The sequence below is a fragment of the Spirochaetia bacterium genome, from assembly GCA_022482625.1.
Taxonomy (GTDB): Bacteria; Spirochaetota; Spirochaetia; order Sphaerochaetales; family Sphaerochaetaceae; genus Pleomorphochaeta.
Genome location: JAKVOU010000001.1, coordinates 1,210,593 through 1,325,935 on the forward strand (window position 1 = coordinate 1,210,593; position 115,343 = coordinate 1,325,935).

General features: G+C 43.6%; 97 protein-coding genes, 2 tRNA genes and 4 pseudogenes (2 of these 103 cut by a window edge). 25 read left to right on the forward strand and 78 right to left on the reverse strand.

Features of this window, described 5'->3' with window-relative positions; translation table 11 throughout:
* On the reverse strand, positions 1-329 hold the 5' portion of the coding sequence (locus LKE40_05480; protein MCH3916904.1) for a flavin reductase. It extends 178 nt beyond the left edge of the window; 329 of the gene's 507 nt are visible here — the first part of the coding sequence; it begins with the start codon at positions 327-329; the stop codon falls past the left edge of the window.
* A gap of 269 nt (positions 330-598) precedes the next feature.
* On the opposite strand from LKE40_05480, the gene hpt reads away from it, so the two are divergent.
* From hpt to LKE40_05505, 5 genes are all read left to right on the forward strand, one after another.
* Positions 599-1,162 (forward strand): hypoxanthine phosphoribosyltransferase, encoded by a 564-nt coding sequence (hpt, locus tag LKE40_05485; GenBank protein MCH3916905.1) that lies wholly within the window; start codon positions 599-601, stop codon positions 1,160-1,162.
* A 38-nt stretch (positions 1,163-1,200) separates the two neighbouring features.
* Positions 1,201-1,761 carry a phosphoribosyltransferase gene (locus tag LKE40_05490; protein MCH3916906.1) on the forward strand — a complete coding sequence of 187 codons (561 nt, stop codon included), beginning with the start codon at positions 1,201-1,203 and terminating at the stop codon, positions 1,759-1,761.
* Positions 1,758-3,026, forward strand: a complete 1,269-nt coding sequence (locus tag LKE40_05495; protein MCH3916907.1) for an adenylosuccinate synthase — start codon at positions 1,758-1,760, stop codon at positions 3,024-3,026. Before LKE40_05490 ends, LKE40_05495 begins: the two co-directional genes overlap by 4 nt.
* A gap of 69 nt (positions 3,027-3,095) precedes the next feature.
* The gene (gene purB / locus LKE40_05500; protein MCH3916908.1) at positions 3,096-4,493 is read left to right on the forward strand and encodes an adenylosuccinate lyase; all 1,398 of its coding nucleotides are present in this window, start codon (positions 3,096-3,098) and stop codon (positions 4,491-4,493) included.
* A 77-nt stretch (positions 4,494-4,570) separates the two neighbouring features.
* A complete protein-coding gene (locus LKE40_05505) occupies positions 4,571-5,218 on the forward strand; it encodes a GDSL-type esterase/lipase family protein (GenBank protein MCH3916909.1) in 648 nt (215 codons plus the stop codon).
* Here LKE40_05505 and LKE40_05510 read toward each other — a convergent pair.
* The 3 genes from LKE40_05510 to LKE40_05520 form a co-directional block, all read right to left on the reverse strand.
* The gene (locus tag LKE40_05510; GenBank protein ID MCH3916910.1) at positions 5,211-5,831 is read right to left on the reverse strand and encodes a hypothetical protein; all 621 of its coding nucleotides are present in this window, start codon (positions 5,829-5,831) and stop codon (positions 5,211-5,213) included. The genes LKE40_05505 and LKE40_05510 overlap by 8 nt on opposite strands.
* 101 nt (positions 5,832-5,932) lie before the next feature.
* The gene (locus tag LKE40_05515; protein MCH3916911.1) at positions 5,933-7,120 is read right to left on the reverse strand and encodes an alanyl-tRNA editing protein; all 1,188 of its coding nucleotides are present in this window, start codon (positions 7,118-7,120) and stop codon (positions 5,933-5,935) included.
* A 45-nt stretch (positions 7,121-7,165) separates the two neighbouring features.
* Positions 7,166-7,792, reverse strand: a complete 627-nt coding sequence (locus tag LKE40_05520; GenBank protein ID MCH3916912.1) for a trimeric intracellular cation channel family protein — start codon at positions 7,790-7,792, stop codon at positions 7,166-7,168.
* An 86-nt stretch (positions 7,793-7,878) separates the two neighbouring features.
* On the opposite strand from LKE40_05520, the gene LKE40_05525 reads away from it, so the two are divergent.
* A complete protein-coding gene (locus LKE40_05525; protein MCH3916913.1) occupies positions 7,879-8,463 on the forward strand; it encodes a hypothetical protein in 585 nt (194 codons plus the stop codon).
* Between the two features lie 152 nt (positions 8,464-8,615).
* Here LKE40_05525 and LKE40_05530 read toward each other — a convergent pair whose 3' ends face one another.
* The 4 genes from LKE40_05530 to LKE40_05545 all read right to left on the reverse strand — a co-directional run bounded on the left by LKE40_05530 (position 8,616) and on the right by LKE40_05545 (position 12,423).
* Positions 8,616-9,005: a hypothetical protein gene (locus LKE40_05530; GenBank protein MCH3916914.1), complete on the reverse strand. Its 390-nt coding sequence runs from the start codon at positions 9,003-9,005 to the stop codon at positions 8,616-8,618.
* Positions 9,006-9,171: 166 nt separating this feature from the next.
* Positions 9,172-10,455, reverse strand: coding sequence for a malate dehydrogenase (locus tag LKE40_05535; GenBank protein MCH3916915.1), 1,284 nt, complete (start codon positions 10,453-10,455; stop codon positions 9,172-9,174).
* A 95-nt stretch (positions 10,456-10,550) separates the two neighbouring features.
* The gene (locus LKE40_05540; GenBank protein MCH3916916.1) at positions 10,551-11,699 is read right to left on the reverse strand and encodes an Ldh family oxidoreductase; all 1,149 of its coding nucleotides are present in this window, start codon (positions 11,697-11,699) and stop codon (positions 10,551-10,553) included.
* 13 nt (positions 11,700-11,712) lie between these two features.
* Entirely contained in the window at positions 11,713-12,423 is a 711-nt protein-coding gene (locus LKE40_05545; GenBank protein ID MCH3916917.1) for a DeoR/GlpR family DNA-binding transcription regulator, read from the reverse strand.
* A 527-nt stretch (positions 12,424-12,950) separates the two neighbouring features.
* Between LKE40_05545 and LKE40_05550 the strand changes: the two genes are divergently transcribed.
* From LKE40_05550 to LKE40_05570, 5 genes are all read left to right on the forward strand, one after another.
* Complete coding sequence (locus LKE40_05550) at positions 12,951-13,439, forward strand: MarR family winged helix-turn-helix transcriptional regulator (protein ID MCH3916918.1); 489 nt, start codon at positions 12,951-12,953, stop codon at positions 13,437-13,439.
* Complete coding sequence (locus LKE40_05555; GenBank protein ID MCH3916919.1) at positions 13,399-14,769, forward strand: MATE family efflux transporter; 1,371 nt, start codon at positions 13,399-13,401, stop codon at positions 14,767-14,769. Before LKE40_05550 ends, LKE40_05555 begins: the two co-directional genes overlap by 41 nt.
* A gap of 66 nt (positions 14,770-14,835) precedes the next feature.
* A tRNA-Cys gene (locus LKE40_05560) sits at positions 14,836-14,907 on the forward strand.
* Between the two features lie 783 nt (positions 14,908-15,690).
* The gene (locus tag LKE40_05565; GenBank protein ID MCH3916920.1) at positions 15,691-16,119 is read left to right on the forward strand and encodes a hypothetical protein; all 429 of its coding nucleotides are present in this window, start codon (positions 15,691-15,693) and stop codon (positions 16,117-16,119) included.
* A 138-nt stretch (positions 16,120-16,257) separates the two neighbouring features.
* Positions 16,258-17,064 carry an EFR1 family ferrodoxin gene (locus LKE40_05570; protein ID MCH3916921.1) on the forward strand — a complete coding sequence of 269 codons (807 nt, stop codon included), beginning with the start codon at positions 16,258-16,260 and terminating at the stop codon, positions 17,062-17,064.
* A gap of 24 nt (positions 17,065-17,088) precedes the next feature.
* On the opposite strand, the gene LKE40_05575 is transcribed toward LKE40_05570, so the two are convergent.
* Positions 17,089-18,477 carry a hypothetical protein gene (locus LKE40_05575; protein MCH3916922.1) on the reverse strand — a complete coding sequence of 463 codons (1,389 nt, stop codon included), beginning with the start codon at positions 18,475-18,477 and terminating at the stop codon, positions 17,089-17,091.
* A gap of 104 nt (positions 18,478-18,581) precedes the next feature.
* Between LKE40_05575 and LKE40_05580 the strand changes: the two genes are divergently transcribed.
* A complete protein-coding gene (locus tag LKE40_05580) occupies positions 18,582-20,918 on the forward strand; it encodes an alpha-galactosidase (GenBank protein MCH3916923.1) in 2,337 nt (778 codons plus the stop codon).
* A 515-nt stretch (positions 20,919-21,433) separates the two neighbouring features.
* A complete protein-coding gene (locus tag LKE40_05585) occupies positions 21,434-22,765 on the forward strand; it encodes a diguanylate cyclase (protein ID MCH3916924.1) in 1,332 nt (443 codons plus the stop codon).
* Here LKE40_05585 and LKE40_05590 read toward each other — a convergent pair.
* The 29 genes and pseudogenes from LKE40_05590 to LKE40_05730 all read right to left on the reverse strand — a co-directional run bounded on the left by LKE40_05590 (position 22,737) and on the right by LKE40_05730 (position 54,617).
* Entirely contained in the window at positions 22,737-25,217 is a 2,481-nt protein-coding gene (locus LKE40_05590) for a bifunctional diguanylate cyclase/phosphodiesterase (protein MCH3916925.1), read from the reverse strand. The genes LKE40_05585 and LKE40_05590 overlap by 29 nt on opposite strands.
* A 119-nt stretch (positions 25,218-25,336) precedes the next feature.
* On the reverse strand, positions 25,337-25,582 hold the full coding sequence (locus tag LKE40_05595; GenBank protein MCH3916926.1) for an iron-only hydrogenase system regulator: 246 nt from the start codon (positions 25,580-25,582) through the stop codon (positions 25,337-25,339).
* 83 nt (positions 25,583-25,665) lie between these two features.
* Positions 25,666-26,292: a histidine phosphatase family protein gene (locus LKE40_05600; protein MCH3916927.1), complete on the reverse strand. Its 627-nt coding sequence runs from the start codon at positions 26,290-26,292 to the stop codon at positions 25,666-25,668.
* Between the two features lie 39 nt (positions 26,293-26,331).
* Entirely contained in the window at positions 26,332-28,035 is a 1,704-nt protein-coding gene (locus LKE40_05605; protein MCH3916928.1) for a Na/Pi cotransporter family protein, read from the reverse strand.
* 520 nt (positions 28,036-28,555) lie between these two features.
* Complete coding sequence (locus LKE40_05610; protein ID MCH3916929.1) at positions 28,556-30,817, reverse strand: glycogen debranching protein; 2,262 nt, start codon at positions 30,815-30,817, stop codon at positions 28,556-28,558.
* Positions 30,810-31,868: an ABC transporter ATP-binding protein gene (locus LKE40_05615; protein MCH3916930.1), complete on the reverse strand. Its 1,059-nt coding sequence runs from the start codon at positions 31,866-31,868 to the stop codon at positions 30,810-30,812. Before LKE40_05615 ends, LKE40_05610 begins: the two co-directional genes overlap by 8 nt.
* The gene (locus LKE40_05620; GenBank protein ID MCH3916931.1) at positions 31,855-33,906 is read right to left on the reverse strand and encodes an iron ABC transporter permease; all 2,052 of its coding nucleotides are present in this window, start codon (positions 33,904-33,906) and stop codon (positions 31,855-31,857) included. The genes LKE40_05615 and LKE40_05620 overlap by 14 nt, the downstream gene beginning before the upstream one ends.
* A gap of 100 nt (positions 33,907-34,006) precedes the next feature.
* The gene (locus LKE40_05625) at positions 34,007-35,008 is read right to left on the reverse strand and encodes an ABC transporter substrate-binding protein (protein ID MCH3916932.1); all 1,002 of its coding nucleotides are present in this window, start codon (positions 35,006-35,008) and stop codon (positions 34,007-34,009) included.
* A 228-nt stretch (positions 35,009-35,236) separates the two neighbouring features.
* A complete protein-coding gene (locus tag LKE40_05630) occupies positions 35,237-36,328 on the reverse strand; it encodes a GntR family transcriptional regulator (protein ID MCH3916933.1) in 1,092 nt (363 codons plus the stop codon).
* Between the two features lie 241 nt (positions 36,329-36,569).
* Positions 36,570-36,643: transfer RNA gene (locus tag LKE40_05635), tRNA-Ala, on the reverse strand.
* A 242-nt stretch (positions 36,644-36,885) separates the two neighbouring features.
* Positions 36,886-39,057 carry an AAA family ATPase gene (locus LKE40_05640; protein MCH3916934.1) on the reverse strand — a complete coding sequence of 724 codons (2,172 nt, stop codon included), beginning with the start codon at positions 39,055-39,057 and terminating at the stop codon, positions 36,886-36,888.
* Positions 39,058-39,076: 19 nt separating this feature from the next.
* A pseudogene (locus tag LKE40_05645) lies at positions 39,077-40,504 on the reverse strand (restriction endonuclease subunit R).
* Between the two features lie 203 nt (positions 40,505-40,707).
* On the reverse strand, positions 40,708-41,847 hold the full coding sequence (locus LKE40_05650) for a transposase (protein ID MCH3916935.1): 1,140 nt from the start codon (positions 41,845-41,847) through the stop codon (positions 40,708-40,710).
* Between the two features lie 279 nt (positions 41,848-42,126).
* Positions 42,127-43,989 (reverse strand): annotated as a pseudogene (locus LKE40_05655) (DEAD/DEAH box helicase family protein).
* 69 nt (positions 43,990-44,058) lie between these two features.
* Positions 44,059-44,430: a super-infection exclusion protein B gene (locus LKE40_05660; GenBank protein MCH3916936.1), complete on the reverse strand. Its 372-nt coding sequence runs from the start codon at positions 44,428-44,430 to the stop codon at positions 44,059-44,061.
* A 154-nt stretch (positions 44,431-44,584) separates the two neighbouring features.
* On the reverse strand, positions 44,585-44,863 hold the full coding sequence (locus LKE40_05665) for a hypothetical protein (GenBank protein MCH3916937.1): 279 nt from the start codon (positions 44,861-44,863) through the stop codon (positions 44,585-44,587).
* A 43-nt stretch (positions 44,864-44,906) separates the two neighbouring features.
* The gene (locus LKE40_05670) at positions 44,907-46,082 is read right to left on the reverse strand and encodes a restriction endonuclease subunit S (protein MCH3916938.1); all 1,176 of its coding nucleotides are present in this window, start codon (positions 46,080-46,082) and stop codon (positions 44,907-44,909) included.
* Between the two features lie 57 nt (positions 46,083-46,139).
* Positions 46,140-47,639, reverse strand: coding sequence for a type I restriction-modification system subunit M (locus tag LKE40_05675; protein MCH3916939.1), 1,500 nt, complete (start codon positions 47,637-47,639; stop codon positions 46,140-46,142).
* A 12-nt stretch (positions 47,640-47,651) separates the two neighbouring features.
* Positions 47,652-48,710 carry a Fic family protein gene (locus LKE40_05680; GenBank protein MCH3916940.1) on the reverse strand — a complete coding sequence of 353 codons (1,059 nt, stop codon included), beginning with the start codon at positions 48,708-48,710 and terminating at the stop codon, positions 47,652-47,654.
* A 186-nt stretch (positions 48,711-48,896) separates the two neighbouring features.
* Positions 48,897-49,259 (reverse strand): hypothetical protein, encoded by a 363-nt coding sequence (locus tag LKE40_05685; protein MCH3916941.1) that lies wholly within the window; start codon positions 49,257-49,259, stop codon positions 48,897-48,899.
* A gap of 2 nt (positions 49,260-49,261) precedes the next feature.
* Positions 49,262-49,528, reverse strand: a complete 267-nt coding sequence (locus LKE40_05690) for a hypothetical protein (protein MCH3916942.1) — start codon at positions 49,526-49,528, stop codon at positions 49,262-49,264.
* 39 nt (positions 49,529-49,567) lie between these two features.
* Entirely contained in the window at positions 49,568-50,461 is an 894-nt protein-coding gene (locus tag LKE40_05695) for a plasmid recombination protein (protein MCH3916943.1), read from the reverse strand.
* Between the two features lie 283 nt (positions 50,462-50,744).
* A pseudogene (locus LKE40_05700) lies at positions 50,745-51,677 on the reverse strand (virulence-associated E family protein).
* A 6-nt stretch (positions 51,678-51,683) separates the two neighbouring features.
* The gene (locus LKE40_05705; protein ID MCH3916944.1) at positions 51,684-51,968 is read right to left on the reverse strand and encodes a hypothetical protein; all 285 of its coding nucleotides are present in this window, start codon (positions 51,966-51,968) and stop codon (positions 51,684-51,686) included.
* Positions 51,961-52,608, reverse strand: coding sequence for a CHC2 zinc finger domain-containing protein (locus LKE40_05710; protein ID MCH3916945.1), 648 nt, complete (start codon positions 52,606-52,608; stop codon positions 51,961-51,963). Before LKE40_05710 ends, LKE40_05705 begins: the two co-directional genes overlap by 8 nt.
* Before the next feature lie 133 nt (positions 52,609-52,741).
* Positions 52,742-53,044, reverse strand: a complete 303-nt coding sequence (locus LKE40_05715; protein ID MCH3916946.1) for a hypothetical protein — start codon at positions 53,042-53,044, stop codon at positions 52,742-52,744.
* Positions 53,001-54,104 (reverse strand): site-specific integrase, encoded by a 1,104-nt coding sequence (locus LKE40_05720; GenBank protein ID MCH3916947.1) that lies wholly within the window; start codon positions 54,102-54,104, stop codon positions 53,001-53,003. The genes LKE40_05715 and LKE40_05720 overlap by 44 nt, the downstream gene beginning before the upstream one ends.
* Positions 54,104-54,304 carry an ICEBs1 excisionase gene (locus LKE40_05725; protein MCH3916948.1) on the reverse strand — a complete coding sequence of 67 codons (201 nt, stop codon included), beginning with the start codon at positions 54,302-54,304 and terminating at the stop codon, positions 54,104-54,106. Before LKE40_05725 ends, LKE40_05720 begins: the two co-directional genes overlap by 1 nt.
* A gap of 145 nt (positions 54,305-54,449) precedes the next feature.
* Positions 54,450-54,617, reverse strand: coding sequence for a hypothetical protein (locus LKE40_05730; GenBank protein ID MCH3916949.1), 168 nt, complete (start codon positions 54,615-54,617; stop codon positions 54,450-54,452).
* 169 nt (positions 54,618-54,786) lie between these two features.
* Between LKE40_05730 and LKE40_05735 the strand changes: the two genes are divergently transcribed.
* The gene (locus tag LKE40_05735) at positions 54,787-55,281 is read left to right on the forward strand and encodes a helix-turn-helix domain-containing protein (protein ID MCH3916950.1); all 495 of its coding nucleotides are present in this window, start codon (positions 54,787-54,789) and stop codon (positions 55,279-55,281) included.
* A gap of 169 nt (positions 55,282-55,450) precedes the next feature.
* On the opposite strand, the gene guaA is transcribed toward LKE40_05735, so the two are convergent.
* From guaA to mnmE, 12 genes are all read right to left on the reverse strand, one after another.
* Positions 55,451-57,001, reverse strand: a complete 1,551-nt coding sequence (guaA, locus tag LKE40_05740) for a glutamine-hydrolyzing GMP synthase (GenBank protein ID MCH3916951.1) — start codon at positions 56,999-57,001, stop codon at positions 55,451-55,453.
* Between the two features lie 42 nt (positions 57,002-57,043).
* The gene (locus LKE40_05745) at positions 57,044-57,421 is read right to left on the reverse strand and encodes an ECF transporter S component (protein MCH3916952.1); all 378 of its coding nucleotides are present in this window, start codon (positions 57,419-57,421) and stop codon (positions 57,044-57,046) included.
* A gap of 149 nt (positions 57,422-57,570) precedes the next feature.
* A complete protein-coding gene (locus LKE40_05750) occupies positions 57,571-58,332 on the reverse strand; it encodes an energy-coupling factor transporter transmembrane protein EcfT (protein ID MCH3916953.1) in 762 nt (253 codons plus the stop codon).
* Entirely contained in the window at positions 58,329-59,783 is a 1,455-nt protein-coding gene (locus LKE40_05755) for an energy-coupling factor ABC transporter ATP-binding protein (protein ID MCH3916954.1), read from the reverse strand. Before LKE40_05755 ends, LKE40_05750 begins: the two co-directional genes overlap by 4 nt.
* A gap of 10 nt (positions 59,784-59,793) precedes the next feature.
* Positions 59,794-60,546, reverse strand: a complete 753-nt coding sequence (locus tag LKE40_05760; protein ID MCH3916955.1) for a 1-acyl-sn-glycerol-3-phosphate acyltransferase — start codon at positions 60,544-60,546, stop codon at positions 59,794-59,796.
* 104 nt (positions 60,547-60,650) lie between these two features.
* On the reverse strand, positions 60,651-62,426 hold the full coding sequence (locus tag LKE40_05765) for a DEAD/DEAH box helicase (protein MCH3916956.1): 1,776 nt from the start codon (positions 62,424-62,426) through the stop codon (positions 60,651-60,653).
* 117 nt (positions 62,427-62,543) lie between these two features.
* Entirely contained in the window at positions 62,544-63,362 is an 819-nt protein-coding gene (locus LKE40_05770; protein ID MCH3916957.1) for an aminotransferase class IV, read from the reverse strand.
* On the reverse strand, positions 63,359-65,059 hold the full coding sequence (locus LKE40_05775) for a DNA translocase FtsK (GenBank protein MCH3916958.1): 1,701 nt from the start codon (positions 65,057-65,059) through the stop codon (positions 63,359-63,361). Before LKE40_05775 ends, LKE40_05770 begins: the two co-directional genes overlap by 4 nt.
* A gap of 121 nt (positions 65,060-65,180) precedes the next feature.
* The gene (locus LKE40_05780) at positions 65,181-66,545 is read right to left on the reverse strand and encodes a hypothetical protein (protein MCH3916959.1); all 1,365 of its coding nucleotides are present in this window, start codon (positions 66,543-66,545) and stop codon (positions 65,181-65,183) included.
* Positions 66,546-66,733: 188 nt separating this feature from the next.
* Positions 66,734-67,408, reverse strand: a complete 675-nt coding sequence (rsmG, locus tag LKE40_05785; GenBank protein ID MCH3916960.1) for a 16S rRNA (guanine(527)-N(7))-methyltransferase RsmG — start codon at positions 67,406-67,408, stop codon at positions 66,734-66,736.
* A complete protein-coding gene (gene mnmG, locus LKE40_05790) occupies positions 67,398-69,206 on the reverse strand; it encodes a tRNA uridine-5-carboxymethylaminomethyl(34) synthesis enzyme MnmG (GenBank protein ID MCH3916961.1) in 1,809 nt (602 codons plus the stop codon). The genes rsmG and mnmG overlap by 11 nt, the downstream gene beginning before the upstream one ends.
* A gap of 7 nt (positions 69,207-69,213) precedes the next feature.
* On the reverse strand, positions 69,214-70,536 hold the full coding sequence (gene mnmE, locus LKE40_05795) for a tRNA uridine-5-carboxymethylaminomethyl(34) synthesis GTPase MnmE (GenBank protein ID MCH3916962.1): 1,323 nt from the start codon (positions 70,534-70,536) through the stop codon (positions 69,214-69,216).
* Between the two features lie 117 nt (positions 70,537-70,653).
* On the opposite strand from mnmE, the gene LKE40_05800 reads away from it, so the two are divergent.
* Together LKE40_05800 and efp are read left to right on the forward strand one after the other, a co-directional pair.
* Positions 70,654-71,628, forward strand: coding sequence for an elongation factor P--(R)-beta-lysine ligase (locus LKE40_05800; GenBank protein ID MCH3916963.1), 975 nt, complete (start codon positions 70,654-70,656; stop codon positions 71,626-71,628).
* A 68-nt stretch (positions 71,629-71,696) separates the two neighbouring features.
* Positions 71,697-72,260: an elongation factor P gene (efp, locus tag LKE40_05805; GenBank protein ID MCH3916964.1), complete on the forward strand. Its 564-nt coding sequence runs from the start codon at positions 71,697-71,699 to the stop codon at positions 72,258-72,260.
* 63 nt (positions 72,261-72,323) lie between these two features.
* Here efp and LKE40_05810 read toward each other — a convergent pair whose 3' ends face one another.
* The 3 genes from LKE40_05810 to LKE40_05820 form a co-directional block, all read right to left on the reverse strand.
* Positions 72,324-73,628 (reverse strand): alpha-amylase family glycosyl hydrolase, encoded by a 1,305-nt coding sequence (locus LKE40_05810; protein MCH3916965.1) that lies wholly within the window; start codon positions 73,626-73,628, stop codon positions 72,324-72,326.
* A 56-nt stretch (positions 73,629-73,684) separates the two neighbouring features.
* Positions 73,685-74,242: a TetR/AcrR family transcriptional regulator gene (locus tag LKE40_05815; protein ID MCH3916966.1), complete on the reverse strand. Its 558-nt coding sequence runs from the start codon at positions 74,240-74,242 to the stop codon at positions 73,685-73,687.
* A gap of 86 nt (positions 74,243-74,328) precedes the next feature.
* Positions 74,329-75,642, reverse strand: coding sequence for an MFS transporter (locus LKE40_05820; GenBank protein MCH3916967.1), 1,314 nt, complete (start codon positions 75,640-75,642; stop codon positions 74,329-74,331).
* Between the two features lie 173 nt (positions 75,643-75,815).
* Between LKE40_05820 and LKE40_05825 the strand changes: the two genes are divergently transcribed.
* On the forward strand, positions 75,816-76,853 hold the full coding sequence (locus LKE40_05825; protein ID MCH3916968.1) for a KamA family radical SAM protein: 1,038 nt from the start codon (positions 75,816-75,818) through the stop codon (positions 76,851-76,853).
* Here the strand turns inward: LKE40_05825 and LKE40_05830 are convergent.
* From LKE40_05830 to LKE40_05880, 11 genes are all read right to left on the reverse strand, one after another.
* Positions 76,850-77,338, reverse strand: coding sequence for a GNAT family N-acetyltransferase (locus tag LKE40_05830; protein MCH3916969.1), 489 nt, complete (start codon positions 77,336-77,338; stop codon positions 76,850-76,852). The two genes, LKE40_05825 and LKE40_05830, sit on opposite strands and share 4 nt — an antisense overlap.
* Position 77,339: 1 nt before the next feature.
* Complete coding sequence (locus LKE40_05835) at positions 77,340-78,167, reverse strand: ATP-grasp domain-containing protein (GenBank protein MCH3916970.1); 828 nt, start codon at positions 78,165-78,167, stop codon at positions 77,340-77,342.
* Between the two features lie 123 nt (positions 78,168-78,290).
* Entirely contained in the window at positions 78,291-79,280 is a 990-nt protein-coding gene (locus tag LKE40_05840) for a D-alanine--D-alanine ligase (GenBank protein MCH3916971.1), read from the reverse strand.
* Positions 79,277-80,536, reverse strand: coding sequence for a KamA family radical SAM protein (locus LKE40_05845; GenBank protein MCH3916972.1), 1,260 nt, complete (start codon positions 80,534-80,536; stop codon positions 79,277-79,279). The genes LKE40_05840 and LKE40_05845 overlap by 4 nt, the downstream gene beginning before the upstream one ends.
* 597 nt (positions 80,537-81,133) lie before the next feature.
* Positions 81,134-82,024, reverse strand: a complete 891-nt coding sequence (locus LKE40_05850) for a hypothetical protein (GenBank protein MCH3916973.1) — start codon at positions 82,022-82,024, stop codon at positions 81,134-81,136.
* A 369-nt stretch (positions 82,025-82,393) separates the two neighbouring features.
* Entirely contained in the window at positions 82,394-83,005 is a 612-nt protein-coding gene (coaE, locus tag LKE40_05855) for a dephospho-CoA kinase (GenBank protein ID MCH3916974.1), read from the reverse strand.
* Positions 83,002-85,941 (reverse strand): DNA polymerase I, encoded by a 2,940-nt coding sequence (polA, locus tag LKE40_05860; protein MCH3916975.1) that lies wholly within the window; start codon positions 85,939-85,941, stop codon positions 83,002-83,004. Before polA ends, coaE begins: the two co-directional genes overlap by 4 nt.
* Positions 85,934-86,722, reverse strand: coding sequence for an MBL fold metallo-hydrolase (locus LKE40_05865; GenBank protein MCH3916976.1), 789 nt, complete (start codon positions 86,720-86,722; stop codon positions 85,934-85,936). Before LKE40_05865 ends, polA begins: the two co-directional genes overlap by 8 nt.
* Entirely contained in the window at positions 86,719-86,988 is a 270-nt protein-coding gene (locus LKE40_05870) for a hypothetical protein (GenBank protein MCH3916977.1), read from the reverse strand. Before LKE40_05870 ends, LKE40_05865 begins: the two co-directional genes overlap by 4 nt.
* Positions 86,989-87,021: 33 nt before the next feature.
* Positions 87,022-87,609 (reverse strand): hypothetical protein, encoded by a 588-nt coding sequence (locus LKE40_05875; GenBank protein ID MCH3916978.1) that lies wholly within the window; start codon positions 87,607-87,609, stop codon positions 87,022-87,024.
* A 47-nt stretch (positions 87,610-87,656) separates the two neighbouring features.
* Positions 87,657-89,579, reverse strand: coding sequence for an NAD(+) synthase (locus LKE40_05880; GenBank protein MCH3916979.1), 1,923 nt, complete (start codon positions 89,577-89,579; stop codon positions 87,657-87,659).
* Positions 89,580-89,591: 12 nt separating this feature from the next.
* Between LKE40_05880 and LKE40_05885 the strand changes: the two genes are divergently transcribed.
* The 3 genes from LKE40_05885 (at position 89,592) to LKE40_05895 (ending at position 92,262) form a co-directional block, all read left to right on the forward strand.
* Positions 89,592-89,834, forward strand: coding sequence for a hypothetical protein (locus tag LKE40_05885; protein ID MCH3916980.1), 243 nt, complete (start codon positions 89,592-89,594; stop codon positions 89,832-89,834).
* Between the two features lie 199 nt (positions 89,835-90,033).
* Positions 90,034-91,326 carry a TolC family protein gene (locus tag LKE40_05890; GenBank protein MCH3916981.1) on the forward strand — a complete coding sequence of 431 codons (1,293 nt, stop codon included), beginning with the start codon at positions 90,034-90,036 and terminating at the stop codon, positions 91,324-91,326.
* A gap of 12 nt (positions 91,327-91,338) precedes the next feature.
* Entirely contained in the window at positions 91,339-92,262 is a 924-nt protein-coding gene (locus tag LKE40_05895) for an efflux RND transporter periplasmic adaptor subunit (GenBank protein MCH3916982.1), read from the forward strand.
* On the opposite strand, the gene LKE40_05900 is transcribed toward LKE40_05895, so the two are convergent.
* On the reverse strand, positions 92,255-92,428 hold the full coding sequence (locus tag LKE40_05900) for a hypothetical protein (GenBank protein MCH3916983.1): 174 nt from the start codon (positions 92,426-92,428) through the stop codon (positions 92,255-92,257). The genes LKE40_05895 and LKE40_05900 overlap by 8 nt on opposite strands.
* A gap of 97 nt (positions 92,429-92,525) precedes the next feature.
* Here LKE40_05900 and LKE40_05905 point away from each other — a divergent pair, with 97 nt between their 5' ends.
* Positions 92,526-95,666 (forward strand): efflux RND transporter permease subunit, encoded by a 3,141-nt coding sequence (locus LKE40_05905; protein ID MCH3916984.1) that lies wholly within the window; start codon positions 92,526-92,528, stop codon positions 95,664-95,666.
* A gap of 116 nt (positions 95,667-95,782) precedes the next feature.
* Here LKE40_05905 and LKE40_05910 read toward each other — a convergent pair whose 3' ends face one another.
* Complete coding sequence (locus LKE40_05910) at positions 95,783-96,790, reverse strand: adenosine kinase (GenBank protein ID MCH3916985.1); 1,008 nt, start codon at positions 96,788-96,790, stop codon at positions 95,783-95,785.
* Between the two features lie 275 nt (positions 96,791-97,065).
* On the opposite strand from LKE40_05910, the gene LKE40_05915 reads away from it, so the two are divergent.
* On the forward strand, positions 97,066-97,509 hold the full coding sequence (locus LKE40_05915) for a MarR family transcriptional regulator (protein MCH3916986.1): 444 nt from the start codon (positions 97,066-97,068) through the stop codon (positions 97,507-97,509).
* Entirely contained in the window at positions 97,506-98,897 is a 1,392-nt protein-coding gene (locus tag LKE40_05920; GenBank protein MCH3916987.1) for an MATE family efflux transporter, read from the forward strand. The genes LKE40_05915 and LKE40_05920 overlap by 4 nt, the downstream gene beginning before the upstream one ends.
* Here LKE40_05920 and LKE40_05925 read toward each other — a convergent pair.
* The 4 genes and pseudogenes from LKE40_05925 to LKE40_05940 all read right to left on the reverse strand — a co-directional run bounded on the left by LKE40_05925 (position 98,823) and on the right by LKE40_05940 (position 102,584).
* The gene (locus LKE40_05925) at positions 98,823-100,214 is read right to left on the reverse strand and encodes a HAMP domain-containing histidine kinase (GenBank protein ID MCH3916988.1); all 1,392 of its coding nucleotides are present in this window, start codon (positions 100,212-100,214) and stop codon (positions 98,823-98,825) included. The two genes, LKE40_05920 and LKE40_05925, sit on opposite strands and share 75 nt — an antisense overlap.
* Entirely contained in the window at positions 100,211-100,894 is a 684-nt protein-coding gene (locus tag LKE40_05930; GenBank protein ID MCH3916989.1) for a response regulator transcription factor, read from the reverse strand. The genes LKE40_05925 and LKE40_05930 overlap by 4 nt, the downstream gene beginning before the upstream one ends.
* A 66-nt stretch (positions 100,895-100,960) precedes the next feature.
* Positions 100,961-101,767: a hypothetical protein gene (locus tag LKE40_05935; protein ID MCH3916990.1), complete on the reverse strand. Its 807-nt coding sequence runs from the start codon at positions 101,765-101,767 to the stop codon at positions 100,961-100,963.
* Between the two features lie 9 nt (positions 101,768-101,776).
* Positions 101,777-102,584 (reverse strand): annotated as a pseudogene (locus tag LKE40_05940) (phosphohydrolase).
* A 104-nt stretch (positions 102,585-102,688) separates the two neighbouring features.
* Between LKE40_05940 and LKE40_05945 the strand changes: the two are divergent.
* Together LKE40_05945 and LKE40_05950 are read left to right on the forward strand one after the other, a co-directional pair.
* Positions 102,689-103,126: a hypothetical protein gene (locus tag LKE40_05945; GenBank protein MCH3916991.1), complete on the forward strand. Its 438-nt coding sequence runs from the start codon at positions 102,689-102,691 to the stop codon at positions 103,124-103,126.
* A 296-nt stretch (positions 103,127-103,422) separates the two neighbouring features.
* Positions 103,423-105,123 carry a glutamine--tRNA ligase/YqeY domain fusion protein gene (locus LKE40_05950; GenBank protein ID MCH3916992.1) on the forward strand — a complete coding sequence of 567 codons (1,701 nt, stop codon included), beginning with the start codon at positions 103,423-103,425 and terminating at the stop codon, positions 105,121-105,123.
* A 388-nt stretch (positions 105,124-105,511) separates the two neighbouring features.
* Here the strand turns inward: LKE40_05950 and LKE40_05955 are convergent, their stop codons facing one another.
* The 8 genes from LKE40_05955 to LKE40_05990 all read right to left on the reverse strand — a co-directional run.
* The gene (locus LKE40_05955) at positions 105,512-106,312 is read right to left on the reverse strand and encodes a hypothetical protein (GenBank protein ID MCH3916993.1); all 801 of its coding nucleotides are present in this window, start codon (positions 106,310-106,312) and stop codon (positions 105,512-105,514) included.
* 598 nt (positions 106,313-106,910) lie between these two features.
* Positions 106,911-107,759 carry a hypothetical protein gene (locus LKE40_05960; GenBank protein MCH3916994.1) on the reverse strand — a complete coding sequence of 283 codons (849 nt, stop codon included), beginning with the start codon at positions 107,757-107,759 and terminating at the stop codon, positions 106,911-106,913.
* A gap of 407 nt (positions 107,760-108,166) precedes the next feature.
* Entirely contained in the window at positions 108,167-108,709 is a 543-nt protein-coding gene (locus tag LKE40_05965) for a rubrerythrin family protein (protein ID MCH3916995.1), read from the reverse strand.
* A 16-nt stretch (positions 108,710-108,725) separates the two neighbouring features.
* Complete coding sequence (locus tag LKE40_05970) at positions 108,726-109,127, reverse strand: transcriptional repressor (protein MCH3916996.1); 402 nt, start codon at positions 109,125-109,127, stop codon at positions 108,726-108,728.
* A 120-nt stretch (positions 109,128-109,247) separates the two neighbouring features.
* Positions 109,248-111,137 carry an ABC transporter ATP-binding protein/permease gene (locus LKE40_05975; GenBank protein ID MCH3916997.1) on the reverse strand — a complete coding sequence of 630 codons (1,890 nt, stop codon included), beginning with the start codon at positions 111,135-111,137 and terminating at the stop codon, positions 109,248-109,250.
* A complete protein-coding gene (locus tag LKE40_05980) occupies positions 111,130-112,860 on the reverse strand; it encodes an ABC transporter ATP-binding protein/permease (GenBank protein ID MCH3916998.1) in 1,731 nt (576 codons plus the stop codon). Before LKE40_05980 ends, LKE40_05975 begins: the two co-directional genes overlap by 8 nt.
* On the reverse strand, positions 112,857-113,303 hold the full coding sequence (locus LKE40_05985; GenBank protein MCH3916999.1) for a MarR family winged helix-turn-helix transcriptional regulator: 447 nt from the start codon (positions 113,301-113,303) through the stop codon (positions 112,857-112,859). Before LKE40_05985 ends, LKE40_05980 begins: the two co-directional genes overlap by 4 nt.
* A 159-nt stretch (positions 113,304-113,462) precedes the next feature.
* A protein-coding gene (locus tag LKE40_05990; protein ID MCH3917000.1) for a class I SAM-dependent methyltransferase crosses the window boundary here: on the reverse strand, positions 113,463-115,343 show its 3' portion. 510 nt of this gene lie beyond the right edge of the window; only the last 1,881 of its 2,391 coding nucleotides appear in the window; its start codon lies beyond the right edge, outside the window; its stop codon occupies positions 113,463-113,465.

Consider the following 115,343-nt stretch of genomic DNA (forward strand, 5'->3'; position numbering starts at 1 on the left):
TCAAGGGCAATCGGCTCGATGCCCATCTGGCGGGCTTTGTCAGTCTCCCTTCCTGAATGGGAACCGCAGAAAGACAGTACCCAAGCATAATCAGACGGGAGGAAACTGACAGTAAAGCTGTCGTTTTCTTCCATGAACTGCCATGTATATCTGCTCTGGCGCACAGCAACGGTAAAAGAAGGCTTTCCCCAATAGAATCCCATGCTTCCCCAACCACCTGTCATTGTATTCCATCGGCCTTCTCCGCCGACAGTCAGCAGGAAATTGTCCTTCCCAATCAGGCTGAAAGGATTCAGTTCAAGCATATCAACACTGATTTCAGCAAACATACCATTTCCTCCTTGTATTGACAGTTTCCCATTAAACACATTGCAGGTCAAGAAGAGGATACAAAACAAATACCAAATACACAGAACTTGCCTATATGATCTTCAGTCTCTATGAAAACCTACCTTGCATCCCCCAGACATTGTTGCCATCTTTTTCCCGTTGTGATATAAAAGGTCTGTTGTCGAAAAACGTACGCTTACTTTGTAACAGAAATATGGTACCGGCCCGATTGGACAGAAACCATCATTCGATGACAATAGGAGGAACAATGAATTCATCATTGGCAATACCGGCCTTGACTCCCGACCTCGCCCGGGTTCTGATAGATGCAGATTCGATTTCCCGGAGGGTAGACGAACTGGCACACCAGATAAACACGGACTACGCAGATATCACTGAGCCCTTGATACTTGTAGGAGTATTGAAGGGTTCATTTATTTTCACAGCGGACCTGTGCAGAAAACTTGTCATTCCCCATGTAGTAGATTTCATTGCCCTGTCCTCCTATCAGGGAGACAAAACGACCGGAAACGTACGCCTGCTGATGGATACCAGGGAAAACATGGAGGGAAAACACGTACTCATCATCGAAGATATACTTGATTCTGGCTATACCCTTGACTATCTGATCAGGAACTTCAAGTCTCGTAAGCCTCTCAGCGTCAGGACTGTCGTCATGCTAGACAAACCTGACCGTCATGTACTGCCGGTTGAAATCGATTATTCAGGTTTCACCATCCCTGATGTCTGGGTCGTCGGCTACGGCCTGGATTACAAGGAGCAACACAGGACATTGCCATATATAGCAGAAATGTACCCACAGAAAAACTGACGAATATACGTCAATCATGCTATTTGGAGTAAGTTGTAATGGAAGAAAAAAAGTATTATGTGAGCTACAACACAGTGCACAAGCTTGTCAAGAAGCTCGCAGGGCGGATTGAAGATTCTGGCTTTGATCCTGATGTCATCGTCGCCATCGGTTCAGGAGGATTCATCCCGGCAAGAATCATGAAGACTTTTATCAATCGACCGATCTATGCAGTTGGTATTTCCTACTATGGAGTTGATAGAAAACATCGTGATCATCCGCAAAAAATACAATGGATCGATGAAGTCCAGGAACAGCTGAGGGCAAAGAAAGTACTGCTTATTGATGAAGTCGATGATACCCGTGCCACTTTGGCCTACTGTGTCGGTGAACTGCTCAAGTACAAGCCAGAAGAAATAGCGGTCCTTGTTCTCCATAACAAACTCAAGAAAAAAGATCTCGAGTTTCCGCCCGAGATAAAAAGATATTTCCCTGCAATGGAAATCGGAGACATCTGGATAAAATACCCTTGGGATGCCGAGGATATCGATGCTCACTGTAAGTTGGAAGAGCAGATGATCGAAGAGATGAAAAAACAGGGCAAGGAGCCAATAGTATGAGCATAAGTGCAATCGTAGGGGCCCAATGGGGCGATGAGGGCAAAGGCAGGATCGTTGATTACCTTGCAACAAAGGCAGATATCTGCATTCGTTTCCAAGGCGGTGACAATGCAGGCCATACGGTAATCAATGACAAAGGGAAATTTGCCCTGCATATCATTCCGTCCGGGATTTTTAATCCAAAGACCATAAACATTGTCAGCGCAGGTACCGTAATCAACTTCGATACGATGAAGGAAGAACTGACCAACATAAAGGCAGCCGGGGTTTCCTGCGACAATCTTTTCATCGACAAAAGAGCACATCTGATCATGCCGTTCCATTGCATGCTTGACGGGGCGGAAGAAGCAGCAAGAAGCAACACTCAGAAAATCGGTACCACAAAAAGGGGCATAGGCCCCTGTTACAGTGACAAAGCAGCAAGAAATGGCATCCGTGCCGCAGATCTCCTTGATGAAAACCGTCTCACCACACGGCTCAGGATGTTGCTTCCAAGAAAGAACAGGGAACTGGCATTCTTCGGTATGCCAGAGGTAACTTTGGAAGCCATGCTTGACAAATGCCGTCAGTGGAAAGAAGAATTCGGTTCTCAGATCATTGACAGCGTTCCTCTGGTCAGGAAGGCTATCGGAGATGACAAAGATATCCTTCTTGAAGGTCAGTTAGGTATCATGAGGGACCTTGACTGGGGCATTTATCCCTACACGACCAGCAGCAATCCTACGGCAGCAGGGGCATGCAACGGTGCAGGTATTGCTCCCAGCCGCATCAATCAGGTCTTTGGGGTCATGAAAGCCTACGCAACAAGTGTAGGAGGAGGCCCATTCATGAGCGAGCTTTTCGATGCCGATGGTGAGAAGCTAAGGAAAAAGGGTAACGAATTCGGCGCAACCACAGGACGTCCCAGACGCTGCGGATGGCTTGATACCGTGGCTGCTGATTACTCCTGCTGGATCAACGGTTTCACTGGCATTGCACTGACCAAGCTCGATATCCTTGACGATTTTGAAAAAATCAAAGTCTGTACGGCTTATGAAATCAACGGTAAGATTGTCAAACAGCTTCCAGAGACCGCTGAACAAGAAATTGCAAAACCTATCTATGAAGAATTTGACGGTTGGATGTGTGATACTTCAAAGGCCCGCAAGTGGGAAGATCTCCCACCAAAGGCCCAGCACTATTGCACAAGGATTGCTGAATTGGTCGGAGCTCCGCTCAAGTTTATTTCAGTAGGTCCCGAAAGAGACCAGATCATCATTCTTTAGGAAGGTGATCAATCATCCAAGGGGACTGTCGGAATCTGGCAGCCCCCTGCTTTTTCCAGAGGTAACACTATGACTACATTCACCCATGATACGTTCATTTCACCCTTTACTTGGCGCTATGGTTCTGACGACATGAAGCATATTTTCAGTGAAATCCACAAGCGGACGTTGCTCAGAAAAATCTGGATAGCCTTGGCAAATGCCCAAAGGGATGCAGGTTTGGTTACGGATGCCCAAGTCAGCGAATTGATCTTGCATAAAGATGACATTGATGTGGACCGTGCTACGGAAATTGAAAATGCCATACACCATGACCTCATGGCTGAAATCAAGACGTACGCTGAACAATGTCCTACAGCTGCACCCATTATCCATATGGGAGCAACCAGCATGGACATACTGGACAATATGGATGCCATCCGTATAAAGGAAGCATTGACACTTACCATTGCAAAAACACAGGAATTGCTTGGATTGTTCGTGGGAAAAATGGAAAAGCTCAAGGATGTTCCCTGCATGGCTTTTACCCATATACAGCCAGCTGAACCGACCACAGTCGGTTATAGGCTGGCCCAAACAGCACAGGACTTGACAGATGACCTTGCCGATCTTGTGCAGACAAAGGACAGAATCAGGGGAAAAGGCATGAAAGGTGCTGTCGGCACGGCAGCAAGCTATGCGGAATTGCTTAGAGGAACCAGTATGACACCCATTCAAATGGAAGCCCATGTAATGGATGAACTTGGCATAAAGGCTTTTGATGCATCGACTCAGATATATACCCGCAAGCAGGACCTCAGAGTCATCGATGTACTTTCTTCACTATGTTGTACGCTCTACAAGTTTTCCATTGATTTCAGAATCCTTCAGTCGCCTCCTATCGGAGAATGGTCTGAGCCATTCGGTTCCAAGCAAGTAGGTTCAAGTGCAATGCCTTTCAAGCGCAATCCTATCAACAACGAAAAAATCGATTCGTTGTGTCGGTTTGTCAGCTCCCAGTCAAACACTGCATGGCAAAATGCAGCTTCAACGCTTCTTGAAAGGACCCTGGATGACAGCGCAAACAGAAGGATAATGCTTCCTGAAGTTTTCCTTGCAACCGACGAAGTACTCAAGACAGCTACTAAAATTATTTCCGGTATGCAGATCCATCAGACAGCAATCAAACGTAACCTCCGGGACTACGGTATCTTTGCAGCAACAGAAAAGCTCCTGATGGAATTGGGGAGAAAAGGTGCAAACAGGCAGGATATGCATGAAGTAATAAGGGAACATAGCCTTGAAGCATGGCAGGAAGTCCAGGAAGGCAAACCGAACACCTTGGCCCAAGGACTTGCTTCAGACAAAAGGATTCTTGCTTATTTACCTGAGAAAACCATACTCGGTCTCCTGCAGGCAGATGATTATATCGGTGATGCACCCAAGCGATGCCAGATGGTCATCGACAGAGCAAAGGAAATGCTTTAGCCATTTCTTCATTTTACTTTCTCCTTGTTCAGCAGTATCTTGTCTATAGGAAGAGCTAGCGAAAAAGGAGAATGAAAATGAAAGAAATCATGTGCTTCGGTGATTCCAATACATTCGGACAGAGACCTGACTGCGAAGGCAGATGGACAGGCTATGAACGCTGGACAATGAAGCTACAGAAGCTTCTCGGAAATGACTACCATATCATAGAAGAGGGGTACAACGGCAGGACTACCATATTTGACGACGGAAAAGATATCTACCGTAATGGTAAACTTGGCATGCATGTAGCCTTAGGCAGCCATCATCCTTTGGATATGATTATCATCATGCTGGGTACCAATGATGCGAAATGCCGTTTTGCGACTACAGCCAGAGGCATTGCTGAAGGTTTTCAGACGCTCATTGATATCATCAAAGGTACTGAATATATCAAAGGTAATCCGATGCCCAAGTTATTGCTGGTCTCGCCGGTCCATATAGGTGACAATCTGGAAGCTTGTCCCTATGCAGATTTTACGGAAGCTTCCCGCCAGAGGATCATCGGATTGTCCTCGGTTCTGGAAAAACTTGCGAGGGAACAAAGATGCCTCTTTTTTGATGCCTCAACAGTCGCAACTGTCGGTGAAGACCAGATACATCTTGACCTAGACAGCAACAAAGCCCTTGCAATAGCTTTGGCTGAGGTTATCTCCAACTGGTATGATACCGCTTTGATTAAGTAAAAAGATGAAGTCCACCTTTCAGTAGAAGGAAATAGATAAGCATTCTTGCATAACGGGCTGTACAGGCCAAAAGTGCCCGCCGTCTGGCAACACAGAGCATACCTGCAGCCCAGCAGATCGTCGAATAAGGAATAGGTGTCAGAGCTGCAAGCACAATGCCCCAAGCGCCGTTCTTGTAGATAAAACTGCGGTTCTTGCCTTCAATCTTCCCGATCAAGCGATGAACCCATGGGAAATGAGAAAGAAAACGCCCGATCCAATATCCAAAGTATCCCCCCGCACAGGATGCCGTTCCAAGGATAAGCATTACCTTCAAGGGTGACCAGGCAATAATCAAGGGAAAGATTACATCAACTGTCATCGGGACAATAAATGCATCAACAAGAAAGACAAAAAGCATCACTCCTCTTTCGCCGAACTTACGGTACAGTTTCCGAGCTACATCAAAGTTCTGATGTCCTTTTATGAACTGCTGGTAAGCAACGATAATGGCAAGGACAACTAAAAAGATCACCAAGGATCTGAGTATAAGTTTCTTCCAGTCTACAGTTCCATCTTCTCTGAAGAGGGGCTGATGTTGCACATCTTCATTTCTGTCTCTTTTTCGGGTCATTTTTATCTCTCAGCATAGGGTAAGCACCAAGTCAGTCCAGCTATTTCCAGTATCACGATGTCCTGTTGCCTTCGGATAAGGCATAAAAACCACTTTATCATTCATGGTTTCTGTTCCAAGGGTGTCACCCAATGGACAAAGGCATCCAAGAAAGTTTCACAAGGAAGCAAATCACCCTTACCCTGCCAAAGAGGAGGACGCCCACCTCCCTTGCCATGTATCAATGGCATTATGTTCTTTTTGAATTCTGCAAAATCAAGGACAGCATACCGTCCTGAAAGAAAAACAAGCCATCTCAGCAAACTGTCAGTTTTTTCGACAAGACAGACAGCACCGTCACCTTCTTCCTTGAGCCCTGAGGCAAAAGCTTTGAGTGATACCGGTGCACTACTGATGTCCAAAGCAATGACATTGCGACCTTTTCCTTTCTGGACAAGATAAGATACTGCAAGCTGTTCTTCAAGTTCAGTGCATTTATGTTCCAAATCACCAAGCCGGGAAACAAGCAAACGGGACTTTTCAACCAGTTCGTCTTCCTTTGCACTATGAAGTGTACATAGTTGCATAATAGTCTGTTGCCAACGATGAACAGAAGACGTAACCTCATCAGCTACCAAGAACTGCAGACGTACATGTCCCCTGATCATTTCCTGTCCTACGTAGGCTATCTGCTCTATTTCACGGGTATTCGCAACATGAAGTCCGCCACAGGCAATCTCATCCACCTGGTCAATGACCACAATCCTGACAGTATCGGAATCGACCTTGATAGACCTGCGCATGCCCAGTTCCTCTGCTTCATGCCTAGGCATTTCCAGATAATGGATAGGATGCCCGTCAAGGATTGCTTTCCTTGCCAAGTCCTCAAGATGCCAGCACTGATCTTCACCGAATTCATTCTTGTCAATCTCAATGGTCAGCAACCTGCGTCCCTGATGAACGGACAACGTACCGATGGAAAATGCATGGTACAGCAATCCGCTCAGCAGATGCTGTGCTGCATGGACCTTCATATAGGCATATCGATGGTCCCAATCAAGGACCAAGTCATAGCTGTCACCGATTTTTCCGTCAAATCCAGGTATATGATGAAATACAGTACCGTCCTTGTCTTTTGTAGTATCCGTAACTTTCCATGTACCGAAAGTACCTTGATCCCCCGGTTGCCCGCCGCATTCGGGATAAAAGACAGTCTTATCAAGTATGATGCCCTCATCCTTGATAGCAAGCACTGTTGCCTTGCAGGTTTTCTGGTATGTATCCTTATAATATACAGGTTCTGTTTTCATATCCTTTGCATCCTCTCAATTCGAAATTGCATTGCATCAGATTTTTCATGACACATGTGTGTTGCTCCGGGGAAGCCGAAGATGAAATTTGATTGCCCAAGCTCTCAGTAAGACTACCGTCAGCGTACAGCAAGCATATAGCCATCCAAGAGGCAATCCGAAATGTTCAAGCAAAAGATATACGATACCCCCTGCCAAGGAAGCCGTTGCATAGATGTCACTGGTAAGTACGGCAGGAATCTCCTTCGACAATACATCCCTGATCATACCTCCGCCTACAGCAGTAATGACACCGCAAAGCAATTGCCCGGCAAGTGAACAACCATATAATCCACCTTTCGCGACACCTATTGAGGTAAAGACCCCAAGGCCCAAAGCATCACAATAGATAAGTACCTTCTTACGTGAATCCATATGAGGTCCGACAAAGAAAATAACGACTCCTACAATGACACAGATAACCAGATATGCCCAATCGGTCAAGGCTGCTGCCGGTGTAGCTCCGATAAGCGAATCCCTCAGCATGCCTCCGCCACATCCTACCGTGCAGGCAAAGACGATTACTCCTAGAAAATCAAGCTCTTTCTGTACACCTCTCAATGCCCCTGTAATGGCAAAAATCAACGTACCGAAAAGATCAAACACATAAATGATGTTGGTCACAGATTCCATGCATCCTACTCTACCACCAAGGTCCAACTTGTTAAAGAGAAGTTTTATGTGTATCTTTAATAGATAGTGAAGGAGATGCATCAGAAATGTCAAAAATAAAATCAGCATGGGAAATTGCCATGGAAAAGACAGCTGACTTGAAAGTTGATTCAGAAAAAATAAGGAAGGACGAATTAGTCAAGGAAGGTCGCCAATTGGCAGGTAAATTTCTCAATGACGTCAGCTTTCATTTGGAGGACTTGCAGAAAGCCTATGAGAAATCCACAGACAAAACATTAATAAAAGAGGGTATAACAGCCATTATCTTGGTAAATATCAGCCTACCCTCGAATGATATCTACAAAGAAAAAAATGACAGGTTAAAAGAGTTAGCAGGTCTTGTTTCAAAAGATGCTGAAACATCCCAGTCCATGATCGACCAACTCAATGGCTTCTATCAACAATATATTGACAACCAGGATCAGCTACTTGATCGATTGAAGGAACAATTTGAACCTCAGCTCAAGCAGAAAGAAGCACAACTGAAACGTCAATATGGAGATAATTTCACCATGACAGCTGAACAGGATCCAGATTTCATGAAACTTGTCCAGCAGCAATTCAAACGTCTGCAACAGCAGTATCAACAGACACTTGACAATTTCAAGAAACAACTGGAAGCCAGCCTGTAGTTTTCCATACCGATTGATAGAAACAGAAACAAAACTATATAGTATAGAACATTACAAAAAAGACTGTTACAAAATCTATTGCAACAGTCCTTTTTGTAAATATTCTCTGAAATCCAGTCAAAGCAGATACGATACGTACCTACCAAGCGTTATCAGAAGCACCACATGAAATGAGGCGGCATAAAGAACGGAAGGCTAAAGAAACCAAGGAATAAAATCAATCCTAGGCCAAAAAGTACCAGGGCAATGATGCCAAGTACCCAACCGGCTTTTGCCGATGTACTGAATTCCCGTATCGGAGCACCCTTTACCACTGCAAGTATTGCAAGGACAAGCCCAGCAAATGCCAACACCGGGCGCAAGGACAGGATCAAAGCCAGTATTCCCAGCACTAATGCTATGGTCCCTTGGCTAGAAATGTCCTTTACGTTTTTTTTCTCAGAGTCAGCTTGGTAAGGATGGACGTATTCTTCACTACTTGTTTCAGCTTCATAAGTTGCCTTATTTTCCGCATCTGTTTTGTTTTCTTTTTCTGTATCCATAGCATTTCTCCTTGTAGACTACCATAAATGTAACTACATATGATAAAAAAAGCTACTGTTTTTATGTGAAGTTTATGTGTCTGTCTCTATGTAGATAAAAGATGAGACGGCGGCTCCGTCAGCCACCGTCTCAAACAAACCAGTCCCTCATAGGGCAACAACAGACTTATTTCCAGTATTTGGCCATTCGCTTTACCAAAGAAGCCCGATAGGCGTCCCAATCCGTAATAGGATGAGCAGCAACACCTTCTTCACAGGCAGCTTTAGCTACAGCCACAGCTTCATACTCAATGACACGGGGATCAAACGGCTTAGGAACAATATAATCTCTTCCAAAAGAGAATTCCCTGCCATATGCCCGGGTTACTTCTTTCACGCAGGGCTGTTTGGCCAACTGAGCCAATGCTTTTGCAGCTGCCATCTTCATACCTTCTGTAATCTGAGATGCCCTGACATCCAAAGCACCACGGAAGATGAACGGGAAACCAAGGACATTGTTGATCTGATTAGGATAATCACTCCGTCCGGTTGCCATAATCAGATCGTCACGTGTCGAAATTGCCAATTGATAGTCAATCTCAGGATTCGGATTACTCATTGCAAAGACCACAGGATCCTTGGCCATAGACTTCAACATCTCAGGAGTAACACAATTGGCAACAGACAATCCCATGAAGAAATCCGCACCGACCATTGCTTCTGCAAGCGTCCGAGCCGAACAAGTAGTTGCCAATTCAGCTTTCTGGGGAGTCATACCATTCGGACGGCCTTCATAGATGACACCTTTGCTATCACAGATTACCAGATTTTCTTTCTTGACACCTGCAGCGAGGAACATCTTGGCACAAGAAATACCAGCAGCTCCAGCACCATTTACGACAACTTTGATATCAGAAAGTTTCTTGTTGACTATTTCCGCTGCATTCATCAGACCGGCAGTTGCAATGATAGCCGTTCCATGTTGGTCATCGTGGAAAATTGGAATATCACAGGTCTTCTTCAGTTCTGTTTCAATTTCAAAGCATTCAGGGCCCCTGATATCTTCCAGGTTTACTCCACCGAAAGTTGGAGTAAGGGAACGTACGATTTCAATAAATTTCTTCGGATCTTTTTCATTGATTTCAATGTCAAAGACATCAATATCAGCAAATCTCTTGAAAAGGACACCTTTTCCTTCCATTACAGGCTTGCTGGCAAGTGCACCACGGTTACCTAATCCCAAAATAGCAGTACCATTGGAAATTACTGCTACAAGATTACCCTTTGCCGTATAGGTATAGGCACATTCCGGATCCTTATCAATTTCCAACACAGGCTGCGCTACTCCGGGAGTATATGCAAGTCCAAGATCATCAGCAGTAACACAGGGTTTGGTGGGAACGACACTCACCTTGCCTGGAACTCCATCCATAGTATGATAGGCCAATGCCCTTTCCTTCAAAGTCACCATCGTATATTTCTCCTTGTTTTAAATACTTTTTATCTTAATAGTCAAAAAGATACTTGCCCCGGCTTTTCAGTAAAAATGCCGGAGCAACATGCATCTTATTTGCTTTCTTTTTCGAAATCCCATTTATAATCCAAATTCCATCTATCCCTAAGTTCCACCATGACTTTCTGCAATGATGGTGGGACCGGACAACCATGTTCTTTCCTGAACTGCCAAGCCAAGTACTCCTTTTCACCTGCAGTAAAGATATGGTCCTGTCCAGGAGCCAGTTTGCTTGACCGAAGCTGACGGCAAATTGTTCCGGCAATCCGTTTGAAAGTCTCGACTCCCATGAAATGGTCAGGATCAATCGCAATGAAGAAATGCCCGAGTGGATACGGAATAGGCTTGTGGTTTTCATCAAATCCATTGAGAGCCTTCATCCATGAACCATCCTGCAGAGCAGCACAGAGGATCTCAACTACAGCCGCATAGCCATAACCTTTGTATCCTCCGGTATCTTCTCCGATTCCACCCAGCGGAGCCAAGGCAGCCTTGCCTTTGGTAAGATCAACAAGTACCTGGGCAGTATCAGTCCTAGTCTTGCCATCAAGACCGATGACCCATCCAGGAGGAAGCTGTTTGCCGGCACGCCCATAAACTTCAATCTTACCCCGCTGAGATACACTGGTCGCACAGTCAAGGACAAACGGGAATTCTTCATCTGTCGGGAATCCGAATGTCAGAGGATTTGTGCCCATCATGTTCTCAACCCCATGTGTAGGAGCAATGGAAGGCCGTGCATTCGTACCCGTAATACCGAGCATATTCTGCTTGGTAGCCATCAAGGCATAGTAACCTGCAATTCCATAATGGGTTGAATTGCGGACCACAACCATGCCGATACCATATTTCTTAGCTTTTTCAATAGCCATTTCCATAGCGCGGGTAGCAACTACGTGTCCCATGCCATTGTGTCCATCAAGGACCGCCGTAGCATCCTTATCCTTGACAACCTCTATATGAGTCTCAGGATTCAGGATACCTTTGTCAATTCTATCGATGTAAATCGGTTTGAGTCTTCCGATACCATGGCTGTCTATGCCACGCTTGTCTGATTCAATGAGCACTTTACCGATAGTCTTGGCATCTTCGGCAGGTATACCTGCATGGCGAAGTGCATCATCCATGAATTTTTCCATTTCTTCAAAGGGAACCCACGCACAGTCGGCATAATGGCTGGCATACTCATCTAGAAATTTCATACTACGCTTCCTCCTACATTGTTGCTATCATAATCTGGATGTCGGATCTTCCGGCATCAGCCGCTTTCATCAGCTTGCCACCCATTTCATCTGTGACAAGTATATCTACTCCATCCAAGGAAATAGTCTTATAGTTTGACACTACGCCTATTTTATCACCGGCTGCCACGACGATTGTCGTACCGACGCAGTTCTTTATCATTGCCCGTGTCGTTTCTGCTTCATCAAAGACAGGAGTAGAAAGCCCTGCTTCCATTGAAAACCCATCAACACCTATGATTGCCTTGTTCGCAAAGACTTGCTCAATGACGGAAGCAGATACCATACCCGAAACAGAATGTGAAATCGGACGGTAATAGCCTCCAGCCAGGACCAATGACACATTGCTACCACTTTTGTACAACCACATGGCGTCTATGTTGTTCGTCACCAAGGTTATGTGCAGATCCCTATCCAACAATGCCCTGATAACTTCCAAAGTCGTAGAACCACTGTTGACAAAGACGATGTCATTCTCATCGACAAGGTCAGCAGCCATTTTCCCGATTGCTTTCTTCTGCTCAGGAAACTTTGCCGCTTTCTGCAGATAATCCGGCTCTATATTGAGTACCCGCCTGAGCGTAGCTCCGCCATGGGTCCTTTCCAACACACCCTTTTCGCTAAGAAGATCCAAATCCCGTCTTATCGTAAGTTCGCTTACTCCAAGCTCAAAGGGCCAGTTCACTGACGCTTACACTACCGTTTTTGGTAGCTTCTTCCTGAATTAATTTTTGTCTTTCAGCAGGTAGCATCTTGTTGGAATCTCCTGAACGTTTCTGTTCTTTTATTCCACTATATTTGATTTAAAGCCAGAAGTCAATCACAAACATTCAAAAAACCTTAATATTTATGAATGATTATGGTTTTTCGTCTATAAACAAATGACTGAAATTTCACTTGTTTGGCAAATATCAAAAAATAAAGTCGTTTATGTTACTGGCATAGCACATGGGATATATTCGATTGCTTTCAATCGTAAAGTTATCTGCCTCAATTCACATTTAGGTCCATCGTTCCAAAAGACAGGGCAATTTTTGCAAACTAAAGGAAACCAGTACAGAGGCTTCGCGTCTGTCTTGTCAATTTTTAATTTTCGCAATCTGTTGAAATATCTTATACTTTCCTTGCCGAGATAACGGGCTCCTTGCAACGGGAGAATATTATATCAAAGGAAACTTGACAAAAAAGTTTAGTAACTATACTATTTGTTGTATGAATAATTTCATGGACTTGCTTTCAGCACAATTTCTTGATGCCATGACAGCCTTCTCCTACTTCGAAAGAAAAAAACGTAATTTTGGTACGCCTTATTTCTTTTCTCTGACAGAAATACATATCATTGCATATATTGGGACACATCCGAATTGCCTCGCAAATGACCTCGTCGGTTATTTTTCAATAACAAAAGGTGCAGTTTCCCAGATAATCAGAAAACTTTCAAAAGAACAAATGCTACAATATAGCATCAGCCCGACAAACAGAACCCGACATCCTTTATGCCTTACAAAGGAAGGAATGGTTGCTTTTTACCGACACAGGCAGTTTCATGCAGAAATCAACAATTGGATTGCCGATAGCATTGGTTCGTTTACAAAAGAACAAACCAAAGCCATTTTCGAATTCCTACAGAAAATTGAACAAAATTGCATGGACAGATCATATGAACAGAACACTTCAGAAAAAGACACTGACCTCCGGTAAACCGGCAACGGTCCTATTTCGTTTTGCCCTTCCGCTGATCCTTGGTAATCTATTCCAACAATTTTACTTGTTGGTCGATAGTATCGTTGTAGGAAAATTCATTGGTGAAAAGGCACTGGCAGCCGTTGGAGCCAGTTACGCAATAACCAATGTATTTATTGCCATAGCCATAGGCGCGAGTATAGGCAGTAGTATTGTAATTGCACAATACTTCGGATCAGGACAATTGAAAAAGACAAGAAGTGCTATCACAACGGCGCTGGTTATCATCACGGTACTCGGAATTTTTCTCGGCGGATTAGGTTTTGCCAGCAGTCGGATTCTCCTTGAAAAGCTAAAGACACCTTTTTCAGTACTACCCGATGCAAACAATTACCTTTCAATCTATTTCAGTGGTTTAGCCTTCCTCTTCCTTTATAATGGAAGTTCTTCTGTCTTTACAGCCTTGGGAGATTCAAACACACCCTTGAAACTGCTGATAGGTTCTTCGTTGTTAAACATCAGCCTGGATATCCTGTTTGTCACAAAATTCCACAGAGGAGTTCGCTCTGTCGCCTATGCTACGCTTATTGCCCAATGCTGTGCTTCCTGTATTGCATTGTATATTCTCCATAAACGGCTACATAGCAACAGTACTGCTGACACTGCTGTATCATCGGAATTCTTCAATTCTCATATCTGCAGAAATATGCTGAAAATCTCAATTCCTTCAATTCTTCAACAATCGATTGTCAATATAGGTATGCTACTGGTCCAATCAGTAGTAAACGGATTTGGAGCCGACATGCTTGCCGGGTATTCAATCGGCATGCGTTACGAATCATTATGCATTGTGCCGATGGTCGGTATCGGAAACGCCGTGTCAACTTTCACTGCTCAAAATATAGGTGCAAAAGACTTACAAAGAGTACGAAAAGGTTATCATGCCAGTTTTTGGCTTATCGGAAGCTTTGCAATCACCATCTGTCTGTTGTTTCAATTTTTTGATAATTGGTTCATTTCTTTCTTCCTTGATGCCTCACCTTCCCATGCAACTATCACAGTTGCCCGTTCCTACACACGGTTCCAATCCTTTTTCTATGTGTTGATTGGGCTTAAAATGAGTACGGATGGATTACTTAGGGGTGCAGGAGACATGTTGGTCTTTACCTGTGCAAATCTCCTTAACCTGACAATCAGGGTAGCAGCCGCCAATATATTTGCACCTATCATCGGCATACAGGCAGTCTGGATGGCTGTACCTCTTGGTTGGAGCATCAATTTTATCGTATCATTTTCTTACTATCGGACCGGAAAATGGAAAAGAATACCACTTATAAGCAAACAATGAACGGAAGTCATCTGCGGTACTTGATTATTCTTAAAAAGTCTGTTAAGTTCACATATGCATTTGCTTGGTGCCATACCCAAGTGGTAAGGGAAAGGTCTGCAAAACCTTGATGCATCGGTTCGAATCCGATTGGCACCTCAATCATCAAACCTAAAAATATTGCCTGTTATTGCTTATGTGGTAACAGGTTATTTTTTTACTTTATTCCTTCTGCAAATCGAAAAATCGGATCAACTGTAACGATTTGACAACGATTCTTCCCATGAGGGAAAATGCGTAATAATTATAACTTATATAAGCATGGCAAAATCTGGTACTACAACAAGCCCATAACAGAAAACGGCAAGACCAAACACAGGTGTTTTTCCACTGGCAAGGCATCACGGGCCATGGCAGAAAAATATTGCCAAAGCCTCCTTTTACTCGGACATCTTGAAAAACCATATAAAACAATTATTAATTACACTCGACATAGACGAGAAAAACGTTACATGCTACTTTCATTTTTGCACGTAATCGGTAATACAGAAAATGTTTGCATCGTCACTTAAAATCCTATTTTGGTACTGATTTCAGGTCCCTCATACCTAATCATAATTTTAAGAAATTAAGTTAGAAAATAATCCATCAGCTTTTCTATTTTTTGTATGATAGCTATTCCTAAGAATTGATGATGTAATCATATATTGCTGTTTATATTCACGAGGTTTTTGCAAACCCCGAAAATGGTTAATCCAGATGCATAATATGCAGTTTTGGCAACAGTTTTGCCGTTTTTTGCTGAAAGTGGGTGAAAAAAAAGTATGCACTTGCATGACATTCATGAGTTCTGCAAAAAACTCTGAAATAGGAAAAACTACTTACTGACTTTCTTCTAAAATCTTTTTGTTACTAATGGCCCTAAGAAAAACATTCACAGAAATGCATACAGGATTCTTGTATCTTTTCCAGGAATTTTCACCTCGACAACGGCAGATGATCAAGACAAAAGTCCTTGCCATGGATGCAGACGAACAAGGGAAAGTACTTTCTACCGTATATCGTCTCGGTTCAGAACCACAGGCAATAATGGATACGGAATTACCAAGCCCCGGAGAAACCCAAAAACTCCTTTATGGCATTGCAGTACTTGACCAAATACCGTTGCTTCTGTTGGATGAGCCAACCAACTTCCTTGACATTCCGTCAATAGCAGCTTGGACAGACGCCTTGCAGGAATTCGCTGGTGCAGTCATTGCAGTTCCCCATGACAGGGATTTTTCAGAAAAAGTAGGAAAAAGGCAATGGTATCTCAAGAAAAACGGGACCTCAGTCAACCTCTCGGAATTGGATCTGCCATCTACCCTATAGACAGGAGTATTCTGGTATTTGGCCTGTCTTACATACTGCCTTTCTTAACTGTATATCACCCCCTGTTGAACTGCTCCTTACAAGGATACCCAGGCATCGGCTGTTGTCTGTCTTTTGTTTCCTGAGTATGCTTTGCATATGGATGCAAAAACAATTTCACTGCTTTATTTTTCTCCAACGAAAACAACCAGGGAAATCGTACAGGCCATCGGCAAAGGATCAGGATTGCAGATATTGCAGGATATTGACCTCACAGCCCCACAGGTACGGGAGTCTGTAATCGAGCTGAAGGCAGATATCGTCATCATAGGAATCCCTGTCTACGCTTTTACGATTCCTAGTACCGTCTATCCATGTCTGAATCAGCTGGAAGGGAAAGGGAAGCCGGTGATTTTAGTTACAGTCTATGGCAACATGAGTGCAGGGCATGCACTGACAAATCTGGCCAGTCTCTGCACTGCAAGACATTTCATGGTAACCGGAGGAGGTATTTTTATCGGCAGGCATTCCTTTTCTTCTCCACAGGCACCTCTCGCTTCCGACCGTCCCGATAAAAAGGACCTGCAGATTGCAGAAAAATTCGGAAAAGATATTGTCCATAAACTAGTACAGCCAGGACCAATACTACCGCTTACATTTGCCGATAGCAAATATTCTAAGAAGGCAATGACAAACCCTACACATCTGGCACGAATTGTTGCCGGACCTTCTAAGTTCGACCCCACGCTATGTACCGGTTGTCTTTCCTGTGTACGAAACTGTCCTGCAGGAGCAATTGACAAAAAGACAATGCAAACAAATGCAGCAACGTGTATCAGATGTTATGCTTGTGTAACCACTTGTCCCACAAAAGCCCGTACGGTCTCACTTCGCTTCAGACCTGTATTGCACGCCGTATTTTATATGAAGAACAAAGCTCACCCTATGCCGCAGCTCTATCTTTAGGTATCGGCAAATGGCCCATCAAGCCTATTTATCTGTAGGAAAAGCCAATAATCTGGCAGCGAGTTCCTGTACCTGTGTGAAATGTGGATCCGAAGGAATCAAAATCGTCGACCTCGTTCTCTTGAGAACTATATTATGTTTGAAGGCCTCAAATGATGAGAAATTACCATTCATTCTCATGTTGTCATAACTGGTAAGGGCTCTGGCAAACATCATCCTCCGGGTTTCTCCGCTACCTATGACCACCCCATGCCTTCTTCCCATGCTGGAAGTACAGGCTCCGGTATGCAGACAGAATTCATTGCTTGTTCCACCTTCATACAAAGCCCAAGGCGGCAGTGTCCTTCCCCCATAATCAAACAACATAGTCGCATCATGGAGAGGTATATCCATGGCCGTCCGATCAGCCTTACCCAAGGTAAAAGAAAGATAAATCATCTGTAATCTTGGATTTATAACACTTGACCATATTGGTTCATCAGCTTCAAGGTCATTTTCTGCATAGATAGCATCAGTGGTACCGAGCATACCGGGAACAGTCTTGAAGTCCATAGTCATATTTGTTGCCAAAGGCACCTTATCAAGGGGAAAGCCCTTTTCATCCGCAATGATATGTCCATTGCATCCGAAGCAGCGTTCATGTTTGGTAACATGCCAGAGATTGCAGCTGGAATTGAGCTGGCAACCGGATTCAAGGAACGGAGGAGCAATGGCATTGTCATAGCCGATATCACAATAGAGACGCCCCAGGGAAACATTGGTTATATAGAGCACAGAATAAATCACCGGTTGGTTTGGAAACACAGTATCAAGGCGTTCTGCACGCCAGTTGTCTGATTTTTTGAATACACCGCTCCGGGACAGCATCCAGACAGCCCCGGTTTTGAAATCCGAACCATACCGTTCGACAACCCACGAAGCCCTATGGCGATCATATAACTTGTCAAGAAGAGTTGCTTGAGCATCAGTCTCCTTTGTTTCCTTTGCTGCTGTATCTTCATGTCCAAGCAGAAGCTGGTCATATGACTGATTCTCTTTCGGTCCTGGTATCTGCCCATCTTTCTGCCCGGTAGAATTCTCAGGTCCCGTTGCAACATGTGCAGTATCAGAATCGGAGTCAGGTCCAGTATGCTCTCTATCCGCTTCTTCCACGGGCTCTACCTGCAGGCGATAACCATTGAGTTGGTCAAGCAACTCACAAGTCATCGGCAGGGTAAGCTGGTTCTGAAGTGCCGTCTCACGTGAAAAAGGAAACTGATGCAACTTGTTGGCATTGACCCAACCACCGTGGATATCCATGGCACTGAAGGCAACCAATCGTCCGCTTTTGTCTTCGATTACGGCACGTATCAAATCATTACTCAATACTGTTGCAGTACGCTCATCATTCAGACGAACCCTACGAATATCCATCAGATTCCCCCTACCTATAAAAAAAATGATGCAAATTATTTCCTAACGTTATATACTATCCTAAATTTCATGCAGTTGTGCAACCTGCAAAGGAGCGTTTTCAAGTGATAGAACTGAAAGATGGCATCTTCAATCTCAGCACGACAGGTAGCACCTACCTTTTCTGTATCAATTCCAGCAGACATCTTGAACATCTGTACTATGGACAGCATCTTGACAGAGATTCGATTTCCTCCGATGCATTGTTCCCGATACTGACAAACCCGATAGGAACAGGTGTCGCTTATACCGAAGAAGATCCGACAATGCTGGAGATTACAAAACAAGAAATCTCTACTCCAGGAAAAGGAGACTTCAGGGAAAGCTGCATACGACTTACTTATGATAACGGTATGGATACACTTGATTTTCTTTATCAAAACCATCAGCTGTTCCATGGCAAACCTAGGACATTTACAGGTCTCCCCGAGTCATATGGAGCCAGGGAAGAATGTGATAGCCTGCAAGTAACCCTTGCAGAAAAGAAGCTGCCACTGAGATTGATTCTTACCTATACAGTCTACACAAACTGTGATGTAATTACTAGAAAAGCATACATCTGCAATGATGCAACGGCTTCTGTCATGGTCAAGAACCTCAGTTCCCTTCAGCTTGATCTGGATGACAGCAACTGGGATTTGATCACTTTCAACGGAGCATGGGCAAGAGAACGCCATATTGACCGTAGTCCCCTGTCACCTGGAATCAGGATAAATGACAGCAAGACCGGAGTTTCTGGTGCCGAACACAACCCCTGTATTTTTCTTGCAAGAAAAGACTGTGATGAACTGCATGGGGAATGTCTTGCAACGAATCTGGTCTACAGCGGCAACCATAGGGAAAGCATCGAAGTCAGCCCCTATGGTCAGACACGGATCCTTACAGGAATAAACAGCTATAGCTTCAACTGGGAACTCGCACCAGGAGAACACTTTGCAACTCCTGAAGCAATCATGACCTATAGCGGAGCGGGTCTGGATACTGCCAGCCGCAATTTGCATTATTTCATCAACAACCACATCGTAAGAGGTTACTGGCAAAACAGGCAACGCCCTGTAGTAGTCAACAACTGGGAAGCTACATACTTCAACTTCAACGAGGACAAATTGCTGAGCTTGGCAAAAACGGCAAAAAAAGTCGGTGCGGAACTTTTCGTACTTGACGATGGTTGGTTCGGAGCACGGGACGATGATACAAGCAGCTTGGGCGATTGGGTCGTCAATACCAGTAAATTGTCCTCAGGCCTAGGAGCTTTTTCTTTCAAAATTCACCAGTTAGGTCTGATGTTTGGACTTTGGGTCGAACCGGAAATGGTCAGTCGCAACAGCAATCTTTTTGATACACATCCAGATTGGGCAATCATGATACCAGGCAGAGCACCCAGTGTCGGACGTCATCAGTTCATTCTTGATCTGACACGGGAAGATGTCAGGGATTATCTCCTTGAGGCGCTTACTAAGATTTTTGCACTTGGACAAGTAGACTATGTCAAATGGGATATGAACAGGGTCTTCAGTGACATTGCTTCGAGAAATAATGATATCAGGGACATGGGTGAATTCAACCATCGCTATGTACTGGGTCTATATGACCTGTTGGATAAACTTACAAGACGTTTTCCGAAAATCCTTTTCGAATCCTGTGCATCTGGCGGCAATCGCTTTGACTTAGGCATGCTCTGTTTCATGCCCCAGACATGGACCAGTGATGATACCGATGCCTTGGAACGAATCTATATCCAGGAAGGAACCAGTTATGGTTATCCGCTCTCTGCTATGTGTTGCCATGTTTCGTCTGTACCGAACCATCAGACATTGCGAAAAAGCAACATCGAGACCCGGTTCAATATTGCAGCTTTCGGGAACCTAGGCTATGAACTTGATCTGACGGAATTATCTGCTTCAGAACTTGAAATAATTGCAGAACAGATTGCTTTCTATAAGGCACATCGCAACCTATTCCAATATGGAACATTCATTCGCCTCCTTCATGATACGAATACAGTAAGATGGGCAGTGATGAATCCCGACAAGACAGAAATGTTGCTTCTTGATTTCCGATTGTTCAATAAGCCGAATCCAGGCCTTGACGTCCTTAAGTTTCCTGTCGCTGCGCCGAAGACTCGCTATGAAGTCTACCCTCGCCCCCAGCGAATTCCAATGGAAGTCTTTGGAAAACTGGCAGATTGCCTGATTGATGATATATCATACGGAAAAATAAAGAGAAAGGAAACTGCTTATATTGACAGTGAAACCGTACATTATTCCGTGACAGGGGAATTTCTTGCAAAGGCAGGAATTCATCTGACACAGACTTTCGGGGGTACCGGTTATGACGGACATCTGACACGCGTACTTGATGATCAGTCTTCCCGCCTGTATGTATTCATACGGGCTGAATGACATAGCAAAAAAAACCTCCCCAGGCTTGCAATCCTAGAGAGGTTGCCGTTAATACGGCAAAAGGCATCACCATTATTACCTCAAAAATGAGGGGGAAAACAACAATGGCGATAGAACAGTGGGCAGAACAAAAAAACTAAAAAGTCTATGTACGGGATATAATCAACCGACCCACTGCCAGACAATTTGAAAATATCATAATTTACTACTTATGTCAACAGACATGATAAATTTTGTCCTGTTGTTTTACTATATAGTAAAAAATATATGTAGTAAAAAAATACATTTCCTGCTTCTATTGGGTTTATTAGATTTTTCCACTTATTTTCTTCACTATATTGTTAGGTAAAATAACAATATCAAGCAAATAAAAAATTAGAAACTTATGACAAATATTAATAGATAAATTTATCAAATTAATTTAATTCATAGCTTTTCAAAAATATGCCACGGATGATATCCTTTTATTAAGCACAAAATTATTATACTATTAGTATCATCAAAAGGGGTTTTACATGCATATGGATTATCAACCAGCCAAGGATGATTCCGGCTTTTTGTTCAATTTGGTATTAAAAGAGTTCAATTATATATTGGATGTTGACTTGACTGAAAAAGAAATAGTACAGTCCATCTCAAACATTCAGGAAATTCCAGATGGGTTGACCTATGAATTCTTTATCACAAAGTTCGGAGAAAACGTGCCGCTAAGCCATAAGACAGCTGCAAGGAATTTCATGCACAGTATTACTACCGCTGTAGCAACCGGCAATCTTACCCCACAGTTTGTCGAACTTAGGTTTACAGATATCCAGGACAATATTAAATCCAAGTGGTCCGCCATAAAATGCATCTATCGAAGGGATGTGCATGGGCATCTACATGGATACATCATTTCACGTGACATAACTATGGAAAAGGAAAATGAAGTACGCGTAATAAAAAGTGGACAAAGAGATCCCCTGACAAATCTGATCAACAGATTTGGTTTTGATTATCTCAGCGGAAGTGTCCTTGCCCATGCAATTATCTATCAACAGAAATTAGCATTGTTTTTTATCGATATTGACTATTTCAAGCAAATCAACGACACCCATGGTCATCAATTCGGAGATCAGGTACTCAAGGTAGTTGCAGACAAAATCCGAAAGCAATTCAAGGAAACGGATATTATCTGCAGATGTGGAGGTGATGAATTCATTGTCCTGATGGATGGGAACCCTTCCGCTGATACTGCATGCAGAAAGGCAGCAGACTTATGTAAAGCTGTTTCAATGATTGAATTTCCTTCTGCATACGTCAAAGTTTCAATTTCAATCGGAATTTCTCTGTTTCCTGAACATTCAGAAGATCCAGACATGTTGGAACATCTGGCGGACCTTGCATTGTATGAAGCAAAAGCAAAAGGGAAAAATCAATATAGGCTTTTCAGTGAAGAAAGCACCAATTCCCTTGAGCTTTCTTATCAACAGGAACGTCAGGGACAGAAAAACGGATCTTCCACAGCCCTTCTTGAGCTGGTCCTTGATGATTTGGCTATAGGAATAGTCGTCATCGAAGCTGAAAGCTATCGTGTCCTCTATATCAACGAAAAAGCAAGAGAACTTTTCAAAATAGATAGGAACACCAATATCTGCGGGCAACTCTGCTTCCAGTCTCTGAAAGGAAACTCAGGCCCTTGTCCTGACTGCAATCTGACAGGTTGGAAAAATAAAAAGATCTGTAGAAACAGCCGTACCTTATATCAGCAGATAAAAACCAAGATGATTGATTGGAATGGTCAGATTTCCTATATCCAATATATCAGTGCTTCTTTACCTACTGACGGACCAAAGACAGGTAGATAATCGGACTTTTCATTCCAGTGCCAAGATATGCAGCTATCATCTGGACTTTTTCAATCGTACCATCCGGCTTTTGCAGATGTACTTTTTCCTCCAGTATCCTGTGTGAGTTCAGCACCCTGTTAATCAAATTACAGAAAATTTTATGGTCTTCGCCAAAAAGGCCAAGTTTTCCCAAATCATCAAGTAAGATATCCTCATCAGAGAAACGGTCAATGTAATACCTGTTCGCAGTAAGTAGCTCAAGACGTCCATCAGGAGAAACAAGCACAAAAGCAACAGCCCCCTTGATTTCTTCCAACAAGTCTGTTACATATGCCAGATTACAGTCCTGAAAATCCTTGTCCGGAATATTCAAAGGTAAAGGGGATCCTATAGCTAAGCCATTTTTTTCAATGAAGTCATCCAGCTCCTGCGGAGGCATCGGTTTTGCATAATAATACCCCTGTACCAAGTCACAGCCGATTCCTCTCAGGAAAGAAAGCTGCGGCAAAGTTTCAACACCTTCAGCAATGACTTTCAGTCCCATCCACTTAGCCATCCTGACGACAAAATTGATGATATCCCTGCTTTTCTCACTGGATTTGAAACTTGAAAGAAATCTCATATCTATCTTCAGATAATCTACCGGCAAATCCTTGAGAATGTTCAAACTGGAATAGCCGGATCCAAAATCATCCATCATGACAACGAAACCACGCTTTCGCAAATCATTGACCATGGCAATCAATTCACCGGTATTGACCATATAGGCGCTTTCGGTAATCTCTATCTTGACCATGCTGGGATCAAGACCATAGGATCGCACAGTCTCTTCCTGTTGCTGGCCCAGGGTTTCACTTGAAATGCTACGTCTGCTCAGATTGACAGAAATCGGAAACAATGGAAGTCCATGGGCCTTCCTCTCTGCAAGGTAGATACAGGCATGTTCGAGAACATATTGGTCAAGTTTGATAATGAAACCATTCTGCTCAAAGACAGGAAGGAACTGTGCCGGTGCCAGCAGACCCTTTACAGGATGTTTCCATCTCACCAGCACTTCGGCACTGACAGCTTTGTTCTGTTCCAAAGAAAATACCGGCTGATAATAAAGGACAAACTGTCCGGTCTTAAGGGCAAGTTCCATCTCGCCATGGATCTGCTGTTCTTCCTTGACTGCATGGCTCATCGAAGGGTCATAGTATGCATAGGTACAGATACAGTCACCTTTGACAGATTGCAAAGCCAGATAAGCCCTCGCCAGCATAGTCTCCACACCTAACGTATGGTCAACAATTTCGTATACACCGAAATTGATCAACGGCCTGAAAAGGATGCCCTGTTCGGAAAGATCGATAGAAAGCAACTGAGAAAGCTTTTCTGCATCAAACTGTTCCTTCTCGACACAGAGGACGAACGAATCGTTTTCCAATCTTCCATATGTCCCTACGAATTTCGTCTTGTCAGACAGAACAGAAGCAATTTCCACAAGAAGGACATTGCCGCTGCTGTGCCCGAATACTTCATTTACCATCCGGAACTTACTGACATCTAGATAAATCATGACATAGTCAGTATGAGGATTCATCCTGAGCAGCTTCGAGGTACAGCTGACAAACGTCTCCCTGTTGTATAATCCTGTAAGCAGGTCATGCCGAGCCTTGCGTCGAAGCAAGGCTCTCCGCGATTCCAATTTTTTCCATTGCTGCCTTACTTTGGAAATATCTTCCATGGAATAAGCAAAATAACCTTTAAGACCTTCAAGCTTGGACAATCTGGAATTGACCCAACGTTCTTCTGAACCATTGTAACATTGTATCCTATGCTCAATTGAGAAAGAACTTAGTTCACCATCCAACACCCGTGAAAGTTGGAAAACAAAGCGATTGACATCCGGTGCAGGAATAAAGGAGGTCAGACAATCAATATCAATGATATCAGGCATCTTTGACCAACCGCCCAAATCCAATAATTTTTTATTGTATTTTATTACATGCAAAGATTTTCCATCTGTTGTAGAGCGAAGAATAATGAGACCACCAGGAAACACTTCTGCAAGAGAATCAAACAAGCTGACAAGTACATGTTGGTACGAAATTTGATATTCATGAAAATCAAGGAGACTCTTGCGCATCTGCCCAAGTCCTTCGGCAACAGCTTTGACACCGGATTGATAAAGCTTGAGTTTCATTCCCTCGGCAAGAGGTACCGGGACATAGACAATTATATAGACCTGTGCAACAAGGTGAGCAAATCGTTCAATTCCTTTCAAAGAAGCAATACTATCAGTACTGTCACTATAAATAACAACCAACATAGGTGATATCGTTTCAGACAAATCTGGCTGCGGAATTTCATCGATATTGTCATATATACCCACCGAATTTTCTTCCACTGGGTGGATGACAAGAACCTTTCCTCCCTTGCACTCTTCCAAATGTTGCATGACCAATTGATCCATCTGCTTATCATTCATCCAATTGTTTTCCTTATTCCCGACATGGTTAGCCAGCATACCATATCCATCATGAGATTCTTCATTTCATAATAGCACAAACAAAAGCATTTAAAAAGCATAGTCAGCAATACTATCATTCATACTTTGGAATAAGTCGCCTTGATACTCACCGAAGGAATCTGGCCCAGTCTGCCAGCCAAAGAACTGATGAAATCCTGAGGAGCATCAAGTACAATGGAAATGACGGAAAGATGTTTTTTCGGATATGGCAACCCCATCCTCCCGATGATATAAGAAGCAGCCTCATGCAGGCATTCGTTGACTTGCTCTACGGAATCGCCGCTTTCAATGATTATTGCCAGTATCGCTATCCTGGTTTCCATATGGCCCTCCCTGAGGCAACAGCCCCTGTTTCAGCATACCAGCAATCAAAAACAATGGCAATTGACAACAGACAGTACTTTTCTTACATCCTACGTGCAAAGGGCAGTGGTTTGATCTCCCGAAGTACTGCGGCATGCCCATCAAAAGAAAGTCTCAGGGCATATCCCTGTCCATTGTCCATATGTATCTGTGAAAATTGGGATCTTTCAAAAGCTCCCAAAGTAACAAGCAAAACCCGTGAAGCGACACTATGGGAAACAAAGCACAAGCTATGCAAACCATCCTCGTGTAATTCCCTAAGGCTGGAAGTCAGAAAATCAGACATTCTCTGAGCTATCTGGATAAAACTTTCTTCATCAGCCAATCGCTTGTCAGCTAACCAATTGGAAAAAAAGTGCTGTAGGTTGCCCCCACCCTGTGGCAAGTTTTCAAATTTACCGAAATTGATTTCCCTAAGAGAGGAACTCGTCCCGTCAAGCGTGGCCCTACCAGCATAGAGAGTATTGAATGTATCGACGCAACGGTCCATATCCGAAGAATAATTCCTATCACAAACAGGATATAATCGCTCTTGGCTCAGCCTTTCAAGCTCCTTCCTTCCTTTCTCCAACAAAGGGACATTGCTCTGTCCGCTGAGTGTGGAAAGACGGTTTCCCAATGAATAGCCATGGCGTATGAGCAAAAACTGAAATTCGTCTTCTGTATGCATGCATACAATATTCCAAATCATTGCCGGTTTGACAAGTAGTCAAGCCTTTTTTTGTTTTCTCTCTTCGACGCTTACATCCAATCCATAGGAAAGAGAGGAACAGATATCCATAAGATATGTACCTACATTCATCACGTCCCCCATGATTGAATTGAAATATGGTGTCATCATAGGATTACATATGCCGCTGTCCAACCGTACCATATGGTTTGCCTTCATTGCCTCTTCCATATCACCGAGTTGTTCTTTTTCCCTGATTACCATCATGATGCTCAAATCGTCACCACTTTTCAATGTCTGGAATGCATTTCGACTCATTTCAACAACTCCGGATAACAAATGTCGTACTTCACGTTCTCCGGCATCTGAAAATTCCAATCCCTTGGCATGCATTTCTTCCAATTCCTCAAGCATCCTGCGAATCTGAATGGCAATTCTTTCCAATCCTGATGCAACGAGCAACAGCTCGGTCACTGTATCTGTCTGGGCTTCAGTAGAAGTCCCGACGCTGATCAGCCTGGAAAGGTAATGTTGCACTTCCCGCTGCAAATCACATAGCTCTTTCCACTTTGCCTTCAGCAAGCGGACTTGTCCCGGTTCAAAAGGTACGACAGCCTGCTTCGTATCCTTCAACGTTGAATAGAATACATCGCAGCTCTGCAATACTTCCTGCTGGCACATATGGAGTGCAAACACTGGTTGGTTAAGCAGTTTTTCATCTAGGAATACCTTTGAGGAAACCTGTTCATGATGCTGCACTTCTTCTGCAGAAGGTGGAACAATCGTCATCACAATCTTTACCATCAACCATACAAAAGGTATCCACAGCAGGGTATTGATGACATTGAATGAAGTATGGGCATTGGCAATCTGCCTGGAAATCACTTCAAGTTCGGGTCCCTTCGGAGAAATGAACTGAACCAACTGTGCGAACGGATGCATCAGGCAGACAAACAGGAGACTGCCGACGACATTGAAGATGCTATGGGCAACTGCAGTCCGCTTGGCATTGCGGCTTTGTCCGATGCTTGCAAGCAAAGCAGTAATGGTAGTACCTATATTATCACCAAGCAGGATAGGAATAGCGCCCGTAAGTCCTATAATCGAATGGACACCATCAGGGCCAGGAGTACTTGCAAAGTTCTGCAGCACGGCAATAGTCGCCGAAGAGCTTTGTACGACGATTGTCATCAATGCACCTGTAAGTACCCCAAGGAAAGGAACATGTGAAACCTTTCCGATCAAACGTATGAACACTGCTGAATGGGCCAATGGTTTCATCATTGATCCCATCGTCTCTATTCCTACGAACAGCAATCCAAAAGCAAAGATAGTAAGCCCAATGTTCTTTCTTTTCTCATTCTTGCCGACAAAATAAAGGAGAAAACCGGCAAATAATATCGGCCAGATATAATCTGACAACTTGAAGGCTATCAGCTGAGCTGTCATCGTCGTACCGATATTTGCACCGAAGATAACAGAAATTGCCTGGGGAAGATCCATCAGACCGGCACTGACAAACCCTATGACCATGACCGTCGTTGCGCTTGAACTCTGCAGCACCATGGTGGTAACCGTACCGGCAAGAACTCCGAAGAATACATTCTTTGTCAGGATACCAAGGACTTGTTTCATCCTTTCGCCGGCAACTTTCTGCAGGCCTTCACTCATAAGATTCATACCATAGAGGAATATGGCAAGACCACCCAATAAGCCAAATATAATGCCGAAAGCATCAGCCATGCAATTGAATCTCCTTCTATGCCTGTATGTTAAAAAAGTATGAGAATTTTACCACTCCATGTGATGAAGATATCAATAATGACTTTGGCTTGTCAATTTATAGATAAAAATTTTATCTAAATTATTCCTTAAATTTGCTTATATTATTAAATCTCTCCATTTATCAAACCACATATTTCTTCAATGGCCCAACAAGGTAAATATAAACAAAATATAGTATTTTTTATTATAACTATAAGTCATTAATTATTTTTGAAACAAACTGGATACAGCAAAATGTAGCAACAACATGCAAAAATCTTCAAATAATGTCTTTTCAACACGGAAAAGCATTTCTTATACAACATCTATCTTCTTTTTTCTCCTCTTACATATTATTTTGGTAACAAATCTGCTTTCCACATGTATGGTAAAAAGGAATTAAGCCGCAAAAAGAATAGGATCTGCAAATATTTGCAGATCCCGCAGTGTCCGACGCATATGTATGCGTCATAGAGTAAATTCCTATCTCGAAATAGAATTACTTCGAATAAACCACCAAGCCATCCTTCCAACTATGGGGAAAAGAAATTTCCAAGGAATCAGGCTTTTTCGAAAAAGTAAAGACAAAGCTATCACTTTGCTTCTCAACGTGAAAAACCAAATCAGGTTCATCAAACTGAATTGTTCCCAAAGAAGACAAAGAAATGCACCAATGTCTGCCAGATCTCTTTACAGAAACAGCACATTCTTTCAAACGGATATTGCTTAGAGAAAAATCTGTATATTCCTGTGATACTGGATTAAAACAAAAGCCATGCTCACAAGGACTGATACCAGCAACAAAACGTATAATCAAATCAATGTAGAGGGACCCCCATCCTTGGAAAGGAAGGCCAGCCCCTTCTCCTGTCTCTGAATGATAATATTCATAGCAATTTTGATTCTGTACCGTATGTTGCAGAAACCGATCAAGTAAAATACCAGCTTCCCTAGGATATTCCTCACTGATACCATAAATCAAAGACCAAGTTATCTGAGGCCAATTTGCGCCACGCCAGAAATCCTTGGGATCATAGCATTTTTCTATCCTGCTTACCGATGGTACAGGAACCTCCGACAAGAATTCCTTGTCAGATAGAAGATAGTCGTTGATGAGACAATCCTTCTGTGCCTTGGTGGGAATATCAGTAAGGAGGGGAAGAAGCCCTGCAGCGGTACGGACTTTGATCTGTTCAGATGTTCCTGCAATGACATCGTAATAAAAACCATCCTCCGGACAGTACATTACAGCATTCATACTTTGCTTTTCCTTTTCCATACGGGTCCGAATCCCCTCCGGTTCCGTTTTCCCAAGTAATTTTGCTATCCTCAGAATGGTACCGCGTAAGATATAGACATACACATTGAAATCAACACTTTCAACATAGGGGTCAAGCACTCTGTTCCGGGTCACAGCATCAAACCGAGGGCTGTTATCCCATCCTGACTCCCAGATATTCACATAACAGGAAAGCCCTCTTTTCCCTAAATCCCGATAGACACCAAGCCATCGTTCATAAGCAACCAAAGAATCATAGAAATACTGCAGGTAATCCTTATGGCCATATTTGCAATATACTTGCCAGAGGGAAATACCGATGACAGGTGGTTGGGTTGTACCAGATGTATGGAAATCTCCATCCATCCACTCCCTTCCATTTGTCGGATACATAAACAATTCATAAGGCAACATGCCGCAACGCCATTGGTTTTTCACAAAATTCTTCATTTCATCTTCAGCCGGACCGGGTTTGTTATACCAAAGCAATGCAATGTTCTCAAACGCAGAGTCCCAGAAAAACTGATTGAAATAATGGAATTTGTTGACTGAGGTGAAAGGATACGGCAAATGTTTCCTTGTACAGGAAATTCGGCTTGAATGCAAAACATACCAACTGGTAGCATATATACGTTCAAGATCCGTGTCGACACAGGAAAACACAGGAAGTTCTTCAACTAAATGATCCCATCGGTTCTCAAGTTCCCGTGAAACTTCTCCATAGCAACAACTATGGGATTGACGGTCTTTGGAAGTATGTATTGACAACTCAACTGAAAAATGAGCTTCACCGTTTTTTTCAAAATTCGGTATCATTGTCATATGATAGGCAAAATTCCGTGCCGCAAGTGTCGATAGCAAACAGTTGTTTTCCTTACGTGCTTCAAGAGCAACCCAATACCGGAATCTTTTTTTCAAGTTAAAGCTGGAAAAATACTGTTGCCGTTCTACTTCTGTCTCCAAGACAGGCCGCAATCCAATATGTTCAGCCGGTTGAGAAAGGCTCAGGACAAAAGATTCATCTTCCCACACGCCTTCAATATGTGAAGTATCAGGAACTGCTGCATGCACAAAAGCTTCTTCCAACCAATGATAGGGAATACCTTCCGGTGAAAACAGGCAAGCACCGGATATACCTAACTGCAGGTCTTCTCTTGGCAAGTCACTTGACGCCGCCAAAGAAATATCCAACAGGACCCTGTCATCAATCACTGCAATTTTTTGTACATAGGTCAAACCATTTCCCGTATACTTTTTAATTTCCTCAATGGGAGACGAAGACCTTTCCACAAGTTCCATAGCAACAGGTAGTTTTCCTTTGTATATGGCAACTTCAAACAATGGTTGGAACTGCATCAAAGAAGCCCAATATCCATGGGATATACCCAGACTTGTCTCTTTTTCAGCCTGTTCTACCGTCAGTAAATTGCCAAAATATGCTGACATATCAGGCAAAAGAGAAAAGAATTTCTTTCTATTCATTGAACAACCCATATTTCCTTACCTTCAGGTAAACTTTTTCATTCAAGTGCAACTCTTCGTGTATCTCCACCAAAACAAAAGTTCCTGAATTACCTAGAGTAATCTGATATCTGTAGATATTTCCCAAGAAATAACATTTTGTCACAAGGCCGCAAAAACTTTCTGGTTCTGATACAGCAACCAAAGATATGTCTTCAGGACGCATAAACAGGATCGTCCCTGCTGATTCTTTGGAAACAGATGGAAGCGGAATCAAAAAGCCATCAGCCAGGACAAAAGATTTTCCACCCCTGAGAGTCCCAGGAAGCAGATTTGCCTTGCCGATGAAATCTGCAACAAAACTGTTGGCTGGTTCCTGATAGATTTCCTTAGGCGTCCCGATTTGTTGTATGCAGCCTGAACGTATGACTGCAATACGGTCCGATATCTCAAGCGCTTCTTCCTGGTCATGTGTCACGTAGATGGCAGTAACCCCCAGTTTCTGTTGGATTGACTTTATCTGCTGCCGCAGGATAATCCGAAGTTTTGCATCCAAGTTTGACAGTGGTTCATCAAGCAACAGCAGACGAGGGTCAATAACCAAAGCCCTGGCAATTGCAACCCGTTGCTGCTGTCCTCCGCTGAGTTCTTCAGGATACTTGTGTTCAATTCCTGGAAGTTCAACCAAGTCGAGAGCCCACTTGACTTTTTCATGAATAGCAGAAGCGTCATAGTTACGTATTTCAAGGCCATACGAAATATTATTGAAAATGGATTTGTTTGGCCATAAGGCATAGTTCTGGAATACAAATCCTATGTTCTTTTCCCACGGAGGCAAAGCTGTAGTATCTTCACCATTGAAAAAGATATGACCCGATGTCAATTTCTCAAAACCGGAAACACTTCGTAACAATGTAGTCTTGCCACAGCCGGAAGGGCCAAGCAATGTAAAGAATTCCCCTCCGCCGATCTCAAGGGAAATACCTCCCAATGCCTGCAATTTCCCAAAATTTTTTCTTGCATCGACAATCTTTACGGTAGTTGCCTGCTTGCTCTGTTCAGATACTTTCAATCCTAGCCTCCTTCGGCCGCCGGGCTTTTACTGTAATGATATACAAAGGAACATACAGCATGATCATCAAAAGGACAGTCATGGAAGATGCAACCCCGAAATCTGCGCCGGCATCAATTGTATTTTCGAATATGACCGCAGTCATTGGTTTCCATGGCGGACGATACAGAATAATCGTAGCGCTTATCTCCGTCATGATTTGCAGGAAAGCCAACGTCATACCACTCACTACACCGCTGAGCATAAGCGGAAACGTTATCTCCCTGAAGCTTCTCAAAGGCTTTGCTCCTAGGCTTTCTGCAGCCTCACCCAAGGCAGGATGTACCTGATAAAGCGATGATTCTGCACTTTTCACGGCATAGGGAAGCTTCCTGATGAAATAAGCAAGCATAAGGATGACCCATGTACCTGTCAACAGCAAGGGTTTCTGGTTGAAAAGCAGAATAAATCCGATGCCAAGTACAGTACCAGGAATGATATAGGGAATCATCACCAGTTGGTTAAGCGCATTGGAAAAGAACGGATATCGTTTTTTCACCACTACATAGGCGATGCCGATGCCAAAGATGAAATCCAACAACGTAGCACTTAGCCCTGTCAATAATGTTACACCGATCGAATATAGGTTTGTATGGAACAGACGGGTAAAGTTACCCAAAGTCCATTCAGAAGTCGGAATTCCAGATTTCCATTTGACAAAGGCAGATATTGCAACCGTCACATGTGGCGTAAAGGCAAACAGTAGTACAATTCCGGTCAACAGGTAAGTAAAGAATATCCTTTGCCTTCCTGCAGCCCTCACTGATGGCTGATGTGTTTTTACTGAGGCATATGAACGGCGAGCAAGATAAATTCGCTCAGCCATCAGCAATACAGAAGAAAAGAGAACCATCAGCATACTCCCGGTACTGGCAAGTGAAAGGTTCCCGCCGACTTCACTCATATACTGTTTGTAAATCAGCACTGGCAACACATCAAGATGGATGGAAATGATATATGGTGTTCCGAAATCAGTAAATGCAGTCATCATAGCCAGATATAGGCCATTGACAATCCCTGGGACAGCCAGAGGCAACTCGACCTTCCAAAAAGTCCGCCGAAGGCCACCGCCAAGGCTCATGGAGGCTTCTCTCATGGAATGATCTACTGAGGTAAAAGCATCATAGGTAAGCAAGAAGATAATAGGAAAAACCAACCAAGTGATGACCCAGATAATTCCATGGAGCCCGACAATTGTCCAATCGAGATGCAAAGCTCTTGTAATGATGCCAGTACGGCCCAACAGCATTCTCCAGGCATAAGCCCCAAGAAACGGAGGAGCAACCGATGCCATGGTTATGATCGTAATGACCATACTTGTCCCAGGAATACGGTAACGCGCAAACAGGTACGCAAGTCCTACCCCGAATATGGATGCAAACAACGTCGAAAGCACCATGATGATGAAACTGTTTTTTATTGCATCAGCATAGTCGGACCTTCCTAAGAATGTCCTATAATTTTCCCATGTGGCATGGGTGTGCTTGTCAACGAATGAAATGAATGCTCCAGGTGTATAGGAAATCACTACCTTATTGCCGCTTACTTCCGCTGCCATAGGAACTGTTGCATTGCTTTGTCCTGCAAAAGGATTTGAAAATACCTTCTGTGAGATCCAAAGGGCATGTCCTCCTGACTCCACCTTGAGTTCATCATGGGACAATGTCGACACCTTCGCCTCTTTCTGTCCCATAGACAATGCAAACGCCCCAGGGGAAACAGTTGTTGCAGTATATGACTGTTTTGAAGATGTTTCTTCTATTGTAATTATTTTGCCACTATCGTCACTGTTGACCTTCAGACGTTCGATGGTTTCATTTTCAGGAAGCAATGAGCCATTGACGGCATCGCTTTTTACCGTAAAACTTCCACCGTCTGTCTTGAAGGATGACTTCAATATCCAGATTTGTGAGCAAATGATAAGCAGAGAAAATAGAACAATGGTAAAAATCGTAAAGATTTTCCAAGGATCTCTGCCTATTTTTTTCAGATTTGGCAATTTGCCCTCCTGTCATGCCAAAGAAAAATCTCCGTTTCCTGTAAACGGTCAACCGTGTACAAAGAAACGGGATATCCAAACTAAATCAGAAAGGCATGTCTTATTTTATTGTCAATGCATCAAACTTGGCGCTTACGACATCTCTGGGTTCACTTGCCGTGAACAACTTGAGATCACCGAGCTTAGGCAAACTTGCCGGTGGATCCACGTCTTTCCTTGCAGAGCGACGTTGTATTTTCTCGACTGCAATTTCATGAGCTTCCTTTGAGCAAATGAAATCAATCAATGCTTTGCCAAGCTCAGGATGTGGACAGCCTTTGACCAGACCAAGAGCATCCATCTGTACGGTCACAGCATCTGGTTCGTAGATGAGCTTGACAGGAAGTCCTTGTTGCTCCCATTTTACGCCAAGGTCTTCATTGATAAAGCCTACAGGAACTTCACCATCCTTCACAGCCTTGAACATTGCATCAGAACTGGAAGTGATCACACAGTTCGTCAGAAGTACCTTTACAAAATCCCAACCATATGCATTCACCAAACCGGATACAATGGTATAACCTGTTCCAGATTGGTTAGGATTCGATAAAGCTATGCCACCCTTTTTCCATTTTGGATCAGAAAGTTCCTTGGCCGTTTTTGGGTAATCAGCAGGTTTCAGCATACCGGTATTCACCATGATCGGTTGGCACATAATCGTAAAGGGATGCCACTTGTGTGTAGGATCATTGGTTATCATTGCACCATCTTCAGACGATTCATAGGAAGCAAACAAATCTGAATAGGAATCATATGAAACTGTATCGCCGCCAAACATTATATCAGCGGCAGGATTTCCTTTTTCAGCCTCAAGTCTGGAAAATATCTCTCCGCTACCCGCTTTTACGATCTGGACATTCACACCAGGATATTTTTGTTTGAAAGCATCAAAAATAGGATCAGTAATCTCAGGACCACTAGGTGTATAGACAGTAACGGTCCCCTGCAAGGAACCACTTGATTTTTGTGCAGGGCTAGCTTCTGTGTTTTCTCCTTGTCCATTTGCAAAGACAAGGCCTCCGACACAAAACATCAATGCAGCAATTTTTCCAAATTTTTTCACAACAATACCTCCATATAGATATATCCATTTTTAGTTTTGGTACTATTAATGGTACTATCACTTTCTACAACTGTCAACAAAAAGTTTTTCCTTATTTAATAGAGAGTATTTATTGTCATATAAATGAAAAAAAACAATATAAAATCAAAAATAGTCTTTAGATTGGCAAAAATGGATATATCCAATACAGAGCACTGAGAGAAACTCACATTAAGATTTCGACAGGGCTCAGACAGAATCTCCAGGAATTAGCTGGGACGAAAGTCTAATTTGCCGTGGTAGCATATGGGGGTCTCGGATATTACGCATCAAAAGCTGCGCAGCTTCTTGTCCTACTTCATAGTCAGGTTGCACAATCTGACAAAAAAGTCGAAGCCGCGTCAATGGGACAGAAAGTTTATCATGAAGTGCAATTGCACAGTTGTCAGGAAGTATTGAAATACTATCCCTGACTATTACATCGAGTGCCGAAAGCAACCGATTGTTCAATGCAACTATTGCATCATAATCCGGCATGGAATTCAATGCTTCAGAAAGCTTATGAATTTCTTCAGGATCAAGTAACTGCGGCGTCAGGAGATTATCATTGAGTCTGACAATCCATTTGTCAGATACGGTAATCCCATGCTCATGCATGGCAGCCAAATATCCCTTTTCCCGCTCATCAAGACTTGAGCAAAACAATCCGGTAAGCAATATAATCCTCTTATAACCATGTTCAAGCAAAAACCCCGTCAGTTCATAAGCACTTTCAAAATGGCCAGAAGTAACTGCATTGGCCTGCATACCTGGTACAGTACGATCCATTAGGACAAAAGGGACATGTTTTTCCTGAAGCAAAGAAATAATTTCCTGATTCTGCCTTACATAATCACCTTCACTGCTTATTACAGGCGCATAAATGACACCGCTCACATTTGTTTCCAGCAGGGAGAGGAAATAAGCTTTGGTTTTCTTGAAATCACGGTCTCCGTTACAGATAATGGTATGCATACCTTCTTTCCAAAGGAAATCCTCAATACCACGAAGCAAAGTAGAACCGAATCTATCCGTTACATCGTCAATGGCAACTCCGACAAGATTTGTTTCATTCTGTTTTTCTTCAAGACAATGTACAAACGTTCCCCTTTTGTGGGGAATCCTTTCAAGTGTCTTGTCTGCTACCAAAAGCTGCATAGCTTTCTTTATTGTTATCCTGCTTACCTGATATTGATCCGCAAGTTCCCTTTCGGATGGAATTTGCTCGCCTGGGTTCCATTTCTTTGCATGAATATCCCTACGTAATATATCCAATACTTTTTGGTATTTGTAATCTTCCATGCTTTTAGTATACACCATAAGATAGGATATATCCATTTATTTCGTCTGAACTGTCAACATTAAGAAGAAAATCTTTCATCTTTAAAATACTATAAGTCCCTTTGAATTCTGAAACAGATTTATCCTATAAATCATCAATCTTCCAGCCGACATAGTTACAGCAACCAGCCCAAAATGTCCATAAGATCTGTCATTTATCAAAAAAAGGGTCGCCTGTTTAACAGACAACCCTCTCTTCCTGTGGAGCTGATCGGACTCGAACCGACCACCTCTTGAATGCCATTCAAGCGCTCTAGCCAGATGAGCTACAGCCCCATATCAGCGCACTCGGCCGACTGGGATACAATAGTACATTTCTTGGCAAATTGTCAATGGAATCAACGAAAAAGTATCATGTATTCCATGCAGGCAAGCACCTATTCCCCCATTCGACTGCTCGTTTTCTGCAAACCGTTCCAACCTATTCATTTCGTGATTTTATGGCGTATCATATGATACGCTTTTCGTCATATTCATATCGTACAAAATCTGCTGTACTCATTTTGTACTCAAAAGGATTATATACTCATCATCTTATTATAATGATCTATATAGCCCTCAATTTCGAACACTTTTTTAAATGCGGAACGGAAACTACAATAGTCAAACTCCTTGATATCAAAAATGTTTTGACCTTTAGAATGAGATTCTCTATTCATGTATCTGTTAAAGGCCATATAACTCGTTTTTTGTAATTCCGGTCTTTGGAATATTTGAGCAAAGTCCTGCTTTTCTACAAAATTGAAAAAATATTCCATTACATTTCTCATGCAATTCGCTATCAATGCTGGAGCCTGCTTTTCGTCTTTTATAATATGCCAATATGCCTGATAATCATTTTGAATATCCTCATATTTCATGTTCTCAAAATAGCTACTCTCTGTGTTCTTACATATTCTAAAGAGTTTTTGAGTTTCCTTTCGCTCCTTATGATTTGTATTGGTCAGTTCATAAAAGAAATAAAGACTGTGAGTTAAAATAAAAAGTTGATCATATTTTTCAGTCCTTAAAAACTCATTATGAATTAGCCTACCAATATTGAAAACATAAATATGTGACAAACTGGATATAGGATCATCAATCACTACAATCTTCTTATTTGAAGCCTTCTCAGCAATTGATTCTCCCTTGCACAATTCTATAAAATAAAGAAAACTAATTACCATTTTCTCGCCTTCGCTCAAGGTTTTAAAGACATTTTCATCTGAATCATCACGCTTTAGTTTATATAGTGCTTCCTCCTCAGAATACTTCTCTATAGTAAAATCTGTAATCCCAATATCTATCAAGCCATTCTTTATATTCTCTACTGCTTCATCGATATTTACCGTTTTCTTTCGGTTTTCCTCTATCAGTAACGTATTAGTTTTAATCTCAGATGATTTTGTCTGTAAATCTTTTTGGGCATTTTTTACTGATTGCTCATAAGTCTTTTCATTTGCTGTATATAACTCAATTACAGCATTATACTCTTTACGCATAAGCTGCCAAAATCTATCCCTGATTTTTCCCTTAGACCCTTTTATATCAGTTATTCTTTGATTATAGAGAGCAATTTCACCGTTAGCGTTTTCAATAATACTGTTTATAGATGCTATTATTTCTTTAATCGGCTGCAGCGAAACCTGAATGCTAGGGGTCTTTGACTTCTCCCTCAGAGTGTTTAGATTTTGCTCTGATACAGATATAAGATTCTCACTAAGTTTTTCTATATCTGTTTTCTTTTTTTCGAGAAAAGCATCTTCTTTAATAACATTCAAAAAATCCGTTGATTTTTTTATTTCTTCATCATATCTTAAAATCATCTGCTCAATCTGAGATTTGTCACGATTATAACTCTCATCAAAATAAGCACTGATTTGATCAAGGAAATTCTGTGTAATAGTTTTCTGCTGACAGAAAGGACATACTCCTTTTTCTCCATCTATATGAACATATTTAATTCCTGAATTAACCCAATCTGAATTTCCCAACTCTTCAATTAACGTGGCTACAGAACTGTTCTTATTTCCAACTATGACTTTAGAAAGCAATTCAGATTGTTCAATATCTTCAACATTAATCAAGACTTTTGATAAGAGTTGTCTGCTCTGAGCTTCACCTTGAAGTTGCTGCGCTTCTATCTTTAAATCATCTACGGAATAATCAATCTCTCCTTCCGGCTTTTCTAAGGAAATAAGATGTTTAAAAAGGGTATCTTTATTACCTTTTAGTCCATCTAAGCAAAACTCTAAGACCCTATCACCGCCAGTGTATTCCGTCTTAATTTTCCATATTTGTTTCTTGTATTCTTCAATCTCGCTTAAATGTTTTTGCTCATCTTCTGTCTTTTTCTCTTCAATTTTCTTCTTTTGCTCAGTCAGCTTTTTTACTTCAGAACTTGCAGTATCAATTACTTTTTGAGCTTTAGCATTTCCCTTTGATAAGGTGAATATACCATGTATTCCCTCCGGTTCATAAAAGGTATCCTGAACAAATTTTTGATTATAAACTAATATCGCATCGTTGTCTTCGAGTCCCTCTATCCTACATTGTGAAAACCTCGGTGCAGTCTGATCATAAAGAAATTCTGAGAAAGTACTCTTTCCCGTTCCATTTAACCCATATAACAAGTTTACTTTTTTGTCAGTATCAAGCACTGCCTCTTTTCTATAACTTGCCACCCCTTTTAAAACAATTTTTGAAATCATTCTAGTCTCCCCCAATTGTTTACGCTGCTATCGCGTTATCATTTATGCGTTCTATTACCTTTCTAATTCCCATCCAGATATTAAGATCTGTAAATATCTCAACCACACTTCCCTGATCCGTAAACGGAGATTCTTGAAGCACAGACAGATCTTTCATCATGCCGTTATGAACGATATACTCAACAATCTGGTTAACAAAGTATATCTGTCGGCTATCAAGGTTGTTATTCTCCAAGTACTTTGAAAATGCTGCCTTCGCTGCATTCATATCAAGTCCAATGATTTCACGGACAAGTTCCCCCAAAGGCTTAGAACCATATTCCTGCTCATATTCTTCTTTGGTGCCAAGTTCAGACCAAAGAACCTTTTCCAGTGCCTCTATATCACTATGAGACAATGGAATATTGGACTTAAGCTTCTTGATTGCCTCATTGTCCTGATGTTCACGGATATAGTATTCCGCTTTTGCCTTATAATTCTTCAGATCATCATTTTCAAGCTCTGATTCATTCCAAGTAACATCAAGGATATCATCCTCAAAGTTCGTATCGTAACGAAGCTTGGTATGAGGAATATACTTCATGAGATTACGGAGTTTTTCTCTGATTTCCTCGAACTCGTTAATACCGCAGTTGTCGATATAATCTGTATGAAGGATCTTATCGATAAGTTCCGCTTGCACCTTTATTTCCGGGATATTGGCCACTCTTGCGATACTACTAACTCGTTTAAATAAATCGCTACGGGCTTTACCGTATTTCTTACCCACAAGATAAGCAAGTTCAATACCATACATAAGCGCATCAAAACGCACGGCACTTGCTTCGTCATCATTTGGAAGGATCAGCAGAGCAAGCTCTTCTCGGACAATCAATGTATCTTCATATGTCAGTGATTGATAATTTGCCTCTTGGGAATACAAGTCAACATATTTCAAGTGCTGCCTTACCGCAAAGTTTTCACGAGGAAGCTCCTGCACTTTACCAGTCATCGTTTCTACCAATGCGTTACGATAAGCTATAAGCCTATCCACCTGGTCAAAGTCCTGCAACTTATATGCAATCTCAAACTGGAGATTAAAGATAGCTCCTTGAAGCGCGATCATATTTGCAGTAGGTTTTCCCTTGCTCATACGGAAGAACTCAAAGTTACCGCAGAAATCAAAGATGTAAAACTTGCTCTTGTCTTCTCCGTCGATGAGTCCCGGGCAAAGTCTGGTACCACGTCCGATCATCTGCCAGAACTTGGCATAACTCATTACCTTCTTAAAGAAAACAAGGTTCAATACTTCCGGTACATCGATACCGGTATCCATCATATCTACAGATATTGCTATCTGAGGTAGCTTATTAGGCTCAGAGAACTCATCTATCAAAGTCTGAGCATAGTTAATTCTATTGTCGATCACCTGCGCAAATCCGTTCAAATGCGGGTAATCCTTATTAAAGGAGGTTTTTGCAAAACTCACGAATGCCTGAATAAATATTCACGGATGATGCATATCCATGCAGAAGCCATGCCTGACAGCTGCAGGGGATGGAAACCGGCCGCATCACGTAGCCTTCATGGCCTGCCGCAGGCCTGCGCGCACACGCAGGACGGACGCCCTCCCGGGTGCCTGCACTCTGCCATCATTTCCATTCCTTCCTGCTATGCGCTCTTCTTCCTTGCCGCCTGCTGCCGTGCTTCCAGCACCTTGCCCATCCGCTTGACGGTCAGCAGCAGCACCGCAAGCCGCAGGTCGAAACGTGCCCTCGGCCCCCGGCCGTACAGCGCCTTCGGCAGGAAACACTCCTTCAGCTCGCTGTTGGTACGCTCCACCGTGGTCCGTGCCCGGTACCTGGCGCGTCCCGCAGGGTCCATCTCCTCCTTGGCCCCGTTGCGGTCGGCCTTGAAGTCGATGAGCGGCACCCTGCCCATGGCAAGCACCCTGTCCCTGATCGCCCCGCTGCTGTAGCCACCGTCCATGAGGGCATACAGCCAGGTGCACCGCCCTGCGGCGATGCGCAGCAGGGGGATCGCCGGCTGCGTGTCATGCACGCACGCCCCCGTCACCGCACTGGCCACCGGGATGCCGCTGTCGTCCACTGCCAGGTGTACCTTGTAGCCCACGCGCCACTGCATGTGCCCCCTGCTGTTCCGCTTCCCCGTGACCGTGCACCGCTGTTCCAGCGTGGCCAGGTAGGCATGGGGGTCCCCGCTGTCGCGCAGCTGCACCAGGCGTGCCTCCTGCCCCTTCCTTTCCTGCACCGCCTTCTCCTCTGCGCTGCCGGCCTTCGGGCGGCCCCTCCGGCCCTTCTGCCGCTTCGCCCTCACCGCAGGCTTCTCCCGTGCATCCACGGGCGTGCTGTCAAGGCTCAGGTGGCACACCGTCCTGCCTGCATAGAACTGCCTGCACAGCCGGTCATGGATCCCCCGGAAGTCCATCTCCTCCAGCAGCCGTGACGTCCGCCTGCTCACCGACGACGGGCTGGGTACCCGCCCCAGCTGTGTCACCGTCCTCAGGTTCGGGCTCGACTGCAGCAGGGCAACCGCAGCCGTGACGGTGTCCAGGCGGAAGAAGAGCAGCACCGCACGCACCGCCAGTATGTCCATCAGGCTGTAGCCCCTGCGCCCGGTACGCCCTCCCGCAGGCCGTGAAAGCCGCGTGGGGACCAGGGCAACCAGTGCCTGCCAGTAGCGCAGGAACTCCACCTCCTTCGGGGTGGGCTCAAGGAAGAAGCAGCCGCACAGGTCCTGCCGGTCGAAGAGGAGGGGTTGCAGTGAAAGGCGGTTCGGTGTACTATCCATGGTAAAGGCTCCTTTTATTCTTTTTTACAATCAAAGTATATCAAAAGCGAGCCTTTTTTCATACCCTAAAAAGAATTGTTTTTCAAGAAAAAGATGACGGTACACCTGTCCTTTGCCGTACGGGGCGGGGCTGTCCTCCCGGCACCATGGCATGCCGGTGCAGCCTTCCCCTCAGTTTCTCCCCTTTCTTTCCCTTCCGGGCACAGGCCGGGAATCCTGCTGAGAAAACTGCATATTTATGCACACTGACCCATCAGTTTCGAGTTTTGCAAAAACCTCAAAGATCTCAATAATCTTTTCCGCATGATCATGATTCTTAGCAAAGATAATTGTCTTTCCAAGTTTCTGACCGTAGTCTACCTTGATACCTTCGGTCATAACAGTATGAAGTACCTGACAAATTGTATCTTCATTGAAAATCCACGAATTGAGTGCTGATGAGCTGATGGCCTCCGGAACATCTCCGTCTTCCATTTCAAAAGTGCTTTCATATATTGCTTTATCCTCATCGGAAAGATCCGCATATACAATTCCCTGCTCAATGAACTTTAGCTTTGTTTCTACAGACAGGAAATCTACAAGGTATCCGTTGGTTACAGCCTGTCCCAGCTCATATCCATAAGTAGGAACACCGGGTTCTAATTCAAATATCTCATACGTGTTCTTATCGATATCATCCTTAGGCGTAGCCGTAAGACCTACAAGCGGTGCATCGAAGTAGGAAAAGATATCTCTATATTTGTTATAAATGGATCTATGGGCCTCATCACATATTACGAGATCGAAATGTCCGCTGGTAAAAAGCTTCTGCTCCTCAACCTTTACAGAATCAATGCAGTTCATCATTGTCTGATAGGTAGAGAAAACGCAGTGTGCTGTATAGTTATCTTTCTCCTCACAAAGGTTTGTCACTGAAAGTGACGAGTAATTATTTACAAACGCTCTCTTTGCCTGAGTTACAAGTGATGTTCTGTCAGCAAGGAAAAGGATATTTTGAATCCATCCAGCATCAAGGAGCACATGACATAACTCAATTACAGTTCTTGTCTTACCAGAACCTGTTGCCATGACAAGTAGCGCTTTACGTCGGTTCTTTTTATCAAAGCTGTCACATACAGCTTTAATTGCGGCTTCCTGGTAGTAACGACCGGCAATCTTCTTATCTACGTTTATATGATCAAGGGACGTCCGCATCCTTCTGAGATTGAACATCTTCTCAAGGTCAGCCTTAGAATATATGCAGGCAACCTTCCTCTCCGGATACTGTCCATCTATTATTCTTGTTTCAAAACCATTGGTTAGGAAAATACAAGGTCTTCTCTTGTACTTTTTTTCCAAAATATCCGCATAAAGCTTTGCCTGCTGGCGTCCCTTTGATACATCGACACAAGTTCTTTTTGCCTCTATAACTGCAAGTGGTTTATGTGTATTGTCATAAAGAACATAATCTACATAGCCAACTTCAGATTTGTTAGGCATACCCGGGAGTTCCACTTCATTGATCCAGTCGGAACCTTCTTTCCATCCGGCATCCATGAGCATAGCATCAATATAAATCTTTCGTGTTTTATACTCAGAAAGATCCAGTGGTTTCGTAACATAAGTCTCTGCCTGCTCTTCACGCCGAGATGTCAGTTCTTTCTTTAATGCAAAATTCTCTGCAATTAGTTTTTCTATATCAACGTCAGGGAAATCCTTTTTTACCTGTTCGTTTTCGTCCTTGACCAGCAGAGACTTGTCAAAGGTATGCTCCTCATATTTATCAGCATAGCAGTAACATACGAAATCAAAGAAGATCTGAAGGTTCTCAAGACAAAGAATCACCTGATCCTCCGTAATCTTCTTGCCGGAATGAGCAGCATTGTTTCCCATCTTACGAATAAAGTCCATGCGCTTCATAAGATTTTCGTCGATGATATCCCTGAATTCCTCCGTGCTCATTAGACTTATCAGATTATCCTGATAAGGCATGGTAAGTGATGCATCAACGGAATACATCCACTTTATTGCAAACTCCATCGCCCTACGGCAGTTGATGATGCAGGAGGTAGCATCTATATATAAAATTTTCTCAGCCGCAATCGCAATATCAGAAAATGTGTTAAATTTCGGCTCATTTTTCAAATAATCGAAATTGGTCATAATACTACCTCCTTGCCATCGTATAATTCAAACGTTTCGCTCTATTTCGAACAAAACTTATGGCATATCCTATTTAAATAATTCAGACTCTTCATTATATAAATCCAACAACCAAGGTTGCGAAACATACGTCAGTATCATTTCGTTATTCCAGCCCAATGTAAATGCTTGTTCTGGCATGTGTAGAAACAGGTTATTTACTAAGTAAATCGTATCTCCAGAATTCTTATCCAAAGTGATTGTCTTATCTTTACTTCTCAAAACCTGTAAAATAATAGCTTTTTGTCTTGGGCTGAGTGTCTGAAGTTTTTTCTTTAAATTCGCCCTGATTCGCTTATTTCTTCTTCTATCTGTAATAATTGAAATCACCGAAAAAAAACAATCATCGTTGAAATTAGAGCCACGCTCAATAAAAACACTATGCCAATGACCCGATTCCACAAAACAGGTAATTCACCGAGACTCATTTCCTTTAAAAGATTATCCAGAAGAAAAAGCAGTAAACCTGTCAGAATTGCTACAGCAACTAAAGCAGGCGTTATTTTTTGAAATTATCAAATGTTTTCTCCGCTATGCTATCAACTGATACACTCATCTATCGCTTACCTTTCTTTATTCCTTGTGAAATCTGCTGTCTTACTTCTGGCATTTTCATTGCTTCTGTCAACAACGACGGACTAAGCTTCGCTTCAAAATCTTTCCCTTGAAGCTCTAACTGGTGTGCATGCTCCAGATTCAATTTTTCAAGTTCCATTTGGGGCTTTCGTTCCAATGCATCCAAATCAACTTCGTGCTGCTTTAAAATAACATTTATATCATTCTTTGCCTGTTTCCGGGCTATAGCATAACTGATATTCCAGATATCAATGCACATAACACAGAAACCATGTAGGGTAAATATTCTTGCATAGCCTCTCCTAACCAAAATATTCTTGCATCAAACTATCAAAAAGCATTTGCGTTTCTTCTTGTGCCTTTTGAACAACAACTTTTGATTTGTCGACTTGTTTGACGAAGTCTGCGAACTCTTTCTGTAGTTCCATTGGTGGTAACATCACAGGTATTTTCTTTAACTCTGTTTTGGTAATAGTCTTGGTAACAGCTCCATTGACACATCCAGAAATCAGAAACTCACCATAATTGGTATGTAGATACTGATATAAATATGGCATAAGAATATTTTCTTTTATTCTTACCATAATCTGATTAAGTCCTAGTGAAACTGGTCTATTCAAATATGGCATAACGTAGTTTTGACCAGCACTACCTATCTTGCATATAATCAACTCGCCACCAAATATCTGTGATTTTTTAAAGAAGTCATATGCCTCTTTTGAAACATATTTGACATCGTTAGTAAAATCATTCTTTGTGAAATTCGTAAAACGAACCATCATTGCATAATCTTCTTCATCTTTCATATCAAGATGATCAACCACTACCTTATTTGCACCATTGGAACCGATATCTCCCATATAATCAACGATATCAATAAAAGGTATAGTATCGTACTTATTAGGATTCACCCTTGCATCTCCAAATAACTCGACAAATCGGGCTTTAATGAGTTCGTCTAAAGCAGATAATTCTTCCTGTCTTAATGAAATAATGGACTCAATATGCTTCAACTGATTTACAATATCTGTTCTCTCTGATACAGATTTCATATCAATTTCCAAATCACCAATATCAGACAAACTTATAGATGGATAAGCAGCATCCTTGACTAGCTGATTAGGTTTATGAAAAGTAAAATAATATCTTAAATATTCAGAGCAATCTTCGTTTGGGGTAATGCATGCCAAATGGCTTACTACATACGCATCCTGTGGCAAAACATATACATACCCTTTCATACAAGACATTCCACTTTTAGCAAATAAAATTGTTCCTCTCGGATATATTTTCAACCTATGCTCTTTAGCAACATTCTCTGATACTTGCTGAATATCATTGATGTCTTTTCCTTCAATCAATTCTTGAAGATTACCTGCCTTAATAAAAGGTGTTCCATTATCACAATAATTGCTATCACCTTGTGGTGCTCCTTGCCCAGCGCCTATTACGGCAATATCTTTTAACAATCTTCTCATCTAATATCATCCCTACAAATCCGAATTTATGTTAATACGTCCCGAAGGACGCAACAGTTACTCATTTAGAAGCTTTTCAAGCTCATCCATTTCCTGGCTGATCTGCTTCTCAATATCTCTGATATTTGCCATGATCTCTGATGTCGGTGGATACTCTACCGCAACATATTCAACCTCTTTGTATTTATTGATTGAGAGATCATAACCGTTATCAGCAATTTCCTTCTTAGATACCATGAAGGACTTTTCTGTGCGTTTTCTGTCCTTTTCAATCTCAAGGCTCTTGAATCGGCTGATAATATCAGGGATATCATTATCCTTGATTTCAGAGCGCTTATCATCAAGGCTGAAACCGTCTGCGGTCATATCATAGAACCATACATCATCTGTTCCGCCGTGACCGGTCTTGGTAAAGATGAGTATTCCTGTTGAAACTCCAGCATAAGGTTTAAACACACCGGAAGGCATGGAGATAACTGCTTCAAGTCGCTGGTTCTCTACAATTTCTTTTCTGATAGCCTGATGTGCTTTGGAAGATCCAAAGAGCACACCATCAGGAACGATACATGCACATCTTCCTCCAATCTTAAGCATTCTTACAAACAATGCCAGGAATAAAAGTTCTGTTTTCTTGGTCTTACATACCTTCTGAAGATCTGTTGATACAGTATCTGCATCATGGTTGCCCTTAAAGGGTGGATTAGCCAAAATAAGGGAGTACATATCCTTATCAGGGTTCTGATCTGATAAGCTGTCACGATACTCGATAAATGGATTCTCAACACCATGAGTCATCATATTCATGGCACCGATACGAAGCATGGTTCTGTCCATGTCATATCCGTGGAACATATCATTCATGAAATGATTTCTGTTCTGTTTATCAAGAAGAACTTCTTTCTTGTATTTCTCTCTTAAGTAGTCACCACTGGTAACAAGGAATCCGGAAGTTCCGCAAGCAGGATCACAGATACTGTCTGTCGGTTTCGGATCCATCATCTCTACCATCATACGAATAATATGTCTCGGAGTTCTAAAATGGCCGTTAACACCAGACTGAGCAATCTTGGAAAGAAGGTACTCATATACATCGCCTCGGATATCTGTCTGATGAAGCGCTTCCATCATGGAGTAAATCTCGTCCATTGCATCCACAATCTTGGAAAGCATCAAAGGAGTATTTACCTTAAAGATCGCGTCATCCATATATTTGCTATATGCAGAATCCTTGTCTCCGTGAAGATTCTTTATAAAAGGGAATACCCACTCCTGGACAACGGAGTACATTCTCTGCGCCGGGAAATCATGGAATGTAGACCACTTAAGCTGATTACCGTCAACCTTGCGGTCTCCAATCTCGACTCCATCTGCAAATATACTCTTGTAAGGAAGTCCAAGCATAGCAGCTTCCTTTGCACGGAGATTGTCTGTATCATCCAAATCCTTTATGAACATGAGATACGTCATCTGCTCAACAACATCAAGCGGATTTGTAATTCCACCGTTCCAAAAGATCTCCCACAAACTATCAATCTTATTACCAAGTTCTCCGGTCATTATAGTTCTCCTTTATTCCTTATCTCTGTTCCAAACATATTTTGTATATCTGCCGCCACCGATCTTTATGATGTTTTCCGATGACAATAGTTCGGCCAATGCTCTTTCAACTGTTATACGACTGATGTCAGGGCATTTCTCCATAATCTGCGACTTTGTGATTTCACCGTATGTGTTCTTAATTAGTTCAGCTACACGTTCCGGTTTCGAAAGACCGCTGACAACCAGAGTCTTAACCCTGTCAGAAAAATCTCTGTATGCGGCAACTACAACGCCAAGCATATACTGTACAAACGGCACATAATTATTTTCTTCTTCATGCCAGTTAATAGAGCTTTCCTGTAGGCATTCATAGTATGAAGCCTTGGTCTTTTCTATAAGATGCTCGATACTGATATACTTTCCTACGATATATCCAGCTCTATATAATAAAAGCAATGTAAGTAGCCTGCTCATTCTTCCGTTACCGTCATTAAACGGATGGATACATAAGAAATCCAATATGAACATTGGTATCAAAAGAAGCGGATCTATCGTTCCAGTTCCAAGAGCTTTATCAAATTCATTACAAAGGTTCTCGATTGCTTCAGGCGTTTCCCATGCAGGAACTGGTCTGAATCTTACGAACTTGTTACCCTGCTCATCTTCTTCCTCAATGATATTGTCCGCAGCTTTATACTTTCCGCCGATATCATAACCTTCAAATTTATATAGACCTCTATGAAGCTGAAGGATCATATTCGGCCTTATCGAAATATAATCATGACTTTCATGAATTGTATTAAGAACATCTCTGTACCCGGCGATTTCTCGCTCATTTCTCGTCTTAGGTGTGGTCTTATCCTTAACAAGTGCTTTTAATCTGGCATCAGAAGTATAGATACCTTCAATCTTGTTGGATGCCTCAGTACTCTGAATCTTGGCTATCTCTACAAGCTGTGTCAGTGTATCTGCCTTCGCTTCAATAAAAAGTGACTGTTCGCCTTTATACTCATGGATCTGTGTAAGCAATGCCACAATCTCAGGTGTCAGTAGCTTTTCCATTTTTTTACTATAATCAAAATTTCTCAATTCAATATCCTCATTCAAATATCAATTCACTCATAAGCGGATATAATGATGCAATTAAATGATAATACGCAATATACTCATTGTCAACATTAACTACATCATTTTTTTAAAAATGATGTAGTTAAGCAATTAATGATGTAATTAAAAAATCTGGCGGGAGAATTGACTCTCTCGCCATTTTTCATATTATCCAATTGCTTCTGCATCTACCCAGGCATATTTACCCTTCTCATTTTTCTTTACGGTACATCGCCACCATGTTTCATCCTCTACCTTTTCAAAATCAACCTCACACTGCTTAGGACTATATTTGTCTTCGCCATTCCTGGTATGCCGGAAGCAAAACAGTTTAAATCTATTTCCATCAGCTGTTTCAAAATAACATATCAGCCCCATCGAAAATGATTTCCGATACCATCCTCTGAATATCAGCTTAAGATCATATACACCTTCCTCTTTCAAGGTTTCATAGGAGCGATCATCCCGCTGTTCAAATTCATCTGGCGTTGTAAGTACACCATACATATTCATATTTACCTTCTTTCTCACAATCAAATTGCGATATCATGTTTTTTATCTTTTACAATCTCTAACTCACTTTTCTGCTGATCCTGCTCCGATGCTTTCTGTTTACTGAGTTCTAGCTTCTCACGAAGAGTCTTTGGTCGGATGAATTCCTTAAAGAGATCCAGCAGATTATGACTCTTAAGAAATTCTGTACATTGTTTGTACTTGTCCTTCCATTTTTGGAGTTCTCCGGTCAGTTCAGCAATCTTCTTTTCCTTGGAATCCAATGCCCGGCCATACTGCCTATTCAAATTTTCAAATGTGCCGGCAGCTCTGTATCTTGCAATCATCTAATCAAAGATTTTCTTTGGAATCTTTACCATAGGTTCTCCTCCAAAAATCGGAGTTGTCACAGTGGCCATTTCCCTGATTTCTGAGATTTCCTTATCTACCGGTTTGCCTGCATCCAAGATTTTATCGAGAGTCTTTGCCTTTACTTCAACTTTTTTCTCAGCTTCAGAAATTCGCTCATTGATTTCATGCAGCGTTTCCTGTTGCTTTGAAATCTCCGCATCGATATCAGCCATTGCTTCGGTAATTTCAATCTTCTCAGAGTTCAGAATCTCAATTTCTGCTTCTGTAGCTTCTTTCTCCCTCATGGCTTGTTTATATTCCGGGATGCTATAACTATCACAATCTACGCCGAGAATCTCCATCTCAATTCCTCTATCGTAACATAGTTCCATGAGATAGTTTCGCTCTCGTTCCTGCCAATGCATGGTCTCGTTATCTGTCTTGGCAACAGCCGGAGCGATTCCCATTTCCTGCAAAGCCTTCGTCAGGCTATTCCTCGTTTTTAGTCCGGTCTTATAACCATGAGCAACCGGAATATAATCCAGATGCAGATGAGGTGTTGCCTCATCCATATGAAAAACTGCATTGAATAGAATCAAATTAGGATTCCTTTCCTGAAATGTCCTAACATACTCATTCAGAACTTCCTTGGCCTGCTTTGCATCCTCTGACAGCACTCCATTCTCATCCAATACTCCAGTATCATCTTTCTTTCCAATCTGAACCAAGGTCTCGTAAAATTGTTTTTCTTTATTCCCGGAATTTTTTATCTTCGCCAGATAGTCATCAATCTTACGATCACTGCGCTTTTGCTTGGCATTATATTCTGCCACTGCCTGCCCAAAGATCTCTTCGTAAGCAGATTGCAATGACTGCTGAAGATAATACATATTCCAGGAGACTCAATCCTTATCTATATTACTGGCAATGAACTCTCTGTTGTTATGACGAAGACTTCCTTTGCCTTTTACAAAAGATAATGTTTTTGCCATTCATCCATACCTCCTTTTCTGCGCTTATCTTTTCCCGCCTAAGCGGGCCCGCCGCATACCGGCGGGGTTCTGTTACTCTTGAAAATCATGTACATTAGCACATGCGCGAAATTTGCAAGCACGAAGTGTCGGAAGTAACGTTTTATTAGTTTTGACACTGCGTATCAAAACATAAGTCGCTCTACCGAAGGTTGCCTTCAGCAGGACTCCTGCGGAGAGCTTCGATGCTATTGTTCATAATATTTCCGATTTCCTGAAGCTCCCACTGCTTCGGATTATCAGAATCTCGCCTCAACGCATCTCGGTAGATCATCCTGCTACAGACATAATCATCATGATAGCTATCGAGCCAGACCTGAATGATTCCGACATTTGTATCTTCCGGCATATGCTCTTTTTGCAATTTCTTAATATACTCAGCCGTTTTTCTGGAAAGCTTAAGTTTAAAGTCTTTATTCCTCCGATAGAAATCCATTATCTCAGCCCAGACCTGAATGATGTACTCTCTGGACTCTAGCTCATTCTCCAGAATGTGTTTTTCAGCCATTTCCATATTCACAGTGATGGGAGCAAATCTACGATTTCCGGTACGATCCAAGGGAAGAAAATCCAGCATATTGCTGGTTCCCACAAAAACGCATTGTCTTGGCCTGTCCTCAGGATGCACTTCATAAGGAATCTTATAATTGTCCTTTTGCTTGCTGAGGAAGGACTTGATCTCCTCCACAGTCTTTGCATTAACTGTAGCAAGCATCTCCGGCATTTCGATGATCCAGTGTCCTTGAAGCTTACGGTACACATTATCATCATCCAGCCTTCAAAGGTCGTCTGAAAACCATTCATCCTTGATTGCAAGGAGCCGGAAGAGTGTAGACTTTCCGGCTCCCTGACCTCCGATAAGGCATACCATAATTTCAAATTTGCATCCCGGATCATAGATTCTGTGAATCGCTGCCTGCATCAACAGTGTCATAATCTCTGTTTCGTACTCTGACTTTTCTACGCCAAGATACTTTGGCAGAAGATCTCCAACTCTGCTGATACCGTCCCACTTTAAATTCTCCAGATAATCCTTTATGGGATGAAAATGATTTTGGCTTGCAATGATATTCATTGCCTTTCAAATCATCTTGTAATTCTTCAATCCATAAGTTCGTTCCAGTAGCCAATCAATCTGATCAATATCTACATCGCGAATTCCACCGGTTGGCATATCCCACCCAAGATTTTTAATAATGTCCATCTTGTTTGTGAGATCGTTATGACAAATGGCTCCGGCAAGTGCCGGATCATACTGAAGTGCTGTCATACAGTTATCGATGCTTTGACAGATCTGACCCTTCTCGTTTGTCTGAAGCATGTTCTTAACATCTTCCGTAGTATAGAAAGGTCTTTCATTAAGCACTCTTGCTGTTTCTTCCCAGGATCGTTTCTCCTGCTCGCTTAACATTTGCGACAATACGGCTCACCTCCTTCCCATCTGTCAGAAAGAAGTCTCTGGCTTCCTCTTCCGAACCCATACAAAGGATATCCAACCAGTATCCGATGATCGCCTTAACATGCATCATATAGGCAAATCCATTTGATACATACACCACATGCGGATCTGCATTCATAAGATGCTCTTCGGACTGTTCAATCAACTGCTCACATTCCAGCAGTTCATCAATTTCTTTTCTCTTCCACTCCTGAAAGTGCCCCTTAATATCAGTGATTCTTGCACGGTCTGTACGCTGCCTCTCGATAACTTGTCTTTCCTGATCTGAAAGCCTATGGTCAGTTTCAACTCCTAGCGCAAAATCTTCGTTGATCTTACAGGCTGCTTCATATTGTCCAATGCCAAAGAACGCTGCAACATAACTAATCGCATCACCGTGCGCTTCGTATCCGAAGCAGTGATAATGATCAATATCAACCTTCATACTTGGATGCTTATCATCATGGAAGGGACAACATGCCATTCCATTCCTGTTCAACTTTAGACCATAATGCATTGCCACATCTTTTGCAGAAACGCGGGCCTTTACTTCTTCAAAAATATTCAAATAGTGTCCTCCTGAATTTCATTTTTTTGTTGTTTGTACCCAGGAGCTTTGATATACTGAACTTGCAAAATTTAGTAATCGAAAGCTCCTTACGGGCTTTTCACTTAAAATCCTCTGTTACCAGCAGAGGATTTTATCGTTTCATCAGTTTCAATAATTCCTGCAGAATCATCTGCAACTCTTCGGAATCATAGGCATCACCCCTTTCCATTTTTTCGTTGATATCTTCCAAAACCAATGCCAACCGGTCTGATTGATACATGCCGGCTACGATATTGATCTGTTGACCAAGAATGGCCGCCCTGTAATATTCCCCTTTTTGTATTCCGGCCACTTTGATGCGGGCTTCAACCAGCTTCTTTTCTTCATCGCTAAGCCAAAAGGCGATTGTATTATGGCGTTTTCTTGCTTTTCTCTCGCAAGGCATCTTCTTCACCTCGATTCACTTTTCCAAGAGCATCTGCAATCTTAAACTGTGCATCTGCCGATGGATGACAGTATGTTTCAATGGTTGTGGTCACTTTTTCATGACCCAGTCGCTTGGAAATTGCCAGAGGGCTGATTCCCATATCCACCAACAGGGATGCATGAGAATGTCTTAAACAATGCACCGTAATTTTCTTTACACCGGACAGTTCAATCCCTCGTTCCATCTCATGCTCAAAGAACCGCTTGGTCCTTTCAGGAAAAAGTCTTGATCCGGGCCTTGGCTTATACAAACAGGCCATATATTCCTGCAAAGCCAGTGCGAGTTCATCGTGTATCGTGATCTGTCGGATTGAGTTCTCCGTCTTGGGTGTAGAAATGATGCCTTTTTGTTTCAGCCTTGTATAAGATTCATCGATTGTAATTACTTTGTTTTCCAAATCGATATCTTCTACCTTCAGGGCCAGTAATTCTCCTACACGGATTCCGGTCCAAAAGAGAATCTGAAAGCCAATCCACGACTCATGCTTATCACTGACGGCATCCAGGAATTGTCTGAATTCCTCTAGTGTCCAATAAGGTCTTTCATCTGCTCGCCCCTTTCCCATACTTCCTGCTTTCTTACATGGATTCGATTTGAAATCATAGAAGCTAACTACATAATTCAATATTGCGGAGAGCTGATTATTGATGGTTCTCAGATACGTTGGCTTGAATCCCATTCCCATCATTTCACCTTGCCACTTTCGAATCTTTGCCGGAGTAATTTCATTGATCGGAGTAGTTCCGAAATACGGAAGGATTTTCTGATTCATCAGGTATTCCTTGTTATCCATCGTTGTTTCTTTCAGTCGCTTACTCATATCCGTTTTGTAGATATCCCAGAAATCCGAGAGCGTCATACTTGGATCCGATGCCTGCTGTAACAGGAAATGACTCAGCCAGTCTTCTGCTTCTTTCTTGGTTCGAAAACCTCTCTTAGAAGATTTCCTTTTGGTTCCGGTCCAATCCGTATATCTGAACTGTATATACCAGGTTCCGTTGGAATCTCTTTTTGCACTATTTGCCATTATGCTATTGCCACCTCCCTGTGTGAGCTTCCGAAATACTTCTCATCAAAGTAATCCTTAGGGATCTTGCCATCCACTACCAGATATCCCTGCTTTGCCAGTTCCTGGTTCATCTGTTTCACGATGGTGTAGCTCTTAGTTCTTCCAACGCCGATCATCTTTGAAACTTCCGACGCCTTGTAATAAAGTTTTTCATCCATACTTTTCGTTCCTTTCTTTTTTCATTTTTGTAAGTTTCTTTACCAACAGCCGATCTGATAGCTGGATCACCATCACACATACGTCGCTTTCCGTATCTCCGAGAATTAGTTCCCCCAAGCTTTCCCCATTACGTGCGACGGTTTTTCACCGTTCAAGTTGTGGCTGGGAAGGAGTATCATTTGTGGCCGTTACTGCGATTGAAGGTTCCATACCTTCATTTGGGAATTGTCCTTTTACCGCTCCATCATTTTTGATATCATCGCGAGAATCCGTATCGCTGCTAGCCTCCGTAACCGACTGCGTCTTATTCAATTTTCAAGGTTCATTCAAATCCGGCTGAGGATTCGTTATTCAAGCCGTATTATTTGATACGTGTCAATATCTTTTGATTGCATTTTCGTATCAAAAGATATAAAATTAGTTCAAAAGATACGCAAGGTTCAACTATGCCTATCATGTACATCGAAAGGAGCGTGTTTCCATGACTATTGGAGAAAACATTCGTCGAATCCGTAAAGAACGCGGACTCACATTAAAACAGCTCGGTGATGAAGTTGGTGTCAGCGAGGCTTATATTCGTGCTTACGAAACCGGAAGGAGAAACCCTAAGCAGCAATCTCTCGAAGCACTTGCCAAGGCTCTGCATGTAAATGTAGAGGCACTAACCGGTGCTGATTTTGATGGCGTGAAAGCAATGCATAAGCTTTTTCAGGTTTTCAGACAATATAGTGGGGAGCTTGTAGAGTACAAAGATAAAGATGGCAATGATCAGATTGCCGTCGGTTTCGGAAGTCTCATGCTTATGAGTTCCTGGTTTGATCGATATGAGAAATATCAGGACGATATTAAAAAATGCGAAATGATAAAAGATGTAACAGAAAGAGCAAATGCTCTTCTGAAAGCGGAAGAAGATTTTAATCTCTGGATGGATATCTATCCGGAATCCGAACCCTGGAGAGAAAAACTCCAAATGTAGAAACAGCATGACCAATTCATGGATCAGATTGGCCTGAATCCTAAAAATCAGGATTAAATTACCGGGTCAAATTTCAACAGAATAAAAATCTGTACTCAAATTGTACTCAGCGCAAAATATAAAATCCCTGCAAACCGCTTAAATAAACGGTTTGCAGGGATTTGATGTTTTATTCCCATTCAATCGTCCCTGGTGGTTTGCTTGTGATATCATATAGCACCCTGTTGACTCCCGGAACCTCATTGCAGATCCTTGAGGCAGCTCTCTGCAGGACTTCAGGCGGCATACGATACCAATCTGCGGTCATGGCGTCCTCACTGGTCACGGCTCTCAAGGAACAGACTTCACGATAGGTCCGATGATCACCCTGCACGCCTACGCTTTTAACAGGAAGCAGACAAGCAAGTGCCTGCCAAATATCATTGTACAAGCCGGCTTTTCTTATTTCCTCAATGAAAATTGCATCAACTTCACGCAAGGTATCAAGCCGCTCCTTGGTACATTCCCCAACACAGCGAACCCCTAAGCCAGGCCCGGGGAAAGGATGACGTGAAACCATTTCCTCCGGTAGGCCAAGTTCTCTCCCTAGCTGTCGCACCTCATCTTTGAACAAAGACTTGAGTGGTTCCAAAAGTTCCCATTTGAGATCCTTCGGAAGTCCTCCGACATTATGATGACTCTTGATGGTCGAAGAGGGACCACCGAAAGCACTCTTTGATTCGATGACATCAGGATACAGTGTTCCCTGGGCAAGGAATGAAATATTCCCAGCTTTCCTTGCCTCCTTGTAGAAGGTATCAACAAAAAGCTTACCGATGATCTTACGCTTTGCCTCTGGCTCCGTAATGCCCTTCAATGCTGTAAGGAAATCATCCTCTGCATCCGCATACTGTAGTCTTATCGCATAATGATCACGGAAAATTTTCTGAACCATTTCAGCTTCGCCTTTGCGTAGCAACCCATTGTTTACAAATACGCAGACAAGCCTGTCACCTATTGCACGGTGTATCAGCACAGCAGCAACAGAAGAGTCTACACCTCCGGACAAACCACACAGGACCTGACGGTCCCCTACCCGTTCCTTGATTTCCTTCACCGCATCATCAATAAATGACCCCATGCTCCAAGTAGGCTTACAACCACAGATATTCAGGACAAAATTAGCAAGTATCTTGTTTCCTTCTACCGTATGGACGACTTCAGGATGGAACTGGACTCCATAGAACTTGCGCTCTTTATCCTGTACTGCTGTATATCGGCAATTAGGGGTACTGGCACAGACCGTGAACCCCGGTGCCGGACACGAAACAGAATCGCCATGGCTCATCCAAATCTGGCTGCCTTCTTCCACTCCCTCAAAAAGCTGCGAAGAAGCTGTTATATGCAGTTTTGCAAATCCATATTCTTTCTTTTCAGGACAATTTACCTTTCCGCCGTTCTGGATAGTCATGGCCTGCAGCCCGTAGCAGATTCCAAGGATAGGGATGCCCAAGGCATAGACTCCTGCATCCGGCCGGGGAGATCCAGCATCTCCGACACTCGCAGGTCCTCCGGAAAAGATGATGCCCCTAGGATGAAGCTTTTCAATCTCTTCTATACTGCTGCCAAATGGAAGGATCTGGCTATAGACATGGTGCTCCCGTACCCGTCTGGCTATCAGTTGGGAATATTGGGCACCGAAATCAAGTACCACAATCATGTCATTTTGGTTCTGTTTCATTAAAAGCTCCTTGCATCATGATAATCCTTGCCCACAAAAATTCTAAAGCAACTGTTTGACAGGTGGATATGCCTTGATCACGGCCTTGGACAACAAAAGTCCAAGGACTCCTCCTACGGCTGCCTGTCCGATATTTCCAGGAATTTCTGTGGCAGCAGCTTCAAAAGTCGTCATAAAGATACCGGAACAGGCAAAATATCCTCCTGCTACGATCAACACGGCACTTATGATGCCGAATACCTGCCGAATCATTCCACCCTTCCGTACAAGCAGCGCCACACACAGCCCTTCGAGTCCATGGACACAGAAGGAAATAGGTGCCCATTGAGGATAAGAAGATATGATATCGGCTACAGCAGTACCGATACCGCCGGCCAAAAAGGCAACAAAGGGATTGAAAGTAAAAGCAACAAAGCAAATAGCTACATCACCAAGATTCAGATACCTTTGCCAGGTGTGGGAATCCTGACTACCAACGTAAAGACTGCTACAACCGCAGTCAACACTGCAATCGTTGCAATACCTAACGAACTATGCATCCTGGAATTTTTCATCGAGAAGCCTCCGATTCATGACTTGAATAATAGACACACAATAGCAAATATCAGGACTATGAGCAAGGATGATCCGAAGGCATGCCGATAGCTATCAAGACTATGGAAAGAAGAACGCTTTGCTGCCCTTCCGAATCCTCTAGCCTCCAATCCCATGGCCAAAGTCGGAATGGAACGTAGTGAAACGACCATGGCACTTGTCAGTGTCGGGAGAAAATCCCTGAACCGATGTTTCTTACGAGGAGCATCAGCTGCACGTCTGAGTTTATGGGAATCCTGAATCTGAAGAAATGCATCTGCTATGGCAGGTATGGACCTGAATACCAAGCTTATCGTCAGACACACAGAAAAAGGAATCCTGAAGAATTGCAATGCAAGCATAAAATCATACATTTTCGTTGTTGCCAGCAATAGTGTGCAGACATAAGCAAGGCTGATGAATCTCAAGTCTATCAGTGCAACCTGCAGAAGGCCTTCCCGTGTAGCCAACGTAAAGCCAAAAACTGAAAACATGGGTGTCCCATCACTATGGTACATGGGCAGGAACAGCAACATGATGACAAGCATCGGCAGCAATGTGAGAAAAACATTGAAAGTAGGCTTTTTCCCGACAGATAGCAATGAAGCAACCACTAGTATTGCGGCCATACAGGTTACCCCTGACAACCGTACCGGCAAGAACACAAAGATTGAACATAGCAACGTGGCAATGACCTTGCTTCGTGGATCAAGCTTATATAGGAGACCTTTTCCTCTGACATACATGACAGTATTCAAGGAATCGCCTCCAATGTTCCATGGGAAAACACATATGTCCTGACAGCAAGGCTACGGGCAAAGGCTCGGTCATGGGTCACGACTATAATGCCGGCACCGGTAGCAGACAGCCTTCCCAGTACGGCATATGCCGCTTCATAAGAAAGAGAGCCTTCCAGCTCATCAAGGATAAAAAAATCACGGCATAGGCCTTGGTACACTGCAGCCTGAAGCAATTTACGGTCAGGGAAACTCATAGTCGAAGGTGTCTCAGAAGCTTGAAGATGATAAAGGCTGCAGCATTGGCTGACAAGTTCATCGACATCATCCCTATCCATCCCTGTATGCAACGGTCCCCAAGCAATTTCCTCACGGACCGTAGGTAAGAATATCTGAAAATCAGGATTCTGGAAAAGATAACCGACTTTAGCCTGCAAATGGAAAGCATCAACGGAATGCCCATCAAAGCAAATCTGTCCACATTCAAAACCATCAAGGCCACAAAGGATCCTGGCCAATGAACTTTTTCCAGAACCATTTGCTCCCATCAACCGTACTATTTCTCCTTTTCTTACCCTGAAATCACTGACATCCAAACGAAAGGACCTATCACCCCCATCACCTCTGCGCTTCCTTATGGCAGACAAGCCATGGACTGAAAGCTCATGAACATCCTCAGTATGTAGGCTGGCAAGCAGATGATAACCGGACAGTGCCTGTTTCTGATCTTCAAACTTATGCATGTACCCGGTTCCTTCTCCATGGGTAAAACGACTCTCCGCTTCCTGCTGGGTACAGGCTTGTAGTCTTCCTTCTTCCATAATGTAAATCTTATCAAATTTATCTATAAACTGTGGCAGGAACCTGGCAGAAAGGCAAAGTATCGATTTGGATGAAGCCGCAATCCGTTCTGCAAGCGCACTTCTCCAAGTATCATCAAGGTCATCGAAAGCTTCATCCAGCACAAGACCTGCAGGATCTATTGCATCTGCTATGGCAAGACTCAGCCGTTTCTTTTCTCCACCAGAAAGCTCAAATGGACTGACTTTCGCATAGCCTTCCATATCCCATGCTTCCAAAGCCTGCCTCACACGTTTGATCATCTGGGATCTTTCAAGTCCAAAGGATTCAAGGGGAAAAGCCACCTCATCCTCAACAGAAGTCGAAACAAACATGCCACTTGGATCCGGTGATACATAGCAAGCCTCAGGCAACAGGTCATACGGCTGTACATCATCTATATTATGACCTCTCAGCACCACGGTACCAGACAACTGCCCGCTATAGAACTTGGGAATGAAGCCTAGACATGCCAAGGAAAATGTCGTCTTGCCACTATCAGGGGTGGCAAGCACAAGTGCATGTTCGCCTTCTTCAAGAATGAGATCAAGGCCCCTAAGTACCGGGACATTCGTTTCATCGGTCCAGCTATGGTACGTAAAGGAAAGACCAGAAACTGTAAGAAACGGCATATCCACAGCCTCAGTTCCTCGGCTTTGGCAAAGAATAGAATGCCGTTTCCATATCCGATACGATTTTCTGGTAGGTTGCCTTCTGTCCTTCACGGTCCAAACCTTTCGTTTCTATGGGCGGAAGCACTTTTACATATACATCATTACGATGCCAGCCTTTCTTATCCTCAAGACACTGGCGGCTACCACGTACCACCAAAGGTACAATGGTACTCTCTGCCCGGAATGGCATCTTGAAGCTTCCTTCTTTCATGACCCCGAAGCTGCCATCCTTGCTCCGTGTCCCGGAAGGGAAGATAATGACAGGCTGGCCGCTTTTCAATGTAGAGACGCCTTGCTGTATTGCCTTGATCGAAGAGCGCATGTTGCTACGTTCAATCAGGATTGTATGAGCTCCGCGGGTCAGACTGGCAATAAACGGAATACGGGCTATCTCTGCTTTGGCAATCGGAATCATCTTGAGATGCATCGGACCTACATAGGTAATGAATTCGATGATTGACTCATGGTTGGATACGTAACAGATGTTGGCAGTTCCTTCTTTCGGCAGATGTTCCTTGCCTTCAACATGTACTTTTATCCACAGGAGAAAACAGACGAAGTTACCCATCAGAGGAATTGATTTCCAAAACATTTTAAAGGAAGCATCATCCTTGTGAAAAAGCCGCAATATCCACGCTGGAAAAATGCAGAACAACGATTCAAGCAAAACACCACAAAGGAAGATAATTCCCCCGAACAGGTAATTGAAGAACTTAAGCATACTACACCTCCCAGTCGTCAACCTAGTCACATACTATAGCTATCGTTCTTCAATTTTTCAACAGGACAGCCACATCAAATAGTATAGCTGTCCTCACAACTCACCTATCGTCCGAAAATCCTGGCAAAAAGTCCTTTTTTCTGCGAATGGGATTGGGAAACAGGAACTTTTGCCGGTACAGCAGCCTTACTACCAGCAGGAGCCTTCTTTCGGACAGGAGCTTTTGTATTGCGAACATTGCCATGGGCACTCTTCTGAGTACCGGACGACTTTGGCTTTCTTTCAGGACGTCGGGCCTTTCCGACAGGGGCAGCAGTTTCCTGGTCCTGACAAAGCCTTTGGCCTTCCTGAAGAGGAGCTTTGCCTTTTACTCGGTTGCCGTCAGTATGTGAAAAAGATCCGCCTTCCTTGACATATTGCCTTTTATAATAATCAAGACGTTCTTCCAATGACATTGACTGAATCTTCTTATAGTCTTCCTTGCCTGGCGCCGAGTAAGGACGCTGCTGCTGCGGACGTGTCGGCCGCTTAGATGTTGCGGTAGCACCGGCGTGGGCAGCATGATCCTTGTCATGGGAATGTCCATTCCTTCCGGTCCTACGGACTGAAGCAGACCGATTTCTCTTATGGGCAGATCCTCTGCCATCACCTTTGCGACGGTCATGGTTGCCATGTGACGCATATTCCCTTTCAGAAACCAGATCACGGAATGAATACCCTTTACTCTTATCCTCTACTTCAGGAAGGGACCCTTCTTCCGGCCAAATTACGGGAATCTTCATATGGATATAATTTTCAATCGGCTCAAGTCCATAGATATACTGCTCACAGGCCAACGTCACAGCCTTGCCTGTATTGCCAGCCCTTGCGGTACGTCCGATACGATGTACATAGTTTTCAAAGTCTTCAGGAATATCGTAGTTGACGACCAATTCCAAATCATCAATCTGCAATCCCCTGGCAGCGACATCGGTAGCAACCAAAAATTTCAGTTTGCCTTCCTTCATCTTGTCAAGCGTAGCCAGACGTTTTGATTGCGGCATATCACCCATCAGATATTTGGCAAGAAATCCGTTGAGTGTAAGCCTCTTGGCTACTTCTACGGCCATTGCCTTGGTATTGGTAAAAATCAATGCATTTTCAGGATGATATTTTGTCATCAGCTGAAGAAATAGCTGAAATTTGTCACTCTTTGCCACATGGTAGAGTTCCTGTGTAATCTTATCAACACAGATTTCTTCCGGTTCTATCTCGATTTCTTCAGCCTCATTCATATAGGACCAAGCCAGATTCCTTACCCTGGTACTGAGCGTTGCAGAAAAAAGCATGGTCTGGCGATCCTTGCATGGCCTGAGCTTGGCAAACATTTCCTGTACATCAGGATAGAATCCCATGTCAAACATCCTATCAGCCTCATCCAGTACAAAGATATCAAACAGACGAAAATCAATCTTTCCGCTTTTCTGAAAATCAAGCAACCTACCTGGAGTACCGACATAAATATCACAGCCCTGCTGTAATATCTGCTTTTGTTCTTCGTACCCTACTCCGCCATAGAAGCACCCGACTACCAAGGATTCAAAACCAGACCCTAAAAGCTTGACATCTTTTTCAATCTGTACAGCCAGTTCCCTTGTAGGAGCAACGACCAAAGCACAGGTTTTAGGTTTCCCTTGTTTTTCAGCCAATGCAAAGCGTTGTAGGATAGTCAGGGCATATACTGCCGTTTTTCCGGATCCTGTCTTTGACTGAACCATCAGATCCTTTCCTGCCAAGCTGACAGGTAATACCTTTTCCTGCACTTCAGTACAGGTTTCAAAGCCCGCGGCTTCGACGCCTTTCAATACTATTTTTTCGAAAGGCAATTCTGTAAATTTCATATATTACAACCTTGATTGGAATTAATTTCTCAACAAAATCAAACAAACAGCATTTTTCTTTTTCCAAGATACATCAAATCAAAGCAAAAGGCAACGGGCATCAAGCCAAGGTAAATCTCAACACCTGTCCTGTTTTTCCCAAACTCGGATCCTTTCCATTATGGCTAAAGTCCTGTCATGGTTACAGGAAAAAACTTTCTTATCGACATGGGCTACAGGCATAGCTGCCATACTGGTCGAACTGATGAATACCTCATCATAGATACCTGCAAGCACATCATTAAGAAGCGGAGCTTCATAGATGACATCCATCTTCATCTCTGAAGCAGCCTTTGCCACCCTCATCCGGGTAATCCCGCTAAGAACAAGTTCATCAGGGGCTGTATATAGCCGGCCATCCCTGAATCCGAAGAAATTGCTCCTTGTTCCTTCAAGAATCCTGCCATGGCGATCCACCAGCACTGCTTCAAAGTCACCTTTTGCCTTTGCTTTTTCCAAGGCAATATAACTCATCAGCAGGTTACTTGTCTTAAGTGTAGGGAAAAGCCGTTCCCCACTGTAGCTGGAAAGACCTATGCCGTCGACATAGTAAGATTTCGGGTACGTAAGCAAAGGAGAATCGGTAATGAAACAAATCGGTTCCTGTCCACCTATGATAAGTATCCGCAGAGTACAATCCACGATACCCTCTGCAACAATCAACATATCAATCCATTCTGCAAGTGTCTTGTCATCAAACTCATAGGCAAGCCCGATACCTGCCGCTGAAGCAGCAAGCCTGGCAAGATGGTCTGCAAGAAAGACAGGTTTGCCACCCAAGACACGCAGGCTTTCATACACCGAAAAACTATACTGTACAGGCCTCGAAGTAACGCTGACGACCGCAGCATTGACATCTATCAGTTGTCCATTCCTAATTGCCTTAGCACCTATCATATTGAATCCTCCGTCCCCAGGTCAGGATAACGCAGCAGTTCCCTGGGTTTGCTGCCGTTTGCCGGCCCTACGATACCCTGGGCTTCCATCATCTCCACCAATCTGGCGGCTCTGTTATACCCAATCTTGAGCCGTCTTTGCAAGAAGGAGGCAGACGCTCCCTGTCTTTCTACGACAATCTTGAGAGCCGCATCCCACAATGCATCATCCGTATCGGAATCTTCGCCGTTGCCATAAGAAACATCGGAAGTATCATCGTCATCTTCAAAATAAGCCTCGTCAATATAATCAGGCTCACCTTGTTGCTTGGCAAAACTGACAATAGCCTCCACTTCCTCATCGCTCAGGAACACGCCTTGCATCCTAGTCACCGGCTTACCATTCTCACTGAAAAGCATATCACCTTTCCCTAGCAGGTTTTCTGCACCTGCAGTTCCCAGTATAGTCCTGGAATCCTGTACGCTGGTAACAGCAAAGGCAATTCGTGAAGGAAGATTGTTCTTGATGACACCGGTGATGATATCAACACTCGGCCGTTGCGTTGCAAAAACCAAGTGAATGCCTACGGCACGCCCCATTGCTGTCAGTTGAGAGATCTTGTCGTCAAGATCTTTGCCAGCCGTACTCATCAGATTGGCAAATTCATCGATGATGACCACGATGTATGGCAATTCTTCCCTTGCAATATGACTTGCATGAATCTTTTTGTTAAATCCCTTGATGTTCCTTACCCCCATCTTGGAAAGCATCTTGTTTCTGCGTTGCATTTCCTCAATACAGAAATCCAGGGCTTTGAGAGCCCTTTTTGTCTCGCTGATCACAGGAGTCAGCAAATGAGGGATTCCATCGTAGACAGTCAACTCAACGACCTTCGGGTCAACCATAATCAAGCGGACCTGTTTCGGGCTCTTCGTATAGAGTATGGAACAAATAAGACTGTTGATACAGACACTCTTGCCTGAACCGGTAGATCCGGCAATAAGCATATGGGGAGCCGTAGCAACATCAAAGCATCTTCTGGCTCCTTTCAGTGTCTTGCCCATAGCCATCGGTACGGCCATCTGTGTTTCTTCTATTTCACTGAGGATTTCCTTGAAACCGACCGTCTGACGTACATCATTGGGAATTTCCACGCCGACTGCAGATTCGCCTGGAATAGGTGCCAAGATCCTGACCTTCTTTGCCTCTAGGTTCATGGCAATGTTGTCAGCCAATCCGTTTATCGCGCTGACCCTTATCTTCGGTTCTGGTACGATTTCAAACATCGTGATAGTAGGTCCCTTGATAATTTGGCGCAAAGTAACAAAATACTTGAACTGTGACAAGGTGTCCACAAGAATCCTGCCTTTCACTTTGGTCCTTTCATCAATTTCACTATCCAAGGCAGGATATTCTCTCAAAAGGCTACGTGGCGGAAATTTATAGGCAAATCGTTCAGGATGCAAAAAATTCCCATAACTGCCGCTTTCCCTGCTGCTCAGACAGCCGATCGATGATACAAGATCTTCATCGTCATCATCATCCAAAACTGCAGGGGCTGTTCCCTCATCGACCAATTCTCCCCCACCGACACCTTTTGCCGTACTTTGGGACAACATATCTTTCACCGACGTAGAAGGAGCATCATATGAAACAGAAGCAGCACCATTGCTAGGCAATTGGGAAGAAAGGACAGTTTCTGCAGAAGGATGTATCATAGATTCTTCTACAGCCGAAGATCCATCGGGAATCTGATAGCTCCCAGAAGGGACACCTCCGGCAGTTGCTGCCGCATCGGGAACATGGGTATCGTCAGCAGGTAAAGGTTCTGCAGGGAAATCAGACCTTGATTTTCTTATGTGCTTCAGTTGCTCTTGCCAAATGACCGGCTTTCATGATTGCAGCAAGTCCATCCTCGGATTTTTTATCAGAATCAGAGGAATCTGCATGGCGTATCGTCTCTCCTCCCAAGAACAGACGTTCAGTAAGCTCATGGGCAGAATCAACTTCCTGCTCAGTAGGATCTTTATATTTATAAGGAGATGAGAGGGAATCGACAGTAAGATCCTCTTTTTTCCTCGCCAATGGCGATGGAGATTGAAATATCGTCTCCTCTTTGTTTTTCTGTATCCTTGCAGTAGCCTTGGCAAGCAGGCTGCCAGCAGTTGCCGTATCGGTATGTAAAGGATTCTGGATAGTTTTTTTCTTTGACTGTTCCATGGTCATCTTCTCGTTCAGAAGCTGCTGTTCGACTTTCCTCTTGGCTTCTTCCAAGGTCGCAAGAGAAACAAGCTGTGCTCCCCCGTTGGAAGGGACACCTACAGTGGGTCGTCTGATAGCTGCAGAAACAGGACATTCCTTAGTTTTTTCAGATACATCGATAGATGCATGGGTCAGTCGCGCATCATCAGTAGCATCAGGGAAAGATATAGCGGATTTTTTCCGATTGTCCTTTCCGAGAAAAGTAAGGTCAGGAACGTCAGTAGGAAGGGGTACCCCAAAACTACCGGTCGGGCCTGTTGCAGTATGATGCTCAGAAATCGGGACTTCATGGACCGTTGGATGAGCAGCCGGACTTTCAGTAGCTTTCTGCTTCTGCCTATCAAGCTTTTTCAGCATCTTTTCCTTATGACGCCGATCAAGTTTGTCACAAAGGAAAACAAACAGGGCCAGCAGAAAGATTTCCACAATAATCGCAAGTAAGAGATAATAGACAACTGTCTCCTTTCCGATACCGACCGAGGACAACCATGAAAAGAAAACAGATGGCCTATATTGCCCAATACCGACAGAAATCAAAAGGAACAGCGTCGCACTCAGCAAAAGGAACATGAACGTCCTCAGGTACGACCAAGGACGACCACGGCGGTTACGGAATATTTCCACAGAGACAATAAGTATGATGACTGCAGTAGGGAACAAACCAAGGGCAGAAGTAGACGAAAAACTCAGATAAGGTAGTGCCATGCGGGTGAGCTGGCTTGCAATCGGCATCAGGCTCACAGGAGCCTCCAGAGACACGACTATAGTAGCAGTGCCAAGGACAATGCCAAACAGCAGAAGTATCAATCCTATCATAAAAGAAAATTTTCCGTATCTGACAGGCTGCTTCTGAATTTTTTCAGCTCCCTGTTTCCTGTCAGCATCCTTTTTTTCTTTCTGGATATCTTTTGTTTTTATATGATCACCTGTATGTTTTTTCACTATTTTCTCTCATTATAACAAATATCATGGACATCAGATTGTTTTCCAACATAAGATACCCTTTTGAGTATAGCATAAATATTGAAAACATTCTTGCCAAATAAAGAAAAACAAGTTTCTTTACAAACATAATTCAAAGAAGTTCAATAACCCTCTGCCAAGCAAAACACAAAAACGTCTACCACGTATCAATGTAATTTCTGTTTTGTAAGGACGCAAAGCCTTCTTTCTGCCTCAAGATACGGAACAGACAGTTTTTCCACGCTGCAATTCCATTTCCCAGCACACTTCAGATCAATATCATGGAGCTCTTGGTCAAGTGTATCTGCCTTCCCCTTGTAGGCACAGACTACCGAATTCTCATCAGTTATAGCATCGATGTCATCAAGGATGGCTACAAGCGGATGGAAAGCTCTGAATGTTACAATGTCAAAACGAGATTTCAATTGTTTCAGATCATGAGGAAAAATCTCAACATGTCCCCGCAAGCCAAGCAAGACAAGTTCATTTTCCAAGAAACCAACCCTTCTGCCCATGCGTTCTACCAATGTAAAATGGTTATCAGGGAAAACAATTGCAAGCGGAATACCTGGTAATCCAGCACCACTGCCGACATCACAGAAAGTAGCTGCCGGCCGAGCTTTTATCAACGTGGTAAATTGGTGATAGGCAGCCAAACTGTCCACGACATGCCGTATGATCAGATCATCACCACTTGCACCTACAAGTTTATAGACAGGATTAAAAAGTTCAATTTCAGCAACATAACGAAGCAATTTGTCTATTTGCTCATCACTAAGATCTATGTCGAGTTGCAATAGGCAGTCACGCAGCAAAGCTTCCCGACCATTGCTACTTTTCATTGCGTCTCTCCTTTACATAGACCATAAGGATGGCTATATCGCTTGTTCTCAGGCCACTGATACGATTTGCCTGGCCAAGGCTTACAGGCCGAATCAATTTGAGTTTTTCCCTGCCCTCAGCACTAAGCCCTTGGACTTTGTCATAGTCAAAGCCAGCAGGAATATGGATATGTTCCATTGAATTGAAGCGATTGACTTCAAGTTGCTGACGAGCCACATACCCCTCATACTTGACATCCAACTGCACCTTATCCTTTATCTGTCGGGGATAGGATGCAAGTTCTGGGATGGATTGTTGGAGTATATCGATAGTCACTTCCGGCATCTTCAGAGCATGCAGGGCATTTTTCCCATCGTAGGAATGCTGATGTATCAACTCCCTTACAGTTTCACACTGTCTTATTTTTTCCTGGAGCCTCTCCATCTTTTCCTTTGGCTGAAGTCCGATTCCATAACCGATGGGAGTCAGACGCTGGTCACAGGAATCATGCCGCATATTGAGCCTGTATTCTGCCCTGGAAGTAAACATCCTATACGGTTCCTTCGTTCCCTTTGTTACAAGGTCATCGATAAGGACTCCTGTATAACTCTCAGCTCTGGAAAGGATTATCGGCTCTTCTCCCTTCAGTTTCTGGGCTGCGTTGATCCCTGCCATAAGTCCCTGGCAACCAGCTTCCTCATATCCGCTGGTACCATTGGTCTGGCCTGCAATAAACAGTCCTTCCAACCGTTTTGTTTCCAATGAAGGCAACAGTTGCTGAGGATTGAGATAGTCATATTCGACAGCATACGCCGGTCTGGTAATCTGGGCATGGCGAAGCCCGGGAAGCGTACGCATGAACTTTTCATAGACGTCCTCAGGCAAAGAGGAAGAAAGACCGTTCAGGTACATTTCTTCGGTGCCAAGACCTTCCGGCTCAATGAAAATCTGATGCCGATCACGATCAGGGAAACGGACGACCTTATCTTCTATGGATGGACAATACCTGGGACCTTTCCCTGTTATTTTTCCTCCATACAGCGGTGATTTGTCGATATTGGCTCGAATGATGGCATGCGTAGTTTCGTTGGTCCATGTAATATAACAAGGGACTGAAACCCTATTGACGGTATCATAATCGAAAGAAAAAGGTTGCATCGGGTCATCGCCAGGCTGTATCTCAAGCTCCTCAAAATCCAAAGTAGACTTGCGCACTCTGGCAGGAGTTCCTGTTTTCAACCGTCCTACATCAAATCCCATCTTCCGCAGGTTAGTACCAAGTCCTATTGCAGCAACCTCTCCAAGCCGACCGCATGGAGCATCATAACTACCGATGAAAATACGGCCTTCCATGAAAGTACCCGTAGTAAGCACAACGACCTTGCAGCTGATCCTATGCCCCCGTTGGGTAACAACTGCGATGATTTTGTTCTCTTCAGAAATGAAATCAACGACAGTATCCATGAACAGCGACAGATGTGTCTGATGCTCAAGTGTTTCTTTTGCAAGCCGGGAATAGGTAAACTTGTCAGCTTGGGCTCTTGGCGCTTGGACAGCAGGCCCCCGACTACGGTTGAGTATCCTGTATTGTATCATAGACTTGTCTATGAGATGTCCCATCTCACCGCCAAGAGCATCAATCTCCCGGACAATATTGCCTTTGGCAAGTCCGCCGATAGCAGGGTTGCAGGAAAGTCTGCCGATGGCATCCAGACTCTGGGTAATCATCAACGTCTCAAATCCCATGCGGCTTACTGCAAGTGCCGCTTCTATCCCTGCATGGCCTCCTCCGACCACGATTGCATCATAATCTCGCATATTTCACCTATTTTCCTACACAGAATCCACTGAATATCTGATGCAGTATATCATCACTGGTTACTTCCCCGGTAAGGGAACCTAAGGCTGCAAGAGCTCGGTTAAGCTCAAGGGCAACTACATCCAAAGACATTTTTTCTGCATCCAATGCTGCATCAATTGCCTCACGGGCTTCCGTCAGCTGGCGTAACTGCCTATCTGACTCAATGACCAAAGCTGCATCGTCCGGTTCAGGAAGGCCTGCCGTAAGATGTTGATAAAGTTCGTCAAGCAAATCCTTTATGCCATCTCCTGTCAGACAGCTTATACATAGGCCATCCTTCGGCATCAAGTCCTTCTTCGTAAAGACCCTGATGCACCTGACATCCGAAAGCAAAGCAGTTTCCGGCATAGTTTCAGAAGTACCGTCAACAAGGTAAATGATTACATCTGCTTCTTCGAGCAACTGCCTTGTCCTTCTTATCCCTTCGCTTTCCACTTCATCAGCATTTTCCCTCAAACCCGCGGTATCATAAAGAAGGATCGGGATCCCTTGCAGTGAAGTCTGTGCTTCAAGATAATCACGGGTAGTCCCCTTTATCGGAGAAACGATAGCCCGTTGTTGCTTGAGCAACAGATTGAACAAGGAGCTCTTTCCTGCATTGGTATTACCTGCAAGAACAACTTTTGCTCCTTGCCCATATAGTCTTCCCATACCATAGGTCAAAACAAGAGACTGTATACCCTCACGAATCTGATTCAGCTTTTCTCTAGGGAAGCTGAAGTCATCTATTTCATCCTCTGCATAGTCAAGCTGGATTTCGATTGACGCCTGAACGGAAAGAAGCTGCTGTTTCAGCTGTTCTATCCGATTCCTCAGGTTACCGCCAAGCCTTCCCAGTGCCAGACTACGTTCTCTTTGGCTTTGACTTGCCACCAATTCCTGTACAGCCTCGGCTTGTGTAAGATCCATGCTGCCGGCAAGAAATGCACGTAGGGTAAATTCACCACCTTGTGCAGCCCTCATGCCAAGTTTTCCCAACAGTGAAAGTATCCTGCTGATTACAGCCGTTGACCCATGACAGGTAATTTCGAGAGCTTCTTCCTTGGTATATCCATGGCCTTCCCTACTCACAGAAAGTACCACTTCATCAATTTTTTCATCTTTGTCAACAAGGTACCCATGCACCTGCGTGGCATTCAGAGCCTTTTTCAAAGTTTCAGGCCGTGAAAACACCTGTGCCAGCATAGAAATGCACCCTTTGCCGCTGATCCTGATGATGGCAAGGGCACTTTGTTGCCATCCAGTGGCAAGTGCATAGATAATATCGCCTGTACTATATTCGTCCATGGCGCGAATTATAAGTTAAGAGCACAAAAAGAGCAACAATCAGACTGCTTTCCTGCAGCCCCCTCTGTTATTTTTTCCGATATACAGATATTATCTGTCGATATGGAAAAAACGGATATGAAAACTGTGTCCAGAGCCCGCAGCAACCTGTACACTTCAATAAGGAATTTCTTCAATGACAAGGATTACCTGGAAGTCGACACCCCGACCTTGTCCGGTGATCTTATACCAGAACCAACGATTGAAAATTTTGCCACGCAGTTCTCCTCTCTCTTCGAGGGAAGCAGAGAACTTTACCTTATTCCCTCTCCAGAAATATTCATGAAAAAACTGATTGCACAGGGTTCAGGTTCCATATATCAGTTCTCCCATTGCTTCAGGAACAGTGAACAACTCGGCAGGGAACATAACATCGAATTTTCGATGCTTGAATACTACAGTGTCGGAATGGATGAACAGGATTCCATTTCCCTGACAGAGGAACTGCTTGCAAAGACTCATCTTCCCCAGGCACCGGAATATACACTGCCTCCTTTTCGGCATCTCACCATGGAAGAAGCCATGAAGACATATGCCGGTGTCGACTTGGATCATTGCCAGAGACAGTCTGATCTGGTCAAGGAAATCAAACGGTTGGGCTTGGAAGGAAATCCTGAGGGTGAAAGCTGGGAAGAAAGTTTCAATAGGATTTTTCTTTCACTGGTAGAACCGAATCTCCCGAAGGACAAGCCGCTTGTGCTTGACCGTTATCCCATGCAGATTGATTGTCTGGCAGCCGACTGTACCGATGGCCCTTATAAGAAACGATGGGAAATGTACATTGCAGGAAATGAAGTTGCCAATTGCTATGATGAAATGCGGAATGTTGAGAAAATCAGAGCCTACTATCGAAAGGAATCTGCAGTGCTGGCACAGCATCGGCTTGCAAGCGGCAGTGTCCTTCCAGATACAGATCCTTCCTTTGCGGATATCTTTGCTACATTTCCACAATGCAGCGGCGTTGCCATCGGCATGGATCGACTGCTGATGTGCCAGTTGGAAATAGAAGACATCAGGGGGGTGATTCTTTTTCCTTTTTCTGCTATGATATAGTGTCTTTGTGTGTAGTGCTGAAAAACAGAGCATAACAACAAATCTAATAAATTCAGAGGTATATAAACATGATTAAAGCAGGTCAGATTGACAAGGGTACAGCTCTTCTGATCAAGGGCCAGGCTTTCGTCTGCATTGACCGCGAATTCGTCAATCCAGGCAAAGGCTCGGCATTCGTCCGTCTCAAGCTGAAGAGCCCTGCTACCGGACAGATTCTTTCAGAAACCATGAAATCCCAAGACAATGCAGAAGAAATTACGGTAGAAGACCGCGACGTACAGTATCTGTACAATGACAGCGAAAACTTCCACTTGATGCTTACAGATACATATGATCAGATTGAAGTGCCGATGGGCAATTTCCCTGATTACCAGTACCTGATGAAGGAAGGAGAGACTTACCGCTGTACTTTCTGGGAAGATCAGCTGCTTGACCTCCAGATTCCAAGCAAGGTTGTCTACAAGGTCGTTGATGCTGAAGAAGCCATCAAAGGTGATACAGTCCAAGGTGCTACAAAGTATGTAACAACTGAATGTGGCCTCAAGGTAAGAGTACCGATTTTCATCAAGAAAGGTGAAAAAATCAGAATCAATACAGAAACCAAGGAATATCTTGAAAGGGTCAATGACTAAAAAAGTCTTATACCCTGGAAGAGTGCAGAGCATCGGTCCCGACAGGGACCGATGCTTTTGTTCCTAAACAGGCTTTCTGCTGACATCAATCAGCGAGAACCCATGGGATTTCAGATCCAATCCACCTTCACTTCCCATTGCAGAACAGCCATACAGTACCTTTCCTCCTTGCGGAAGAGTAATATTCCTGTCCTTTTCATCAATGTTAAGCATAAGGAAAAGACTTTTCTCGCCCAAAGTGCGGCGAAGAACAAGGAACTGGTTTTCCAACACTTCAACGGAAAGGTCTGCACAAGCAAAGAAATGCTTGTCTTTCCGCCGTAGGAAAGCAAATGTACGTATGTGGTTCAGAAGCTGCCGGTCTTTGATCGGCAGGTGCATGATATCGAACCAAGGCCGAAGAGAAGCATCATCGCCGCCGACTTTCTTCCCTTCAGCTCCCCATTCATCCCCATAGTATAAGGAAGGAAGCCCAGGCAAATAGTACAGCAGTGCATAAATCAGATACAAGTCACGGGAATCCGTCACTTTGGAAGCAAGGCGGTCCACATCATGGTTATCAGTAAAATTGTACAGCCTGTAGCCTACACTCCCCTCTTCAATGAATTGACGCGTAAGCGTATGGGCCAATTCAAAGTAGTTGCTGCTGACGTGGCTGTGGAACAGGCCTTGATGAAGTTCATAGTCCGTTACGCTATCCAACATACCCTTACCTACATAGTCTGCATAGTTGCCATGGATGACTTCTCCCAGCAGAAAAAAATCAGGGTCGCTCTCTTTCAGTTCCCTATTGAGACGGGAAAGAAATGACTTTGGCAAGCTATAGGCACAATCAAGCCTGAGTCCGTCTATATGGAACTCAGTCTTCCAGAACTTGGCAACTTGGATAAGATAATCGGACACCTGCGGGTTTGTCAGATCCAACAATGCCAAATCATCACAACCTTCCCATCCTTGGTAGCAGAAACCATCACCGAAGTGATTGTCCTTTGAAAAGTCCACGCCTTTGTACCATGCTGCATATAAGGAGCCACGGCCTTTCTCCTGCAGATCCCTGAAAGCATGGAATCCTCGCCCTGTATGGTTGAATACTGCATCCAATATGACCTTGATACCATGGCAGTGATAGACATGGACAAGATTCCTGAGCGTCTGGTTATCTCCCAGCCTTCTGTCTACCTTCAAGTAGTCATCCGTATCGTACCCATGACTTTCACTTTGAAATACCGGGCCAAGATAGACGGCATCTATGCCTAGGCTGACCAGATGGTCTGCCCATTTTTCCAATTCTGCAAGGCTATAAGGTCCTCTCGCAAATGCCAACGGATAAAACTGATAGAATAATGCTTCCTTATACCATCGTCCCATGGTACCTCCTAGTATACCGTACGGTATATAACATAGTCAAAAATTTTTTCGTTGCCTTAAGAATAGATACCAAACTGGTACTGCCTCAGCAACTCATACAAGTTTCCTTCACTGATGGAATCTTTGTTACGGAACAGATAATCTACGACGACAGCAAGGCAAGTATGGGCAAACTGCTCTTCCCTGCCATGCATATTGCCAAGTTGTGCACGTGCGGCTTGGAATAGGCCAAGGAATATCCCAAAGAGCCTGTCAAGATATGGTCTGGCAACTGCATAGGCTTCACCACTGCTTCCTGCAAGATAAAAACGGAACAAGATTGAATACAATTTCGGATTGGCCTCAAAACAACGTGCAAATGCAAACACAAGGTTCTGCAATGAATTGGAAAAATTTCCTGAATAGTTTCCAGCATCCTTCAACAGACGGAAATCTTCTTCAAGTACATCCCTGAACAGGCTGGCATACAGGCCTTGCTTGCTGCCAAAATAGTAATAGAGTGTCGGTTTCGTCAGTTTTGCAATATCGACTATCTGCTGTATGCCGACTCCGTCATATTCCCGTTCATAGAATAGTTCCAAAGCAACCTGTTTCAGTTGTTCCCTGTTATCCATACACGTACTATACCGTTCGGTATAACACGTGTCAACTGGCTCTCTTCATCTCCTTCAAGACACGTTTTCATTTTCTCAAAAACGCATCAAGCATCAGGAAGGCTATCGTCCTCCGGTTCCCCTCGGTCAACTTTGCGCATCAGCATGAAAGCAATGAACATATTGACGGCAGCAAAGAGAAACAGGCTGCCATAGCCGAAAATATCCATGAAGAAACCGGTAATAGGCGGTGCGATTATGGATGCCAACTGTGAAAAGAAATAATAAAGGCCGGTATAGATACCCATGGTCTTATAATCTGCCATCTGCCAAAGCATAGGAAAACTATTCGTGACGACGGCAACCCAAAAGATGCCAAACAGGAAAAGCAAAGCCCAGAATGTATACTGCCGCATGCTTCTGCTTATGCCGCTTGTCAATCCATTGTGCAGGAAAATGGCAATAAGAATAACCACCAGGGCAAGCAAAGAACCTCTGATGGTTTTTTTCCTGCCATGCTTATGGGCAAAGGAACCGGAAGGAATGGCAAAAATGGCATAGGCAATGCCGACCATACCTGCTGCCAACGCTGCAGTGCCATGTGAAGTCTTCAGCACTTCTTCACTGTACAGTCCGATAAAAGGAAGTACTCCCTGATAGGCAATGAACCAGAACAGCAGGGAAAACAGGATACGCATGGCACTTTTGTCTTCTTCGGCAAAGATAACTTTCAACGATTGTCTGATAGGAACCTTTTCTTCTTTTTTTTCTTCCTCGGTATAGCTTCCGTTCTTTTCTTTTACAAAGAGGAAAAGAAGCAATGTGGCAACAAGGACAAAGAGGCTTGCAACAGGGTAAGCAAGGATATTGTCATGAAGTGTGCCACTTATGTTGAGTTTTACATCCATAAGCCTTGCAAGCAATACCGTTCCCAGGATAGTAGCAAGGCCACCCATCGTATTGATGACACCGTTGGCTTCACTCCTGAGATTTCCAGGAATCATATCGGGCATCAAGGCTACAACGGGCCCTCGGACAGCCTGTTTGAAGATATTCAGGAAAAAGATAGTGATGATCAACAGCCAGAGTGACCTGAGTGCCGCAAAAGGAATCAAGCCGAATACAATGGCTGAAAGAGGTAGGAGAATGACTATGTAGGGCATACGTCTACCTATCCTGGTACGGGTCCGGTCACTTAGCGCACTGAAGATAGGAATGAGAAAAATAGCAAGTACATTGTCCAATGTCATGATTATCCCGATGATTCCAGTAGAGCTAATATACTGTTTCAGGAAAATAGGTATGTAGTTGTCATACAGAGGATCCATCAGTCCCATGGTAAAGAAACCTAATCCGATGAGAAAGGTAATCAGATAATATCCCTTCAGACTTCCCTTCTGCTTAGTTGCCGTAGTGTCCATCCCAACCCTCCTGCCGTTTATCTTACCACACAAATATGAAGATTCCATCAAATTATAAAAAAACATAACCAATGTTGCCCTTACCATAAGCGCGTCGGATAGGCTTTCTGAAAATTTTTCCAGGATATTGATACATATAGACCAAAAATGAAGAATCGTGTACACCAGATTCTATGAAAGACGATATACATAGTTTACAAGAACTCAAGGCGAGATTTGCCCTGAGCAAAGATGAGGCAGCCTTCAAAGGAGGCAATGAAAGCTTGCCTGTTTCCATAACAAGTCATTACCTTTCCTTGATTGATCCTGATGATCCTGACGACCCTCTGCGCAGGCAGGTATTTCCCAATTGCAAGGAAGAAGAAACAGAAAACCTTGAGACCCTTGATCCTTTGGCAGAAATTGATTATTCCGTTACACCGCGTCTGGTGCATCGCTATCGAAGCAGGGTAGCTTTCCTGACTACCGATATCTGTCCCATGTATTGCAGACACTGCTTCAGAAGACGTTTCACTGGCAATATGGTCGGTCCTGCAAGCGAAAAAGAAATCGAAGAAGCCGCCGTATATATCGGCACCCATCATGAAATCACAGAAATACTTCTGACCGGCGGCGATATGTTTACACTCAGTGACGCAAAGATTGACCGGATGATTACCATTTTCAGGGAACACAGTCCAAAACTCATTATCAGGCTATGCACAAGAATGATCGTCACACAGCCAAGTCGTTTTTCACCTTCCCTGATCACTATGCTTCACCGGCATAGCAGTGCACCATTCTACCTGCTTACACAATTCAATCATCCCCGTGAAATCTGCGAAGTCTCAAGAAAAGCAGTTTCACTTTTCGTCGACGCAGGTATCCCTGCATTCAATCAGACTGTCCTGCTGAAAGGAGTCAATGACAATGCAGATGTCATGGAGCAGCTATGCAATGACCTGCTTGCTGTCAGAGTCAAGCCATACTATGTCTTCCAAGGAGACCTTGTCAGTGGAACAGCACATCTAAGGGTGCCGCTCAGTACTTCAAGAGCATTGGAACGTGAAATGAGAGACCGGCTTTCCGGTCTTGCAATGCCGAATTTCATGATTGATCTGCCAAAGGGCGGAGGAAAAGTACCCATTACCGACAGTTTTGTTGCAGGTCATGACAATGACATCTGGCATTTCAATACCCTTGACGGTAGTACACGAAGTTACCCAGACTAGGAAAGGACCTTGACATAAAGCATCTTGCTATCACCAGGGCCATAGTAATCGGTCTGCATTCCTTCACAGATGTAGCCCTGCTTTTCATAAAACAAACGGGTCGGTTGATACAGATCGGTCGAAGATGTCTCTACATACACACGTGTTCCGCCCTGCCGCTGTATATCTTCCAAGGTCTGTCGCATCAGTTCCCTGCCGATACCGTTTCCCCGTAGGCTCTGGTCAACGGCAATCCAAAAAAGGTCAAAACTTGAGGCAGTTCCGTCAATATGTCCATAACAGGTGTAGCCGACAGCGCGTTCTTCTTTTTCACAAAAAAGGAAAAGATACCCACTGGCAAGACCTTTTTCCAACCGTTCCGCAACCAAGCTTACACCCATGTCAATCTCTTCCTTATTGAAGAAACCGCTGCTTTCCAGAATGCTTCGTACAGCCCCTTTGTCCATGGTTATGACGTCGGTACGATAGGTCAATGCAACATCCATCTTATTCCCCTAACAAAGCAGAAACCAAATCGCCATATGCTATTCCTGCTTCAGCAGCTGCTGCTACAAAACCACTGTCATCTGCAATACAGGGATTGACATTTACTTCAAGCACATGGATGTCGTTTCCGTCAACTCTGAAATCTACCCTCATGTAGCCTTTCGCTCCAAAAAGTTTCCAGCAAGAGAGACTGATCCTGCGCATTCTGTCAAGCATTGGCTGTCCGAAATCTTCAAGTTTGAAAGTCCTGACCGTATGGCGGTACGAAAAGGAATCTTTGGTCCATTTTGCATCATAGTCCAGAATCCTCGGCTTGCCTGAAGGATAGTCAATGAATCTCAGTTCAGCAAAAGGAAATATCTTGACCTCGTTGCCGTGGGACAGCAATGACACATTGAATTCACGGCCATCAATGTATTTTTCACAGAAAAGCTGCGGATGATCAACCAGAAAAGTCTGCATTTCTTCCCTGGTGGAAAAAGTCTGCAGGTTGCCGTCGATACCGACAGATGCATCTTCACACCTTGGTTTGACAATTACAGGAATCCCTACAAGCGTCGGGTCAATTTCCCTACAGTCAGCATAGGCCGGTGAAGGTATGCCAGCCAGCTTCATTGCTTCTTTACCTAACAGTTTATCAGAAGAAAGCAACATACCCAATTGGTTCCCACCGGTATATGGCACCATGCAATCTTCAAAAACGGCCGGTGCCAGATGAAGCAGGCGGCTACCATCTAGGGTTTCGACCAAATTGAAGACTTTATCGGGTGCCAGTCGGTCAAGCAAAGCCTTGTCTCTTATAAGATCCAAGGTAAATTCTTCATCCATGCAGGTATGCCCGGCATGTTTCAAAGCCTTGGTAACCAGATTGACTTCAATCTGTGTATCTGCAACATCAGCAGAAGTACTGCCGGCAAAACTTTCATGGAAAAATCAGTACTTTCACAGCTATTATCTTGCCTTCATGCCTAATCTGTCCAAGGCACTTGAGAAGATTTCACGGATCAGATGATCATAATCCATTCCGACGAAACGAGCCAGCATCGGAAGATCAGAATCAATCGGATTTAGTCCTGCAAGAGGATTTACTTCAAGGAACTGTACCCTTCCCTTGCAATCCATCTTCAAGTCGACTCTTCCGCCATCTCGGCATCCAAGTGCACGCCAAGCACCCAAAGCAACTTTTTCACACTGTTCATTTACCTGTGCATCTTCCACAAGATGATAGGTAGTGCATTCCTTATAGTCCTGCTTTGTCTTATAGGAATAGATACCATCGTCACTTTTATGATCAACGACAATTTCCATACTTGCAATACAGCGGGCACTTGTACCGGTGCCTAGGATTCCTGTGGTAAATTCACGTCCTTCCAAGACAGTCTCCGCAATGACAGGCTGATCAAATGTCTTCAGCTGATATCTTGCCTCTTTTTCCAAGGAGTCTCTGTCATGGACTATGGACTTGCTGCTGATCCCCATTCCTGTCCCTCCGCCGACGGGCTTCAGAAACAAAGGAAATGGCAAATCAACAGCCGCAATATCCTTTTCTTCCGCAATCATATAATAATCAGGAGTAGGGACCCCGCTTCTTGCAACTACGGCCTTGGTCATTCCTTTATGCAGGCACAACGCAAGGACCATGGCATCAGAAAATACACAGGGTATCCCATAGGCTTCAAGCAATGCCGGTACCTGTGCTTCCCGCGCCATTCCATGCAATCCTTCACAGATATTGAATACAATATCACACCTGCTGCCTTTTGCGAGAAATGCTACCAAAGACCTGATACCACCTATCCTGATTACCTGATGACCTTCTTTCTCAAAGACAGCTTCCAATGCCTCTATCGTCTGAAGGTTGTCAAACTCAGCGATAAGCTGTTCTGGATAGCCGGCCTTGCGATAGTCATCTTTCAGATCATATGTCATACCGATGATCATCTGGCAGCTCTCTTTGTCTGCGGCAGAGGATAAGCAAATTTTCGGCCTTCATAGTTGTAAAGATAAATGTTGTCTTTATCACATCCTGCATTGTAATCAGGAATGATTGGTACCTTGCCACCACCACCCGGGGTATCAATTACATATTGGGGCACTGCATAGCCACTTGTAAAACCTCTTAGTCCATGGATGATCTGCTTGCCTTTATCTACCGTAGTCCTGAAATGCTGGGAACCGGTAATCGGATCACATTGGAAAAGATAGTATGGACGTATGCGTATCTGCAACAGCTTATGCATGAGTTCCAGCATTACCGGTACAGAATCATTGACACCCTTGAGCAGTACGGTCTGGCTCCCCATCACGACTCCTGCATCAGCAAGACTGTTGGCAGCATATGCGGACTCTTCGGTAATCTCATCTGGATGAGTACAATGGATACTCATATACAACGGCTTGTAACGTTTGAGTATATCGAGCAACCTAGGAGTAATTCTCTGAGGCAACACCATCGGCACCTTCGTACCGATACGAATCATTTCGATATGTGGTATACTGGTCAGCTCATTGAGCAACCAATCAATTTTCTCATCGCACAAAGTCAATGGATCACCACCAGAAATGATGACATCACGGACTTGAGGCGTTTTCCTTATATACTCAATTGCCGCACTCCAATTCTGTTCCAATGCCTCTGTATGACCTCCGACAAGCCTGCTGCGAGTACAATATCTACAATAGGTGGAACAAAAACTGGTCGTAAGGAAAAGTACCCGGTCAGGATAACGATGTACGATACCGGGGACAGGACTGGTTCCGTCCTCATGCAATGGATCATCACTTTCGCCAGGACTGGAATACGATTCCTTGATTGAAGGAATAACGGTCTTCCTGAGCGGATCGTCAAGATCATCTAGATCAAATACTGAAAGATAGTAGGGGGTAATTGAGAAAGGGAACTGGCGGAAATTTGATTCCAAGGCCAATTTTTCATCTGATGTCGGAGTAATGAAGCGTGAAATTTCCTTAAGAGTGGTGACCCTGTGGGAAATCTGCCATTTCCAGTCATTCCACTCTTCCATTGACGTGCCGGGAAAATACTTCTGCACGAAAGAAGTTATGTTGCGGTTCCTGAAAGAAAGAGCAACCCGATTGTTGTAGGGAACATGCTCATCAGCATGATTCGCCTTTTTCTGTTTTTGCTTGGGAGCAGGTGATTCTTCTCCCGAAGCTGCAAGTCCAGCCATAGAAACCATAGCCACACCTCAGAATATAAAGTATTAAAAAACACTCCCTTCAATCCTAAGAAAAAAGGAAATCAAAAACCCTATTTCTAGAGCGGAGTCTATCACCATCATTCAATCAGTGCTAGTCTTTTTTTGTGAAAATTTCAAAAAATTTTTATTTGAATAAATTGTTTATGTATACAAAAAAATTTAAGATTATAATTATTTATATTGGAAACAGATAGCTTGAATACATAATTATATTTTTCTACCTATTGGAATATGTTTTTTTTCATCAGGAGCTTAATCACCGGCAACCTTCCTCAGAAAGGAAAAAACGAGTTTTTGAGTACAGCAGATACAAGGCACGACAATACGGGAAAATCTGTCGTAATTTCAGTAGAAATTGACCAAAAAATGCAGGTCACAGAATATCAAAACATATAGAAAAAAATTTGGGGAAAAGAGCAAATTGCCATTGAAAACTTACTCTATATCCCTACATTACAGGAACAATCAGTTCAGGCAACAACCAGACAAAAAAAAGATGCCAAGCCTTACGCTCACTGAGCTTTTTCGGTTGACATCAATATAAGGGAACTTATCTGATATAAAATTTAGGAAATATTACTTACCTGTTGATTCAATTTTATCAAGTATATCCTGGATGGCATTGGTTCGGATTTCATCACGCTGCGTCTTATATTGTGCGGGGTCCAGAAGAATAGTCCCGTCACTACTGGCTGCCGGCGATACCGTTTCACTGGTTGCTGCAGTTCCACTCTCAGCAGAGGTGGCCGGTACAGCTTCAACTACAGCATTGCGCTGATTATATACCTGCTGAGGAACGACAGTAACTTTCAAGGAATGTACCCTCGGTGCAACAGGTACAAGCTTCATCCTGGCATCCTGCTCGATTGCATCCAAGATACTCGGCGCCAAATCCTTGATCAGGGCAGACCTGTTCGCCTGATAAAGCTTCAAGACCTCATCTTCAGGCAAATTGATCTGTTGGGCAATCTGCTTGACATACTTGTCACTGTCAGCCTTAAGCAAATCATAAACACCCTTGACGACATCAGGTAACAGGGCATCAACCAGCTGAGGCAGATAGGCGCTCAGGTTTTCCTTTGAAACAAAACCATCCATTTCCGTCTTAAGTTCAGCCTCAAGCTGTGGCTTAAGCACAGAATTGATCTGCTCATCAATATGTTTCTTCAAAGCAACTTCAACTTTGTCGGACACAGTTGCAATGAAGTCATCATCACCTGCCAACTGTTCTTTGACCTTTGGAGCTACTTTATTCGCAAGCCTGGCAATTTCATCATCAGTCAGAGAAACTTCTGGCGCTCTCTTTGCTGGTTCTGTAATCTCAAGCAAAGGAACCGACTGCCTATCCTTTGCTTCATCCAAAATATAGCTTGGAGTTCCCGGTCTCAAATACCAAAGGGCACCGAAGGCAAACAGTGCTGCAACTATGGTAACTACCAGCAATGAAACTCGAGTCTTCTTTTTCATCAAAATTCGGCAAGGATACCCCAGCTAACACAAGCCGGGGAGGATTTGCCATCCTCCTCTATCTTCCATTCAGGATATACATCCTGATGTCTGCAGCGTTAGGACATAAGGCAACGGAAAAAAGCCTTTGACCAACCCCATCAAAATGAATCACGACCAAGGAACAGCCCATAACAACACAGGTACAGATGTCTCCATCTTCACCCAGACGTTGCTGAACCTTACCCCATATCAGGCAATCGTGCCAACTCTCTCTGACATTCTGATGTTCACCTTAGAAAATTTACAGGCACGAAACACGTCCTGCCTCATAACTTCTCATCTTAATGAACAAAAACACCCGCAGAATGTAACACTTTATCCTCTGCCCTACCTAAATCCATTCTTTTTGGTCAGTATAGCACAATAGTCGTCAACTTGTCGACAAATATTCAGTACTCCACTGTTATTATTGAAGACAATGACAGGTATTTTCCCATGAAATGAGTTTTTTGAAATATCTTTCTGCGACCACTCCCGATGCAGGAACCACATGATGCCTCTCCTATCCCTTGCAAGAGATCGGCGACAACGTACCCATAGCAAGGCAGAAACAAAAATTATTTCATCACACAGTTCGTCCAATCCTCCTCTTTTCAGCAATGCGGCATTCAGCACGACAACCCTTCTTGAAGTTTCCTGTTCTTCCTGAATCAGTTGCCTGCAACGTTGCTTGACTACAGGATGAATGACTGCATCAAGCCTTTCCAATGCCGCTTTATCCTTGAACACAATATTTCCAAGCAATCGTCTGTCAATCTGTCCCTCAGAGGTCACGACAGAAGGAAACAGCCGGCCTACTTCGGCTCTTCTTTCATCCAGGGCTTCATGTCCCAGCTTGTCAACATCTATGACCAACAGGCCATGTTCCTGCAAGCAACGGCCATATTGGTTCTTTCCTGCACAGGCTTTGCCAGTCAGTCCTATGACAGTTACTTTCAATGGAAATCACCCCAATCATCTCCGACTTCTATGCTTGCACGGAGAGGTATGGACAATCTGGCAGCGCCCTCAAGGGCTTCCTTGACCAATGGTTGTACGATCTCCACTTCAACGGCAGGAACTTCAAGGATTACCTCGTCATGGACCTGCAGCAATATTCTGGAAGCAAGTTCATGTTCTTTCAAGGTACCAGCTAACCGTAGCATACCCTTCTTCATGATTTCTGCGGCAGTACCCTGAATGACAGTATTGACTGCTATTCTTTCTGCAGCAGCCCGCTCAACGCTGTTCTTGCTGTTGATCGTCGATATATGCCGGACATGTCCTCCCATCGTCTCAACCTTACCGGTTTTCCTAGCCTGTTCCACAGTCTTGTTTATAAAAAGGGCAACCCTGCTGTAACGCTTGAAATAAGCCTCTATGAAAGCTGCGGCCTCACTTCTTTTTATTTCCAGTTCCCCTGCAAGACGAAATGCACTCATACCATACATGACGCCAAAATTAATGGTCTTGGCAATTCTTCTTTCACCGGAAGTTATCTCTTCCATGGATTTGCCAAAGATCAAGGAAGCCGTAAACCTATGGACATCGACCCCGTCGTTGAAAGCCTTGCATAATGCCGGATCACCACTCAAATGAGCAAGGACCACCAGTTCAATCTGGGCATAATCCGCTGAAAGGAACAGACATCCTTCCTCAGGACGGAAAGCACTGCGGACACGCCTTCCCTCTTCACTTCTGATCGGAATATTCTGAAGATTCGGATTACGGGAAGACAACCTGCCGGTTGCAGTTCCAAACTGTAGGAATGAAGTATGGATCCTGCCAGTCTGTTCATTCACCAACTTAGGCAAGGCATCAAGATAAGTACTTTTCAATTTCGTAAGAGTACGATAATCCAAAATCAAAGGGATGAGCGGGTCTACATTTTTCAGTTTTTCCAATACTCCTGTCGCCGTAGAATAACCGCCTCTCGTTTTCTTCCCTGGCTGCAGTTTTCTTTCTTCAAACAGAACTACAGAAAGCTGTTGGGTTGAGTTGAGGTTGAATTCATGTCCACAGAGACCAAAAATCTTTTTTTCAAGAATGGCAATCTTTTCCGCATAGGATTTTGACAGTCTTTCCAGCCTCTGAGGATCAAGCCGTATGCCAGCCAGTTCCATTTCTGCCAGCAACCTGATAAGTGGGAGTTCCATCTCATTGAAGACCTTCTTCTGCTTTTCAGGCAAAGCAAGTTCAAGATATTCATAGAGCCTGTAGGTAACGTCACTGTCTTCTGCAGCATATCTCACTGCGGATTCAAGCGGCACATCACTGAACAGGCCGCCGTCAGGAACGACATCGGAAAAGGCAACGGTCTGGTAATGGAGATACTTTGCTGCCAATGCATCCATATTGTAGACATTGGCCGTGGAATCCAACAGCCAAGCAGCAATAAGTGTATCATAGGCAATTGTCCTGATAGTCACTCCGAAACGTTTAAGTACCTTATAATCATACTTTATATTCTGCCCTATGACAGCAATCTTCCCCCCTTCCAGATAGGTCTTGAGTACTTTTCTGACACCATCGTCCTGCTGCACCCGAACTCCACCGCAAACCAAAGGAAAATACCAAGCCTCCTTGCTGTGGTCGGTAAAAGAGAAACCGACAAGAGTAGCCGCCATATCATCAGGTGAAGTCGTCTCCGTATCGAAAGCCATCAACCCACCTCTGCCGGCAATTGAGGACAGCAGAGCATCCAGTTCTTCAAGGCTGGTAACAGGATGCAGCATCCCAGGTCCCTGCAAACGGTCTGGGCAGGCAACAGAAGCAGATTCCTGCAGTTCATCCAATATCTTGTCCCGGGACTGCTCAATCTTGTTTTTTGCTACCTGACGGGCGCCATTGTTAAGAAGGTTCGCATACGATTGTACAAGTGATTTTGCACCTGCTTTTTCGAATACGGGCAATACTGCACCGAAATCACAGGAATCAAGGCTATAGGACGCAGCATCAAAGCAACCGGCAAGCTCAGGATCCCTTCTGAGCGTAATCAGCTGTTTGCTGAGAAAAGCAGCCTCACGCCCCTCTTCAAGCCGTGCCCGCTGTGCCTTTGTAAGTTTCGGCAGATTAGCATATAAGTTTTCCAAAGTATCGAACGCTCCCAGCAGCTTGACAGCTCCCTTTGCTCCGATGCCCTTGACTCCCGGTACATTGTCAGCGGTATCACCGACCAAAGACAGGTAATCGACAATCTGGTCAACTCTGACACCGAATTCTTCATATACTTCCTTTTCCGTAAACAGCTGATATTGTCCCTGTACCTTCTTGGCCGGTCTGAGAGCAGTCACATGCGCATCAACCAACTGCAGCAGGTCCTTGTCAGAAGTAAACAATACGCTGTCAAGACCATGGTCATCAGCCTCTTGGCAAAGGGTCGCTATGATATCGTCAGCCTCAAGTCCCTGCTTTGCCAATGTAGGGATACCCATGGTACCAAGCAGGTCAATTACCTTCGGAATCTGTTCCAACAGTTCTTCGGGAGCTGCTTCTCTGTTTGCCTTGTATTGGGGATACATTCCATGTCTGAAAGTCGGCCCCTTGGAATCCAAGGCGACAACAAGATAATCCGGTGCATACTCTCTCAACACAAGGGACAATGAATGGAAAAAACCAAATACTGCAGAAAAGTTATTGCCTTCAAGATCAAATATGGGATGGGTAATAAAGGCAAAATATGATCTGAATATGAGACCAAAGCCATCTATGATATAAAGCTTTTTCCGTAGCTGCGCTTCGCCTCCCTCATCCAATACGGTCTTCATAGCCTGTTTCATCTGGGATTCTTCGACTACGACAGGTGTATGCACAATCTTGACCGAAGGGGTCTTTTCCTGTGCAAGCTTTTCCTGATCCAAGTCTTCCTCATCAAACAAAGAGGGTTCCTTACTCATGTTCTCCATCCTCTTCACTCAGTTCAAGACTGAGCATATCATAGGCAAAAGCCATATTTCGCGGCAGAAGCACACTGTCCCTGCCATGCATCAGCCCATGGCTGATATGCGTAAACAGCGTCTGCCTTGCTCCTATCTTCCTTGCTTCTTCAATAGCCTGGAAAATGTTGAAATGTGTCGGATGATCATGATGCTGCAAGGCGTCAAGTACAAGCAGATCCAAATCATGCAAGTAAGGATAGGTCTCAGGTGGGATCCTGCTGCAATCCGTCAGATAAGCCATTTTTCCTATCCTATAACCAAAATCCTCGATATTACCATGAAACAAGACCACCGGCTGTACAGGAAAACCACAGATGTTACATATTTCGTAAGGTCTAAGCACATGCGTCTGGAGATGAGGCAGGGCCCCATACTTTTCCGCATTGTCAACAGCATAGGAAAAACGGTAGCGGATCTGAGCTATGGTAGTCTCATTGCCATACAGCGGCAATACATGATAGCGTGAAAGAGGCCGTATGTCATCGATGCCGTTGAGATGATCTGCATGAGCATGTGTGTAAAGAATGGCATCCAGGCTATCCAATCCTACACGCAATGCTTGCAGCCGAAATTCTGGGCCTGTGTCAATTATGATTCTTTTCCCGTCCTTTTCAAGCAAAAGGCTGCTTCTCAGCCTCTTGTCCCTAGGGTCCTTGGATCTGCATGTACTGCAAGTGCAACCGATCATAGGAACTCCATGACTGGTACCCGTACCGAGAAAAGTAATTCTCAGACTCACTTTGAGCTGCCTTCCGAGGCATCATTGCCAAGCAGATCCTGTACACTGTCAAGATTCAGCTTGTCCTTCAGCTTATCCAAGGATGCTCCAGTAGCCTCTTCTACTTTCTGTTTCATCTGCTCAGTATCGGCACTTCTTTCTGTTTTTTTATCATATGCAAATCCAAGATACTTCGTAGCAAGAGAGGGGAAAAAGAAATAAAGTGTAAAAAAAGAAATGACAGCAACAAGAAGCGGGGCAAAGAAAGACCTTGAAATCTTCGACATAATTTCTCCTCCTGAAAGTCTGTACCTATGAGGTTACAGCAATGAAAACTTCAACGAAATTCCGACTTTCCCATGGGCAGGGTTTGATGGTTTCAACCGATCCAATTGCGGATCATCTATAGTAAAGCCTTCCGTCGGCAAGCGATACCACACTTCAAGCCGCAATTGCCGCAACAGCAGCATAGCAGAAAACCTATAGCTGAAAGGAGCACGGGAAAAATCTTTGCAGAAATCAATCGATCCATCACCATCAGAAACAGTACCATCATCAGCAATGGCGAAGTCAACCTGAGGGCCAAGTCCACCTGACAATACCAACAATTTGTTAATATTAAAAGCCAATCCGGCAGCAACAAATACATTCAAGGCTCCTTCTTGGGAAGCTTGGGAATTCTCACAGGTATAGATGACATCCGTATCCAAGCGAAGTCCTAAAAGCCTTACATCACAGGAAGCACCGAAATCATAATTACCAATATGTTTCAGCAGAGACATATCACCGTCAACTCCAGAAAGCTTTTCTTTGTACATGGCAGTGCTTCCGATTTCTATATCACCGATACTTGCATAAAGCTGCATGGCAATACCTATGAACAGACAAAAGACTATGAACTTCTTCATCTTTCAGCCCCTCCAACCACACGGCCATACTATATCAATCATGATATTCACTGATCTTCTCCCCAATGTCGGAAATTCTTCCAGTCTGCAAGCGGGGCATCACTAGGCATCCTCCAATCGCCACGGGGACTCAATGTGACTGAACCGACTTTAGGCCCATCAGGCAATGCGGAACGCTTGAACTGCTGCTGGAAAAACCTCTTTATGAATACAGAAAGCCAATGATTGACCACCGCTGGTGCATACTGTCCTTCAAAAGCCTGTGTTGCAAGCCGGCTGATCTTTGAAAGGGAAAAACCCCATCTGACAAAATAGTACAGAAAAAAGTCATGGAGTATATACGGTCCCACCAAGTCCTCTGTCTTCTGGGAAATGGTTCCTTCGCCTGTAGGCGGAAGCAATTCAGGACTCACGGGCGTATCAATGATATCCAGCAATATTTGGGAAATTTCCGATGTTTCAATGGAAGCTACGTAACTGACCAAATGGCGGACCAAGGTCTTAGGGACAGAGGCATTGACTCCATACATTGACATGTGGTCACCGTTGTAGGTTGCCCATCCTAATGCAAGCTCTGAAAGATCACCGGTACCTACAACCAGTCCCCCCACTTTGTTGGAAAGATCCATAAGCACTTGGGTCCGTTCCCTTGCCTGGCAATTTTCATAGGTGACATCATGCCGCTGTTCATCCTGCCCGATATCCTTGAAATGCTGTCGGACGGCTTTCGTAATGTCAATTTCCCTGAAATCAACACCCAAGGCCGTTGCTAGCTTCATGGAATTTGTTCTTGTCCTTCCTGTTGTACCGAAACATGGCATGGAAACCGCATGAATTCCCTTCAAATCGAAACCAGCACGTCTGAAAGCCCGGACCGTAACAAGCAAAGCAAGAGTCGAATCCAATCCCCCGGACAACCCTATCACTGCATGTGAACAATGTGCACCTTGCAATCTGGTACACAGTCCCTGTGCCTGCAGGCCAAGGATCTTTTCACAGCGCTGTTGCCGGACAGCATCATCATCAGGGACAAAAGGATCAGTCGCAATGGCCCTGCAAGACAAATCGGTCTGTTCTACGGACATATCAAAACTTACAGTCCTGTAACCTTCGACATCATGGAAGAAGGTAGTCATACGTCTTCTTTCCAATGCCAGTTTCTGCACGTCTATGACTGAAACAGTCAACTCTTCACCCTGGTCCATGCTTTCTGCAAGCAACGTTCCGTTCTCACAGATCAGTGAATGACCGGTAAACACCAAATCGGTAGAAGACTCGCCGCAACCAGCCCCTGCATAGACATAGCCGGATATGCATTTGGCACTCTGCATGCATACAAGCTTACGTCGGTACTCATCCTTGCTGACCAGATCATCGGTTGCAGAAGGATTCAATATCATGGTTGCCCCCGCCATTACATGGGTAAGACTAGGACTGAGAGGTACCCATAGGTCCTCACAGATTTCGATGCCAAGTACCAGATCCTTTATCTGCTGACAGGCAAACACCAGTTTTGTACCAAAAGGTACATCCTGACCCAACAAGTTGATCTGTCGGTTTCCTGGAGCAGGAACACTGAACCACCGTTTTTCATAGAATTCCTGATAGTTCGGCAAATTCTGCTTAGGTACGATTCCCAGGATCTTTCCTGCCTGCAGCAAAATCGCACAATTATAAAGTCTCCCCTCGACAACAAGGGGACTCCCTATCAACGTCACCATATCGTCCGTCTGCCTGCTCAGTTCCAGCAAATTGGAAAGAGCTCCCAAAGCCCGGGACTGTAACGTCTGTTGAAGAAACAAATCAGCGGCTGTATAGCCGGTAAGGCAAAGTTCAGGCAATACCAACACCTTTACAGACCCTGCCGCAGCACGGAGCATCGCCCGCGCAATTTTATTTTCGCTTTCACTGACATCTGCAGGATGGATCACAGGACTGCAGGTCGCTACCTTTATAAAACCGTCAAACATTATCTACTCCGTATGACATGGAAAATGCAGCAGGTCATGCCGTCTTCCTATCCCGTCCATAGTATCATAAAAGGACATATGATACAAACAAAAGATACCGTTGCCGAAGCGATAGGAGGCTATATACCGACCAAGGACATTTTTCTCTTTATAGGAGTATGTAGTTTGGATGTAGTTGCACCGAAATACCATATTTTTGCCACAACAAGTCCCTGCAGGACAGCAATTGAGAGAATCAGGCACAAATATGTATAAAAAATCATTATCCAAAAAGAAATTATATTTCGAAAAAATAATTTCAGCTTATATCAAGGTCAAAAATACTTTCTAGTTCAATTTTGCACAGATCATAAATTGAAACCTTTTGTGGCTATTCCTTCCATGGATATACATAATATGTCCATATTTGTACTCTAGTGTTGGATTAGATTGAAACGAAAGTTGGGAGTTTATTATGCAAAGAAAAATACTCAAGGTACTGCCATGCCTGCTCCTGCTGTTCATTCCTTCACTCACAGCGGAAACGCTGAGTCTGGACGAAGCGATACAGCTGGCAACAGCAAAAAGCGATGCTGTTGCGGCCTCACAGCTTGATGCTGCAAGCAGTAAGAGGACAACACAGATCAACCATCTGTTGCCTTCATTTTCCGTAGATGGCAGTGCAACAGCCACAGGGCAATTGTTTGACTTGGCAAACTTGTCAACCAGCCAAAGTTACTCATTGTCAACCTCTCTTTCGGCGTCTGCCAGCTTTTCAACTGCCGACAGTACCCCCTATACGAAGAAAACCGAACAATTGAATTCCATCTCTGCCGATTTGTCAGTATTGACGGAAAAGCAAACAGTAAGAAGTACGGTGACAGCCGATTATTGGAATGTGGTCTCTTGCAGGCTTTCCCTTGAAGAAGCACAGAAGGCTTTGGCAAACCAGCAGGAAATCCAAGATTCGAATCAGGCGAAATACGATGATGGGTCACTTGGCAAAGTTTCCCTAAGTGAAAGTGAATTGGCCCTTGTACAGGCAAAGCAGACTGTAGACAGTGACAAAGCCAGCTTGGAAGCGGCAACCAAAACACTTGAAAAGGAAATCGGCAAGGATATCGACCCTGACCAACTGGAAGATCTTATGGAAATGAAGGAACCGAAGGGAGAAAAGGATCTGTATACCCTGATTCCGAAAACCAGCGCCATGCAGTCCTTGCAGAATGCCATTGCCCTGAGCAATATTGAATACAAGAGCGACAACTATGATGCAAAGGTGCCGACTATGACAACTTCTGCCTCTGTAGGACTGAGCAGTAAGATTGACTCAGATTCAGAAAATACTGCAGCAGACAGTTCTTCCGTTTCTTTGACAGTCTCTGTGCCACTGGATGCCTATTTTAAAAACTCAAGTACAGCCATTTCATTGGAAAATGACAAGAGAAGCATCGATGTTGCATCGTATAACTATCAGGCTGAATTGACGACCATGCAACAGCAGGTTACCTCCTACCTTACTTCAATCCAAAGCTACCTGTCCAAGAAAGATTCCCTTGAAAAGCAACTTGAACTGTATACGTACTTGGAAACACAGCAAAAAGAATCATACGATGCAGGTATTTCCAGTTACAGTGACTACCAAGATGCTATTCTTGACAGGGAAAACAGCAACATAGCTATACTGCAGAATCAACTCAATTATACTTTGTATCTCCACGACCTCGCATGTTATCTTGAAGCGAGCGTTGACAATATATTGAAATAGGAGCAATGGGACATGAAAGAGAAAAACTTTGACCATATAGTCACGATCATTTTGCTGGCAATCTGCGTCGTGCTGGCGACAGTGACCATCAGAAACAATTTGTCAAACAAGACAGATGCTGGCAAATCCGGCCTTACAGCACAGCAGAATAAAAATGAAACTGCAACAAACGTTTCTGTGACCAAGGTAGCAGAAGGGGACTTCATAAAATACACGACTATCGGCGCTGATATCATAGATGAAAGTGATGAAACCGATCTCAAGAGTGAGTATGCCGGCAAGGTTACAAAGATTTATGTAAAGGAGAATGATGAAATCCACAAAGGAGATATCATCTGCACCTTGGATAATTCTACACCAGGCAATCAATATAAGGCCACAGATATCAAGTCGGTAATAGACGGAAAGGTCGAAGATGTACCAATCTATGTCGGAGAGACGCTCTCGGAAACCTCCACTACCATCACCGTACAGCCCACACCGGATCTGAGGGTCAGCGCTCAACTTCCTGAAAAGTATCTGTCAATATTGAAACAGGGTATGGAAGCAACCTTCACTACACAAGCCTGGCCAGATGATCCTATAGAAGCAACCCTTACAGAAATCGGAGATGAAGTCAACACGACCAATCGTACGGTAACCATAAAGCTCAAACCGAAAGACTCAAGTAAATTGCTCGCAGGTATGTTCGTTTCATTAAAACTTATTACAGAAGAAGTAGACAACTGCCTGACCGTTCCGAATGATGCCATTTCCAGTTATCTGGACAAGAACGTGGTATACATCGTCAAGGATAATGTAGCGACAAGGCAAACCGTCACAACAGGCTCTTCCAATGCAACAGTTACCGTCATTACTGAGGGTCTGCAGGCCGGAGACGAAGTAGTAACTGCGGGATCTGTCACGGATCAGACAAAAGTCAATATCGTCAAATGAACAGGCAATGCAGATGATCAATATTGCAATAACATCTCATCTGATGGATAGAGTAGCCATTCGGCAGATATCTCTGCAAGAGATGTGTACCAACCGGAATTGGGAAACAATAGGTTTCCCTTATCTGTACAAGTGCAGGTACATCAAGCTCCAGCACTTGTCTCATCCAAGAACAGCATGTCTTACGACATGTCTGTACAATCAACAGGAGGATGGCAATTCCCTTCAGGTAATTCCCGAAGTATCCTTGCCTAAACATATAGATGAAACTTAGTGAATTTTCAGTTCGTCGTCCTGTCATGATGACGATGATCTACCTGCTCATCTGCATCATTGCAGCCTTGAGCGTCAAAAACCTGAAACAATCCCTCTTTCCTGATGTTGACATGCCAGTCATATCCGTATATGCGGATTGTACGAATGCAGGTCCGGATGAAATCGAAAGCCAAGTAGCAGAAGTATTGGAAGATGGCTTCAGCTCGCTCGAAAACCTCAAGAAAATGACAAGTTACTCTGAAAGTGACCGTTGTTTTATTGTTCTCGAATATAACTACGGTACTGACTTGGATGATGCTTCCAGCGATGTTTCTGATATCATCACCCGTGTGTCAGACAGTTTGCCTGATTGGTGTGCTACTCCGTCAGTGATGAAAATGGATATGTCCAGCAATACGGTTTTCATGCGGTTGGTCCTGAGTGGTGATGAAAACCAGAAAAAGTTGCTGGATTTGGCAGACAATACCATTTCACCTCTTATTTCAAGAATCAGTGGTGTTTCAGAAGTTGAAGTAAGAGGCGGTGACAGTGTCTATCATGTCGAACTTGACAAAAACAGAATGGAAGCTTTGGGCTTGTCCTATTCAGATGTAGTATCAGCACTGGATGACCAGAACCTTGAAGGTACCGGCGGTACTTTTACCCAAGGAACGCTGAATTACAATGTCAACATCAATACGCAGTATACCAGCGCAGATGAAATACTGAATACAATCGTTACGACATTGGATGGATATGCTGTCCGGGTAAAGGACATAGGTACTGTCACACTTAAAAAGGAAACCAGCTATAAAGAAAGTTATTTGGATGGTACTTCAGTCATCAGCCTCAGTGTATCAAATGACAGTGATAGCAATGAATCCACTGTAGCAAAGGCAGTAAAGGCAGCATTGCCTTCAATTCAGAAACAACTGCCGAAAGGCGTGAAACTGACGATTGAACGTGACGAAACAAAAATGATTTCCACTACGTTAAGTGAAGTATACCAAAATGCAATAGAAGGGATCCTCCTAGCAGGCCTTATTATATTCCTGTTTCTCAGAGGCTTCAAATCGACCTTTATCATTATGCTTTCCATGCCGATATCCCTATTGATTACGTTGATGTTCATGTATGCCTTTGATATTTCACTCAACATGATGAGTATGAGCGGACTGATATTGGGTATAGGCATGATAGTCGACTCGTCAATTGTTATCCTTGAAAATACCTACCGATACAGGGAATCCGGTATGCTCAGCGTAGAATCTGCAATATTGGGCAGCAACAACATGGGAAATGCCATAGTTGCCTCTACTTTGACAACCCTATGTGTATTCATCCCGCTTATCCTATACAAAACAAAGCTTGAAATGATCGGCATGATGTTCCAGGATCTGATCATTACCGTCTGTATCGCCTTGCTTGCTTCCTTGTTCGTGGCAATGACACTGGTACCAGCCCTTTCCGGCAGTATCCTGAAATTGCATACAAGGAAAGACAAGCCACTGAAAAGCAGGGTGCTGAGAACAATTGACAACGCACTGGCACGGTTTGAAGAAAAAATGACCAATGCCTATGCTACGGCTCTGAAATATTTTCTGCATCGGCGGTTGCTGCTTATCATCCTGTTGGTTCTGCTTACGTTATTCTCCCTGTCAAAGGTATCAAACATCGGGATGAGCCTGACACCAACGATGAATAGCGACGATGAGATTTCATTATCTCTGACTATGCCGTCAGGTACCAACAAGAAATACACGAAACAAGAACTTTTCGCAATACAGGAGAAAATCCAGGCTACATTGCCGAAAGACAGCTATACCGAGATTATGGCAGAAGTCGGTGCTTCCAATACCGGTTCACTCGATATTTCACTGCCGGATATTTCAAAGCAGAAATATAGCATACTTGACCTGAAATCAAAAATCAGGGCTTTGCTCAACGACAATCCGAATGCCACATGGACATTTGACTCAGGCAGAGGACCAACAAGCAATTCAGCCATAGATATCGCCATATCCAGCAAGGATATGGATGCCATACAGGAAACAATCGACAATATCAAGACAATACTTGCCGATCATGTTCCTACGGTCCAGAACATTGCAAGTGACTTGGATAACGGAGCTCCTAAGATTGAAGCTGAAGTAAACCTTGACCTTGCCAATGAACTTGGAGTAACTGCTGATGATATCTATACCGAACTGGAATTTGCCCTGGACGGCATAGAAGCAACAAGTTTGACTTCATTGGATCCGGATGACAGTTATGATTTCTATGTAACTTTGGACAGCGACAAGTTCACTTCTATCAGTGACCTGGAAAACTTGACAATACAGACTTCGGAAGGAGCTGTTACCCTCGGGACTTTCGTAACATTCAAGAAGACCACTGCACCGGCTTCCATTACCAGGGTTGATAAGGTCCGTGTCAACCATGTCACTGCCGATGCTGCCGATGGCTACAGTTCCAGCCAGGCATTGTCCAGCGTACAGACTGCCCTTGACAAATATCTGCTGTTACCAGATGGAGTAACATTGTCACAGGAAGGTGATATGGCAACATTTACTTCCTATGCCCCTACCTTGATACTGATTATATTGTTGGCTCTGTTCCTTGTCTTTGCCGTAATGGCAGCCCAGTTTGAATCATTGATTGATCCTTTCATTATCTTTGCAACCGTACCGCTGCTGCTTATCGGTGTCATTTGGATTCATATCTGGATGGGACAGGACTTCACGTTGTATTCAATAGTCGGTATCATTGCCCTCATAGGAGTTGTCGTCAACAATGGCATTGTCATGGTTGATACAATCAACCAGTTGGTAAGAAAAAAGATGCCGGTAAAGCAAGCCTGTATCACAGCAGCAAAGACTCGTCTGCGGCCAATACTTATGACGACACTTACTACTGTCCTCGGCATGATTCCTTTGGCTTTCTTCCCTGGAAGCGGAGCCGAAATGATGCAGCCGATTGCCCTTACTTTCGTAGGTGGCCTGTGTACAGGAGCTTTCCTGACGCTGTTCCTCTCCCCCGTCTTGTATTCCATTCTGAATGCAAGAAAGGAAAAGCATTATGAAGATCCGAAGACATTGAACAATCAGCTGTTAGCTTTTGATGATAAATATCCGAATGGACGGTATTAGAATATACTAGCTGCCATAGCAGTTGAAATATTGGGATTGCCGCAGTTGCTGCGGCAATCCCTTTGCTTATTCAAAAATATAGTTTTCTCTATGTCTGGGAAATTGAAGAATATATGTCAGATTAAAGACAATTCTGTAAGCTTTTCCTTTGCAACCTCAAGATTCACTTCAGTAAACTGGGCACCTGTTTGGGAAATGATTTGGCCCGCAAGTAGGGAAGCAATGTTTCCGCAGGCTTCAATCGTGCAGTTCCGACATAGTCCAAGCAGGAAGCCTGCTGCATACATATCCCCTGCTCCAGTGGTATCAACAGGATGTATCGAACCTGCAACAGGAATCTGGTATATCTTACCTTTATCACAGATGACCGAACCATGGACTCCATTTTTTACTACAGCTGTCGGACATAACTGTCCAAGTCTGCTGCAGCATCCTACGACATCATCACAGCCTAAAAGAATTCTACTTTCGTCCCTATTTGCAAACACTACATCACAATAATGGTCAATCAGATAGAGGAACTCTTCCTTATATCTTTGAACAGCAAAAGGATCGGCAACATCAAATACAATGGCTGTTCCCTCCGTTTTGCAATAATCGAGCACTTTCTGGATAGCTTTCTTCTGGTTGTCCGTATCCCACATATAGCCTGTAAAATAGAAATAATCAGCCCTTCGTACACTGTCAAAATCCACATCAGTTTCATTGAACTCACGGTTGGCGCATAGATAGGTATTCATGGTACGTTCTGAATCCGGTGTATCAAGAATGATGGAACTGCCGGTAGATTGGTTACAGTCTCTCAGCTGGTCTATGATATTGAATTGTCCCAATCGGTCATGATAAAGATTTCCGTGTGTATCCCTGCCGACCTTTCCTGCAAGTATGGTACATACATTGAACTGGGAAAGTGCAATCAGTGTGTTTGCCGCTGAACCTCCGCAGGAATAGGTAACCGGTTTGCCTTCTATGAATCGGAGCAATTTTTCACGAAAGCTTCCATCTATCAACTGCATTGCGCCCTTTGACAACCCCAAAGTCATGAGATCTTCCTCTGCTACCCGGGTAATGATATCTACCAGTGTATTGCCAATACCATACACTACAGCTTGCTGTGATTTCATGGGGAAAAGTCTATAGAAAACATTTGAGTTATTCAACCGACTATTGATAGATAATGCTGGAGATTGCAGTCAAAATATACCTATAGATGTTACTACCATATTCTTCAAACTACGTAGAGACAAAATCATGATTCACAGGAAGTATTTTTGGTAAATATAGTATCTTTTATAATTTTTTTAATTTATTATTACTTTATGTGTAACTAATTATAAATAATAATCATTTTTTTAAACAACTGATTGACCTAAACGTCGCATGCGACTAATATACAGGCATGCGACCAGAAGACAAACCAATCGGATTCACTCTGAAGCTGATTCACGATTCACTTCAGCGTTTCGCAAACAAGCAGCTGAAAGAACTTGATCTTACGCTTTCCCAGGACAACATACTGGATTTCCTTATAATGGAAAAAAGAGGAAAAACAGCTCGGATAAAAGATTTGGAAGCACATTTCCATCTCCAGCATTCTACGGTCGTCGGATTGGTAAAGCGTCTGGAACAGAAAGGATTCGTACTGGTCGGAAAAGACAAGAAGGATCGTCGTTGTACACAGGTAAGCTGTACACAGAAAGCCACAGAAAAATATGAAGCAATGAGCACGTATCGCAAGCAGCTGGATGCACTGATGGTTGAACACATGAGCAAGACAGAAGCTGCGGAACTGGCCCGATTGCTGGAAATATTGCTGGCTAATCTACAAGGAATTGACAGATGATTGACAAGGAACGTTTGTTTTTATTTGAAAAAGCACCGATAAAAAAATCTGTATGGGAGCTGTCATTCCCAACCATCGTAAGCATGCTTGTCGTCGTGCTCTACAACATGGTAGATACATTTTTCGTCGGACAGCTACAGGATCCGAATAAAGTGGCAGCAGTTGCAGTTGCCACCCCTGTATTCCTGTTTCTCATGGCTGCAGGCAATATATTCGGAGTAGGCGGTTCAACTTTCATTTCCCGGGCATTGGGTAAGAAAGAAATGGACAAAGTCAAGCATATCAGTTCCTTTTGCTTCTATGCCGGTATAGTAACCGGTCTGGCAGGTTCCCTCATTTTCCTTCTCCTTGGAGAACCGATATTGAGGACTGCAGGAGCAAGCGACTATACGATAGGATATGCCTCGGGATACCTGAGGATCATTGCATGGGGAGCTCCTCTTGTCGTCATCTCAAATACTTTTTCAAACTTGGTCAGAGGTGAAGGTGCAGCAAAGACTTCCATGCGCGGCATGTTGCTGGGTACCTTTGCCAACATCATACTCGACCCGATATTCATCTTACCCTCCTTTACCATTGGAAAAATAACAATCCCGTTGATCGGATGGGGAGTCGAAGGAGCTGCCTTTGCAACTGTACTCGGTAATGTCTTTTCGGTCATCTACTACATTGTCTTCGCAGTAAGCGACAAATCTATCATGTCTCTTTCACTGAAGGAATTCAAAATGCGCAATGGTATTTTTTCCGGAGTTTTCCTGATAGGTCTGCCGGCTTCCCTCAACAGTGTATTGATGAGCATGAGTAATATCCTGCTTAACAACGTACTTGTTTCCTATGGAGATATCGCTATAGCTGCCATGGGTGTCGCCATGAAAGCCAACATGCTTGTGATATTCATACAGATAGGGCTTTCTGCAGGTGTACAGCCACTACTTGGCTACAGCTACGGAGCAGGAAATAAAGAAAGGTTGCAAGCCACTGCAAAATATACAATGAAGGCAAATGTACTTATCGGCTTTGTTCTTTCCATCGTGTATATGTTCGTAGCACCCACCATAATCAGTGTTTTCATCAATAATGACGAGGTTATTTCCTTCGGTACGCTCATGCTCAGGGCCTTGATGATTTCACCGACATTCCTCGGTATCATGTTTGTCAATGAATTTGCTTTCCAGGCCATGGGCAAGGCAAAGGAATCACTGTTGCTTTCAATCAGCCGTCAAGGATTCGTATTCATCCCTGTACTGTTTGTTGCAAAGGCTCTGGCAGGCCTCAATGGCATCATACTTGCACAGCCCGCTGCAGATATCGCCTCAGTCTTTATTTCCCTGTGGATGTACCGCAACATTCTTAGGAAAGATCCCATCCTCAGCCAGAGTCAACGGTAACTTCAATGTAAAGCAGGAGCCTTCATCAAGTTCGGAAACAACATCCAACTTTCCATGGAGGCGCTTGATCTGGTCACCTACCAGATACAGGCCTATACCTTCTCCGGGCAGGCCTGCTACCCTTGCACTTCTGAAATATGCTTCAAAAATATGAGTCTGGTCTTCCTTGCTGATGCCTATGCCATTGTCTCTGACCCAGATAACAGCCGCATCTGCTTCTTTTTTGCATCCGAGTTCAACTTTTCCACCTGAGGAAGTATATTTCTGTGAATTTGTAAGCAAGTTGTAGACTATTTGGCTCAATACATTAGGGTCACTTGTTATATGAAGCTTCTCAACAAGATCCAAGTCAAGTTGCAACCCTTTCTTCTCAAATTGAGGACGAAGTCCTGCAGCGATTGTCTGCAACCGAGCCGGAAGGTTGAATTCCTTCAGCTGGAGATTTTCAGTTTCACTGCTTGCATCAATCATGGAACTCATATTGGAAATCATTACTGTCAGGCTGTCAATTTCCTTATAGAGAATGCCTTTTTCCCTTTCATCATAAGGTATCAGTCCATCTTCAAGAGCCTCAAGATGCGTTTTCAGTACCGTCAGAGGAGTCCTGGTCTGATGGACCAGTTCATCAAGCAAAAGCTTTCGCCCCTGCCTTTTCAGCCTGAGGCGCGAATCAAGGTCCGTAAGCGTGTCTCGTATGGTCGAAACTTCTTCTATATTGCTTGGAGGAGGCAGTTCCTTGATATCCACCAACAAGTCACCGGCTAACTTTGCAGTATCTTCCAGGGGATCGGTAATACGACGGCTAAACAGCCAGCTCAAAGACAAAGCAAGCGCCAGTACAATTGCCATAGCTATGAAATAGCTCATGAAAAGTGAAGATTGTGCCAAACGTTTCAGCAATGGTACTTTATGATAAGCCAGTACACCTAGCTCAATCATACCTGATAGCTTACCTTTTGCATCCTTGATCTGGATTCTCTGTTCATTGACAGGAGGCTGATGTGGTCCTATCTGCCCAGGAGGTGCATCCACCCTGGCAATCAATATACCTGCATTATCGTAGTATGCAATTGACTTAATCGGCATACGGACAAACCCTGAAAGGATCCTGGCATATTCCTGCCGTTTCAGCTCCAAAGGATCGCCCTTGTCATTCTTGAGAGCATTCACCAATTGGGTTTCAGCCTGCTGAAGCTGCTGCTGGCGTTCTTTCTCCATATAGGTATCCGTAAGTACAATCAGAAGAATGGTTGTAAGGGTCACGGCAACCACAGCAACCATGGCAAAACTTCTATCCAGCAGGTGACGTATCGTCAAGCTTCACCTCCAAATTGATACCCTGCCCCATATCGGGTATAAATAAAGGAAGGAGCTTTGGAATCATCTCCTATCTTTTTTCTCAATTTCTTGACATAGGTATCAATATTACGATCATAGGCATCATAGGAAGAACCAAAAGCATCCCTTATCAGCTGTTCCCGGGAAAGTACATACCCTACATGAGTCATAAATGTTTCAAGAAGCTTGAATTCGGTACTAGTCAGCACAATGGGTTTCCCCCCTTTTGAAGCACTGAGACTTTTCCGATCTAGTACAAGATCCTTATATTTCAATACTTCCTCTGCTTTTTCCTTGTATACCCGTTTTAATATGACGGATACCCTCTTCATCAGTTCCCTGGGACTGAAAGGTTTCACGACATAGTCATCGGCACCCAAATCAAAGCCCCTGAGACGGTCAGTTTCCAGTTCCTTTGCAGTCAGGAAAAGAGCCGGGACATCACTGGTCATACGAATCCGTTTCAGAACTTCAAAACCATCTATACCGGGCATCATGACATCAAGGATGATCAGATGGAATTCTCCACTGCTGAACTTTTCCAATGCAACAAAACCATCTTCAGCCACAGTACAATGATAGCCGTTCCGAACTAAATATTTCTCTACTATTGACCGAATCTCTTCATTGTCTTCAACTACTAAAACATTATACTCCATCGTGCATTCCTCTGTTTCCAGACTACCCTATCAATATGTATCAATTATGTATCTATGCAGAAAATATCAGATGGAAGACAAAACGTTGCTACAAAGTTTCTCAGAAAGTTGCAGATGGGGCTCTTCCCCGTCCAAACCAAAGGCATCGTGTTTATATAGCCCGCTGATGATATTCACAGTCTGCTCCAAGCTGTCTACAGCTGATGGATTGACCACCTCCTCACGGATACCTGACGATGTAGCAAAGGTAATCCGATAGGGAGAAAGACGCACTGTCATCTGCGGTAACGGCAGGATACTTTCGTCAATAGCATCATCGACCTGTATGATATCAGCAATTCCTGCCAAAGTCTCAACTTTTTCACTTTTCAGTAGGCTATCCTTGGCCACACAAGTATCCAGATAAATGATAGGCTTCGGGTCCTGCTGTCCAATAGCTTTGACAATGGCATCCATTTCGTCAGGAAACGTCAAAAGACTTCCTTCAATATACACGACCTTGATGTCTGAATTGACAGCAAATGCATCAAGCAACTGCCTCGCAGTTAGTGAAGTCGGTGCAGTCCCGCCAATCACATGATAAGGAACCGCTGTTGACTGCAATGAAATACTTATGGGAGATGGCAAGGGGCTGTTGCACAGATGAGGCTCAAAAAGCACATCCTTGTCAATGAGCATATCAAGGAGTCTCAATCCGAACCCATCGGAAGATATCGGGCACAGAAATTCAACAGGGACCTGCCGGTCTGCAAGGCTACAGGCAATCTGCAATCCCCGGCCTGTCAGACTTGTCTTGAAAAAAGACGAAGATTTGCTGTCCTCACGGATCTGTTCTTCCATATGATAGCAATAGCCTCCGATTACGACGACCATACGTTCCTCCTACAGGTAATGCTTATCCTTCAACCCAGGCACTTTTGCAACGACTTCAAGATAATCACGGATAGTACTCTTGCTGATTTTCTGCAACAAGACTTCTTCTATCTGGAACATCCCTATCTCAGCACTCATCTCTATATCAATCCTGATAGGTTTTTCGTCCCCTTTGGTGATGCGTACCTTTTCAATTGCATTGGCGCTGTATTTGTGGATGTCACCCACCTGTGGTTCTGTATGGAGTGCCAATGGTATCCTACTGCGGCCCTTTTCCATATCACATCCATCAGCAACCAGAATAATTCCTGCTTCCATACTGGTTATCTTTCTGTTGCCCATATGTCCATAGATGCCTTCCAAGGCTATTTCTCCGATTGATACACGTTTCTGAAGATTATTCGAGAATGTTTGTTCCAACCATTTCTCACACATCGGTCGTGCCAATACCATGGAAACGAGTTCATGGTCCTGCCTTGAAATTCCCATGCCCAGATCATGGCAGAGACTTGCAATGACTACGCCGCAACGACTGTCATCATAACTGCCCATCTCTTCGGTCTCAAGTGAGGTTTCAAGGCCTGCACCTATGGAGCAGATCAAGCATTTTCAATGCGTTGTAGCACACTTGTCTCATATGGACAGGACCATGATCATTATAGTTCATACGCTTGATGGATACGCTGTTGCCGTATTCCTGCATAGCCTGCAATTTATCATCAGACAAGAGAAGCTGACAAAGTCGGCGACTATTGCTCCCCGTTTCCAATTTCCCCAAAATCTTCTTTTCAAGAACATTTTCCTTAGGTGATTTCATACTTATATGATAGAAAAACATCCAGAGAAAGTAAAGGAAGATGCTTTTCATGCAAACGATTCAAACGATATACTTCAGACATGAAAAAACCAACTGTAAGAGAAATGGAATGGATCGGAAAAGGCGAATGGAAAAACAGGGATTACCGTTCCATCACGGCAAGGGCCCAGGACGCCCTGCTGCTTGCTGTCAGTGATGAAGATTTCAAGGTAACCTGTAGAATAGAAGCAGGGAATTTCCCGCACGGGTTGGTCATCAGTCAGTCAGAGGCAACTTTCATCAAGGTAGATATCCAAGATACCATAATCATCAGGACGAGCATCAGGGGATTCGGTTCCTGCGTGATGATACCAAGATCTTCAGATGATAAATTTGAGCACTGCATCATTGAAAGAATCGGCAAAGATATCTCCATTGCTACCGAAAAAGCAAAACTTGTCGACTGTTCTCTTCCTGGTTGTAAGGATGCCGTTGCGTTCGGTCTCTTCTACACACAAAACCGCTTCTTTGCAATGGAAGACTTTTCCTATAGCCGAAAATAAACAGGTATTTGCCATCCTACCGGTCATGACAGAACCTCATATTTGCACGAATTTTGATATGCCAAGACAGAAAACAATCCATCCGTATGCTCTGCTGATAATCATAAAACTTTCTTTTCAGCCGGTCCATTTCCCTAAAACAAGCCAATATATCAAAAGGATTGCATCAATAGTCAATTCCATGCACAAATTTGTCATACAAACCATAGCGAACATTCTTTATCCAGATGCCCCACTATGGTATACTTGTGCATTATAAGTTTCATGCCCCTTTGAAAGGGCGAAGGACGGTCAATATGGAAGGGGAAGAGAAAAAGGAAAGACCTTTGAACTTCATCGAAAAGATCATTGAGGATGATCTTGCAAACGGTAGGGTCCCGGACAATAAGATTGTCACCAGGTTCCCTCCTGAGCCAAACGGTTATCTTCACATCGGACATATCAAATCAATATGTCTGAATTTTGGCTTGGCAGAGAAATATGGTGGCATATGCCATCTGCGGCTTGATGACACGAACCCAAGTAAAGAAGACAATGAATATATCCAGTCAATCAAGGACGACATTCATTGGCTTGGCTTTGATTGGAAGGAACATGAGTACTATGCATCCGACTACTACCAGCAACTTTACGAAATTGCAGTCAGATTGATAGAAGAAGGAAAAGCATACGTAGATTCCCTGTCCCCTGAACAGATGAAAGAATACAGAGGTACGCTGACTGAACCTGGGAAAAACAGTCCTGACAGAGACAGAAGCATCGAAGAAAACCTTCGTCTCTTCCAGGAAATGAAAGACGGCAAGCATCCGGAAGGCAGTTATACACTGCGGGCAAAGATTGACATGGCAAGTCCGAACATCAACCTGCGTGATCCTGCCCTCTATAGAATCAAGTTTGCCACACATCCCAGGACGGGTGACAAATGGTGTATCTACCCCATGTATGACTTCACCCATCCTATCAGTGACGCCATTGAGGGTATTACCCATTCAATCTGCACACTCGAATTCGAGGACCACAGGCCAGCCTATGATTGGGCTACGTCAATCGACGGAATCGACCATACACCTCACCAGTATGAATTTGCCCGTCTCAACATCAACTACATGCTGATGAGCAAAAGACGGTTGCTGAATCTCGTCAAGCTTGGTATCGTCTCAGGTTGGGATGACCCAAGGATGCCGACGATCAGCGGCGTACGAAGAAGGGGCTATTCTCCTGAATCAATGAAGGATTTTGTCTCTCGGGTTGGAGTTGCGAAAGTCGAGGGTGTCGTAGACTACTCCTTGATGGAATTCTGCGTCCGGGAGGACCTGAACAAACGTGCAAAGCGCCTGATGGCAATCCTTGATCCCATCAAGTTGGTCATCGACAACTATCCAGTAGACAAGGTAGAGTATTTCGAAGCAGAAAACAACCCTGAAAATCCTGCAGATGGTACACATCTGATGCCATTCAGCCGGGAAGTGTATATAGAACGGGAAGACTTCATGGAAGTACCTCCCAGAAAATATCACAGACTTTATCCTGGGAATGAAATAAGGTTGAAGTATACTTACTATGTAACGGCGACAAGTTTCGAAAAAGATGCTGATGGAAAGGTCACAACCGTACATTGTACCTATGATCCTGAAAGCCGCGGCGGTACGACTCCTGACGGTCGCAAGGTCAAAGGGACCAGCCATTGGGTTTCGGCAGCACAGGCCGTCGATGCTGAAGTAAGGCTCTATGACAAATTGTTCAAGAGTGAATACCCTGGCGGAGAAACAGGAAATTATCTGGATGACCTCAACCCGGATTCCCTTATCGTCATCCCTCATGCGAAAGTTGAACCTGAATGCCTCAAGGCAAAAGTCGGAGATTATCTGCAGTTTGTCAGAAACGGCTACTTCTGCTGTGACAGCAAGGATTTTTCACCTGAGCACCCGGTGTTCAACAGAACCGTGACATTGAAGGATACTTGGGCAAAGATGAAGAAAAAGATGGGTATCAAATAAGTATTGTACAATATATGCATCTTTTTACATAAACAAGATAATGACAAGGTCGTTGTCGCGAAAGTGGCAACGACTCTGTTTTATGCCAAGTACCAAACAGAAAAAACATAGGACTGTTTCAAAGGTCTCAGAAAACAAGACTTGTTGAACAACACCTTTTTATGTAACCGCGAACAGGCTCATCAGACAGAACGCGGAGGCCATCGAGGAAGTTTCTTCCACACAGACCGTCAACACAGGTTTGCCTTCCTTATACGGCAGACTATCAGAAAACAAAAAAAGCAGGCCATCACACATCAATCGTATTCATGGTCTGCTCTTTCATCTGTTTTCGGACTATCCAAAACTTACTTTTGTAACAGCCCTGTCATTCAAAACTGAAAAGTTATCAATCAACAGCATAAGCCAGCGTCACCGTACTGATATAACGTCCGGAAGGCAATTTTCTCTTGTTATCAGGAACTGCAGCTTTAATGGCAAATGTTACTACAGTACCATTCATATGCCCTACAATACCGCCGTTATTGGCAGTTGCGTCATAGTCGACACCGTTGTATCCATCATAGTAGGTATTTTTAGCAAGATTAAAAAAGACATTTGAGTCTTCTGTTTTAGTACTTCCAGCGGAAAAAGTCGAGGCATTTGAATCTTCCGACGATGCAGAATACTTGCCCTTTCCCTGACTTGCAGAAGACACGATAATGGATACAGCACCTCCATAGACAGTCGAACCACTGTTAAGATAGAATGGCGATGCAGTAATACCGACATAAACTTTCTGTTTGCTATTTGCCGTCGAACCTGAAACAGCCACTGCAAAAGTGCCGGTCTTAAAGCCATCTTCTACATTCCAGTCCTTATCAAACAATACTTTTGCCTTGGTCGTTGTAGTCACATCAGTACCTTCATAGTACAATGCAGTCACGATAGGTTCAACAGGAACCTCACTGACAAGCATAAGAGTATCTGTTTCGTTGCCGGTCGTAGTTGCAAGGGCTGCTTTCTCAGTAAAGGCAATGGAATCTTCACTATCAGATGCAGCATCTTTTTTATAAAGGCTATATGTATTTTCTTCATATGTTGAATTAGCAGTGCCATCATCGTCCACGATAGCCGTTGATGTCGCAAATGCCATCATACCCACAGAAAGCATTGCCATGCTGGCAAGCAGAACCCTTTTTATGCTCATAAACATCCACCCTTGTTGAATTTTTTTCTAAGTATAGTTAATATATCAGAAATCTATACATATGTCAATAGTTTAAACAAAATTATTTCATACCATATTAATAAATTATTAAAGTATAAATAAATAATTTTTATAATAATTTATTATAGATAAACAAATTAATTTTAAATACTGTTTTTCATGTAAATTACATACCTTTTATTATATCATTTAAATTACAATATATAATTAACAATATCAAACATCTTCAGTTTATGATATGACATAGAATACAACAAATTTCTTAACAAAAAAAATTGCTACAACTGATAAAACTTAGAGTAAAATAGAGTTTTCAACTCCCCGACCGAGAAAAAACAATTTTATGCCGTAGCTGGTACAGATTGTCATGGAACTGAGGCATCCATATAGGCTCAGGAACAAGATAAAATCTATCGTAAAAACAACGACCCATACGCTTCAGGAGGCATCCAACACAAGAGAAAACAAATAGCAAGGCCATGTAGAGGCCTGGATCCTGTCCAGCATCATCTGAAATTAATGGATCAAAGAGAAATTGTCTCCGATTTTGCGGCATCATAATAAAAGGCTCAAGCTGTCATTGAATGGCATAAGAAATGACTACCCGGCTCTCATACCTGCCTGTAGGCAAGGTCGTTGAAGCAGGAGAAATCCTGAAAAAGAAAGAGTCAACATTACCAGAGGCATGTCCTGATTCGGTAGATGACGAAACTGTCGCATCACTGTAGCCATCAAAATATGTATTGGTTGCAAGCTCAGCAATTCCACTTTCGTAGACGGAAGACTCACCTACTTTCTTGTCCCAAGCGGAGACACTTTCATTTTCATAGACAGCTACCGCTCCACCATGTACCGAATCAGATTGATCACCGTTGTTGTCCAGCAACGCAAAGGGTTCCGTTGAAATTTCAATGCTGAGGGACTGAGACACATAACCGGTAGAACCTGTTACAGCTATGGTAAAGACTCCCGTATCGAACCCACTCTGAACATTCCACGAAGAACTGTACAACGTTTTCGTAGAAACAGTGGTAGATGCATCAGAAGTTGTTGCAGATGTAACTGCAGAATCAGTCACGTCAACGCCTTCATAGTACAGGGAAGTTGTCAAATCGACAGTAGCAACTTCACCGACCAGATTGACAGCATCATAGGAATTTTCAGGTGCAGAAGCCAACGAAGTCTGGCTATCGGCAAGTGAAAAGGCATTGCGAGGTGAACTTCCAAGAGAGACCGGTGTACTGCTACCCTCCTGGTAGGTCTTGCTGGTATCAGAATCCTCTGCAAGTGCCTGATAGGTCGTAAAAGAATCAGTAAGGTAAGTAGAAGAACCATTGACAGCAGTATATGTGTAATCAGCTGATGCAGATAACGAACTATCAGCGATAACCAGCAACGTTATTCCAATAGCAAGTTTTTTTCTCATATTTTTCTCCCTGACACCATTTAGAAAACAAATTACACTGCAAACTACTTATAGCAATAATATAAATGTTTGCAACTTATGTCAATAGATATATTATTTTTTGACATTTACTCTAAAAATCGTGCAACACAACATATCCATCTCAATAAATACATATTTTATCCATAATTAATCTTAATTATTGCATACATAGCTACTGAATAATATGACATAAGATAAGCTAAACATAAATTCATGTAAATCAAGATTCACTAAGTATCGCTCGATTCCACTGCTATTGAGAGAGTGCTTTACTACTGATTCTCCATAGCTATCAAATCCTAAGCGACTTAATTCTAAGAAAAGAATGAAAAACAAATAAAAAAACCGAGGATGATACTCCTCGGCATGCAATTCATAAATATGGTCTAATAGTTCTTGGATTGCAATTCAAAGAAAGACTGCGGATGTCCACATACAGGGCAAATGGCAGGAGCTTTTTTCCCTACATGTATATGCCCGCAATTTGCACATTTCCATACCATGTCTCCCTCACGTGAAAATACAATACCTTCATCAAGGTTCTTCAGCAAAGTAAGATAGCGTTCCTCATGTGTCTTTTCGATGTCACCGACAAGAGCAAACAGCTTGGAAATCTTTGAGAAACCTTCCTCTGCTGCTTCTTCAGACATCTGCTTGTACATAGAAGTCCATTCATAGTTCTCCCCTGCTGCAGCATCCTTGAGGTTTGTTGCAGTATCCGCAACTTCCCCATTTTCCTGCAGAGCCTTGAACCAAAGTTTGGCATGTTCTTTTTCATTGTTGGCAGTCTCTTCAAAAAGACTTGCAATCTGCTCATATCCGTCCTTGCGAGCCCTGGAAGCATAATACGTATACTTGTTCCGTGCCTGGGATTCTCCCGCAAAGGCATCCCTCAGATTCTTTTCAGTTTTTGATCCCTTCAATTCCATTTTCTTACCTTACTCCTTATCCCTTGTCCTGGGTCTTTTCATAACAATCGGGACAAATCCCGCTTACTACCAAATTTGGGTCAATATGCCGGAAGCCTGTGGCATTGCAAGCCTTTGCCAATGCAATCTGGTCTGGTTTGAAATCGATATCCACCACACGCTTACAAATTCTGCACATCATATGGCAATGTTCAAAAACCGTTGCATCAAAACGGTCAGGGCCGCCTTCAACAGGGATTTTCAGCAGACGCCCTTCTTCAACCAACAAGTTCAGATTCCGATAAACAGTTGCCATTCCTATCCTTGGATGTGCAACTTTGACATGGTTGAAGACTTCTTGGGCTGTAGGATGGTTATGTAAAACCATCACGGCTTTATACACTAAATCCCTTTGAATTGTCTGACGTCGTTCAATCATATTTACTCCCAGCTATAACATAGCGCACTTGACCATTTCATAATGACCGTATTGATAATAATTGTCAATATCTTTTATAACTTTTCAACTACAGGCCCCGCGGATAATCAGATCCATACATCAAGTCAGTACAGCTTTCCCTGTATACAGCTGATAGTATTTTCCCCTCTTTTCCAATAATTGCCCATGGGTACCCTTTTCAATGATCTGACCATTCTCCAAGACCATAATGACATCACTGCCTCGCACAGTCGACAGTCTATGGGCAATGACAAAGACTGTCCTCCCATCCATAAGACGGTTCATACCAGCTTGGATCAATGCTTCAGTCCGAGTATCTATGCTACTTGTTGCTTCGTCCAAGACCATGATGGGAGGATCGGCAACAGCTGCCCGTGCAATAGCCAACAATTGTCTCTGTCCTGTGGAAATATTGCTTTCCTTTCCAGAAATAATGGTTTCATATCCCAGGGGAAGCAATTTGATAAAATGGTCGGCCCCTGCCAGTCTTGCAGCGACCTCAACTTCTGCATCGGTAGCATCAGGCCTTCCATATCTGATATTTTCCCTGACCGAAGCAGTAAACAAACTTGTATCCTGCAATACCATACCAAGAGAATGTCGAAGATCCTTTTTGCTGATGTCCTTGACATCTATCCCGTCTATGGTAATTTCTCCCTGCTCAATCTCATAGAATCGGTTAAGCAAATTGGTTATGGTAGTCTTGCCTGCTCCTGTTGAACCGACAAAAGCCACAACTTGCCCAGGATGGGCATAGACATCTACATGACGGAGCACCGGTTTGCCAGGTACATAAGAAAATGATACATCATCAAGTTTTACATCACCCTGAAGAAGTCTGAACGATTCTTTTCCATTTTCAGTCTTTTTCCAAGCCCAATGGCCAGTATGTTCATCACACGCCTGAAAAGCACCAGACTGGCCTTTACAGACATTCTCCAATATTACCGTGCCGTTGTCAGGTTCCGCCTTTTCATCCAAAAGTGCAAAAATCCTTTCAGCGCCTGCAAGCGCTTGAACAACTGCATTTATTTGCTGACTCATCTGCCCAAGAGGTCTTGCCAAGGTCTGGGACAATTGCAAGAAGCTTACAATCATTCCCAACGTAAGTCCTGCCAAGCCATGGATTTCCATGAATCCACCCGCAATTGCAATTACAGCATATTGAAAGTTACTCAACATCTGGACCAATGGCATAAAGATATTTGCAAATTTGTTCGCATTGGTTGTATTGGCACACAATTGTTCATTGAGTTTATCAAATGCTGCTTCTACTTCTTTTTCCCGAGTAAAGACCTTTACAACCTGTTGTCCGCTGACCAATTCTTCTATGTAGGCATTCTCAGCCCCCAAGGAAGCCTGCTGTTTGGAAAAATATTTCCCAGACAGACTGCCTACTTTGCCAGTAACAAATAGCATGAGCAGGATTGAAAGGATCACCACGATAGTCAGTTGCCAACTGGTAACGATCATGGCAACAAAGACCCCAATGACCTGGATACTTCCAGAAAACATCTGGGGAAGGCTTTGGTTCAGCATATTGACCATTGCATCGATATCATTGGTATACCGGCTCATGATATCGCCATGTCCATTTGCATCGAAATAACCGATAGGAAGGCTCTGCATATGGACAAACATTTCATTCCTCAGCGTCCTGAGCACTTCCTGCGATATGACAACCATCGTCCTGGAATAATAGAACATACCGGCAATGCCTACCGCAATAATCAATGCCAGCTCGCTGATCAGGTGCAGGATATAGCTGAAATCTGGATTCTGGGCACCAATCAAGGGCATAATTCCATCATCGACCAGGTACTTGAGAAAAACACCGATGGCAACTGTCATCACAGATGAAACTATTATGGCAGCTACGACAAGTACCAAAGTACCTCTATACGGTCTGAGATAATGAAATGTACGCTTTATCGTTTTCTTAATATTCTTTGGTTTTTCGGAGGGTTTCCCTCTGTTCGGCCTAGGCAAGCTGCACCTCCCTGGTCTGGGATTCATAGACTTCCCTATAGATGGCATTGCCAGCCAGAAGCTCTGCATGAGTTCCAAATCCACTGATCCTACCCTCGTCCAGTACCAAAATGCGGTCACACTCCTGTACAGTCGAAACCCTTTGGGCAATGATCAATTGAGTAACGGAGGGAAGCTCATCATGCAGTGCCAACCTGATAGATGCCTCCGTACTCATATCAACGGCACTGGTAGAATCATCAAAGATGATAATTCTAGGTTCAGTCAGCAAAGCCCGTGCAATACAGAGACGCTGCCGTTGGCCACCGGATACATTTCGTCCTCCCTGTTCAATATGGGTATCATACCCATCAGGAAAAGTACGAATGAATGCATCTGCTTGGGCTATACGACAAACCCGTTCCATCTGTGCATCAGAAGCGGTCTCATTGCCCCATCTCAGGTTTTCTTTTATCGTACCACTGAACAATCGGCTTTCCTGCGGGACAAAGGCCACATTATGCCTAAGAATTTTCAAACTATAATTCCTTACATCGACGCCGCCGACCAGTACATGTCCTTCGGTAGTGTCATAAAGGCGAGGAATGAGAGAAACCAACGTCGTCTTGGAGCTACCGGTCCCTCCGATTATGCCAATTCGTTCTCCGCTGGTAATGTTCAGGTCAATATCCGACAAACATAATTTGTCAGATGAAGAGGAATAACTAAAAGCAACATGGTCAAAGACAATGTCACCATTTTCTACGTTCATAATAGGATGCTCAGGATCCCGCAAGTCTACTTTTTCATTGAGTACATCACAGACCCTTTTTGCAGAAGCGCTGCTAATAGTCATCATCACGAAGAAAGAAGAAAGCATCATGAGGCCCATCATAGCCATAGAAACATAGCTGACCAAACTTACCAATTCACCCGTAGTCAGGGAACCAAGGACAACCTGTTTTGCTCCCAGCCACATGATAAGGACATCAAGAGAAAAAATACTCAGCAGCATCAGAGGCATGATATTGATTGCAAGTTTACCGACTTTTGTGTATTGGCCGCAAAGCGTATTGCTTTCTTTCTTAAATTTATTGATTTCTCTCCGTTCATTGACGTACGCTTTTACAGCACGGATACCGTCAACATTTTCTTCAACGACTGTATTGAGACGGTCATACTGGGCAAAGACTTTTTCAAATAGGGGAAAGGCAATCTTGATGGTTATAATCATTATCAAGGCTATGATCGGAATCATATAGACAAACAGCAAAGCAAGATGCCAGTCCACATAGAATGCCATGCACATTGAAAATATAAGGCTGAATGGTGCCCTGACGGCTAAACGTATCGACATTTGAAATGCCATTTGAAGCCGTTGGACATCTGTCGTCAACCTGACGACTAAGCTACTTGTGCTATATTTATCAATATTCTTGGCTGAATATCCTTGGATAGCATAAAACAAATCATGACGAAGGTTCTTGGCAAAACCAGCAGAAGCTTTCGCAGCAGTCCATCCTCCAAGAACACCAAATAGTCCCATAAATAACGTTGCAATAATGATATAAAAACCCACACGCCAAACCTGTGTCATATTATGGACCTGTAGACCCTGGTCAATCAACATAGACATCAAATATGGCAGCACAGACATCATCAACGTTTCAAAAAATACTAAAAAAGGGGTCAGGACACTCACCTTGCGGTATTCCCTGACCCTTCCAAGAAGCGTCTTGATCAACTCTTTTCGGTCTCCACCAGATTCTTTCGCATCTGTTCAATTACCTTGAAAAAGATCTGCATTTCCTCATCACTTAGATTCTTGGTCAAATCATTTTCAAGTTGTTCAAGGAATATATCAAATTCCATGTCCATCTTCTTCGCTTTCTCAGTAATCACTACTCTCTTCAGACGCTTGTCCGAGCTGACACGCTCTTTCTTGACCAGACCATTCTTTTCCATCAGCTTCAGAATTTCAGTAGTAGTAGGTCTCCGAAGAGAAAACATGGTGTCAATGTCCCGTTGATATACAGGAGTATCACCCTTCGAATCAATAAAATTGATGATATAAAAGTGAGATGACGTCTGCGTCGTTTCACTATACTCAGTCCTGAAGGTCATCAACCTCCGTCTCAAATGGTTCGAAAGCTTCCGTAGCTCTCTTGATGCACATTGTTCTCTCATACACAACTCCTCACAAACAAAACTTAGTTAAGTATATATTGAAGCAATATGGCAATAAAAGTACTCTCCTATCATCTTCATACTTCTTCATATACACCGCCTTTTATTTCCATGTCCTGCAGGATTCCCCCTTTCCTGCAGGACATGACCTGCAATAACTTATGATTCTTTTTTCTCATCCAACCAGAAGAACTGACTTTCATCTTCGCCCCTGGTATGGGTCTTTTCAAACTTTTCAAAACCATATGGCTTGACACCACCATCACGGGAAATTACAGAGCGAGTATTTTTCTTTTTCCGCCTATCCATATCATAGCGGCTCTCCCTGCGTTCCCTATCCCCTCGATATCCGGAATCATCCCGAGATCGGCGGTCGTATCCACCACGGTCATCATCATGATATCTTCGGCTACCATAGCCACCGCGGTCATCATCACGATACCCACGACTGCCATAACCACGATCGTTATCACGAGACCTGCTGCCGTATCCGCGGTCATCATCATGATATCTTCGGCTACCATAGCCACCGCGGTCATCATCACGATACCCACGACTGCCATAGCCACGATCATTATCACGAGATCTGCTGCCATAGCCACCGCGATCATCATCACGATACCCACGACTGCCATAGCCACGATCATTATCACGAGATCTGCTGCCATAGCCACCGCGATCATCATCACGAGACCCACGACTGCCATAGCCTCGATCATTATCACGAGACCTGCTGCCGTATCCACCGCGGTCGTCATCACGGGACCTGCGGCTACCATATCCACCGCGGTCATCATCACGAGACCCACGACTGCCATAGCCACGATCATTATCACGAGACCTGCTGCCGTATCCACCGCGGTCGTCATCACGGGACCTGCGGCTACCATATCCGCCACGGTCGTCATCACGGAACCTACGGCTACCATAGCCACCACGGTCATCATCACGGGACCTGCGGGATCTATCTCCATCAGAGAAACGACCAGGACTCCTTCTGTCGTCACGGCGATTATCTCCAAAGTCACGTCTGTCACGATCACCTCGGCCAGCACTTCCATCGTCACGGCGAGAACCATGCGATGAAAAGACTTTATCCAAATCCCTCTTCTTCTGATCATCCATATCAGAATCTTTTTTCCTATCCTTGAGGCTTTCAATCGGTTTTGGTTCACTTGTAGCAACTTTGACCGGTTCAGAATCATCCCAACGTAGGCTAAGCATGCCGTTGTCAGAATCAGTTTCCTGATCTGAATCAAGGGACTTGATAATATTATCGTAATTATTTTCTTCGGTGGATTCTGCAGTTACTTCTGTTGCTTCCGTCTCCGAACTTTCCGATCCCTGACTTTCGTCAGATTCCTTGGTCTGTACGGCATCTTCTTGTTCTGATTTACCTTCCAAGGCAGCATCTTGATCAGTTTTTTCTACCGGAGAAGCATCAATCTCCTGCTGATCATTCAATTCAAAATTTTCATCTTTCTTTTCTTCAGTATCCATTCTTTCAAATTCCTTTGCATTCCGCAGGATCCTGTCATCGGACCCATTTTCACTGCTGGGCACTCTTTTATATCCAACCCAGTCTTTCTTCCTAAGAGTAATATTCCTTATCTTTTTCAATATCCAGGTACGGCTGGTACCCTTGTTCTTTGTAAAGCCAGGAGCGGCTACCGACTTAGTAATCTGCTCCAAATCAAAACCTCTTACTCTCCCACTGTCCATTTGAAAAGTACTCAGATTCGTCGAAAAAACCATGGTACCTTCAGGAGACAACAAATTGTTCAATAAATCGAAATAACGTACATAATCTCGCCTAACATCAAAATCCTCATCCATTCTGTGGCTATTTGAAAAACTTGGTGGATCAAAAATAATCAAATCATATATTTCATTGTTCTTCAATGCTTCAATGATAAATTTCAATGCATCAGACTGGATGCATCGGTACATATCACCTATAAACCCATTGGCACCCAGGTTCTGTCTGGCCCATGCAGTAGAAGGCCCACTCAAATCAACAGAAACAACCTCCCTGGCACC

Bases quoted from the DNA above. Each gene is read 5' to 3' on its own strand.
- hpt (MCH3916905.1), top strand. From the start codon at position 599: ATGAATTCATCATTGGCAATACCGGCCTTGACTCCCGACCTCGCCCGG.
- LKE40_05490 (MCH3916906.1), top strand. From the start codon at position 1,201: ATGGAAGAAAAAAAGTATTATGTGAGCTACAACACAGTGCACAAGCTT.
- LKE40_05495 (MCH3916907.1), top strand. From the start codon at position 1,758: ATGAGCATAAGTGCAATCGTAGGGGCCCAATGGGGCGATGAGGGCAAA.
- purB (MCH3916908.1), top strand. From the start codon at position 3,096: ATGACTACATTCACCCATGATACGTTCATTTCACCCTTTACTTGGCGC.
- LKE40_05505 (MCH3916909.1), top strand. From the start codon at position 4,571: ATGAAAGAAATCATGTGCTTCGGTGATTCCAATACATTCGGACAGAGA.
- LKE40_05510 (MCH3916910.1), bottom strand. From the start codon at position 5,831: ATGACCCGAAAAAGAGACAGAAATGAAGATGTGCAACATCAGCCCCTC.
- LKE40_05515 (MCH3916911.1), bottom strand. From the start codon at position 7,120: ATGAAAACAGAACCTGTATATTATAAGGATACATACCAGAAAACCTGC.
- LKE40_05520 (MCH3916912.1), bottom strand. From the start codon at position 7,792: ATGGAATCTGTGACCAACATCATTTATGTGTTTGATCTTTTCGGTACG.
- LKE40_05525 (MCH3916913.1), top strand. From the start codon at position 7,879: ATGTCAAAAATAAAATCAGCATGGGAAATTGCCATGGAAAAGACAGCT.
- LKE40_05530 (MCH3916914.1), bottom strand. From the start codon at position 9,005: ATGGATACAGAAAAAGAAAACAAAACAGATGCGGAAAATAAGGCAACT.
- LKE40_05535 (MCH3916915.1), bottom strand. From the start codon at position 10,455: ATGGTGACTTTGAAGGAAAGGGCATTGGCCTATCATACTATGGATGGA.
- LKE40_05540 (MCH3916916.1), bottom strand. From the start codon at position 11,699: ATGAAATTTCTAGATGAGTATGCCAGCCATTATGCCGACTGTGCGTGG.
- LKE40_05550 (MCH3916918.1), top strand. From the start codon at position 12,951: ATGAATAATTTCATGGACTTGCTTTCAGCACAATTTCTTGATGCCATG.
- LKE40_05555 (MCH3916919.1), top strand. From the start codon at position 13,399: ATGAACAGAACACTTCAGAAAAAGACACTGACCTCCGGTAAACCGGCA.
- LKE40_05565 (MCH3916920.1), top strand. From the start codon at position 15,691: ATGCATACAGGATTCTTGTATCTTTTCCAGGAATTTTCACCTCGACAA.
- LKE40_05570 (MCH3916921.1), top strand. From the start codon at position 16,258: ATGGATGCAAAAACAATTTCACTGCTTTATTTTTCTCCAACGAAAACA.
- LKE40_05575 (MCH3916922.1), bottom strand. From the start codon at position 18,477: ATGGATATTCGTAGGGTTCGTCTGAATGATGAGCGTACTGCAACAGTA.
- LKE40_05585 (MCH3916924.1), top strand. From the start codon at position 21,434: ATGCATATGGATTATCAACCAGCCAAGGATGATTCCGGCTTTTTGTTC.
- LKE40_05590 (MCH3916925.1), bottom strand. From the start codon at position 25,217: ATGAATGATAAGCAGATGGATCAATTGGTCATGCAACATTTGGAAGAG.
- LKE40_05595 (MCH3916926.1), bottom strand. From the start codon at position 25,582: ATGGAAACCAGGATAGCGATACTGGCAATAATCATTGAAAGCGGCGAT.
- LKE40_05600 (MCH3916927.1), bottom strand. From the start codon at position 26,292: ATGCATACAGAAGACGAATTTCAGTTTTTGCTCATACGCCATGGCTAT.
- LKE40_05605 (MCH3916928.1), bottom strand. From the start codon at position 28,035: ATGGCTGATGCTTTCGGCATTATATTTGGCTTATTGGGTGGTCTTGCC.
- LKE40_05610 (MCH3916929.1), bottom strand. From the start codon at position 30,817: ATGAATAGAAAGAAATTCTTTTCTCTTTTGCCTGATATGTCAGCATAT.
- LKE40_05630 (MCH3916933.1), bottom strand. From the start codon at position 36,328: ATGGAAGATTACAAATACCAAAAAGTATTGGATATATTACGTAGGGAT.
- LKE40_05640 (MCH3916934.1), bottom strand. From the start codon at position 39,057: ATGATTTCAAAAATTGTTTTAAAAGGGGTGGCAAGTTATAGAAAAGAG.
- LKE40_05650 (MCH3916935.1), bottom strand. From the start codon at position 41,847: ATGGATAGTACACCGAACCGCCTTTCACTGCAACCCCTCCTCTTCGAC.
- LKE40_05665 (MCH3916937.1), bottom strand. From the start codon at position 44,863: ATGTGCATTGATATCTGGAATATCAGTTATGCTATAGCCCGGAAACAG.
- LKE40_05670 (MCH3916938.1), bottom strand. From the start codon at position 46,082: ATGAGAAGATTGTTAAAAGATATTGCCGTAATAGGCGCTGGGCAAGGA.
- LKE40_05675 (MCH3916939.1), bottom strand. From the start codon at position 47,639: ATGACCGGAGAACTTGGTAATAAGATTGATAGTTTGTGGGAGATCTTT.
- LKE40_05695 (MCH3916943.1), bottom strand. From the start codon at position 50,461: ATGTATTATCTTCAGCAGTCATTGCAATCTGCTTACGAAGAGATCTTT.
- LKE40_05720 (MCH3916947.1), bottom strand. From the start codon at position 54,104: ATGGCAAATAGTGCAAAAAGAGATTCCAACGGAACCTGGTATATACAG.
- LKE40_05725 (MCH3916948.1), bottom strand. From the start codon at position 54,304: ATGGATGAAAAACTTTATTACAAGGCGTCGGAAGTTTCAAAGATGATC.
- LKE40_05735 (MCH3916950.1), top strand. From the start codon at position 54,787: ATGACTATTGGAGAAAACATTCGTCGAATCCGTAAAGAACGCGGACTC.
- guaA (MCH3916951.1), bottom strand. From the start codon at position 57,001: ATGAAACAGAACCAAAATGACATGATTGTGGTACTTGATTTCGGTGCC.
- LKE40_05755 (MCH3916954.1), bottom strand. From the start codon at position 59,783: ATGCCGTTTCTTACAGTTTCTGGTCTTTCCTTTACGTACCATAGCTGG.
- LKE40_05760 (MCH3916955.1), bottom strand. From the start codon at position 60,546: ATGCTTAAGTTCTTCAATTACCTGTTCGGGGGAATTATCTTCCTTTGT.
- LKE40_05765 (MCH3916956.1), bottom strand. From the start codon at position 62,426: ATGAAATTTACAGAATTGCCTTTCGAAAAAATAGTATTGAAAGGCGTC.
- LKE40_05770 (MCH3916957.1), bottom strand. From the start codon at position 63,362: ATGATAGGTGCTAAGGCAATTAGGAATGGACAACTGATAGATGTCAAT.
- LKE40_05775 (MCH3916958.1), bottom strand. From the start codon at position 65,059: ATGATACATCCTTCTGCAGAAACTGTCCTTTCTTCCCAATTGCCTAGC.
- rsmG (MCH3916960.1), bottom strand. From the start codon at position 67,408: ATGAAAAGTAGCAATGGTCGGGAAGCTTTGCTGCGTGACTGCCTATTG.
- mnmG (MCH3916961.1), bottom strand. From the start codon at position 69,206: ATGCGAGATTATGATGCAATCGTGGTCGGAGGAGGCCATGCAGGGATA.
- mnmE (MCH3916962.1), bottom strand. From the start codon at position 70,536: ATGGACGAATATAGTACAGGCGATATTATCTATGCACTTGCCACTGGA.
- LKE40_05800 (MCH3916963.1), top strand. From the start codon at position 70,654: ATGAAAACTGTGTCCAGAGCCCGCAGCAACCTGTACACTTCAATAAGG.
- efp (MCH3916964.1), top strand. From the start codon at position 71,697: ATGATTAAAGCAGGTCAGATTGACAAGGGTACAGCTCTTCTGATCAAG.
- LKE40_05810 (MCH3916965.1), bottom strand. From the start codon at position 73,628: ATGGGACGATGGTATAAGGAAGCATTATTCTATCAGTTTTATCCGTTG.
- LKE40_05815 (MCH3916966.1), bottom strand. From the start codon at position 74,242: ATGGATAACAGGGAACAACTGAAACAGGTTGCTTTGGAACTATTCTAT.
- LKE40_05820 (MCH3916967.1), bottom strand. From the start codon at position 75,642: ATGGACACTACGGCAACTAAGCAGAAGGGAAGTCTGAAGGGATATTAT.
- LKE40_05825 (MCH3916968.1), top strand. From the start codon at position 75,816: ATGAAAGACGATATACATAGTTTACAAGAACTCAAGGCGAGATTTGCC.
- LKE40_05830 (MCH3916969.1), bottom strand. From the start codon at position 77,338: ATGGATGTTGCATTGACCTATCGTACCGACGTCATAACCATGGACAAA.
- LKE40_05835 (MCH3916970.1), bottom strand. From the start codon at position 78,167: ATGGATGAAGAATTTACCTTGGATCTTATAAGAGACAAGGCTTTGCTT.
- LKE40_05840 (MCH3916971.1), bottom strand. From the start codon at position 79,280: ATGATCATCGGTATGACATATGATCTGAAAGATGACTATCGCAAGGCC.
- LKE40_05845 (MCH3916972.1), bottom strand. From the start codon at position 80,536: ATGGTTTCTATGGCTGGACTTGCAGCTTCGGGAGAAGAATCACCTGCT.
- LKE40_05850 (MCH3916973.1), bottom strand. From the start codon at position 82,024: ATGAAAAAGAAGACTCGAGTTTCATTGCTGGTAGTTACCATAGTTGCA.
- polA (MCH3916975.1), bottom strand. From the start codon at position 85,941: ATGAGTAAGGAACCCTCTTTGTTTGATGAGGAAGACTTGGATCAGGAA.
- LKE40_05870 (MCH3916977.1), bottom strand. From the start codon at position 86,988: ATGTCGAAGATTTCAAGGTCTTTCTTTGCCCCGCTTCTTGTTGCTGTC.
- LKE40_05875 (MCH3916978.1), bottom strand. From the start codon at position 87,609: ATGAAGAAGTTCATAGTCTTTTGTCTGTTCATAGGTATTGCCATGCAG.
- LKE40_05880 (MCH3916979.1), bottom strand. From the start codon at position 89,579: ATGTTTGACGGTTTTATAAAGGTAGCGACCTGCAGTCCTGTGATCCAT.
- LKE40_05885 (MCH3916980.1), top strand. From the start codon at position 89,592: ATGACATGGAAAATGCAGCAGGTCATGCCGTCTTCCTATCCCGTCCAT.
- LKE40_05890 (MCH3916981.1), top strand. From the start codon at position 90,034: ATGCAAAGAAAAATACTCAAGGTACTGCCATGCCTGCTCCTGCTGTTC.
- LKE40_05895 (MCH3916982.1), top strand. From the start codon at position 91,339: ATGAAAGAGAAAAACTTTGACCATATAGTCACGATCATTTTGCTGGCA.
- LKE40_05900 (MCH3916983.1), bottom strand. From the start codon at position 92,428: ATGAGACAAGTGCTGGAGCTTGATGTACCTGCACTTGTACAGATAAGG.
- LKE40_05905 (MCH3916984.1), top strand. From the start codon at position 92,526: ATGAAACTTAGTGAATTTTCAGTTCGTCGTCCTGTCATGATGACGATG.
- LKE40_05910 (MCH3916985.1), bottom strand. From the start codon at position 96,790: ATGAAATCACAGCAAGCTGTAGTGTATGGTATTGGCAATACACTGGTA.
- LKE40_05915 (MCH3916986.1), top strand. From the start codon at position 97,066: ATGCGACCAGAAGACAAACCAATCGGATTCACTCTGAAGCTGATTCAC.
- LKE40_05920 (MCH3916987.1), top strand. From the start codon at position 97,506: ATGATTGACAAGGAACGTTTGTTTTTATTTGAAAAAGCACCGATAAAA.
- LKE40_05930 (MCH3916989.1), bottom strand. From the start codon at position 100,894: ATGGAGTATAATGTTTTAGTAGTTGAAGACAATGAAGAGATTCGGTCA.
- LKE40_05935 (MCH3916990.1), bottom strand. From the start codon at position 101,767: ATGGTCGTCGTAATCGGAGGCTATTGCTATCATATGGAAGAACAGATC.
- LKE40_05945 (MCH3916991.1), top strand. From the start codon at position 102,689: ATGGAATGGATCGGAAAAGGCGAATGGAAAAACAGGGATTACCGTTCC.
- LKE40_05950 (MCH3916992.1), top strand. From the start codon at position 103,423: ATGGAAGGGGAAGAGAAAAAGGAAAGACCTTTGAACTTCATCGAAAAG.
- LKE40_05955 (MCH3916993.1), bottom strand. From the start codon at position 106,312: ATGAGCATAAAAAGGGTTCTGCTTGCCAGCATGGCAATGCTTTCTGTG.
- LKE40_05960 (MCH3916994.1), bottom strand. From the start codon at position 107,759: ATGAGAAAAAAACTTGCTATTGGAATAACGTTGCTGGTTATCGCTGAT.
- LKE40_05965 (MCH3916995.1), bottom strand. From the start codon at position 108,709: ATGGAATTGAAGGGATCAAAAACTGAAAAGAATCTGAGGGATGCCTTT.
- LKE40_05970 (MCH3916996.1), bottom strand. From the start codon at position 109,127: ATGATTGAACGACGTCAGACAATTCAAAGGGATTTAGTGTATAAAGCC.
- LKE40_05985 (MCH3916999.1), bottom strand. From the start codon at position 113,303: ATGAGAGAACAATGTGCATCAAGAGAGCTACGGAAGCTTTCGAACCAT.